91 protein-coding genes and 5 pseudogenes (1 of these 96 running past the window's edge) are annotated in these 87,664 nt (G+C 59.1%); 63 read left to right on the forward strand and 33 right to left on the reverse strand.

Annotation, left to right across the window (positions count from 1 at the left end):
- Together OCW50_RS15585 and OCW50_RS15590 are read left to right on the forward strand one after the other, a co-directional pair.
- On the forward strand, nt 1–518 hold the 3' end of the coding sequence (locus OCW50_RS15585) for an NAD(P)-binding domain-containing protein (protein WP_262267060.1). Its footprint begins 607 nt before the window's first position; only the last 518 of its 1,125 coding nucleotides appear in the window; its start codon lies off the left edge, out of view; the stop codon is at nt 516–518.
- A 102-nt stretch (nt 519–620) separates the two neighbouring features.
- Nucleotides 621–1,790, forward strand: a complete 1,170-nt coding sequence (locus OCW50_RS15590; protein WP_262298170.1) for a hypothetical protein — start codon at nt 621–623, stop codon at nt 1,788–1,790.
- A 35-nt stretch (nt 1,791–1,825) separates the two neighbouring features.
- Here OCW50_RS15590 and OCW50_RS15595 read toward each other — a convergent pair whose 3' ends face one another.
- Nucleotides 1,826–2,578 carry a hypothetical protein gene (locus OCW50_RS15595; RefSeq protein ID WP_262267062.1) on the reverse strand — a complete coding sequence of 251 codons (753 nt, stop codon included), beginning with the start codon at nt 2,576–2,578 and terminating at the stop codon, nt 1,826–1,828.
- A gap of 628 nt (nt 2,579–3,206) precedes the next feature.
- On the opposite strand from OCW50_RS15595, the gene OCW50_RS15600 reads away from it, so the two are divergent.
- Nucleotides 3,207–4,370, forward strand: coding sequence for a ribosome modulation factor (locus OCW50_RS15600; RefSeq protein ID WP_262298171.1), 1,164 nt, complete (start codon nt 3,207–3,209; stop codon nt 4,368–4,370).
- Nucleotides 4,371–4,395: 25 nt separating this feature from the next.
- Here OCW50_RS15600 and OCW50_RS15605 read toward each other — a convergent pair whose 3' ends face one another.
- The 3 genes from OCW50_RS15605 to OCW50_RS15615 are packed head-to-tail and all read right to left on the reverse strand — an operon-like array spanning nt 4,396 to nt 6,235.
- Nucleotides 4,396–4,929, reverse strand: a complete 534-nt coding sequence (locus OCW50_RS15605) for a hypothetical protein (protein WP_262298172.1) — start codon at nt 4,927–4,929, stop codon at nt 4,396–4,398.
- Between the two features lie 16 nt (nt 4,930–4,945).
- Complete coding sequence (locus OCW50_RS15610; RefSeq protein WP_262267064.1) at nt 4,946–5,821, reverse strand: MinD/ParA family ATP-binding protein; 876 nt, start codon at nt 5,819–5,821, stop codon at nt 4,946–4,948.
- 42 nt (nt 5,822–5,863) lie between these two features.
- Entirely contained in the window at nt 5,864–6,235 is a 372-nt protein-coding gene (locus tag OCW50_RS15615) for a hypothetical protein (protein ID WP_262267065.1), read from the reverse strand.
- A gap of 615 nt (nt 6,236–6,850) precedes the next feature.
- On the opposite strand from OCW50_RS15615, the gene OCW50_RS15620 reads away from it, so the two are divergent.
- Nucleotides 6,851–7,153, forward strand: a complete 303-nt coding sequence (locus OCW50_RS15620; protein WP_262267066.1) for a hypothetical protein — start codon at nt 6,851–6,853, stop codon at nt 7,151–7,153.
- A gap of 73 nt (nt 7,154–7,226) precedes the next feature.
- Here OCW50_RS15620 and OCW50_RS15625 read toward each other — a convergent pair whose 3' ends face one another.
- From OCW50_RS15625 to OCW50_RS15635, 3 genes are all read right to left on the reverse strand, one after another.
- Nucleotides 7,227–7,820, reverse strand: coding sequence for a hypothetical protein (locus OCW50_RS15625; protein ID WP_262030793.1), 594 nt, complete (start codon nt 7,818–7,820; stop codon nt 7,227–7,229).
- 516 nt (nt 7,821–8,336) lie between these two features.
- Nucleotides 8,337–11,369, reverse strand: coding sequence for a hypothetical protein (locus OCW50_RS15630; protein WP_262298173.1), 3,033 nt, complete (start codon nt 11,367–11,369; stop codon nt 8,337–8,339).
- Between the two features lie 97 nt (nt 11,370–11,466).
- Nucleotides 11,467–11,847 (reverse strand): hypothetical protein, encoded by a 381-nt coding sequence (locus OCW50_RS15635; RefSeq protein WP_262298174.1) that lies wholly within the window; start codon nt 11,845–11,847, stop codon nt 11,467–11,469.
- An 899-nt stretch (nt 11,848–12,746) separates the two neighbouring features.
- Between OCW50_RS15635 and OCW50_RS15640 the strand changes: the two genes are divergently transcribed.
- Nucleotides 12,747–12,989, forward strand: coding sequence for a hypothetical protein (locus tag OCW50_RS15640; RefSeq protein ID WP_262267069.1), 243 nt, complete (start codon nt 12,747–12,749; stop codon nt 12,987–12,989).
- 71 nt (nt 12,990–13,060) lie between these two features.
- Here OCW50_RS15640 and OCW50_RS15645 read toward each other — a convergent pair whose 3' ends face one another.
- Nucleotides 13,061–13,981 (reverse strand): hypothetical protein, encoded by a 921-nt coding sequence (locus tag OCW50_RS15645; protein ID WP_262298175.1) that lies wholly within the window; start codon nt 13,979–13,981, stop codon nt 13,061–13,063.
- A 730-nt stretch (nt 13,982–14,711) separates the two neighbouring features.
- Here OCW50_RS15645 and repC point away from each other — a divergent pair.
- The 14 genes from repC (at nt 14,712) to OCW50_RS15715 (ending at nt 29,329) form a co-directional block, all read left to right on the forward strand.
- Nucleotides 14,712–16,013 carry a plasmid replication protein RepC gene (repC, locus tag OCW50_RS15650; RefSeq protein ID WP_262298176.1) on the forward strand — a complete coding sequence of 434 codons (1,302 nt, stop codon included), beginning with the start codon at nt 14,712–14,714 and terminating at the stop codon, nt 16,011–16,013.
- Nucleotides 16,014–16,698: 685 nt separating this feature from the next.
- Entirely contained in the window at nt 16,699–17,031 is a 333-nt protein-coding gene (locus tag OCW50_RS15655) for a hypothetical protein (RefSeq protein ID WP_262267072.1), read from the forward strand.
- Between the two features lie 98 nt (nt 17,032–17,129).
- Nucleotides 17,130–17,885, forward strand: coding sequence for a tetratricopeptide repeat protein (locus tag OCW50_RS15660; RefSeq protein ID WP_262267073.1), 756 nt, complete (start codon nt 17,130–17,132; stop codon nt 17,883–17,885).
- Nucleotides 17,886–17,979: 94 nt separating this feature from the next.
- The gene (locus tag OCW50_RS15665; protein ID WP_262267074.1) at nt 17,980–19,254 is read left to right on the forward strand and encodes a DUF192 domain-containing protein; all 1,275 of its coding nucleotides are present in this window, start codon (nt 17,980–17,982) and stop codon (nt 19,252–19,254) included.
- 62 nt (nt 19,255–19,316) lie between these two features.
- The gene (locus OCW50_RS15670) at nt 19,317–21,257 is read left to right on the forward strand and encodes an AAA family ATPase (RefSeq protein ID WP_262298177.1); all 1,941 of its coding nucleotides are present in this window, start codon (nt 19,317–19,319) and stop codon (nt 21,255–21,257) included.
- Nucleotides 21,258–21,587: 330 nt separating this feature from the next.
- Nucleotides 21,588–22,610, forward strand: a complete 1,023-nt coding sequence (locus OCW50_RS15675) for a GcrA family cell cycle regulator (protein ID WP_262267076.1) — start codon at nt 21,588–21,590, stop codon at nt 22,608–22,610.
- 95 nt (nt 22,611–22,705) lie between these two features.
- The gene (gene ssb / locus OCW50_RS15680) at nt 22,706–23,125 is read left to right on the forward strand and encodes a single-stranded DNA-binding protein (protein ID WP_262298178.1); all 420 of its coding nucleotides are present in this window, start codon (nt 22,706–22,708) and stop codon (nt 23,123–23,125) included.
- A 98-nt stretch (nt 23,126–23,223) separates the two neighbouring features.
- The gene (locus OCW50_RS15685) at nt 23,224–24,543 is read left to right on the forward strand and encodes a site-specific DNA-methyltransferase (RefSeq protein ID WP_262267078.1); all 1,320 of its coding nucleotides are present in this window, start codon (nt 23,224–23,226) and stop codon (nt 24,541–24,543) included.
- A 194-nt stretch (nt 24,544–24,737) separates the two neighbouring features.
- On the forward strand, nt 24,738–25,853 hold the full coding sequence (locus OCW50_RS15690; RefSeq protein ID WP_262298179.1) for a hypothetical protein: 1,116 nt from the start codon (nt 24,738–24,740) through the stop codon (nt 25,851–25,853).
- A 90-nt stretch (nt 25,854–25,943) separates the two neighbouring features.
- Nucleotides 25,944–26,423 carry a hypothetical protein gene (locus tag OCW50_RS15695; protein WP_262267080.1) on the forward strand — a complete coding sequence of 160 codons (480 nt, stop codon included), beginning with the start codon at nt 25,944–25,946 and terminating at the stop codon, nt 26,421–26,423.
- Nucleotides 26,424–26,443: 20 nt separating this feature from the next.
- Nucleotides 26,444–26,857, forward strand: coding sequence for a hypothetical protein (locus tag OCW50_RS15700; protein WP_262267081.1), 414 nt, complete (start codon nt 26,444–26,446; stop codon nt 26,855–26,857).
- Between the two features lie 387 nt (nt 26,858–27,244).
- Nucleotides 27,245–27,625 (forward strand): hypothetical protein, encoded by a 381-nt coding sequence (locus OCW50_RS15705; RefSeq protein WP_262267082.1) that lies wholly within the window; start codon nt 27,245–27,247, stop codon nt 27,623–27,625.
- Nucleotides 27,626–28,073: 448 nt separating this feature from the next.
- The gene (locus OCW50_RS15710) at nt 28,074–28,598 is read left to right on the forward strand and encodes a hypothetical protein (RefSeq protein WP_262267083.1); all 525 of its coding nucleotides are present in this window, start codon (nt 28,074–28,076) and stop codon (nt 28,596–28,598) included.
- Between the two features lie 161 nt (nt 28,599–28,759).
- Nucleotides 28,760–29,329 (forward strand): hypothetical protein, encoded by a 570-nt coding sequence (locus tag OCW50_RS15715; protein WP_262298180.1) that lies wholly within the window; start codon nt 28,760–28,762, stop codon nt 29,327–29,329.
- 98 nt (nt 29,330–29,427) lie between these two features.
- Here OCW50_RS15715 and OCW50_RS15720 read toward each other — a convergent pair whose 3' ends face one another.
- Nucleotides 29,428–30,318, reverse strand: a complete 891-nt coding sequence (locus tag OCW50_RS15720; RefSeq protein WP_262267085.1) for a M10 family metallopeptidase C-terminal domain-containing protein — start codon at nt 30,316–30,318, stop codon at nt 29,428–29,430.
- Nucleotides 30,319–30,441: 123 nt separating this feature from the next.
- On the opposite strand from OCW50_RS15720, the gene OCW50_RS15725 reads away from it, so the two are divergent.
- The 12 genes and pseudogenes from OCW50_RS15725 (at nt 30,442) to OCW50_RS15765 (ending at nt 38,850) form a co-directional block, all read left to right on the forward strand.
- On the forward strand, nt 30,442–30,729 hold the full coding sequence (locus OCW50_RS15725; protein ID WP_262267086.1) for a hypothetical protein: 288 nt from the start codon (nt 30,442–30,444) through the stop codon (nt 30,727–30,729).
- Between the two features lie 120 nt (nt 30,730–30,849).
- Nucleotides 30,850–31,305, forward strand: a pseudogene (locus OCW50_RS33390) (site-2 protease family protein); the annotation flags it as partial.
- 16 nt (nt 31,306–31,321) lie between these two features.
- Nucleotides 31,322–31,450, forward strand: a pseudogene (locus OCW50_RS33395) (PDZ domain-containing protein); the annotation flags it as partial.
- Nucleotides 31,448–32,002 (forward strand): site-2 protease family protein, encoded by a 555-nt coding sequence (locus OCW50_RS15730; protein ID WP_373371418.1) that lies wholly within the window; start codon nt 31,448–31,450, stop codon nt 32,000–32,002. The pseudogene OCW50_RS33395 and the gene OCW50_RS15730, both read left to right, overlap by 3 nt.
- 386 nt (nt 32,003–32,388) lie before the next feature.
- Nucleotides 32,389–32,688, forward strand: a complete 300-nt coding sequence (locus OCW50_RS15735; protein ID WP_262267087.1) for a hypothetical protein — start codon at nt 32,389–32,391, stop codon at nt 32,686–32,688.
- 80 nt (nt 32,689–32,768) lie between these two features.
- On the forward strand, nt 32,769–33,566 hold the full coding sequence (locus OCW50_RS15740; protein WP_262298181.1) for an SAM-dependent DNA methyltransferase: 798 nt from the start codon (nt 32,769–32,771) through the stop codon (nt 33,564–33,566).
- A gap of 174 nt (nt 33,567–33,740) precedes the next feature.
- The gene (locus OCW50_RS15745) at nt 33,741–34,391 is read left to right on the forward strand and encodes a hypothetical protein (RefSeq protein WP_262267089.1); all 651 of its coding nucleotides are present in this window, start codon (nt 33,741–33,743) and stop codon (nt 34,389–34,391) included.
- A gap of 20 nt (nt 34,392–34,411) precedes the next feature.
- Nucleotides 34,412–34,864 (forward strand): hypothetical protein, encoded by a 453-nt coding sequence (locus tag OCW50_RS15750; protein ID WP_262267090.1) that lies wholly within the window; start codon nt 34,412–34,414, stop codon nt 34,862–34,864.
- Nucleotides 34,830–35,540 carry an XF1762 family protein gene (locus OCW50_RS33400; RefSeq protein ID WP_373371411.1) on the forward strand — a complete coding sequence of 237 codons (711 nt, stop codon included), beginning with the start codon at nt 34,830–34,832 and terminating at the stop codon, nt 35,538–35,540. Before OCW50_RS15750 ends, OCW50_RS33400 begins: the two co-directional genes overlap by 35 nt.
- A 585-nt stretch (nt 35,541–36,125) precedes the next feature.
- On the forward strand, nt 36,126–36,737 hold the full coding sequence (locus OCW50_RS15755) for a thermonuclease family protein (protein ID WP_315974433.1): 612 nt from the start codon (nt 36,126–36,128) through the stop codon (nt 36,735–36,737).
- A 136-nt stretch (nt 36,738–36,873) separates the two neighbouring features.
- Nucleotides 36,874–37,911 (forward strand): hypothetical protein, encoded by a 1,038-nt coding sequence (locus OCW50_RS15760; protein ID WP_262267092.1) that lies wholly within the window; start codon nt 36,874–36,876, stop codon nt 37,909–37,911.
- A gap of 39 nt (nt 37,912–37,950) precedes the next feature.
- Nucleotides 37,951–38,850 carry a hypothetical protein gene (locus OCW50_RS15765; protein ID WP_262267093.1) on the forward strand — a complete coding sequence of 300 codons (900 nt, stop codon included), beginning with the start codon at nt 37,951–37,953 and terminating at the stop codon, nt 38,848–38,850.
- A 341-nt stretch (nt 38,851–39,191) separates the two neighbouring features.
- Here OCW50_RS15765 and ligD (OCW50_RS15770) read toward each other — a convergent pair whose 3' ends face one another.
- The 4 genes from ligD (OCW50_RS15770) to OCW50_RS15785 form a co-directional block, all read right to left on the reverse strand.
- Nucleotides 39,192–40,190, reverse strand: coding sequence for a non-homologous end-joining DNA ligase (gene ligD / locus OCW50_RS15770; protein WP_262267094.1), 999 nt, complete (start codon nt 40,188–40,190; stop codon nt 39,192–39,194).
- 256 nt (nt 40,191–40,446) lie between these two features.
- Nucleotides 40,447–41,652 carry a trypsin-like serine peptidase gene (locus tag OCW50_RS15775; RefSeq protein ID WP_262298183.1) on the reverse strand — a complete coding sequence of 402 codons (1,206 nt, stop codon included), beginning with the start codon at nt 41,650–41,652 and terminating at the stop codon, nt 40,447–40,449.
- Between the two features lie 269 nt (nt 41,653–41,921).
- On the reverse strand, nt 41,922–42,473 hold the full coding sequence (locus tag OCW50_RS15780) for a hypothetical protein (RefSeq protein ID WP_262298184.1): 552 nt from the start codon (nt 42,471–42,473) through the stop codon (nt 41,922–41,924).
- Nucleotides 42,474–42,512: 39 nt separating this feature from the next.
- Nucleotides 42,513–43,049, reverse strand: a complete 537-nt coding sequence (locus tag OCW50_RS15785) for a hypothetical protein (RefSeq protein ID WP_262267097.1) — start codon at nt 43,047–43,049, stop codon at nt 42,513–42,515.
- Between the two features lie 95 nt (nt 43,050–43,144).
- On the opposite strand from OCW50_RS15785, the gene OCW50_RS15790 reads away from it, so the two are divergent.
- Nucleotides 43,145–43,849 carry a hypothetical protein gene (locus OCW50_RS15790; RefSeq protein ID WP_262298185.1) on the forward strand — a complete coding sequence of 235 codons (705 nt, stop codon included), beginning with the start codon at nt 43,145–43,147 and terminating at the stop codon, nt 43,847–43,849.
- 100 nt (nt 43,850–43,949) lie between these two features.
- On the opposite strand, the gene OCW50_RS15795 is transcribed toward OCW50_RS15790, so the two are convergent.
- Together OCW50_RS15795 and OCW50_RS15800 are read right to left on the reverse strand one after the other, a co-directional pair.
- The gene (locus tag OCW50_RS15795; protein WP_262267099.1) at nt 43,950–46,274 is read right to left on the reverse strand and encodes a fused MFS/spermidine synthase; all 2,325 of its coding nucleotides are present in this window, start codon (nt 46,272–46,274) and stop codon (nt 43,950–43,952) included.
- 1 nt (nt 46,275) lies between these two features.
- Nucleotides 46,276–47,082, reverse strand: coding sequence for an outer membrane protein (locus OCW50_RS15800; protein ID WP_262267100.1), 807 nt, complete (start codon nt 47,080–47,082; stop codon nt 46,276–46,278).
- A gap of 216 nt (nt 47,083–47,298) precedes the next feature.
- Between OCW50_RS15800 and OCW50_RS15805 the strand changes: the two genes are divergently transcribed.
- From OCW50_RS15805 to OCW50_RS15875, 15 genes are all read left to right on the forward strand, one after another.
- On the forward strand, nt 47,299–47,751 hold the full coding sequence (locus OCW50_RS15805) for a hypothetical protein (RefSeq protein WP_262267101.1): 453 nt from the start codon (nt 47,299–47,301) through the stop codon (nt 47,749–47,751).
- The gene (locus tag OCW50_RS15810; protein WP_262298186.1) at nt 47,748–48,026 is read left to right on the forward strand and encodes a hypothetical protein; all 279 of its coding nucleotides are present in this window, start codon (nt 47,748–47,750) and stop codon (nt 48,024–48,026) included. The genes OCW50_RS15805 and OCW50_RS15810 overlap by 4 nt, the downstream gene beginning before the upstream one ends.
- Entirely contained in the window at nt 48,023–48,328 is a 306-nt protein-coding gene (locus OCW50_RS15815) for a hypothetical protein (protein WP_262267102.1), read from the forward strand. The genes OCW50_RS15810 and OCW50_RS15815 overlap by 4 nt, the downstream gene beginning before the upstream one ends.
- Entirely contained in the window at nt 48,321–48,512 is a 192-nt protein-coding gene (locus tag OCW50_RS15820) for a hypothetical protein (RefSeq protein ID WP_262298187.1), read from the forward strand. Before OCW50_RS15815 ends, OCW50_RS15820 begins: the two co-directional genes overlap by 8 nt.
- 232 nt (nt 48,513–48,744) lie before the next feature.
- The gene (locus tag OCW50_RS15825; protein ID WP_262298188.1) at nt 48,745–48,921 is read left to right on the forward strand and encodes a hypothetical protein; all 177 of its coding nucleotides are present in this window, start codon (nt 48,745–48,747) and stop codon (nt 48,919–48,921) included.
- A 153-nt stretch (nt 48,922–49,074) separates the two neighbouring features.
- Nucleotides 49,075–49,488: a hypothetical protein gene (locus OCW50_RS15830; RefSeq protein ID WP_262267104.1), complete on the forward strand. Its 414-nt coding sequence runs from the start codon at nt 49,075–49,077 to the stop codon at nt 49,486–49,488.
- Nucleotides 49,489–49,671: 183 nt separating this feature from the next.
- On the forward strand, nt 49,672–49,989 hold the full coding sequence (locus tag OCW50_RS15835; RefSeq protein ID WP_262267105.1) for a DUF5983 family protein: 318 nt from the start codon (nt 49,672–49,674) through the stop codon (nt 49,987–49,989).
- Nucleotides 49,990–50,023: 34 nt separating this feature from the next.
- Nucleotides 50,024–50,308, forward strand: coding sequence for a hypothetical protein (locus OCW50_RS15840; protein ID WP_262267106.1), 285 nt, complete (start codon nt 50,024–50,026; stop codon nt 50,306–50,308).
- Between the two features lie 27 nt (nt 50,309–50,335).
- Nucleotides 50,336–50,977: a hypothetical protein gene (locus OCW50_RS15845; protein ID WP_262267107.1), complete on the forward strand. Its 642-nt coding sequence runs from the start codon at nt 50,336–50,338 to the stop codon at nt 50,975–50,977.
- Between the two features lie 285 nt (nt 50,978–51,262).
- A complete protein-coding gene (locus OCW50_RS15850; RefSeq protein WP_262267108.1) occupies nt 51,263–51,781 on the forward strand; it encodes a helix-turn-helix domain-containing protein in 519 nt (172 codons plus the stop codon).
- 29 nt (nt 51,782–51,810) lie between these two features.
- Entirely contained in the window at nt 51,811–52,356 is a 546-nt protein-coding gene (locus OCW50_RS15855; RefSeq protein WP_262267140.1) for a transposase, read from the forward strand.
- A complete protein-coding gene (locus OCW50_RS15860) occupies nt 52,341–53,411 on the forward strand; it encodes a hypothetical protein (RefSeq protein ID WP_262267109.1) in 1,071 nt (356 codons plus the stop codon). Before OCW50_RS15855 ends, OCW50_RS15860 begins: the two co-directional genes overlap by 16 nt.
- Before the next feature lie 35 nt (nt 53,412–53,446).
- Entirely contained in the window at nt 53,447–54,250 is an 804-nt protein-coding gene (locus OCW50_RS15865; protein WP_262298189.1) for a hypothetical protein, read from the forward strand.
- Nucleotides 54,251–54,264: 14 nt separating this feature from the next.
- On the forward strand, nt 54,265–55,083 hold the full coding sequence (locus OCW50_RS15870) for a hypothetical protein (RefSeq protein WP_262267111.1): 819 nt from the start codon (nt 54,265–54,267) through the stop codon (nt 55,081–55,083).
- Nucleotides 55,084–55,237: 154 nt separating this feature from the next.
- The gene (locus OCW50_RS15875) at nt 55,238–55,498 is read left to right on the forward strand and encodes a helix-turn-helix transcriptional regulator (protein ID WP_262267112.1); all 261 of its coding nucleotides are present in this window, start codon (nt 55,238–55,240) and stop codon (nt 55,496–55,498) included.
- A 17-nt stretch (nt 55,499–55,515) separates the two neighbouring features.
- Here the strand turns inward: OCW50_RS15875 and OCW50_RS15880 are convergent, their stop codons facing one another.
- The gene (locus OCW50_RS15880) at nt 55,516–55,947 is read right to left on the reverse strand and encodes a response regulator (RefSeq protein WP_262267113.1); all 432 of its coding nucleotides are present in this window, start codon (nt 55,945–55,947) and stop codon (nt 55,516–55,518) included.
- Between the two features lie 212 nt (nt 55,948–56,159).
- On the opposite strand from OCW50_RS15880, the gene OCW50_RS15885 reads away from it, so the two are divergent.
- On the forward strand, nt 56,160–56,651 hold the full coding sequence (locus tag OCW50_RS15885; RefSeq protein WP_262267114.1) for a hypothetical protein: 492 nt from the start codon (nt 56,160–56,162) through the stop codon (nt 56,649–56,651).
- A 310-nt stretch (nt 56,652–56,961) separates the two neighbouring features.
- On the opposite strand, the gene OCW50_RS15890 is transcribed toward OCW50_RS15885, so the two are convergent.
- Nucleotides 56,962–57,762 carry a phosphatidylinositol-specific phospholipase C/glycerophosphodiester phosphodiesterase family protein gene (locus OCW50_RS15890; protein WP_262267115.1) on the reverse strand — a complete coding sequence of 267 codons (801 nt, stop codon included), beginning with the start codon at nt 57,760–57,762 and terminating at the stop codon, nt 56,962–56,964.
- Nucleotides 57,763–58,049: 287 nt separating this feature from the next.
- Here OCW50_RS15890 and OCW50_RS15895 point away from each other — a divergent pair, with 287 nt between their 5' ends.
- The 4 genes from OCW50_RS15895 (at nt 58,050) to OCW50_RS15910 (ending at nt 59,907) form a co-directional block, all read left to right on the forward strand.
- On the forward strand, nt 58,050–58,259 hold the full coding sequence (locus OCW50_RS15895) for a cold-shock protein (protein ID WP_262267116.1): 210 nt from the start codon (nt 58,050–58,052) through the stop codon (nt 58,257–58,259).
- A 93-nt stretch (nt 58,260–58,352) separates the two neighbouring features.
- Nucleotides 58,353–58,658 carry a hypothetical protein gene (locus OCW50_RS15900; RefSeq protein ID WP_262267117.1) on the forward strand — a complete coding sequence of 102 codons (306 nt, stop codon included), beginning with the start codon at nt 58,353–58,355 and terminating at the stop codon, nt 58,656–58,658.
- Between the two features lie 105 nt (nt 58,659–58,763).
- Complete coding sequence (locus OCW50_RS15905) at nt 58,764–58,991, forward strand: hypothetical protein (protein ID WP_262298190.1); 228 nt, start codon at nt 58,764–58,766, stop codon at nt 58,989–58,991.
- 124 nt (nt 58,992–59,115) lie between these two features.
- Nucleotides 59,116–59,907 (forward strand): restriction endonuclease, encoded by a 792-nt coding sequence (locus tag OCW50_RS15910; RefSeq protein WP_262267118.1) that lies wholly within the window; start codon nt 59,116–59,118, stop codon nt 59,905–59,907.
- 13 nt (nt 59,908–59,920) lie between these two features.
- Here the strand turns inward: OCW50_RS15910 and OCW50_RS15915 are convergent, their stop codons facing one another.
- The 4 genes from OCW50_RS15915 to OCW50_RS15930 all read right to left on the reverse strand — a co-directional run bounded on the left by OCW50_RS15915 (nt 59,921) and on the right by OCW50_RS15930 (nt 62,484).
- The gene (locus tag OCW50_RS15915; protein WP_262267119.1) at nt 59,921–60,394 is read right to left on the reverse strand and encodes a sigma factor-like helix-turn-helix DNA-binding protein; all 474 of its coding nucleotides are present in this window, start codon (nt 60,392–60,394) and stop codon (nt 59,921–59,923) included.
- A gap of 708 nt (nt 60,395–61,102) precedes the next feature.
- Nucleotides 61,103–61,657 carry a hypothetical protein gene (locus OCW50_RS15920; protein WP_262267120.1) on the reverse strand — a complete coding sequence of 185 codons (555 nt, stop codon included), beginning with the start codon at nt 61,655–61,657 and terminating at the stop codon, nt 61,103–61,105.
- A gap of 297 nt (nt 61,658–61,954) precedes the next feature.
- The gene (locus OCW50_RS15925; protein ID WP_262267121.1) at nt 61,955–62,254 is read right to left on the reverse strand and encodes an integration host factor subunit alpha; all 300 of its coding nucleotides are present in this window, start codon (nt 62,252–62,254) and stop codon (nt 61,955–61,957) included.
- 44 nt (nt 62,255–62,298) lie between these two features.
- Nucleotides 62,299–62,484: a hypothetical protein gene (locus OCW50_RS15930; RefSeq protein ID WP_262267122.1), complete on the reverse strand. Its 186-nt coding sequence runs from the start codon at nt 62,482–62,484 to the stop codon at nt 62,299–62,301.
- A gap of 586 nt (nt 62,485–63,070) precedes the next feature.
- Here OCW50_RS15930 and OCW50_RS15935 point away from each other — a divergent pair.
- Entirely contained in the window at nt 63,071–63,400 is a 330-nt protein-coding gene (locus OCW50_RS15935; RefSeq protein WP_262267123.1) for a hypothetical protein, read from the forward strand.
- Nucleotides 63,401–63,414: 14 nt separating this feature from the next.
- Here the strand turns inward: OCW50_RS15935 and OCW50_RS15940 are convergent, their stop codons facing one another.
- Entirely contained in the window at nt 63,415–64,446 is a 1,032-nt protein-coding gene (locus tag OCW50_RS15940) for a GAF domain-containing protein (protein WP_262267124.1), read from the reverse strand.
- Between the two features lie 48 nt (nt 64,447–64,494).
- Here OCW50_RS15940 and OCW50_RS15945 point away from each other — a divergent pair, with 48 nt between their 5' ends.
- Nucleotides 64,495–65,937, forward strand: coding sequence for an RES family NAD+ phosphorylase (locus OCW50_RS15945; RefSeq protein ID WP_262267125.1), 1,443 nt, complete (start codon nt 64,495–64,497; stop codon nt 65,935–65,937).
- A gap of 94 nt (nt 65,938–66,031) precedes the next feature.
- On the opposite strand, the gene ligD (OCW50_RS15950) is transcribed toward OCW50_RS15945, so the two are convergent.
- Together ligD (OCW50_RS15950) and ku are read right to left on the reverse strand one after the other, a co-directional pair.
- Nucleotides 66,032–68,611 carry a DNA ligase D gene (ligD, locus tag OCW50_RS15950; protein WP_262298191.1) on the reverse strand — a complete coding sequence of 860 codons (2,580 nt, stop codon included), beginning with the start codon at nt 68,609–68,611 and terminating at the stop codon, nt 66,032–66,034.
- Between the two features lie 32 nt (nt 68,612–68,643).
- On the reverse strand, nt 68,644–69,525 hold the full coding sequence (gene ku, locus OCW50_RS15955; RefSeq protein ID WP_262267127.1) for a non-homologous end joining protein Ku: 882 nt from the start codon (nt 69,523–69,525) through the stop codon (nt 68,644–68,646).
- A 198-nt stretch (nt 69,526–69,723) separates the two neighbouring features.
- Here ku and OCW50_RS15960 point away from each other — a divergent pair, with 198 nt between their 5' ends.
- Together OCW50_RS15960 and OCW50_RS15965 are read left to right on the forward strand one after the other, a co-directional pair.
- Nucleotides 69,724–69,912: a DUF3606 domain-containing protein gene (locus OCW50_RS15960; RefSeq protein WP_262265886.1), complete on the forward strand. Its 189-nt coding sequence runs from the start codon at nt 69,724–69,726 to the stop codon at nt 69,910–69,912.
- A 22-nt stretch (nt 69,913–69,934) separates the two neighbouring features.
- Complete coding sequence (locus OCW50_RS15965; RefSeq protein WP_262267128.1) at nt 69,935–70,672, forward strand: DUF72 domain-containing protein; 738 nt, start codon at nt 69,935–69,937, stop codon at nt 70,670–70,672.
- Between the two features lie 28 nt (nt 70,673–70,700).
- On the opposite strand, the gene OCW50_RS15970 is transcribed toward OCW50_RS15965, so the two are convergent.
- Entirely contained in the window at nt 70,701–71,015 is a 315-nt protein-coding gene (locus OCW50_RS15970) for an EthD family reductase (protein WP_262267129.1), read from the reverse strand.
- Nucleotides 71,016–71,421: 406 nt separating this feature from the next.
- Here OCW50_RS15970 and OCW50_RS15975 point away from each other — a divergent pair, with 406 nt between their 5' ends.
- On the forward strand, nt 71,422–72,648 hold the full coding sequence (locus tag OCW50_RS15975) for a glycosyltransferase (protein ID WP_262267130.1): 1,227 nt from the start codon (nt 71,422–71,424) through the stop codon (nt 72,646–72,648).
- 415 nt (nt 72,649–73,063) lie between these two features.
- Here the strand turns inward: OCW50_RS15975 and OCW50_RS15980 are convergent, their stop codons facing one another.
- The 5 genes from OCW50_RS15980 to repA all read right to left on the reverse strand — a co-directional run bounded on the left by OCW50_RS15980 (nt 73,064) and on the right by repA (nt 77,946).
- Nucleotides 73,064–73,582 (reverse strand): hypothetical protein, encoded by a 519-nt coding sequence (locus OCW50_RS15980; RefSeq protein ID WP_262267131.1) that lies wholly within the window; start codon nt 73,580–73,582, stop codon nt 73,064–73,066.
- A 59-nt stretch (nt 73,583–73,641) separates the two neighbouring features.
- The gene (locus OCW50_RS15985; RefSeq protein ID WP_262267132.1) at nt 73,642–73,827 is read right to left on the reverse strand and encodes a hypothetical protein; all 186 of its coding nucleotides are present in this window, start codon (nt 73,825–73,827) and stop codon (nt 73,642–73,644) included.
- Nucleotides 73,828–73,914: 87 nt separating this feature from the next.
- Nucleotides 73,915–75,054: an RHE_PE00001 family protein gene (locus OCW50_RS15990; protein WP_262267133.1), complete on the reverse strand. Its 1,140-nt coding sequence runs from the start codon at nt 75,052–75,054 to the stop codon at nt 73,915–73,917.
- 559 nt (nt 75,055–75,613) lie between these two features.
- Complete coding sequence (gene repB / locus OCW50_RS15995; RefSeq protein ID WP_262267134.1) at nt 75,614–76,735, reverse strand: plasmid partitioning protein RepB; 1,122 nt, start codon at nt 76,733–76,735, stop codon at nt 75,614–75,616.
- Entirely contained in the window at nt 76,735–77,946 is a 1,212-nt protein-coding gene (gene repA, locus OCW50_RS16000) for a plasmid partitioning protein RepA (RefSeq protein WP_262267135.1), read from the reverse strand. The genes repB and repA overlap by 1 nt, the downstream gene beginning before the upstream one ends.
- Before the next feature lie 993 nt (nt 77,947–78,939).
- Between repA and OCW50_RS16005 the strand changes: the two genes are divergently transcribed.
- Nucleotides 78,940–79,749, forward strand: coding sequence for an aminoglycoside phosphotransferase family protein (locus tag OCW50_RS16005; protein WP_262267136.1), 810 nt, complete (start codon nt 78,940–78,942; stop codon nt 79,747–79,749).
- Between the two features lie 1,268 nt (nt 79,750–81,017).
- Here the strand turns inward: OCW50_RS16005 and OCW50_RS33405 are convergent.
- Both OCW50_RS33405 and OCW50_RS16010 read right to left on the reverse strand, forming a co-directional pair.
- A pseudogene (locus OCW50_RS33405) lies at nt 81,018–81,305 on the reverse strand (recombinase family protein); the annotation flags it as partial.
- Between the two features lie 16 nt (nt 81,306–81,321).
- Nucleotides 81,322–82,242 (reverse strand): recombinase family protein, encoded by a 921-nt coding sequence (locus OCW50_RS16010; protein WP_262267137.1) that lies wholly within the window; start codon nt 82,240–82,242, stop codon nt 81,322–81,324.
- Between the two features lie 425 nt (nt 82,243–82,667).
- Between OCW50_RS16010 and OCW50_RS16015 the strand changes: the two genes are divergently transcribed.
- Both OCW50_RS16015 and OCW50_RS16020 read left to right on the forward strand, forming a co-directional pair.
- Entirely contained in the window at nt 82,668–83,702 is a 1,035-nt protein-coding gene (locus OCW50_RS16015) for a transposase (RefSeq protein WP_210804907.1), read from the forward strand.
- A gap of 127 nt (nt 83,703–83,829) precedes the next feature.
- On the forward strand, nt 83,830–84,015 hold the full coding sequence (locus OCW50_RS16020; protein WP_247654109.1) for a hypothetical protein: 186 nt from the start codon (nt 83,830–83,832) through the stop codon (nt 84,013–84,015).
- Between the two features lie 320 nt (nt 84,016–84,335).
- Here OCW50_RS16020 and OCW50_RS16025 read toward each other — a convergent pair whose 3' ends face one another.
- Nucleotides 84,336–85,454: an IS110 family RNA-guided transposase gene (locus OCW50_RS16025; RefSeq protein ID WP_262265624.1), complete on the reverse strand. Its 1,119-nt coding sequence runs from the start codon at nt 85,452–85,454 to the stop codon at nt 84,336–84,338.
- Nucleotides 85,455–85,542: 88 nt separating this feature from the next.
- On the opposite strand from OCW50_RS16025, the pseudogene OCW50_RS16030 reads away from it, so the two are divergent.
- From OCW50_RS16030 to OCW50_RS16040, 3 genes and pseudogenes are all read left to right on the forward strand, one after another.
- Nucleotides 85,543–85,824, forward strand: a pseudogene (locus tag OCW50_RS16030) (IS66 family transposase); the annotation flags it as partial.
- Nucleotides 85,825–85,928: 104 nt separating this feature from the next.
- On the forward strand, nt 85,929–87,005 hold the full coding sequence (locus tag OCW50_RS16035; RefSeq protein ID WP_210804995.1) for a S66 family peptidase: 1,077 nt from the start codon (nt 85,929–85,931) through the stop codon (nt 87,003–87,005).
- A gap of 109 nt (nt 87,006–87,114) precedes the next feature.
- Nucleotides 87,115–87,664: pseudogene (locus tag OCW50_RS16040) on the forward strand (hypothetical protein); the annotation flags it as partial.

Genomic DNA, 87,664 nt, shown 5'->3' on the forward strand with positions numbered 1-87,664 from the left:
TGCTCGACGAAGTGTCTCGCGTCACCGCGACCACCTGGGTGACCCGGAGAGAGCCCGAATTCCGGGATGGTCCGTTCGACGAAAAGGCCGGCCGCGCTGCCGTCGCATTTGTGGAGGACCGGGTGCGCCGCGGCCTGCCACCTGCGTCCGTCGTCTCGGTGACCGGGATTCCTGTCACTCCCGCTGTAGAGGCCATGCGGGCACGCGGGGTGCTGACCCGGCGCCCCATGTTCAGCGAGATCACGGAGGACGGGGTTCGCTGGTCAGATGGGACCGCGCTCCGCGCCGACGTGATCCTCTGGTGCACCGGCTTTCGCAGTTCCCTCGATCACCTGGCGCCGCTCATGCTGCGCGAGCCTGGTGGGGGCATCGTCATGACCGGACGGCTGGCGACGCAGGTCGCGAAAGATCCGAGAGTACATCTGGTGGGGTACGGCCCCTCCGCCTCGACCATTGGGGCGAACCGGGCCGGCCGCGCCGCCGCGGACGAACTCATGGCCTTTCTCGACCTTGCGTGAGCATTGCCGGCCAAGCATCCGATCCAACCCCTCGCCGTGCATTGGCGACGAGCCTGATCTCAACTAGCGTGTTCCCTACTGCCCCAGGCCAAAGAGCGTTCCGTGAGATTATCGATCCGACTCGCATCCACCATTGCCGCCGCCTCCCTTCTTGCATCGACAGCAGGTGCCAGCGAAACTGCCATGGAGTTGGTAGAGGCGTTCCAACAGACCCTTCCTGACACACAGACATCCGCCTCTTTAACCAGTGCTGAAGTGCCCCTCATAGGCTGTCCTCAGGATGGACAGATGGGGTTGCGTGAGCCGCCTGCCCTTCCAAAAGCGGCAAGGCTCCTCATCCCCGGCGGAACGGCTCAGAAACTGGCCTATTACACAGCCAATCCATCGGGGCGTGGCGGCGTTCTCGGTCCAAGGGGATGGTCCTGCAGAGCCGTGTCAGGAAGTGACGGAGACGTTTTATATGTCACCCCTCCCGAGGCACCTGCGAACTTCGACGACCCCTGGATGGGACCGCAGATCGTCCGCCGGTTCTCGGAAGGCGGGACCTCAGGACGGTTTGCCGTCGCACGGGTCATCGCCCGGGTATTCCCGCAGGCCCGCTCATTTGCTGAAGGCGTCCGCGACGAAGGGATGGATGATGCGAACGCCTATGTCTTTGCACCCTGGCCATCGGACAAAATTCGCCACCTGGCTCAGGATGTAGTGAGCTATTCAACTCCAGCCGGACAGAACGGGCTCGGCACGGATGGCGAGGAGCCGGTCTCGCCGCTCGCCACTCAGGGTCTCGTGTTCCTCATCGGCGATCCTGCTGTCGAGCCGTCCGTCCGCCTCCTGAAGATCCGTCTTTCTGGCAATGATGCCGCGCTATACCCAGCGATTGCCGCCGAGATGCTTGCTGCATGGACACCACCGGAGACACGGGGATCCCCGGCCCCCGAGCCGACGACACCTGGATCGACAACGGCTGTGGCCCTGGTGAACGAATTCTATGGAGCACTCGAGCGCGGGGACGGTCGAGCAGCGTCGGCTCGAGTGATTGCAGAGAAACAGGCGAGTGGCCCATTCACAGCTCAAGCCCTGACAAAGTTCTACGGCACCCTCGACGAGCCACTGAAGCTGCTGTCGGCCGACGAGGCGGGTCCAATGCAGGTAAAAGTCCGGTACCGCTATCGAACTGGGCGGAAGCCGTGTAACGGCGAGGCAACGGTGAGCCTTGTCCAAACCTCCGAGGGGGTCCGGATCGAGAGGATCCGATCCGCCTCTGGGTGTTGATGCAGACTACTGCCAGTGCAGCCGAGCCGCCTGCCCTAACCCTGACAGCTATGCGGAATGAACTGGTACTCTTTGAGCGGCCCGCCGGTGAGCTCCTTCACGATTGGCGAGTCGTTCCGTAGGTCAAACACGAACATCGAGGCGTTCGAAGTCGTCACGAACGGTAGTTTGTCTGCTGGCAGGACCGCATCGTCCGGATTGGCTTCTTGAGTCTCCCGAGACCCGGTTGCCTCCGCCGGGCTTCCATCCATCCACTCGCGGGTAACTGTATAGGTCTTCCCGGCCAACTGCCCTCTGACTAGGACTTGGCCGATGACGCTCGGAGGTCCCTTTCTCAAGGCGCGGGGCCGGTCTTCGACCTTCTCATCGGCCGCATCCAGATACACGAAATGGAAGCTGTAGTTTCCGCCGGCGGCTTTTAGCTCTTCTCCCTTTTCTGGATCGCGGAAAATCACCCGATCCAAGCGGCAACGGAAACGTTCCGGCAACCGGATCTCGACCGTTGAGGTCGCATAGCAAGGAATCCCGGTCAGAATGTGCTCGGCATATTCGAAAACCCCAGGGACATAGTTTTCGATCTCCTTAGGGTAAGGCCGATCGAAGAACGCTCGGCGTGCTTCCTTGCGCTTTTCGGCTTCCAGAAAATCCAGCCTCTCCAGCTCGCAGGTCGCATCAACCCAGCCCGGCTTGTACCGGATACGCCCCTCCTGCTTCGGCGAGCCGGCCTGCCCATAAGCAGGAAGCGCTCCAAGAATGGCCGCCACCGCTATGATCAATACCCTGGCCATCCGAACTCCACCCATCGCCCCTGAGCCTGGATTTCATCACAACAGGCATTGGATTGCCTAGCGCCAACTTTCGCAGAGGCACCCTACCCTTTGCGGCCGGCGGAAGACCTCACCAGAAGAACGATGCCAACGATCGCCATCCCCAGCCCGACTCCAAACGCGAGATCCGTCTCGACCGTCCCAGTGATCGTATCAACCCGGGAACGGCGAACGCCGCTTAGAATGTGATAGCCGCCTGTCCCCAGTCCACCAACGACAGCGCCAATGAGCAGCCCAAAGACCGGGTCCGGTCCCCTATCTTGAGACGGTTTTTTACTCATAACCGATACCTGGGCGCGATACTACTTCCGATAGATACTATCTAATTCAAGTTTATCCAATCTTAATTCGGGAGCCATCAATCTTAGGTACGGCTGCGAGCGTTCTTTCGCGTGCGGAGCGGGAGACCCCTGCCGAATTTCGAGAAAACGACATGCAGGATCTTTGCCTGCACGGGGAGCAATACAAACCCCAATAACTTCATTCCTGGGCACCCGCTCTGAAATCAGATGCCCACACAGGAAATCCACATCCTAAGTCGATGTGCACATCACGAGATTTCTCAATCCCCAAAACTAGAGAGCACAACATGAACGACAAAATCCTGGCTCTTGTCTCCCAGGGCGAACAGTCTCACATCGCCGTCATTCTTGCTCAGCGCACGCTGGACAGGCTGCAGTTGGAAATGGAAGCCGCTCGCTCTGCCCTGATTGTCGCCCAGACGAACTATGATGACCTCGCAGTTTCCGTGACCGGCGAGACCAACCTTCCGCGTCCTGCATTCGATGACATGATCCAAAAGCGTGTCGGAGCGCTTATCGAACTCGGTCTCGTCGGAGGTGACATCGACCTATCGGCGGCCGCCCCTTCCGTGCAGCCCGCAGCGCCGCTCTCCGAAGCCGCTCCCGCCGCTCCGGTCTCGTCAACGCCCGCACCCAACAACCCGTATGGGGATGACGTTCCCCGCTCCCGCTCGGCCTATCAGAAGGGCTATGACGACGGGATCACCGGCCAGGTAAAGGACATCAACCTCTACAAGCGCCCCTCAGCCCAGACCGCCTACGCACAGGGTTATGATGCCGGCGCCAAGGACAAAGAGGGTGAGGCCGCCCAGGATGCAGTCGCTTCTGCTGCGCTCCCTGACGAAACGCCGGCCACTGTCGATGCCGCAGAGATTGACGTTCAGAGCGACATCGAGGCTCCCGCCGAAGGCATGACGGACCTGCAGGAGCAGGCCGTGTCCTCGCAGGACGAGGCGGTGACCGCGGCAAGCTCCGAACCGCTCGACACTGTGAACACCCAGACAACTGCCCCTGTCGCCGATGGCTCGGTCCAGGAGGGCGATGAGATGGTCACCTTCTCGCCTGACGGAATCTTTCTGACAAAGGCTCGGGATGAGGGTGCTCAGGCAGCCCTTGCCAATGAACCCAAGAGCTCTTGCCCCTATGCTCCGGGGCCGCTGCGCCAGAGCTGGGAGAATGGCTACGAAGAATCGGTAGACCAGCGGCTCCAGCAGATGAGCTCTCCCGAGGCTGACCTGAACCTAGCCCAGGATGCTTCCGTCATCGTTCTTGACACGGCATCTAGCCTCACGGCCAGCCAGTTCGCGCATTCTGACCAGCCCGATGAGAGCATTTTTGATGATGACGGTCCTTTCGGCGATCATGCCGAGATGGCCGATCAGGTGACCATCGTCAGCGCAGACAACTTGGACATCGCGCCCTTCCTGCGTCGTGGCGCGGAGGTTCACTGAGCCCCAATGCGAAGAGCCGGAGCCCCTAATGGGCCCCGGCTCCTTTTTTTAACCGCATCCAGCAAAACCACGCCTGTCGTCGGACAACCAGGCTGAAGAGGGCCCAAATCCCTCTCCTTTCGGCCTCTGCCCGATCCCGCGCCGCGATTAACCCTTTGGCGCTTGTGATCCTGCCTTTACGGGCCAGTGTGACCAGATCGGGAAGGCTGATGGACACTCCGAGAGGGTCGGAGAGCGCCGCCGGCCCAACCTCCTGTTTCGCCTGCCGGATCACCTCGATCGCCCGAAAGGCTGCGCCAAGATCAACGCCTGATCCTCCTGACGCCCGACTAGCCGTCGCCGTCAGCCTAGAGAGAAGATCGGGAAAACGCTCAACCATCAGTTCCCGATCCTCTTCCGGCAGCTCCTTGATCACAGAAACGACTTGGTCGCTTCCGCCCTCGAGAACCGCCTGCTCTAGGAGATGAAGCAGAGAGCGTTCCCGCTCCCTGCACATCTGCTCGTGACGGACCAGCGCTTCCCGATAATCCCGATCATGGCTCTCGTAGAAATCGTTCACGGGGTCCATCGGGCGATCAGCCATTCAAACTGTATTCGTCCACAGTCTTGGCGACAGCCAGATCATCGGGCACCAGCTTCGCTTCACGGAATGCGCTCACTGTCTCGGTCAGCCAGCCCGAAAAGTCCTTCTCGGCGGCCGATGCCATGAAGGAGCTAATCCCAAACTTCGTCGTATAGTCACGGAAGTCGAGCTCCTTCATCGCCTTAAGGGAAATGCAGTTGCCCTGGATCTTCTGCCACACTGAACTCTTGCAGCGCCCGAGTTTCACCACCGTCACGTTGTGGTCGGTCACGAACTTCATGAGATCGCGGTACTCAGATGTTTCTGACAGGCTATCAAACTTGCCTTCGTGCTCATTGAATACCACCACATAGCGGGCGATCGGCAGGAACTTGCGGTTCGTCTCGGCAAGGCGGATCAGGTCCGCAGCGTCTACCAAGCTCTGCGCTTGGGCTGTGACGGGGATGATCAACCAGATTGGGGGAGCCGTCTCGAACACCCGGCCGGCATCAATCTCCAGGGCCCAATTCCAGATCGACGGCAGGACGTTTGCGCCAACATCAACCAGAACATTACCCTGCTCAAGGGCCTGGCCCAGACGCTCCCAGTACTGGAGGCCCGCGGCTTCATCAGAGCGGATGGACGTCAACGAAACGCCGATGCCGAGCTCCTCGACCGTTTCTTGCCCTTCCAGGAACCGTGCAAGCTTCGACTTCGTGGCGCTGCCCTCATCTCCGGCCGTGTCTGCAGCCATCACGCGCAACGGCTGCCCGCGCCCTTGGAAGATGTACTGGATTACCTGAGAGATGAGGGTCTTACCCTGGCCGCCCGTGCGGGTGCCGACAATGAAGGAGGGTTTCTGACCGTTTGTAAAAGCAAGGGTATCCATAGCTAGCCTTTCGTGAATGTTTGATCGTCTCGGGATGGGGCGCTAGTTTTCGTCGACCCACGCCAACAGGTTCTGGAACTCGAGAGGATTCTCTGTCTGATTGTAGATCAGCACGTCGAGGAACTCGTGCGCCCTACAAACCTCTAGAAGCTCCGGTTTCGGGTCGGGGCATTCCGCAATCAGCACGGTGCCCTCGTCATAGCTTTCGTCCATATAGTGCCGAACGAAGATCCGCATTCTGCTTGGGGCGGGGGACAGAATTAGCCTTCCGCCCAGCAGCGATTCCTCCGGCACATAATCGCCGAAGAGAATGATGGTGAACCGGCCATCTACCCTCGTCTGGATTTCGACCCGATCTGTCACTCTATAGGGAGCGAACTCCCGCTTAAGCAGCGGCCCGACGGGATCAGACATCCCACCAGACTCCAGGGCCTGAGCCGTCATTGAGGACCTCCGCTTGCTTGCTGGGCCTGAGCCGGCGCCCTGATGCGTGTGCTGCCAAGACGCATCATTCTCTCGACATGAAGGCGCTGACGCAGAGCCAGGGCTGCCTCATGGGCACTCTCCCGGACATCCTTCCAAAGCCGCCGGAATCGAATATCGTCTGGCTCTACGGCATCGGAAGAGGTGACGTGGGCGAGAGCCATGAAGTCACTCGTTAAGCCACCCTCTACCGCGGCGTCGGGCAGCCCACCGAGGGCAAAGTGCTTCGGAAGCTCTGACGTCTTCTGCCGGCGCGAAAGCGGTGTCGCATAAACCCGGTGAACGTCAGGTCGCCTCAGGCATCCTGCGAACATCTCCACCAGACGGCTGCGCCTTACCTCCAACGCCTCCATCGTCTCTGGAGTCATCAACATTCGTACTCTCCAAATTCTCGAATCCTGGACAATTACGATTCGTAAAACGTCCTGCATTCTATCCCGTGATACCGCCCTTTAAAGCGGTAAAAAAGAACTGCAGCTCGCAAATTGCTAAACCATCCACTCTGGTCTAATTCATAGACAGCAACCCTATAGGAGCCATCCGATTATGCCTTGCTTCATTATCAGCGCCGACGGTGAGAAAACCGCCTTGGCCGCTGCTCCCCGAGATCTTGATGAAGCCTGCTCTGCTTTGAACTCCAGCGGCATTGAGATTGTTAGCGGCGTCGATGAGTACGAGGGCGAGCCCGCCCAGATGATCGTGGACGAAGACCACGCCCATAAGAAGCTGCCGTTGAACCCGTCGGCAATCGCCATCCGTGATGTTGCTTATGCAGCACGGGGTATCTCTTCGGGTGACCCCATCTTCGGATCGGCATTGATCCTGACGGGACCAGACCGCCTGCGCTGACCAGGAACTGCACATAAGAAAGGAGGCGCCAGATCTCTCTGGACGCCTCCTATTGCCGGGAAGAGAAGCCTTTTTAGGCGGCCATGCCTTGCTGCTGCTGCTGCGCGCGACCCCGCAAAGCCTGCATTTCAGCAAACTTCAGGCGGCTTGAGTCGATCGCATCCTGCAGAGCCGAGGACATGGCATCGCGCTGCGCGGCCTTCGAGAGAACCTTGACGTTCTCCTGCAGGACCTTGGTGTCGAAGTAGATAACGCCGCCGTCCTTTTCATGGAGAGCGTCCTTACCCGTCGTATTCGCAGTGCGATTGACCGCTGCATTCATGTTGAATGCAAGGAAGCGAACCTTGGAGGTCGGCTTCTGCCCCTCCGGAAGCTGCTGTTTGGCCGCGATCGTCTTGGCCATCTCGACCTCGCTCTTCGCGTAATGCAGCTTCAGATCGCCATCCTTGGTCACCACAGTCTGGAAACCAGCGAGGCTCTTAACACCAGGGGCACCCTTAAAGTCCCGCTGGTAGTCGAGCTTGTCACTGATCACCTTCGCAGCCGCTTTCCGGCCTTCAAGGCCTTCGGGACTACGATCGGACATCAGCGCAGCATGCGAGGTCGCACCTTCGAGGATCTCCGAGACGGTGGGCTTCTTCACTTCCGTGTTCTGGTTGTCAGCCATTGCTGGACACCTTTGGCTTTGACCGAGCATTGGGCTCGGTAGGTTGCACAGGACGCACCCAGCGGACGAACCTCCACACCAGGCGTACAAGTGCACTCGTCAATGACGAGCAAAGGAATCCTAGCATAAGTTTCATGAAGCACAATTCGGAAAACAGCATATTAATGCAGAAATGCGCTTTTTAGTGCGGCAGCACCAGCGTCCGTTGGGGATCAGCTCAGACCAGCGGCCCATTTCACCGCCGCCCGCTTAACGCGAGCCCACGTGCGATCAGCCCGCACAAGAGGCACCGCCAGGCCCTGTCGCCCGCGGCGAAGGATGCGCGCGTGGACGCGCCGGTAAGTAGAGCGAACCATTTTCCAGTGGACGCCGCAGATCCACTCGCCCCAACCTTTTTCTTCAGGGACTGTCTTGGCGACCATTCGGCCGCAGTGAGGGATGCAACAGGGAAATCGGTCGCCGAGGCTGACCGGATCCCACAGCATTGTTGCACCCCTCTTCTTAGATGACCGACGGTTACGCGGCGGGCCGTACCTGCTGCTCATCCCCTGAGACCTTCTCCAGGCCGCGATCGAGCTCACTCGGTTTCATAAGCAAGTCCGGCTGTTCAATGGCCTGCTTTGCGGAGAAGGCGATGCCCATCCCCGCCTCTACGTTCCCGTGAACCATGATGAAGCGCATCCGGACCTTCTCGGTCTGCACCTCTGCAAGACTGCCGACCTGGGTTCGGGCCTGTTTGAGCGAGATTGCCATAGAGTTCGACCTGCAGAGCAGCATCTCGGCATCCTTGATATACCAGTCGTTGCGGTTCTGTCCGTAGATGAAGCAGAATGCGTAGGTGATATCCTTGGTGCGGTAGATTGCCTGAGCCGGGCCGGTTTTCGGTCTCGTCAGGACCGTCTCGGCGTCGGTGACCATTTTGTGGTTTCCCGCATTCTTCTTCTGCGAAAACACCTCAGCCAGTAGGCTGATATGAGCCTCGATGCTGTCGCTCGTCAGGTTTGCATCTGCCTGCTTTCGCAGTTCCCGCTTCTCCACAGCATGTTCCTCACCAAGCCGGTTGAGAGCGGCCATCTGGGATTCCAAGCTCGCCAGCAGAGCACTCTTCGATTTGCCGTCGATCCGGTAGTTTTCCACCTCCTGCGCAGAACGGAGTATATTTGCGAAAACCTCAGCGGCATCCTCCCCGCCTGAAAGCAGCATGTTCTTGAGGCGCGTTTCTCCTCCTCCCGAGAGCGTGACCCGGTCCTGGAGCGACTTGGCTCTGGCCAAAGCGTCCTGCTTGAGAGCCATCACAGAGTCGTACAGGGGATGGGTCGACACATCCGTCTGCCGGCGCAGGGATTCGATCATCACCCGCTGCTCGAGCGTCTTCACCGATTTGGCGACGGCGATGAAGCCGTCGAGGAGGTCACGGTCGTTCTGATCCAAGCTCGATGCTAGGACATGCCCCATTCCCCTCTTGATCGAGCCCGGGTCGATCGCATGCACGCCAGTCAGCTCGGTCACCACCGGGGTCAAGGGTTCAGCGTAGACCCGCCCCGAAGCCTCCAGGTCCTTCCGGAATCGTTGAGCCAGTTCGTTCAGGCTTGGCACAACCTCGCCGAAAGCCTCGGTGAGGCTTTCAAGTCGGTCCCTGCAGCCAAGGAGGAAATCGTAATCATCTTTCGTGTCGATACCCGCATTAAGCTTCTCCTCGACATCCATCATGAACGTTTCCGTCTCTCCCTGGACGAGAGACGAGGTGAAGCGTACTGAACAGATGCTGCGGCGGATCCCGACCTTCTCGTATAACTCATCATCGACACGCTCTAGGACGGTCATGAAAACCCGCTGGAGACGCGGATCCCCTAAAACCTCGCTCCAACGGGCCCGCAGCAATGCCCCGACCCGGCCGCTGAGGAGGCTGAGCGATTTTGGCCGGAAGTCATAGCCAGCGATGGCCCGCAAGCCATTCTCCAAGAGGTCTTGATCCTCCAAGATGGATGACACGAGGCTCTTTTCGTCCTCAGTAAGGTCTCCATCAAGCAAGGGCGTCGGGATGCTCGGCTTCTCCGGCTCCTTCACCGCCACATCGTCCTCCTCGGTCGGGGGCACATGGGAAACGGTAACCACAGCCGCCTCCTCGGGTTGCGGCTCCTCGACCCCCGGGGCATCAATAACGATCGTTGTCCCCATTTCCCATTCCGGCGGTCCGGCGACGTTCACCACGGGCTGAGTAGAAACCGCTTCGACACTGTCTAAGACCGGCGTTGCGAACTCATCCGTCGGCTCCGCCGCTGGGCTCATGAAGTGGTCGTAGATCTCACGTTCGATATCGGCGTCTTCGTTAAATGTCGCGGAGAGGATCCACCCGTCAATCACCTCAGGATGATCGATTTCCGTCAGACAATCGCGCGAGAGCTGGGTGGTGTTCGTAATCATGTCGGCCAAGGTGCCGACCGCCTCCCGGACTGAGACCGGATCGTCGCTGATCGCCGCTTGCTCGGACAACAGGTGATAGGCATCAACCAGTTTGCGAGCATCCATGAACGCAATTCGACGGGCGTCCCCGTCCACGGTCTCTTCCGCACCGAAGTTCATTTCGCTTGAAACCTCATCCCCCAATGGACCTGCCTCAGATCCAAGTCCATTATCGCTCGCGAAAAGCGAGTCATCGAAAGCCAAATCCTCAGGCTCCCCGGAACTGTCGGCCCCTTGCCCTTGATCCTCGCCCTGACCGTGGGCCTCAACCTCCGCTTCATCGCCACCGTCCTCGTCCCAAAGACTGGCGTCAGGAGTGAGCTCGATGTGTTCCTCCACGGGAGAAGGCTGCGCAGTTGCGGCCCCAGCGACCGCCTGTGCACCTGGCGCGGGAAAGGGTGCGGCGGTCAGAGGTGCCGCCGCCGGTTCAGGGTCCTCATCGTCAAACACGAACCGCTTCGGGCGTCCGGATTGTCCGAGGGCCGGGACGTTGATCTCTCTAACCTGCGTCCCGCTTTGCCTCGTCTCCAATGCCTCAATCTTATTGTCTATCGCCGCCGCACTCTTGAGCAGTCCGCGCCTGAGAAAGTTCATAACCATGCCGATGATCCCTGCGAAAATTGTGGAGCCGATCAGAACGGCACCCGGGGTTTGCGGCGCCGCCCAGCTGAACGTGAAAACAGTGGCGGAAGCCACGAGCAGCGGGAACTCGATCAGATCCCGCTGAATATGCTTGAAGAGGGCATCCAGGCCCTTCGACCCGGGGAAACCGAGGACAAACCACGCGATTGGGGAAGCAAGGAGGGGGATTCCAACTTCCCTTAAGACAATCCCATCGGCTTTCCAGACCCCGACCAGAACCAGCCAGAACTCGCTGTGGAGCGGTAGAAAGTACGATCCGGCTTGAACCCAAAACGACCAGACGAGAAACCAGATTGTGGTCCAGGCCACAAAGTTTCTACCCAGCCAAAGACTTTGGTCGACAATCAAAGCCAGGACCAAGCCCCACAGCAGGCCCCAACCAGTTCCAAGCAACAGACAGATCGGGACCGCCCCGACTGCTGCGATCGCGATGCCGCGATACAACCGGCTCAGCCCCCCATGCCCTGGAACCCGCCGTAGAACTGTTCGCACGGCCGAGACCGCTGAAAATGGACCCGCGAAAAGCCGGCTGTCGGCAGGTTTAGCCACCGATGTCATGACCGTCCCGGACCCGAGTACGGTCACGACCGTGGGCCATGCGCGAGAACACCTCCTCCGCGCCCCGCAGCGCTTGCTTCTCGAAGTTCGGCCCCATGAGGGCATCGAGCCCCTTGGAGCCTGCCTTTGAGAGAACGCTATCAACGTCCTTGAGGCTGGCTGGTGCTGTACCGTCGGCCCCGTGGAGATGCATGCGACCGGAGAATGCGTTTAAACCCTCGGGGGTCACGAGGTTCACAGCGCCCTCGACCGCCTGCTTGCCGACGTCGGACAAAGTCCCCTTGATTGAGCTCAACAGGCCTTTTGAACCCGATGCCTGGTCGGTAGTATTAGGCCTGTTGGTGGGTATCAGATCGTTGTCCATGGAAACCTCGAAAACGTTGCGTGCGCGGGCTTCAGGGCAATCCGGCTCCCGAATTATGATTCGAGAACGGCTGTGCCGAGTTACGCGGGTAAAATAACCCCGCCTAATTCGGTTTGCTATCTTAATATGTGTGCTCCACACCCCCAGGGCCGGCCACGCGGAGGTCACAATCCCCTTCCGTCTCATCGAGCCGGACCCGCAGGTTCAACTGCGCCATATATTAAAGGAGTACGGAGTTCCCCTGTGTCGAGCGCTGCATGCTGCCGAAGCGGACCGGTGCCGACATCCCGCTGCCCTTAGTGATGTCATTGAGGTCAGGGGTCTCAACAATGTCGGATCTGCCCATTCTATTCTCGGGGCGGTCATCGATACCGACCGGCTTTCGATCAGGAACGGTCTCACCCCAGTGTCCCTGCCTGAGCCTGGGTCTCCAATTCGCGTCCAGGCGGTGCCCCAGAGCGTATGGGACGGAGATACCATTCTCGGGCGTTCCATCATCACGGTCGTTCCGGTGCCCGGATCCGGAGATCTCACAAGAGATAAGATCAGTCTCATCGAGGCGCTCGTGAGAGCGCTAGGAACAATCCCCCACGTCGTGGCTCCTCGTCCTTCGTCCCCGAACTCCAAGTCCCCACGCACTGACAACGATAAGAGAGCAGGGCAGCAGGATCTCTATTTCGGCATGCCCTGGTGAACGCTGACCCTGACCGGTTCCGGTCAGGGAGACACTTCTTGAAGCTATGGCTTTGAGGTGAACAAGGGGTTCTCTGAAACCCCAAAAAAGAACGGCGGCAAAAGCGGCCGTGCCAAGAACAATAATAAGAACCAGCACGGACTAGACGCTAGCCTAGACATCCCCGCGCTGGATCCAATAAAAAGAATAAGAAACGGATCCTGCCATGACTTTCAAGGAAGCTCTCCGGGTCGAGCTCAAGGCCCTGGCCCCCACTGTCGCCTTCATCGTGATCGCTCATGCGATGATCATGTGGGTCTATAACGAAGGCGTCTTTGGCGCCCTCGGGGTCCTGCTGGCGCTCGGCGCCGTCAAGATGGCCCTCGTCCTCGGCTGGACTGTCGTCAAGATCGGGGTGTTCCTCGCCGCTCTGGCGGCAATCGCCTACGTCTTCACAATGGTATTCTAACCGGGAGAGACGGTTTCTCGTCCCTCCCCGGCCGATACAAGAAAGCCCGCTCTTCTCCGAGCGGGCTTTTTTTATTTCCTTCGATTGTAGGGGCGTTTCGTGCGCCCGTCGTCTTTGGAAGGACTGGCCTTCTTTACGCTCTCATGCCCTCGGGATTTTAAGGCTGCCTCGCGGGTCGTCCGGCTTGCGGCTTCGGCTTTAGGCGGCCGGCCACGGCGCTTGGGAGCCTCAGGAGCGCTCCGGTCGAACAGGTCTCCGTCTGGATCCGCGGTACGCCCACTTGAGACCGTCGCGCCAGCGCTGGAACGGGCTGCAGCACCCCGTCCGCCCTTGCCTGACTTGGACGAGGTCTCCTCCGAACCCTTCCGCCCTTTGCGCGATCCCTTTGCACCGCCTCCTGAACCGGCGGCTTCACTCTTGGCCGCAGCCGCCGACGTTGCCTGACCTCTGACCGCGCTGGCCAGGTCCTGCATCTGCTCGGCCAGCTTATCGACCTTGGCGTCCGTCCGGCTCTGATCCTGTGTGAGCCGCTCCTGTACATCGATGAGGCGCTGGAAGATCCCCTCCATTCCAGGAGGCAACGCTGGCTCTTCCGGTGCTTTCGTCTCATTCTTCGCCTTGCGCGAAGGAGCCTCACGCGACGAGCGAGCCACCGGAGCCTCAATCTCGTCGCTGCTGATGTGCCAGGGCTCCTGCTGGAGCTCTTCAAGGTAGTTGCCGCCAGAAACGTGGCCCCTGACCACGATCCGAGTTCCTGTCAGGCGCTGGAAAGGAATTCCCAGACCCTCGGCAATCTTCTCGAGGACCAGAACAGTCACATTCGAGGTCATCCGAAGCAAGCTATCGAGATGCCGGTCGCTGATGCCGATCTGCTTCGACATCTCCGTGGTTCCCCACCCCATCAACTTCTTGATGGTCTGAAGGTTTGCGCTCACATTCTGAAGCGTTTTGCTTTCAGAGAAATCGTCTTCCGAAAACGACCTACGGGTCATCCGTTCCCCCAAATACCACATTCAAACCCAGAACCGTCACTGGCCGGGTTGGATTAACAAATCCCGATCCAGTACAAGTTACGGAGCGATCTAAAGTTGCGCGCTCGCTGGCAATTTCCGAAGCTCGCAAGTTTACCGCTTTCTCGTTCCCTTTGTTCCCATTTCGAAAATCCGAATTTTGATTTGAGAACGGGTTTTACGAAGCACAAGAATTCGGAAATGGCAAGCTGCCACGCTGTCAACTATCCCGAATCGCAGTCGGAATTTCAAAACAGCCTATCCGGAAAGATCGCAATTAAGAGGCGGGCTTTTTAACTCTAATTCTGGCAATCCGCGTTTTAATTCGTTTGTCCTTGACTCAACCCACCTTGCCGGTGTGAATCCACTTGGCCCATCAGATTCGGAATTTAGGCGTTGGCGCGTCTGGAGCAAGAGTCCCGGGTCGGTATTCACATCTAAAAGTCGACCCGAAATGCTTGGCGGCATTTTCTCGGATCGATCCAACACACGAGGACATGAACGGCTTGAAGAAGGCCTAAGAATCAAAAACCCCGCCGTTGGCGCGGCAGGGGTTTTGAAGAGGCCGGTATCGAAAGGACTGAACCCAACGGGACCGGACTAAGAACTAGATTGGCGTCAATGTTCTTAGACCCCCCCGACATCCCTGTCAACTGGAAACGTCGTTTCGGCGATCGGTCTCGCTTGTCCAAAAACAATCGGGGTCAAGACCATGAATCCGCAAGGATTGCGGCCGATGTCGGCTGCCCACGCCCGTGTCGAACGGGCCGTGACAGAGAAGTTCGTTAACGAAAAGCCAACGACCAAGTCGGCAGTGCTCTACGCTCTTAAAAAGGCGGCTCCGGCCCTTAAACTCCGCCCCACCACTTGGCGGCTCCTCAGCGTCCTTTGCGATCTCTCACATCCGATTGACTGGGAGGATCGCAAGATCGGCCCCGTCGTATGGCCGTCCAATGCCGCCCTGGCCGATCGCGTCGGTGTCGATGTGCGCAGCATTCAGGTTCACCTCAGACGCCTGGTCCAAATGGGCTTGATCACCCACAGCGACAGCGCCACCCGCAAACGCTTCGGTACGCGCGTCAACAATCGCATTGTTCAGGCTTGCGGCATCAATCTTACTCCCCTGATGATCCGTCGGGAGCAGTTTCTTGAGCTGGCCGAAACTCATCAGGCCGAACTCGCGGAGCGGAAGAAGCTAGCTCAACTCATTTCTGAAACCAGGATCAGAGTCATCCGCCTGATCGCCGGCGGCCAGGACAGCCAGATCGCCGGTCCCTGGGTTGAACTCGCCGCAACCTTCGCTCGTCTCGGGGAGCAGTACGGCATGACGCTGAGCCGCCCCACCCGGACCGTGAAGGCCTCGCTGGCTGACCTGCACACTCTGCTGTCGTCACTCATCACACTCGAAGTCTCGGCTCAATCGGCTTGGAACCAGCATCTCGATGCAACCGAATTGGTCGAAGATTCTTCGCCCGCAGGCGACAAAGGATTCACCCAGAATCCTAATCTGATTCATAAAAAGGATGACTCTTTGAATCAAAGGGCTGCCGAAGATGTGAATGGCATCAAGGCTGCGCCCTACGCGCCAAAGTCAGAGATCCAGCAGGAGCGTACCAAAGGCCTACCCTTGGACCTGAATCAGGTGCAGCGAGCCTGCCCCGCCCTCTCCCAGTATTATCCTGACGCCTTCTCGTCGGTTCATAAGCTGGCATCTAGCATTCACCAACTCAGAGGGCTCCTTGGGATTTCTGGAAAGCTATGGGATGAAGCCCAGCGGTCCCTCGGCCCGATTGAGGCTTCCTTGAGCCTTCTGGTCATTCTTCAGGGGCATGAAGATGGGCGGATCTCGAACCCCGGCGGTTATCTGCACAGCATCGTAAGCAAGACAGGCTCGCACCAGTCCAGCATGGGGGACGTCATCGCGAGAATGGCAGCAAGCCGGACGCACGATCCCAGGCCTTCTGTTGTGTTTCCGCTGCTCGGTAAAAAAGAGGCGGAACGACATGCCGGATAAAATCAACGGCTGTCAGTTCCGCCCAGTCAGACGGGCGTAGACCCGCTTCGACAATGTTGGCTCACCAGGAAGAGGCGACATTGCCGGGTTCCCCATGAACATGCCACCGAGATCGGGAGAGCGCAACGTCTGTCAAATCCAAGCGGAAGTCAGGACGACGGATTGAATAGGGTTCAATCGTAGCGGGTCAGCGCGAAGACTTCCGAGAGCACAAGATTGAGTTCACGGTATACTTCTTACGACGGGACAATATCTAATCCCCTGTCGGGATCAGTCTCAAAATGTTGCAGAACTGCCTTTGTGCATACTGTCTCCTAATCGAGCCGCAAGTAGACGGAAACGATACTCCACTTGCCAGCCTGCTCTGCCAAAACTCGCGCCCGAGACTTCAGATCTTCGTTGGTTCGTTGTCTGGCTCAGTCCGAAATAAAATGCGGGATATACGAAGGGGAATGGGCTAGTTTTGAATATGTATAAACAAGCTCGGAGCCTCGCCATTTATCGCTTCGGCTTGCAAGTTCATCAAGTGTCGACCCGCAAACAAAAGACTTCATCGGCGTTCAACGACAAACAACCTGACAGAAAAATATTTCTCTTAACGTGTTGAGAGCAGGTCAAGGCGACCGCCGAAACCCACGATTTACCCGTCCGACAACAAGAATCGCCACCAGGACATTCTCGAATCATGCTCACATATCTAGTCGCCGTTCAGAACGCAGCGGGTGCTGTTCCACTCTTTGCTTCTCTCGATGGAGCGGCCGCGCAACGGGCCGCCGTGGGTCTGAGCCAAGATCACCCGGAAGCGCTCATCACAACGACCCCGGTCGAGTTTTCTCAATCATGCTTAATCGGCTCATCGCTCCTGATGCTCCAGTCCCAGATCCGGCTGGATCAAGTCGATGGCTTGGTTGAACTTTTGGCCTCTGGGTCAGACCCAGATCCTGCTTCCGATGCTCGGATCGACTTCCACTTCTTGCCCGACCAGATCGCATTGCCGCCAATTGAGGCTGCGAATTAGCGTGCGGAGCGCTTTGGACCCGTTTCCCTTCGCACGTGAAAATGCGAAAAGGGGCGAAATAGAAAAACACGAATCGTAGGTTTAACCGGGACATTGTTATGAGACACAGCCTCATCCTCCGTGCTGCGCTGATTTCGGCCGCTGGGCTTTTGGCCTCCGCATGCACCACAACCACCGGGAGCCTCGGCCTTTCGGGCCAGCCTTCCCAGGGCCAGATCCGCTCTGAAGCGGAGCGTCTGGGAGAGGCTTACCGTTCCCAGCCGGACAACCCGGAGGCTGCTCTGGCCTATGCCAAGGCTCTCAACTCCCTCGATCGCAATGAGGAAGCGGCTGCCGTTCTCCAGCAGACGGCTCTCCGCTTCCCGAACGACAAGGGGGTGATCGCGGCCTACGGGAAGGCCCTGATCGCCGTTGGCAAGACCCAGCTCGCCTCGAATGTACTGGACCGAGCCCATACCCCAGATAACCCTGACTGGCGGGTTCTCTCGGCTCAAGGCGTGATCGCCGATCAGTCCGGCGACCACAATCGCGCTCGCTCCCTCTATACGGCTGCACTGAAGATCCAGCCGGAGGATCCGATGGTCCTGACCAACATGGGCCTCTCCTATGCTGTGACCGGCGACATGGCCTCTGCGGAACAGTATCTCCGCAAGGCTTCCGTTGCGCCTGGTGCTGACCAGAAGGTCCGTCAGAACCTCGCTGTCGTCCTCGTGATGACTGGCAAAGAAGCCGAGGCCCGGGACCTCCTGAAATCGGACGTCGCGGCCGCCGAGATCGACTCGCATATTGCCTATCTCAAGAGCCTTGGTTCCCCGAATGCCCGTTCTGAGGGCAAGGCTGCAAAGCGGGCATAAGATCATGAACCTGACACGCTTTTGGCCCTCTAAGTCTGGCGCCGCCTCTAAAGATGCCCACCAGCCGCAGCCGTCGAACCCAGCTGGGTCCGATATGATCGACGATTCCTTCATTCTACTCGTCGGCGGCCAACTCCAACCGACAGCCGAAGATCCAACACCTGAGCCGGATGAGGACGACACCCACGCAAACGATTTCGTGGTCCTGGCCGGAGGCTTCACTGGCACGCCATTGGGCGAGTCTGGGCAGAAGGTCGAGGCTCCTGCAGAGGGTGACAGCGCCGACGACGTGGTTGAATCGGTGGTCGACGCCGACCAGGCCGAAGGGGGCGCATCTGCCGAGGGTGCTCCCGCAGAGTCCACCGACCCGGATAACCCGGTCATCGACGTCCACGATCCTTATCTCGAAACCTTTGCTCCTCTCCCCGACCAGGTTGCTGCCGACGCCGCTCCTGCCCTTGCTTCTGTCACAGGGAATACCCTTCCTGGCCCATACCATGCACCAGAGGCTCGCAACGCGCGTCGGTGGCCGTGGAGCCGAGCCGCTGCCTCCGAGGTCAACGTCTCCTACGATCACGACTGGGGAACAGGGATCTCGGTGAACGAAGAAGAGGCGCTGCGACAGCGCCTGATGAACAAGAACCAGCCGCCGAAGAAGCGCCGTGGCTCCCTTGTTCTGATCGGAACCATGGCAACGGCCGCAGCCCTCGTTCTCGCCGCAGGAAGCCCGACAAGGTTCCTCGAGGTCGTGCCTAGCGCCAAGAAGATCGTCACGCGGGTTCAGAATGATCTGATTTCGCGGGTCTCGCTAACGTCAGATTCGCCTGCCGAGCAGACCCGCGACAGTTCGATGTGCGCGCAGCAGCCGTCTATGGATGGATGCTTCACGAACAACGTCATCCGGGCTGCCGCCTTCGTCTGTCCGACGGCCATGCATCCTGTTGCCGTAGAGTTCGCCAGCTCGCCCGTCCGGGCCGCCGTTGGACTCTCGCATCGCGCCTCTATGGCGCCGTCGACGGGGTTCGCCACGATCCTGAGCGCTGAGACGACCTTCGACTTCATGACGCGGGATCTCAACTTCGCAGTGGATCTCATCTCGTTCCGTCGAAACGGCAACATCGCAGGCATGCTCAAGAACGTTCAGCCTCGCCAGCAACTTCCGGTTCAAGTGGCGAAGGCCGACGGCATCATCGCTCTTCGCGGGAATGAAATCGAACGTCTCGCGCTTACCCCTGACTGCCGGATCGCGATCTTCGAGAATGGCATCCCCCCAGAGTATTTCGCTCAGGATGCAAAAGTGAATAACTCGCCTGTTCGCATTCCTGTGAAACCTCAGACCCAGGCTCAGGCGGATTTAGGTCGACGCTGACCTAATCCGCAGCCTACCCCTCTCAATCCCCAGAAGAAGCCCGCCACAGGCCAAGGGTCACTATGAATTTTGCTCTTTATCTTCTCGCAATGTTATCGCGTGTACTGCCGAAGCAGGTGGCAACTAAGAAGAAAGCCACCGCACTGCACCGAGAATGGTCGAGCCGAGCTTTAACCGATCACCTCTTTGTCGCCGATCTGAAAGCGATCGAGCGGCTTTCTCTTATTGTCAGCGATGGGAAGCCGTCTATTCAGTGGCCGGTCTTAACGATCCTGATGGACCGTCGCTATCCAGCATTCGCCGAGGTCCTCTCCGCCTTCACAACGGAAGACCGCAAGGTTCCGTTGTTCCGCCCTGCTTCCGCTGACGGCGCCGAGGCGCAGGGCATTCTTATCTCGGCTCTGGCCTTTCTGCAGAATTCTATCGATGCCGCCAACTGGGCGACTGATGCTAATGTTCTGGCAGGCGAGCTCGCGTCCCTGCCGTGTGCCATGCTGAAGATCCTCACGATTGAGGACGGAGCGATCAGCCTTCAGCACAACCTCCATTCTCTGTCGATCGCCCTCGAGAACGCAGCTACACCTCACACCGAGCCTGCGACGGCCACGCAAGACAAGCTGGCATCCGCTCTCCTCCGGTATTATGCCATTCGCCGCCTCGCCCCGTCGTCCATTCCTGGTTTTGTCTCGACCTACCATCCCGGCGAGGATCTCGACTATGCGGCAGCACGGATCGAGCACGTCCTGTCATCTCACGGCATGCTCCCGCTGACGATCCAGCGCCACTACCGAGAAACCCGCGACGTCATCATGGACATCGCTATTCTCGCCGCAGCCTATGCGGATCTTCCCGCTGCTATCCTCGTCCCGACCTATCCGGCGCTCTTCGAGGCCTCCCTGTCGAACGAGCCTATGATCAGCCCCGATGATCCCGAAGTCGTCAAGGGATACGACATAGGGCCGAACCTCACACACCTGATGCTTGGATCGATCATCACTCACGGCAAGACCCCAATCATTGGTCCAGCCCGCTCTCAGATCCCGCTGATTGCGACAATCGCAAATCGGCTGACCCTCGCCTATCAGCCGCCCCAGCCCTCCTACGAGGAGCGCATCGCCGAGATCAAAGCCGTTGCCCAAACCCTTCCGGGGCAGGACATGCCGCAGACCGATATTGCGGCCATCGCACGGCTCGACCTGACTCCAGCCCAGCGGCGCCAGGCGGTCTACTCGACTGTGATGACCGGCTCGGCCCAGTCCGCCCTAGAGGTCATCGCCAGATCCTCGGCCTCCGTCACGCCCGCGATCGCAATCGCCGACCTCGATATGTCTTTGTACGTCTGCAAGCAGGACTTACCGGATCTGATCGAGAAAATGACCACAGCGCCCCGCGGGCGCATGCCGGTCCTGATCGACGGGGTGGCCGGTACGGGCAAGAGCGCCTTCGGCCGCTATGTCGCCCACCAGATGGGCTACCAGTCCAAGGTCTATCGCTATTCGGATCTGACAAGCCGCTGGCTCTCTGAATCCGAGAAAGCCGTCGACAAGATGTTTGCCGATGCCCGAAAGCACAACTTCGCCATTATCATGGACGAAGTTGAAACGATGTTCTCTGACCGGGAAACGGCGACCCAGGATTACCAGAAAACGCTCACCAATGCTTTCCTGACCCACCTCGACAGCCATGATCTTCCGGTCTTCTGCTCGACCAACCACAAGCGGGACATCGACCCTGCCATCCTGCGCCGCTTCGTGTTCAAGCTCGAATTCGAGGCCCTTACCCCGGAACTTGCGGCGAAGGCCTTCAACCGCTTCTTCAACATGCCAGCCCCGGCCGACATCCTACAACTCACCAACCTTACCCCTGGTGACTTCGACGTGGTTCTGCAGAAGGCTTCGGTTCTCCGAATTAAGGATGACCCGAGCTGGTTTGTCGCAGCTTTGCAGGAGGAGCTTTCCCACAAGAAAGCGAAAAGCCTCAGGATGGGCTTCATACATCATTGAAGTTGAACATATTTTCTTGCTAGACGGGTGTGTCCTCTAGGCGACGCACCCGTTCGGATCGGCTCGAATCATGTGGTTCAGGGGTGCTTTATAATTCGGGCGACCTCTTACTAATTCGTTTCTGCCTTGACGGTTCGAGGCCCGGACGGCATAATTCGGCCACATTGGAGCTACGGCAAGCCGCTAGATGATCCGGCGGTTTTGGCAAGCTTACCATTCTATGACGGAATGGGAGTCAAAGGCTGAGCTTCTCCTGTGAGACTAACAAATAACAAGCTCACAGGCTTCACCAGGATCAGGCCTCGCCCCGCGCGCAGTTCATGATCATCGATGCACGACACAGACGCCCGTCCTAAGCGATGGAATGCGAAAGCGGACGTTTGCGTAACCAAGGTCGATATGATGAAAACGTTGCAACCAACGGCTCTTCACAAAACCAGCGGCTTCTCCGCGGTCATCGCCTCTCAATCATCGGGCGCTCCAGCCAACCAGATCAAAGTTAATGGTATCTGGAACGACGAAACCGTCGAAAAGATAAAGCAGCTCGTCGGCCGCAAGCTCACAGCCGAAGCTATCGCGGCCGAGATCTCCACGCCCGAAGTTCCGGTTACCCGCTCCCAGATCCTCGGCATTTGCTGGCGCCGTGGTTGGCAGGTGGGCCAGAAGCGTCCGTCACGCAACCACATTCCCAAGCAACGCACGATTGGGAAGCGCATCCTGAAACGCGGCCAATCTGACGTACAAGTCATCCTGGCCCTGCCGGATACACGTGAGCCCCGCTCCGTTGAAGAAACGCGGATCGTCCGGAAGGCAAGCACCCGGAAGCCGTCGGGCAAAGCTCTCCTCACGCTGCCACTGTTTGAGGCCGCTGCAACTGCCGATACTAAGCTGAATACGTCAGGCGCGGACTTTATCCGGCACTACAAAAAACGTGCTGAGAAGGCCAAGGCGCCTGCCAAAGTGGCAGAAGCGATCCAGACTGTTGTTGCTGAGACTGCGCCAGCCCCAGCACCCGTCGCCGAGGTTGTCAGCATCCCAGCCGTTGTGAACGCCGCGCCCGTACCAGCCTGCGTGCTGGAGAAGGCTGCTCCCGTCGCTGAGGCCAAGCCGGAACGTGACCTCTCGAAGTGCCTGACGATCTTTGATCTTCGGGACCGCCATTGCCGCTACCCGGTCAGCGGCACCGGCGTCTCCATGCTCTACTGCAGCGAGCCTGCGATCAGCGGCAAGCCGTACTGCGAGCATTGCGCCTCCATCGCATATGAAAAGCCCGAGAAAGTTACCGCTTCGAATAAGCCTCCCAAGCGCAAGGTGTCCGCTTTCTCGATGCGAAACGGGATCATTTTTCGCTGAAACCTCAAAGCCAACAGAAGTTGGTCAACGCCTAAAGCAATCCCCAAAAGTCTCTCAATCCGACCCTAAAGTCGAAACCTAGGAAAGACCCTCCGATGAAGTCCATCAATGAAGCCCAGCTCCTCGGCAATGTTGGCCGAGATCCAGAGATCCGCACGCTGGGCAACGGCGAAAAGGTAGCCAACCTGCGTGTTGCCACGAACGAGACCTGGACGCAGAACGGCGAGAAGAAGTCCAAGACCGAGTGGCACAACGTCGTCATTTACAATCCGAACCTCATCGAAACCGTCGAGAAGTATGTCAAGAAGGGCGCTCCGATCCTTCTGAAGGGACTGAAGATCCAGTATCGCACCTTCACCGACAAGGACCAGGTGGAGCGGCAGGTCACCGACCTCGTCCTCCAGCGTTTCGGAGGCGACCTCATCCTGATCCCAGCCGGCAACGGCAACGGCTCCGACAACGGCGGCAGCACCGATGGCTTCGGTGGGAACGAGGACGATCCCTGGAAGGACTAGAATTTCATTCTCCCTGAAGCGAGGAGCCAACTTAGCCGGACGACACCCGTCCGGCTTTTTTCATGTCGGGATCTGGTTGAGCAAACTGAGTACCTGACATGAAATCTTCCGAAGCCACTGCGGCGCGAGCCCGCGCCCGACGCGTCGAAAAGGGCATCCAAACCGAGGAGTGTGCCCGCGCCTTCACCGCGCGACCCTCGCTTCAGGGGCTATTACAACTTCCCTTGCTCGAAGAGCTGGAATCCCGTGGCGGACGGGCCAAGCCGAGCGATCTCTATGAGAGACTTGCTGATCGGCTTGATGTTCCTGACGATTTACGCTCCCAAAAGCGCACCTGCGGGGATGGACAGACCTATTCCGTCTTTCCGCAGGCGGTGCGATGGGCTCGCCAGAACGCCGTGATGGCTGGCCTGATTCACAAAGGCAATCGTGGCATCTGGGAACTTGCCGATCCCGGATATGCCAAATTGAAGAAGGTTCGCCGCGGCGTTGCCGTCCTGATCTACTCACTCGATGACGGGGTGGCACTTTGGGCCCATGCCGAGGATGCAGCGAGAGCGATAGAGCCCGGCTCTCTAGCCCTCGTGTTTACGTCCCCGCCATATCCGACCGTTTCTCGCGAATATGGGAGTTTCTCCGTTCCCGATTGGCTCTCCTGGATGCGGTCGCTCCTCGCAGTGTGGAAGAGCCTCCTAGCCACTGACGGGACAATCTGCCTGAACCTTATGGATACGTTCGTCAGCGGGACGCCCAATCTCTCGCCATACGTCGAGCGGCTTACCCTCAGCTGCGTCGACGAACTCGGGCTCCATCTTTCGGGCCGAAGTGTTTGGCACAGCCCAACGAAGATGGGGAACATCCAGTGGGCCTCGAAGACGCGCCTCCGTCCACGCAACACCCTCGAGCACCTCCTGTTCTTCAGCAAGAGCCCTAACCCCAACTGGGACACCCGCCGACTGCCGGTCGAGCCCTATGCCGCCTCGACCGTCGCAGCTTGGGATCGGGCGCAGAAGCGGCCGTCGAGCAAGCGGCCCTGCGGCTACAACATCAATGAACGGGCCTTTGCGCCAACCGGTGACGGCCCACTGCCGGGCAACCTGATCGTCGCCGCGGGAGCGCCAGGTAACGATCAATTCAGCCGTCGGTGCAGAGAGGCCGGACTCCCTCCGCACCCGGCGCGGTTCCCCGAGGCAATTCCAAAGCGGGTGATCCTGCTTACAACCGAACCAGGTCAGATTGTCTACGACCCCATGGCCGGATCGAACACGACCGGAAAGGTCGCCCTCGATCTCGGCCGGCGTTTCATCGCTTCCGAGCCATCCCTGACCTATCTCGGCGCCTCCGCCCTCCGGTTCGATCAGCGGCCAGATTTCCGTCGCCACCCTCTCCCTGAGGGGCTTGCAGTCCCGACCGCCTGACGCACCCCCTTTATCGCTTGTCTTCAGAAAGGCAGCCCATGTTTCCCAAGTTCCCGCTAAACGGCGAGTTCGACCTGAACGACGTCGCCACGATCCTCGAGGCCCTTGAGCGATATGCCAAGAGCCCCGAGGCCAAGGCTCATGCCTTCCGCCGCGACATCTTCCCGGCGGATTACGGCGGGGCTGGCGCAGCGGTGACGCCGCTTCGCATTCCCCAGATCATGGAGATGGTTCGGATCGCCGCTGAATCCGCCACCAGAGTGGATCGCGAAATCGCTGTCCATCACTTCTCGGACGCGATCGAGAAAACGGTTCAGCGCCAGCCAGAACCGATGAAGGCTCTGGCCGAACAATCGCAGCTGGATGTCGACCATACTGGGGGCGGATGCCTTGCCTATGCCCGTCACTATGAGGACGGATGGTATTTCTGGCTCACTGCCGAAGATGGGGCGTCCCTCCCCGACAACCCAGATGATCCGACCTGTCTGATCGGCGCATATCATCCCACTGACGAATGGTGGCTGAATTCGACCGCTACGCCGCGTCAGGCCTTGACCGTCATCGGGACCTTTGTGGCATTCGCTAAGACGCGCTACGCCGCCGGCCAGGACGCTACAATCGCGACCTTGCGCGATATCCTGACCACCGCCCGGTCCTCGGGCTACTTCGTTCCCGAAGAGGCCGAGGCCATCGCGGCAATCCTTGCCGAACCGGAAGTGTCCCAGGCGGCCGAACTGCCCCAGTGGAAGCGGGAGTTCCCCGGATTTCAGGCAGCCTGGATTCCCGAGCTTCCACCGTCATTCGAGGATTACTCCTGGCACAACGATGCCTGCCCGAGGTTCCACGACATTATGCGGGATCTCGTCTTGTGGGTGGATCATCCCAACCCCCAGGATCGTGAACTTCCAGAGAACCTTCGTTTTGGTGTCTGCCGTGAGCTCGACGACGGAACCATGGAAGACCTCTACGCGGCTGACGAGTGGATCTTGGTGAGGGAATTCCTGGACGGCTATTCCCCGCCTGCAGGGACGGCGCCGAACTACAATACGCTCCTGATGCTGGCAGAGGCCGCGAAGTGCAAGACCGACGACGATTGGGGGTCCGAGCGGCAGATCGACGCCGAAAACCGCTTCTTCAAGGCAGCCCTGCAGCGCTTCCCCGATCACTTCGCCGACACCAATGACGACTGGCAGGAGGCGATCCACAAGGCAACCTCCGATGAGATCATCGAGGAAGCGATGAGCCGGATCGTGAAAGAGGTTGTCCGCCAAAACCCGAAGCTAGCCTCCCTGCTCGACAAGAAGGACTAACCACACTCAATCAGCAGCAGCATGGAGCGCCGTACGAAAGAGGCTTCCGCTCCGGCGGCACAGCCTGCCAACACGGAGGACAGGACAAGGATGGTTCCACAAATCGACTTAGCCGACCTAATCGCTAAGACCGGGGGTTACGGGCTGCGAGGTGATCAGTACGACACAGCTACAGTCGCCCTTGCCACCTGGCACCAGGTCGAAACCAACCGCGCCGGCGTGATCGTCGACCATGAAGAGATCCTCATGGCCGAAGTCGGTCAGTCTCAGGCGAAGGTCAAAGTAGCCCAGACCGGCCGCGGCCATTGGCTCACCGGCTATGACTTTCGCAACAACATCGGCGGTGCTGGCTGCGCCCCCGGAGTCTGGGATCGCATAGCCTTCAACGAGAAGGATGACGCCATCAGGTTTTACGCCAACAGCGCCAGGACCTGGTTTCAGAGGCAAATTGAATCTGGGAACAGTTGCCTCTCAGAGCGGGCCCGCGACGAGGCGGCCAAGATGATCGACCTCCTGATGCGCGTGATCAATCCGCCGCCGCCTGCCCCGATGCAATTGAGCCTGTTCTAGGACAAAGCAGGATACTGCCGATGACATCACCAATTCCTCGCTCTAGCCGGATTGAGGTACGCAACCCGATCCTGGCGCTTCCTGCCTTTAAGGCAGTCTACAGCCTCCCCGACGATACAAAACTCGTCCTGGCGAGCCTCCTGGATAACCTCTCAAAGGACGCGGAAGCCAAAGCCCAGACCTCTTGGCTCAAAAAGAAAGGGCCTATGGCGGCATATTGGAAAGCCTGTGCCGTCTACGCCAAACATATCGCACGGGCCATCAGGAAGTCCTGCCGCGCCGGCGACGTCCACAGTTCGCCAAATAGTGAGAAACTGACCCCAGAAAATGAGAAACTTCTCAAAGATAATAAGAAGTCTGGGGCATCGATCAGCAAAAAACACTCCTTTGAGGCTCACAATGAAAACCAAGTCGATCCCGCCCGTGCAGCTTAATTTCCGCGATGAGGCCTACGGATTACTCTGGCGCCCGTCGCGTTTCGCTTCGGCTACATGGGTGAGTTTTCTGAAACCCGTCGCAATAAGATTCAAGCGAAGGTCCGCAAGCACGGGTTCTCGTATAATCACCACCGGGAGGCGTGGGTGAAAGAGGATGTCGCGGACCCTGCTGCAGAAGCCCAGAGACTTGTCACGGCTCTCGCAAGTGCCGGATTCGTTGTAGAAACAAACCAGTTTTTTGCTGGATTGACCACAATAAGGCAGCCTCCCGCTCAGGATCTGGCAATCCCGGCCTAAAAGCTCAAACGAGCCGCGGCGCAGGCTGATTCATTGCATTTTAATTCGGTTTGCGTTATTCATAACTCGCCAATAGGAGCGCAGATTATGGATTTAGCTATGGTCACCAAACCGAAGCATCTGGAAGCCGCCCAGATCGCGTTGCTTCAGCAAAATCAGCAGACGCTCCAGGCCGCCCAGTTCGCCCACCGGTCCGCCCTTAATGCCGTCGCCGCCCGGACGCCCTTCGGACGCGACATGCTCCGGCATCTGGCAGCCGGAAAAACGATCGAGCAGGCTTTTGGGCTGGCGGCTACCCACTATGCCAAGCTTCATGCCCGTGAAGGCCTTGGCCGGGTGTGCAACTCGATCTCGCAATTTGCCAAGGATCTCGGCCTCTCCTTTCCGAGGAACAAGATGGAGAACCTTGCCCGTAACGTGAAGACGGTCGTCGAACGGGAGCGGGAGGCTGGACGCCAGCTGAACTAAGGCCTTCCGCCCTTTTCTTAGTCCAGATCACCCTTGTACTTTCCAGATATCCCGGTCGCAGACAGAGAATGTCCAAACTGCTCCCACTCCTCGTCGCCCTCACGATGGCAGCAGGATCTGGATATCTGGTGTTCTTCCGTTCATAGGCGGAGATCTCAAATGCTCCTTGAATCTTGCCTCTTAGGCCTTTCCGTCGGTTTCGCTCTTTGGGTCACACACAGGGCTGTCCGGCCACCGCGCCAATTGCAGCCGGTGCGGATCACCCGACACCAATAACCCAAGAGATCCGATAACGCTGGCGACATTTCATAGCCCCCAACCAATGTCCCGCGTAGGAAAGGCCGCTCCTCACTGAGCGGCCTTTCTTTTTGATGTCTTGGCCTCGCTACTACCCAGCGGGCGAAATCCGAATTAAAAGTGGTGACAACGACAGAGCTTTTGCGAATCCATGAAACATCTCCTGCTGCTTATCTACGCGGCCCCTCTCGTCATCGTCTGGCTTTGCCTTCGCATCATGGGCATCGGCTCGATACGGTTTCTCAAAATTCGCCTTCGCCCCAAGGCTCCGGGGGTAAAAGCAAGCGCCCCGAAGCCAAGCGGCCGCCGTCGAGCACGATCATCATCGTCCGGCGGTGGAGGTGGAGCCATTTCCGGAAAGGGTGTAGCAGGTCTCAATGGCTTGTCCGGCTCCTCGAAGCAAAGATCCGCCTTTGCTTCTACCGCCCCAGCTGTTCAGGACCGATCCGCTGATATCATCCGAAAAGGGCTGAACACCCAGATTGCTTCGGAACGCACTCAAGCCGAGAGGCTTCGTGGAGAGCAGCGTCGGCTCCAGGAAGAGAACCTCCGCACCCAGGAAAACACCCGTCTCCAGGAGGAGGCGCGCCTCCGCGAAGAATTGGAGCGCGCCCAGGAGGAACGGCGCCGGGAAGAGGAGCGCGTGGAAGAAGAGAGAGGACGGGCGTACTCCTAAACACAACAAGGCTTCGGGTGCGCACAACCTAGCGAGGCAGAAATAAGGGAGGCTTAAGAGCTGGAGCTTAAGTCTCTGTATTTAGATCAATCGAAGGCTTGGGGTATCAAATGCCGAGAATACTTGAGAAAAAGTCTATCACCCTTCATTGGGGAGGCTCGTTGGGCAATTCAACGTCCCGCGGGACGGCGAGCTTCGGCACGATCACTCCTGATTACGACGTTCTTCCTGCTCAAGTGGAGAGCGCAATCGAGGAGCTCAACGACGATGACTGGGACATCAAGTCCATCACGCCTCTCACGGAAACGGCCTACTCTTCCACGATCCTTCAAAACAACGCTGACCCGCTCGGGATGGGTATGCTCAAAGCCAATGCTGGCTCCGAGACGATCACTGGCACCTACACAGCGGGGGTGATCATCGTAGCCCAACGGTGGCGGGAAATCACGGAGGCCGAGGCAGCCGAACGACAGCGCGAGAAGGCCGCACGACGTTCGGCCGAAGATGCGATCCTTGCTGCCGAAGCCGAGGAAGCCCGGCGGAACGCAGGCCCAATTGCATATGATCGCATCATGAGCCTGCCGATCGAGCGCAGAGGTGGCATCATGTCGAATACTTGGCTGTTCAACGGCCAAGAGTACCATACAAAAGGAATGGCCGAGGACGCCCGTCGGAACATGGCCCACAGCGCTAAAATTCAAGCAGAGCGCGACAGAGACGGAGTTGCCTAAGCGCCTGCAACTTAGATCTCACTCTCTAAAACGCGAAACACCCGCCGACGGCGGGTGTTTCGTTACTTGTAGCTTGCCAGAAGTCTCGCAGACGAGACTCAGAGGATGAAGTACGACTTCGCTAAGCTGATCGCGTCATCAAGGTGGATCGAAAAATCCGCCTGGCCGTCGCCATCCACGTCTCCGTAGATGTAGGTATCTGAAGCGGCTCTATCGAACCGCAGTTCTCCGGCCTTGTTGCTGAAGGCATTACTGCCAATAAAGCTGAAGGCTTGGTTTCCTTCGCTGGTGAGGTCGGCGTCGATGGCTCTCAGATCGATACGGTCCTTCTGAGACTTGGAAAAGTCAAAGATTGTGTCCCGGCCGCCGCTGTCGACGGTCGAGTCCGTGATAGACTTGAACACGAACGCGTCCTTCCCGGCTCCGCCATACAGCCGGTCGCTCCCTCCGGAACCCGTAATTATGTCATTCCCTGCGCCGCCATTGATCTTGTCGCGGCCGTTCCCACCGGACAGACGATTGGCGGCAGACGTTCCGGTGATAGCGAACCCGAGCTCAATCGCGATTGTGTCTCCGTCGTCAAAGGCCAGACCGTCAGCGTTCACATAGAGCGCATTCTTCGTGAAGCTGACGTTCTTTCTGGTAATCTCCAGCGAGGTATCCGCCGCGACAATGTCGACTGCATAGAGCGACTTGCTCTTACCGTTGCCAAGCGCATCGAACTTCAGGCCGTATCCGTTGAACCCGCCCCTATCAGGCACGTCTGTAAAGGTACCAGAATAGCCGCTGATGACCTTGTAGCTGAAGCGACTTCCAGAAATATCGAATTGGGCTGGGACGACATTATATATGCTCCCATTCAATTCGTAGAACTTCGAATTGTTGAATTCGATCTTCCCGGCAGAGATCTTGGTAGTCGCCGGCTTGGTGATCGGGTTGTCGCGCTCCGGCGAGTAAACGGTCAGCTGTACTTTTGTTCCATTAAGCATCTTCAGCCCCTAGGCACGCTTGTGATTAGCCCCCCTGCCCAGATAGCTGAAATCCAGTCTGTTCTCAATGAGATTTGGCTGATGCAGCAGGCCACACAATCAAACCCCAAAAGGTAAATCGTCATGCGCAGCGGTCTCACTCGTGTCGAACACCAGCCCATCCCTGACGCCGATGCCGTCACTGCACTCGCACGCATTCTCACCGCGATGAATGGCCCTTCCCCATCAACGTGCGACACTACAGATGCACCCGAAGGAGAGGACGAGGAGGATCTCGGATACCAAATCGCAGCGAACGCCATTCTTGACCAGCTCGCAGCGAAAGGATTTGTGATTTCACGGTCCGTTAAGGACACGACCCTCGGCCCAAAAGTTCGTGATACGGCAGTAGCGCGGTTCAGCCTTTTGTAACCGTCCGATCCCAATCACGACTTTTCTTTCGGCATTCAGCAAGACCCGATCCGTTTTTAGCTGCCATTCCGGCGCGAGCCGCATTAAAAAGCGGAAGCGCGAAATAGGAATTCTCGAATCATGGCTGCCTTTTTCGATTCAATATACTCACTGGTGCTCGCCCTTCCGTTGACCCTTGCCGCCTTCATCTTCGTGCTTGGCGTCGTGATTGCCGTCCACGAAGCAGGGCATCTATTCACGGGCCGGGCATTTGGCATCAAGGCCGAGGTCTTCTCGCTCGGGTTCGGCAAGTGCCTATGGGCAAGAACTGACCGGAAAGGGACGGAGTGGCGGATCTGCCTGGTACCCCTCGGCGGCTACGTCAAGTTCGCAGGCGACAAGAACGCCGCCAGCCAGGTGTCTCACGAGGCAGTGGCCACTATGACCGAGTCCGAGAAACGGGCTACTTTCTTTCACGCCTCTCTTCGTGCCCGTGCCTGCACCATTGCGGCCGGTCCACTCACAAACATTGCTCTCGCGATCCTCGCCTTCGGGGCGATCGCATACATCCAAGGAGCGCCTACGCTGAAGGGGCAAGTCGGCAGCCAATCCAGGAACCCCTGCAGAGAGATCCGGTATCAAGCCGGGAGACATCGTAACAGCCGTCAACGGGGCGCCTACGCCGGCCGCAGAGGACATCATCGCTGCCGTCCAACAGAACCGCGATACTCCAATGGTGATGACGATCCGGCGCGGGTCGGAAACCCTGGATGTCGCTGTTACGGCCGTTCTCAAGACCAAGCGAAACGCCGATGGATCGGAAACCGAAACCTATCCCGTCGTAGGGTTCAGCTTTGCTACAAGCCCGGACAATGTATTCCATGTCCCGATGAGCATTGGCGATGCCGTCCTCCATGGCTTCACCATGACCTATCGGGTAGCCGAAGTTACAGCCGTGTCTCTGAAGCGGATGGTTACCGGCGAGGACGGGATCGAGAACCTTTCTGGCCCGGTCAGGCTGGCGGCGGTCTCAGGCACCTATGCTGAGGATCACGGAATCGAGGGGCTCGTTCTGCTCATTGGCTTCGTGTCCGTATCAATTGGCTTCATGAATCTTCTGCCGATTCCGGTCCTGGACGGTGGGCATCTTGCCATGTTTGGGTACGAAGCAATCGCGAGGAAGCGGCCAAACAAGAAGGTCGAACAGTTCAGTTATGGCGTCGGGTTGGCCTTCGTCTTGTCACTGATGATCTTTGCGACCTTGAACGATGTCGCTCACCTGTTCTTCAGGTAGGAGTCCTCCGATGGATCCTAACGCAACATTCGTCGCGGCCTGTCGATCAGGCGACGCTGCCCTAAGCGAGATCGATCGCTGGGTCGAACGATGGCATACCGGCTCAAATGATCATGAGCTCCATGAGTTCCTTGGACTGTCCATCGAAGAGTACATTCGGTGGGTGAAAGAGCCGGACTCGATCGATGCTATCATCTGGCCTAAGCACGGATAACTGAATTAGACGGAGTGAGGGCTTGAGAGGTTGTGGTCTCGCCCTCCTCGGCTCTTCAGGCACTCGCGCAACGCCGGCGTCGTCTAGTGCCATCAGGCAGGTCGCCTGCCACCTCATGACACCACCTCCGAGAAGCTGCTCGCCATGATCCCATGACAAGGGAGGACCACCCATGCCTGACAACAAGGCTCTACTCGAAGCCATTGATGTCCTGAAAGACGCTGCATCGGGTTATGCTAACGCCACAAAGGTCGAAAAGGCCTCAGATGGCCTCCTTGACATTCTTCTGACCGACCGAGCACTCCCGGCAAAAGTTCGCCTGTACCTGGAGATCCAGGAGATACGCAGAGGCTTCCACGATCAAGCCCGTATCCGTGGGCTGTTGGCCCTATTCGGCCGGCTCAACGATCCGATCCCGCGACGACGCCGATTGCGATCGCGCAGCCGCAAGAGGCCAGATCCCAGACGATAAAACTCAAATCAAAATCGCTCTGGTAAAAGCTGTTCGGGCTTGTCAGCCCGGCCCATTTCGAACGGGGATATGCATCGAGAATGAGTAAGAGCCCTCGTGGTGGTACTGCGGTGATGGCCCACCGCCTCGGCCAAGACGCCGACCACGCCCTACCCGACGCGGAACAATGGAGGAAGCTCGACCTCTTCCCGACGCCGCCGTGGGGAACAAGAGCCCTTTTCAAATACGTGATGCCCGCGCTTCAGCTCCCGCCGCGCATAAGAACCGTATGGGAGCCGGCCGCGGGATTTGGCCATATGAGTACCCCGCTTGCCGAATTCTCGCAGATGACGCTGGCCACGGACATTTTCCCCTATGGTCCGCACCTCGACGCCCAGATCGATTTCACAAAGGCTGATCCGAACACAGCACTGGTCGATTGGGTGATTACCAATCCGCCCTTCGATCACGCCTACGAATTCCTTGAGCAGGCGCTGCGGACCGCCCGAAAGGGAGTAGCCTTCCTCGTCCGCCTCGCATGGCTGGAAAGTCAGGGGCGATATAACAGCCTGTGGACGCAGACCCCTCCTTCTGTTGTCGCAGTTTTCACCGAGCGGCTTCCAATGTGCCTTGGAGGCTGGGATCCAAAACTCTCTACTGCGACAGCCTACGCCTGGTACGTTTGGACGCGAGATGACCAGGGCCAATGGCCGCGCGTGCAGACTCAGCCATTCTTCATCACGACGTTCCTCATCCCGCCGGGTTGCAAGGAAAGCCTGACGTTGCCGACAGACGTTGTGCTTGCCGAACGGTTTGTGCCCGGATGGATCTCCCCTTCAGAACGCAAACGGCAAGAAAAGCTCCAGAAGCAAGCAATACGGTTAATTGCTGCGGAGTGATCTCGTTAACCAAACAATGAATCCAGCAATAGAAGGCAGTTGATAGTCTGCCGCGGCGATAGATTGCGCGGAGTAAACGGGGGATAATGTGCCTTAGAAACTGTAGTCAACGTGTGAACAACTTTCGATCTGGACCGGTGATCTGAAACAGGGACTAATCCCCAGGAGCATCACATGATCGGACGTCTCGCGAGCCGCCGTATGTCACTTGAAGCGACCCTCTCCGTGATCGGGACTGCCGGTCGCAAAGATGATGCCGCCCGCATGTCCGGGTATCTCTACGAGCTCATGATGCGGGAAACATTTCGGGCCATAAACGACTTCGACATCCGGCATGGAATTTCCGGTGGCGCAGCCTGGGCCGATCACTGCGCGGTCACTTCGTTTCTGCAGGGCGCGCTCGAAAGCCTTACGCTCTATATCCCGGCCGAGTTCGACGGTCGCCGCTTCATCCCGGATGCCAGCATCCAGTTCAATCCGGGAAAGACGTCGAACTACTATCATGAGATCTTTTCCCGCACGTTGAACCGCGACACGCTTCGGGACTTGGCGGTGGCGCAGGAGCGGGGCGCCCGCTTCATCGTGAACCCCGGCTTTAAGAATCGGAACAGCGACGTCGCGAGATCCACCGCGATGCTCTGCTTCACCTTTGGCACATCGGCAGCCGCTGCCGTCGATTTCCGCCCCGGCGATGCTGGGTTCAGCGATAGCCGCGCTGGCGGCGTGAAGGACGGCGGTTCCGCCGATACCTGGACGAAGGCCACGTCGCAGTCCGTGAAACGCCACGTCAACCTGTTCAGGTTGGCGCAGGCCCTTGTTGCGTAAATATGAGTGAGAATTTCGCTATGACACAATCAGCCGATTGGACCATCTTCCGACGCCCGATGTGGGAAAACGAGACCATGCATGTCTTGTGGTACCGGGGCGAATCCCGCATCGCGATCTCAGAAGAGGAGAAAGCGCCGGGGAACAGTCTGTTGGCCAATGTGATCGTCGACCGACTCAACTCAGGAGCTGAGATCGACGAGTATCATGAGAGCGGAGACTGGATCATTGACCGCCCGGTGGGCACAGATCCTGACGACAACGGTGTCCTGATCCTGGACATCGACGGCGATGTCCGGATCGAAATTCTCGACTCAGAAGACGGAGAAGACAACGTGCGGCTCGCCATGCAAGTCGCGATGATTCTGAATACAACCGACTTCTCCAACCTGGCCTCTATCCCTCTCGTCCGCATCCCACCAACAGTACCCTCTCCCTTTGGCGAAACGCTTCCAATTCGAAATCACGGATAAGGCTACGGCGAATGCCGTGGTTAGGCAGCTACACCGGCATTCGTCCGAGATTGGCGTGTCGGTGCGGCAGGTCCTTATCCGGGACAGAAATTCCCAAGAGATTCTCGGCGTGGGCATCTTAGGCCGCCCTGTCTCCCAAATCCTCGACGATGGTCTGACCCTCGAAGTCAGTCGGACAGCGACGGACGGTACGCCGCACGCCTGCTCGGCGATCCTCGGGGCTCTGGCTCGTGAAGCGCAATCGATCAGGATTCGAGGTCATGCGGTTTACCGCCTAACGACCTATACCCGCATATCCGAGACGGGAGCCTCACTTCGGGCAGCTGGCTGGCGACTGGACATTCAGCACCACTCGCGGTTCGTTCGCCACGGGCTTGGGGTCAAACGGACGATCGTCCCCATCGAGCCTAAATCTTGGGCGCACAAGTCACGTTCCCGTCCCGCGCGACCTCTCGGTGAGCCCCGCCTACGATGGATCAAGCTTCTCCCGACGGCTCACAATGACAACGCCGCTTTCGAAATGGGACGTGCGGCGGCTTCTGCCCGAGCAAAGATCTCAGCCAATCCGTTCTCGTTCCCGGTTCTGCGAAACGACGGCGTATCCCAAGTTGACTTCATCGGCGCCGATCTTTGGGAAATCTGGCGGGAAGGCTACCGGATGATTGCGTCGCCTTAAGATTCTGGCTTCGCCTTGGGCGAACGAGCGCAACACTCACCAGCGCGGGCTGTAATCTCCCCAAAGCGCCACCAAGTGCGGCCAAGCAAATTGAGCAAGCGATCACTGCCGACGAGGCCCGCCATTCAAACCAAGCAACCCCATAAAGGAGGATCGCGAACCATGACGCAGTCCAGCCGGTTCACCGCCGATGATGCCAGCCATAGTCCCCTCTCCTGCCCTGGATGCAAGAACAGTGGTCGGATCGATATCGCCGCTTTAGTCTGGGTCCGGCAAACGCCGGACGGGACTGATCCCGATGCTTCTGAAGATCAGAGCCATGACTGGGACGATGGCAGCCAGTGCGTCTGCCGATGCTGCGGCCACACTGGAACCGTAGAGCAGTTCAGGATATCGACATAGCTTCTGATTTGGCCCGTGGATGAGGCTCCGCCAAATGGTGATCCTCATCTGCGATCACGCTATTGATCCCTCCTCGTACGATAAACCCGCAAATCAAAAATGCTCAGAACCTCATTTGCTCTTACGGCACTCGTTCTATCCGTCAGCCCGCTTATGGCTCAGTCCGTTACTGGCCGAGCCAGCGTGATCGACGGCGACACAATCGAAATTCGGGGTGCCCGGATCAGATTCCACGGTGCCGACGCCCCGGAAAGTGCCCAGACATGCCAGGGAGCAGACGGGAGAGCCTATCGATGCGGTCAACAGGCCGCGCTGGCTTTGTCTGACAAGATCGGGTCCTCGAATGTGACTTGTCGGCAAAAGGATATCGACCGGTATCAACGCATTGTGGCTCAATGCGCGGTTAATGGTACCGACCTCAACGGGTGGCTGGTCGAACAGGGCTATGCTCTTGCCTATCGCCAATACGGAACGGACTACGTTCCTCAGGAAGAAGCCGCCCGGAAGGCGAAGCGCGGTCTCTGGGCTGGATCCTTTACCCCGCCATGGGATTGGCGCCGCGGAGAGCGGGAAACCTCAACCCCTGTGCCGGCTCGTCCGACAACCTCTAGCCCAGGTTCAGTTGCCGGCGGCTGCAAGATCAAAGGAAACATCAGCGCAAAGGGCGAGAAGATTTATCATCTGCCAGGAAGCGGCAGCTATGAGCGAACCGCAATCAATGAGGGGGCAGGCGAGCGCTGGTTCTGCTCAGAAGATGAAGCAGTCGCAGCCGGCTGGCGGGCCCCCCGAGGATAACTATCCTTTCTCGTCCGCAAATCAGCAAAGGAAGCGGGCAAAGACTGCGGTCTAACTCGGGTATAAAACGTGTTATGATGCCTCAAAGGGCGACCGCACCTAAAAATGCGGAAAAATTGTAGTTGGGGCATTAACCGTGTTGAATTTCAGAAACTCCGGGAAGGTGGCCGTAGCCGCCTTTATTCTCTCGTCCATTTCAACAGCCGCGCTGGCGGTGGAGATCCGTGAGCCCAGCCCGAGCCATGTCTGGGAAGCCGCCGAGGACCAAATGTCTGCCGCGCTCGGAACCCCGGACACCGATGACATCGTCTTGACCCTAGCCTGCAACCAAAAAGGCTCCATTGACGTCATATTCGCCAATTACGCGCCCATGCCAGAAGGCAAGCAGGGCGATGGCGGTCCCGCAGGAATCACGCTCCGACGCGGCGGCAAGGAAGTGAGCCTCAAAGGATCGCTTGTTGAGAACGTTAGTACCGGCGAATGGGACCTCTCGGTTCAGCAACCCGTAAGGCATGCCCTCTTCGACCTACTCAAAGGTGACCTCATTGCTGAGATCGAAAAGGATGCTCAGTATCAGAAGCCTGGAGGGCAACGAGACTGGATCACGCTTAAAGGCGCTAAGGCAGTCATCGAGAAGGTCCAGGCTCGCTGCTCCGGTGCAACGCCACCGAGTGGCTCAACCATGTCCTTGAGTGCCGCCCCCAAAGAGCAGGTTGCGCCCAGCCAGAGTTCGGCAGCCAAAGCTCCTGGCAATGCGGAATTCGGCCGCTATGCCCTCGCGGACTCCTACCGCGGACCGGTCAAATTCCCCGACTTCAAGGGCCGGGACCGCGACGCCAACAGCTACAGAACCAGGATCCGGGAAGGCATGAAGGATGGCGCGAACTTCGCCGGGCGCCTCGCGATGATCGAGATCGGATGCGGCGCCGGCTGCCGCTTCGCGTACGTGGCTGATGTCGCTACGGGCCAAGTCTACAACTTCCCACTCGGCGGAGAGGACAACATGTACCTCGACCTGCATTATCGCCTGAACAGCCGCCTGGTAGTTGCTTTTTGGCAAACCGGCGGCCGCTGCATGAGGGAAGACCTGGAATGGGCCGGACAAACCTTCAAGCGCCACGGTGAACGGGACATCGGGCCCGAGGACGTCTGCTTTCAAATGCAGCAGCAATAAGCATCCCTCCCAGCCGCCACTCCAAACGAGCCTTTCGCCATGAAGCTTCTTTTCAAATCGGCAACCGCCGTTCTTCTCCTCGCCTCTACCTCTGCCCTGGCACTCTCCGATGCAGATCGGGAAGCCGCCATCAAGGCTGCAAAAGCTGGGTCGGTCGGTCGCTACATCGAATGCGGTATCGAGATGGGAAGCCCGGTCGAGCTCGACGTCACGCCGATGGATCTGAACGCCGACGGGGTGGAGGAGGTCATGATTACGGCCAGCCACGAAAATGGCGGCGCGGCATGCTTCAGCCATCTTGGAAGGAACAAGACCCTGATGATCAGGAACCGTAAAGGCGAATGGATCGCCAATCTCGGCTTCGATGCAGAAGACATCAAACCTCTGCCTGACCGGTCCAATGGATACCAGGATCTCGAGGTGGCCCGTGCGGGCGATTGTCGGCCTGTCTGGCGGCACAATGCCACTGAGTACCACATCTATAAGCAGTGCCAGAATGGCAAGCTCGTCATAGCCTCATCATGGAAGGCCGGAGGGTCACAGCCCAAGCGCCTTGAAGATACACTTGGCTGGGATAACGACGAGTTTTATCTGCACAATGGCTCGGGGATGTACGTCAGTATGGGAACCGGGATAATCCGGTACTCTACCCCGAAAGCCTCGATTGCCGGCACCGTTCAGGAAGGCACCGTTCTGTTTCGTGGCGAGTTCAAGAACGCGCCGGGCCTTGAGGCCCGGGGAACCGTCAGCGGCACTGCCTACGTGTTCAAGAAGGGGTGCGAACCGGCTCCATATCCCGTTTCCGGAACGTACGATGCATGGTCAGTGACCATGAGGGGGGCCGCGCCACGCCGCGCCAAAGATTCCTGCGCAATTTTGGAAGCGACAAAGAACAGCCCCCATTCGGTCCTTAGGTTTGAGGCACCCTCGGACTACTGAGGGACCCTCATGAAATCGACCTATCTTCCCCCAGCAGCATACTTGGCCTTTGCCGTCTATGTTTGGATTGATTTCACACACACGGCTCCGGATGGGTTAGGCAATCTCGGTCTGCTGCTGGCGACCTTTCCCGGAGCTGTGATGGGGGTAGCCCTCACATGGGCTCTGGGCCAGACCGGCTTTGTGCTTATTCCAAGTGGATTGGGCTACTACACCGCACACGCAGTTTACTTCTGTCCGGCGGCTCTGGTTACAGCCTATTTGGTCTACGTTGTCTGCTCCGCGCCAGGGTGGGTTTGGCGACGGGTAGTGCGCGCACGCCGAACACGGACTTAAACCGGCTACGAACTCGGGCTTTCCGTAGCGATCACCACTTCTCGCGGATCCTTATCCTCTCTCAACCCCAGAAACGCCGGATGACGCAGGATCCGATCCCGGGTCCATTCGGTGAACTCGACTTGCGCAAGAAACTTAGGTTTTACCCAGTGCACCTTTGCACGCATGTAGGTGCCCTTTGGCAATGTCGCCGTAGGTTTGGCCTGTTCTATCTTCCCTAGGCGCTTTTGGAAATCGATTAGGAATTCCCGGGAATACCCGGTGCCAACCTTCCCGGCATACCGGATCTCACCATCGGGAGTATAGTAACCGACGAGCAGCGCTCCGAAGCCGACACGGGACCGCTGCGGCTCAGTGTACCCGATGATGATGAACTCCTCGGTGTTGAGGCACTTTACCTTCAGCCAATCATCGCTCCGCGTCCCGGTATAGACCGACTCCCGCCGTTTGGAGATGATCCCTTCCAGGCGCAGCTGGCACGCCTGCTTGTATAGCGCCTTCCCTCCCCCGACCCGATGCTCGCTGACCCGGATTGTTCCGGGCGCCTTGGCTAAGAGCTTTGACAGTCTGCGCTTACGCTCCTCCAGCGGAAGGCCTCTCAGATCCTCGCCGTCAAGGAACAGCAGGTCAAACGCCACATAGACCAGATCCGCAGTCTGCTCCTTGGACAAGGCATCCTGCAGGGCCGCAAAGGAGCTGATCCCGTTATCGGCCAGTTTCACGATTTCGCCGTCAAGGACAGTACCTGACCGGCCAAATCGGGTGAATTCCTCAGCGAGTTCTGGGAACTTTACCGTCCAGTCCTGATCATTCCGGGTAATCAGACGGGCCCTTCCGTCATCCAGCCGGGCCAGCATCCGGTACCCGTCAAACTTCACTTCGTGAAGCCAATCGTCCGTATCCGGTGCCTCTTTTTCAAGGACGGCCAATTCTACTAGGATACGGCTCGGCAACGATGCAGCTGCCCGCCTTGATGTCTGTAATGAGGAGCGCGACTTGACCATTTGGTGAATCCAACAGTCGCCGCGGTCAGAGGTTCCGCGGTAACAATCCTGAAAGCCGCAGAGCATTACTGCCTGCGGCTTTTTCTATGCCTGCGTCATCAAACCCGCCTAACTGGAGGGCGGCAGCCCCTCTGAGACTCCGCCTATCCGAATCCTTTAGTGGATTTTGCCCTGGCGACCCCCGTTACGGGTCGGGAAGACATCGTGTTGAGATAGGTTGTTCTTGAGCGACTGGATACTGAAACCCATTCGAAGGTCAACGGCACACGACCAATTCCCCAAAAACGTATCCCAATTTTTGCGCTCGACCTTCGTGCTGCCCCTGGACAAGATGCCACGGACGTCCCTTCGCATCGTTTGCAGTGGAAGTTATCGCCACAGCCCTACCGTTCTTAAGTCGGGTTGCGATCTTGCCATTCGGAGAGTTTCGAACACTCACACCCGTATCTTCGGCATCGTGAACGACGCAGCTTTTTTGCTTCAGATCCGACGTCCTAGCGCCGGATGTTACCGTCTCGGAAGCCGATGCTTCTTCTGGCTGATCTTTATCTCCCTTGAAGCGCACACGACGCGGTCGTGCCGGATCCATTTCCGCAAGCTTCTCGTCAATCCAATCAGCATGACCGGCGATGTCTACAAAGGTCGTAGCACGCGCACATTTAGGAATTTCGCTTGGGCTGCCCCAATGGGCGATGGCGGCTTGCAGGTCGTTCGGCATCCATCCAGACAGAGCGCCGGTAACCTGGATTCCAACAAGGTAATGATTATTCTTCCCCTCCACTTTTTCGTCCGCGGCGGAGATTGTGATCGGAGAACCCGAGTCTCCCTCACAAATCAGAACCCCTTTTGGGAGGGAGACTCTATACCAGTGTGGCGCGTTCTGATGGCGAATAACGAGATCCAATGTGGCGAATTGGTAACCAGGTTGCTGGACATAGAGGCTGTCACGGATATGCCCAAAGTTGTAAAAGGTAGGCGCGTTTTTGGCAAAACTATCCGGCACGAAGTCTCTTGGAGCGGCAGTGACAGGAACGGCGTACTTCGAGCGTGAGGCCAGCAATATGACCGCGATATCGTGGTAGCGGTCTGTCTCCACCCTAGCGACATCCCCAAGAACGGCATTCATCAGTGGATGAACCCTCCACGACTTGGCAGCGATGACCTCGCCCGCGAGCGGAGAAAGGCTGGTTATGAACTCGACTTCCACCCCCTTCACGTCCCTAAGACAGTGTCCCGCAGTGATGATGACATCCTTTGCGATCGCGGCCCCCAGGCATAGTTTATGGGTGGTGGTGTGGTTGTTTACGTACCCTCTGACGGTAACGAGGAACCTTTGGGCAGAGCCAAGAGGGTCCTTACTCAAGTCGGTACCGTTCACGATAGCGAACGCTGGATTGCCGATCACGAGGAAGCACACCATAAGGCAGAGCATCCTCGCGCGGGACGCAGTCAACTTGAACATGACACTCCTAAGACCAAAACGCGAGGCCGATAAACTTTTGCGACCATAATGACCGGTCGAAGTGATTGAAAGCATCTCGTGAAGCCGATCAATGGCTATTCAGTAGTGTCGATGAAGATCTGCATCCCATTCGTAGCGCGTGGCCGCCAGGTACGGGTCGATGCTTAGGGGCACGTCCGTCTCGTGCGGCGCCTCCAAGGATTCGTATCCGACTCTACCCCCGAATCTCGAAACCCGCCGTTTTGTCTCAGGAGGTCTGTCGTTCAACACTAACGGGCAGACTTCGGCAGAAACTGGAGAATCCCCTCGGGCCGGTCGATCGTTGGCTGCTCAACCCGATCCTGAACCTTATAGCCCAACGTCCGCGCAAACTCGGCGGCCCCTGTCATCATGGAATCGAAGATGCGGCCGTGACACACGGCAAAGTATTGAGCCATCGAGATCTCGTTGGCGTGACCGTAGCGGCCTTCATCATCCAGGGTCAGGAAGTCGACGAGATACTTGCCCTCAAAGGGTGTAATGACGGCCGGCACCTGCTTTGAGCAGAACACGAAGGTCCTGCTCGTCCCTGGCGCCCGGGTCTTCTTCTTCGGATTCTGCATTGAGTGGGACCAGGTTTCACCCTCGATACGGAAAAGCACCCCAGCCGAGTGGAACAAGATCGGTTCGGAATACTCAATCGTCGGGGTCATGCACTCGCCGTGCTGGCACCAGTCCGGCAATGGTTTTGCGATGGGCTTGCCAGGGAGACGAGTAGGCGATTGCGCGCCAGCCCCAAGGGACATCCCGACAAGGATCATGATGGTCAGAAGCAGTCTCATTTCAGTATTGAACCCCTGCGATGAATTTATACATGCCTCTTAGGCAATCCCGAGTTCCTTAAGTGCATCGGCAAGTTCCGGATGCATCTCAAAGCGCATGTGCCCCGTCTCCAGCTCTTTATCGCCAAGCTCTTTCACTAAGGCGCTCATATAAAACTCGCGGCCGTCCTTGTATCGGTCGAACTCCAATCCGATCGCTCTCCCGACCCGGGCGCCCAATTTGCCGTACAGACTATTCGTTGTTCTGAAGACGTCATAGCCCGCTGCCGCGGCAATCTGCGTAGCCGTTAGCGGCTCAGCGGCGTTCGCTTTAAGCATACTGACCTCGTACGGCCGGAGCGGATTGGATTTGAAGTAGCGGAGGTACTGCTCTGTCGTACCGACCCATGGCATTCTCCGCTTCTGGGCCTCGCCGCTCTGCCTGGCATCAACAAACGCCTGAGCGAACCCGAACGCCTCATCCAGCGTCTCACCATCCACAATACCGAGGCGGTCCTTGCCCTGCAGGATCGCCACTTCCGGCTTCCCACGGATTGTCGTCCCCTTCAGGACGCATCCTTTGTATTTCTTTTCCATGCCTATCCCACCTGCTTGTTCAAAACACTTACCAAATCCCCAGCGTCTCAACCGCTCCCAAGAAGCAGGTGATCGACGCCAGAAGGACAAGCGCCATGCCCCTCATCTCTTGCACCCTGACAGGCGTCGATCAACAGACAGATCTCTCACAGGTCGCCAGTCTTTCGGCTAGTTTCCCAAGAGCAGAATTCGCGATCCTCTTTTCCCCCGAACGTTCAGGACTCCAGAACAGGTTCCCAAGGCTGCCGTCCATTCTGAACATGCTCGACGCCGGTCCAATACGATGGGCCATTCACCTCTGCGGAAGGGCAGTGCCAGAATTCATCGAAGCGGCAATTTCCGGGAAGGCTAAGGGATTGAACCAGGATGCTTTTCGCCTTGCCGTTCATCCCAATGTTTCCAGGATCCAACTGAATTTCGCATTTCGGAGATCGAAATTTGCGCTCACGGACCTGGATTCAGCTATCCATTCCATTTCCATTCCGGTGATCACCCAGGAGCATCGGGCCAACGCAGGGGTTTCGCTCTCAATCAAAGCACCGAACCACCAGGTTCTCTTTGACGCCTCAGGCGGACGAGGGATCGAGACGTCACAATGGTCACCGCCCGTCGATGGGAAAGTGTGCGGTTTCGCTGGCGGCCTGGGCCCCGAGTCCCTCTCCCGTGCTCTCCCAGCCATCAAACAGGTTTGTAATGGCCAAGTCTTCTGGATCGATATGGAATCGCGCATCCGGGACGAAAACGACTGGTTCGACTTGGATGCATGCGGGCGGGTTCTGGAGATTGCCCAAACCGCATAGTGCAGCGGGTCCAATGTCGGACGCCTGACCAAGAACGTGAAAAGGCGGCGGTCGCTATGACCGCCGCCCATTTTTATAAGGGGCTTGGCAATCCCGGGCGTCAGTTAGATGCTTCGACGGTTTGCCCAGATTGGATCAAGACATCATCCATCCCTGGCCCGAACCACTTGTCTTTGATCCCTTCAAGAATGTTCGAGTAATCGTCTGTCCAGGGTGCCCGGGACAAGTCCGGCTGAATCAGTTTCCACGTCTGGGCGATGGCTCCCAAATCCTCGCCCCTATGGCCGATCGCGAGCGTAATACTCGCTCCAGTCGCCTCCCCACTGGCCTTCGTCGCACCGGCATAGGTAACCAGGCCCGCCTCGGCCGCAGCTCGTGCAACGATTGCTCGCAGGTCCAGGTGCCGGTTGGAAATGTGCATCACGACCACGCCATTCGGGCTCATCCGATCCAGATAGGAGCGGATTGCCTCGACAGTGATCAGATGAGCCGGGATCGAGTCCGACGAGAAGGCGTCCAAAAAGACGAGGTCAAAACGATTGGTCTCTTTTTGCAGCGTAAGCCTTGCATCGCCATGGACGATCCTCGAATTGGGCGCACATTTCGCCATGAACGCGAATTGGGACGGATCGGTCGCAATCTCCGTCACCACTGGGTCGATCTCGAAGAAGGTCCAATCCTCTCCCGCCTTGATCGAACAGGCAATGCTGCCGCTTCCCAGCCCGACCGCTGCGACGCGATTTAGCTGTCCCCCCTGGGCACGTCGAACCGCCTCGATTCCAAGGACGTTCGATCCAGCCGAAGCGTAATAGGTCAGGGGCTGGGGCCGGCCGGCTACTGGCTTGCCGTCCGAAGTCCGAAGCCTCATCGCCCCATGGATCGTGCTGCCGTGGCGAATGTACCGGAACTGCCCGTCCGGAGACTCATAGACCTTATTGACGCCAAAGAACGACCGGTATGAGGTTGTCCCAACCACCAGATCCGACAGAACCGTCACGGTAAGAGCGCAGGCAGTTCCAACAAGGACCGCACCGACGGCTTTTCGCCAGGTGAGGATCAGGAGGATGATCAGCAACACCCCTGTGATGAACAGGATTGTTTCGCTCAGCCGATCGACCAAAAGGAGCAAAACGCCACATCCCACCAGCAGGATAGCTGCAGCGATACCCGGATAAGCCTCCTTAAAGGTGAGCTCCCTCCAAGCAACCTTCCGCCCGACGAAGAGAGCGGCCACCAGGAGGATTGGGTACTCAAGAACCCCGGAGAACAGGAATGGCGCCAGCAGGCCGCTGAATACGCCACCCAGCACCCCACCGGCGGACATCCAGACATAAAACGAGGTCAGGTTCCGGGCCGTGGGGCGACGCTCGTAGAGAGCTCGATGAGCGATAAAAGCGCTGATGAAGAAAACCCCTAGGTGGAGCCCCGCCAGGGCCAGTGTCTCCGCACCTTTCAGCAGCATCAAGAAAACGAAGGCGATCCCCCAGACCTGAACTGCCTTCAACTTTCCCGACGAGGCGAACGACCTCTCGCGGAAGGTCATGATGAAAGTCAGCAGGAACAGGGCCAAGGGCAGGACCCAAAGGAAGGGGGCAGAAGCCACATCGGTCGCAATATGGGCCGTGACGGCGACCAGCAGACCGGACGGCACCAGGGCAATGGCCATCCATGCCAGACGGTCCGACCATCCCACTGTGGCTCCCTCAATGTCATCCGTGGCGACAATCCCGCTAATCACTCGTCCCCGGCGGATCAGGTAAAAGCCACAAAGGGTGACGCCCGCTGCCAGCAGGCCATAGAGCGATGCCCAGAGAAGGCTTTGCTCGCCCAGCCGCAGCCACGGCTCGATCAGGAGGGGATAAGACAGAAGGGCGAGGAAAGACCCTGCGTTCGAGGCGGCATAAAGGAAGTACGGATCCGCAGATTGCTTGTCCCCGACCTGGCCAAACCACGCCTGGAGCAACGGGCCATTTGCCGACAAGGCGAAGAACGGCAGCCCGACCGACGCAGCGAACACGCCCAGTAGCCAGAACGCAGTCGCGCCTGACGGCTCCGGGTTTCCGAATGCGATGACCGTAATCGGAAGCCCTGCCATAGCCAGGGCCAGCAATTTCACATGGACCGCGACAGCAACGCCCCGGCGCATCCGCGTCACCAGCAGGTTTGCATAGGCATAGCCTGCCAGCAGCAGAGCCTGGAAAAAAACCATAGCGACGGACCAGACCGACGGAGAGCCCCCCAAGATCGGGAGCACCATCTTGGTGAACATCGGCTGCACACCGAAGAGCAGGAAGGAAGACAAGAAAATGGTGGTGGCAAAAAGGGGAAGCATCGTCGAGGCGCCCGCGTGGCTGGAATTGCGTTTATCAAGAAAAAGGCCGAGCGTAATGCCCGGCCTCCTTTCACCATCATGAAGTGACGGCAACTCACCATTTGAAGTTCACGCCGGCACGAACGACGTTGCCGGTGTTGTCGCTGCGAACATGGTAATCAGCGACCTCGCCCGCGGCTCCGACATCATACTTCGACGTGCCGAGATTGTAGTAGAGATACTCGAACTTGCCCGTCAGATTGTTCGTAATGGCATATTCAGTGCCTGCGCCAACCGTCCAGCCAGTGCGGGTCTCATCACCATTGCCGCTAATGGGCTCGAGAGGAGTCACCACGCGGCCAGTCGTCACCGTACCCTCAACGAGAGCGCTGTTCTTCACGTCGCCGAAGGCCAAGCCACCAGTTCCGTAAACGAAGAACCGATCCGCCGCCACGCCAAGGCGGCCGCGCACGGTGCCTAACCACTCAAGGCTGTTCTGGACCGTCACCGTTCCGTTGACAGTATACCCCGTGCCCTCAACCGTCCGCGGCATGGACAAGGCCTTCACGTCATCGAGGTAGCTGATGTCGCCTTCGATGCCGAACACGAGCAGACCCGTCTGCCAGTTGTAGCCAGCCTGGGCGCCGCCGATAAAGGTCTGGAAATCGTCCTTGGGACGAACCCAGCCGCCGAGCTCCGACACCGCGGTGTCGCTGCCGAATTGGCCCTGACTCTCGCCATACGCCAGGCCCGCATTGCCGCCGACATAGACACCGGTCCACACGAAACCCGGCTTCAGACTCTGAACAGCGGACGGCAGAATGGACGAGAACGACGGGGCAGAAAGATCAGCGGCCATCGAGGAAGTGCTGGCAAGAGCAAGCGCGATTGCAGCGGCGAAACCCTTCAGATGATTGTTCATGATTTGCGAAACTCCTGGTGTTCGATAGGCCGCTGTTATCCGATCGCCCCGCCCCTGTCTGCAATAAAACGGGCGAAGCCGAATTAAAAAAGGGGAAAGCCGATCGGTTTGGTAAAAGGCCTCACACCTTCCCTGAAGAGCCATCCAAATCTGGATCAATCCTCCTCAAAACCCCTGAAATTCCAGGGAATTCCTCTCGCGCCAGGAGGCGCTCCTATGGAGACATTTACGGTCACCGTCGCCTTCTATGATGCCTGGAGGGTCCAGACACTCGTGACGAAGGCAGAAACTCCCCTGAAGGCGGGGGAGAGCGCTATCCGTCTAGCCGACGGCCGACGGGTTGAACGCTACAAACTCGAATCGTGGGATCCCAGTGCCAGCTTCGTTGCCGGTATCCGTCCTGGCGGCAAACTGTCGGACAACAAGTTTGAATTGGATCCGGTACTCCAGGGCCCCATTCCGTTCCGCCTATCTGAGGAGTTTGCCACCGGGAGCCCGTGCTCGCGTGAGACGGCGCAGGGTTTGGTCGAGACACTGGCGATGCTGCGACTTTGGGCTGCCGACCAGCTCGGCGGCGCTGCGAGATGTACCCGCCTGCCTGATGACCATCCAATCAAACGAGCTTCGAGAGCACTCCAGGCCGCCAAGCGAGAAGGGCTGACCCTGTGAGCACGACTGCAACGCCGCCTTTTGGCGCTCCGGCCCCGGGCTCTGGTCGCAGGATGCTTGGGTTTCAACTCGCTGATCCGTCCGGGCACAACATCCAAGGCGACGACGAGGACCCTCTCAACCTCACGTCGTTTCAGATCATGACCCCCGCCTATGCGGTCGCCGCTATAGCAAAGCTTGGAGGCGATTCCCGGTATCTCCTGATGCCCATCTTTGAGGGAGACATCGAAGAACCCAGCCTCATCGGCCCTAGTGACACGGAGATCAGCGAATGACCAAACTCTTGAACCTCGACGAAATGCTCGACTGCGCCAAGGAAATCGGCCTTCCGCAAGCTGACATCTGGGCGGGTGAACTCGAAACCATCGGTTCGACTATGGCCGCTGCCATCGCGGATAAGCTCGGGGTGATTGCCGGTGATGCCTCCGCCGAGGGTGTAGCCTTTGCTGGCACCTGCGCACCATTCAATCCGGCCTTTGAGGGGCAGCCATGCCCCGACGCTCTGGACCAATTTGATCCGGATGGTGACTGGAGTACCGGGGGCGCGACGGACGAGGGAGACGGCGAGAATGCTTGAAGACCATCTCAATAATGCCCGTGCCGTTCTGAAGGCCGCTGGCTTCTCGAACTATCACAACTATCGGCCCTATGAGGATTTCGACCGCTGGCTCAACAATGACCAAGCCGTTGTGATCACGCTCAACCGGGACGATGGGACATTCTACGCCCTGTACCGGGCTGCCACAGTTCCAGGGGGGTGAGCTTGAGACGTCTCCGAACCCGGTCCAGAGCGGCGACCTCCAGTCACTGACTGCCGAGACGATCACTGAGATCGTCCGAGGTTTCGACACGACATTCGTCTCTCCGCCCAAGCCCGCGCCCGCTCCGCCGAAGCCACAAAGGCTCGACCTTAAGAAGGGAGCCCGGTACCGGGTTTCCAAAGAAGGGTCCCATTTGGGACGCTGGGAACCGCATCCAAGCGGAGGCATGATAATGAAACAGGTCGAGCTGCCCGTTGGCGCGGAAATCACCTTCCTTGGGCAAAACCAAGGTCCTGGGTCCGACCCAGGATATGTGCAGACCTTCTCCCATGGCGAGGAAATCGGAGACTTTTGGCCAACAACGGTCATGGGCCTCGGCATTGAGGCGGAGTGGCTTGAGGCGATTTGACGAGATTTCGGTAGGTAGATCTACCTTTCGCCCGCAACAGTAATCCCTTGTCCACCGATTGCTGCTCGCCATCCCTCGACAATTCACATGAGGTCTTCAATAAGCTCGCTGCAGTCGGTTTAATTCGCTGCACGACGATCAAAGGTGTAAATCATGAAGTTGAAGTTTGGCCTCGCTTTGGCCGCTCTTACCATCGCGACCTCCCCTGCTATGGCAAGAGATCCGTTCGCAGGCGGGTATGGAGGCAATGACGATGTCTGCGCAAAGAATGTATCGTGCAGCTTGGAAATCGATCCAGTCGCCGGCGGGAAGTCGTACACTGTTGTCTTCGAGGCGGAACAGCAGGGTCGCAGCCCAGACGGTCTCATTACCCGCAAGACCCTCTGCAAAGTCACCGCGCAGCTGGCGCGGGACGGTAAGCGGCTCAAAGGCGCATTCCCGGATGGCAAGCCGATCGAGATCGCCCTGGCAGGGCCTGCCACTGTAGCGGTCAGCAAAACCTCAACCCGTCCTTGCGGCGTGCCGTTTCCGATTAGCGGCAAGTACGAAAACTTCGTGGATTACTGAGCTTCGGGTCGGTCACCTGATCGGGTGGCGCTTCCATGTAGCCAACGTGACTATCAGGCGAGGGAGTGGAAAACACCCCTCGCCTTTTCATTTCCGCTGAGTTGAACGTTCCTCAGCGAAGGTCTGCATCTCCCAAAACCCTGATTGGCTGAGAGCGACAATTCAAAACCCCAGGAAATCTCCATGACCTACCCTGTGTTCAAACCAGCGGTGGAATACCCGCTGCGCGCCTTTTTGGACCTGTCCACCGCGCACCTTCGGCCAGAAACGGTTGCACATCTGAATACGCTTGAGAACGACGAGTTGCCGTTCTCGGGCGGGGTCACCCAGCACGGCTGGCTGGTCTATGCCCCACACGAGGCGGACCTAAAGGCCTATCCCAAGTGCCCGCCAGAGATCGTCGACGCCATGAAGAAGGCCCGTGAGCTCGGCGCCGATTACGTTCTCTACGACAACGAGGCTGATCCGGATCCGAACGTTCTTCCGGTTTTCGAGCACTGAACCGTCCTACTCCTCTTTCGAACGAGGTGCTTTCATGACGCCCCGACATGTTCAATCCGCCGCCGACGCACTGGCGCAGCGCGGAGCCATTATTGCCCATCACGACGAAATCGCCGCATCGCTCACCGTTGGTTCCAGAGTTCAGATCTTCACGCCTGATGCGACCAATCAGACGTGTGAGCTTGTGATCGAGACCAGCGATGATCTCCAAGCCGTTTTCACTGCCCTGCGCGGGAGATTCCAGACCCGGCTTCAATCCCTGGATGCGCGCCTCCATGACCTTGGCGTCGACACCTCGCAACTCTCCTCCATCGACTGAGCTACGTGCCGCCAGGAGTTATAGACCATGTTCCAAGAACAGATCGCCAGTCGATCCGACAACCCCTTCCTGATGCTGCGGGCAAAGCTGCATGACCGTCTCGGTCCCCAGGGCCGCGAGACAGTTCGGGCAAAAGCCACTCAGGCCGTGTTCGATGCTGAGCTCCGAACCGAAGTCGATCCTTGGGTTGAGTTCGCACATGAAGGTTACAAATTCCGCGTCCGGAATGCTGGCGACGATCTCGAAGTCGAGTTGATTGGTGAGCCGACCCTGAATGAGGCCCTCGCTGCCCGCGGGCTGTCTCATAAGCGGGATGCTCTAACCGGCGCCGACGGGCGGCACACGATCAAGGACGCCTCAGGCACTGTCGTCGGCCGCTACACGGCAACAGAGGCCTGGGCCGAGGTAATCAACGACACCAAGCGTCCTCTGCCCGATTTCGATCCTTCCAAGGTAAGGATCGAGCGCCACCGGATGAGCGTCACGCAAGGCGAGGCCTCGGTGTTCTATGATGAGCGGCTCCTCAATCGCTACGGCGACCAGATCAAACTTCTTGAAAAGGAAGCCACCGCGCCGGCTGGGGCCCAAGTGATTGGCGGTTACCACGGGTACGGCGATCAAGAGTGGATCGATGCGGCTCGCCGCGTGATCACGCGCGGCTCCTGGTAGGGGCCTGCCCCATCCCTCATTCACACTAGGCTATCGATGCCCCGGATTTCTGCTACCGTCCTTCAGACAACCTTCGACTTCGATCTCTTCATCGCAGATCCTGTTGTCGTAACGCCTGCGGTTCAGTCTCCGATCTTCGGGGTTGATGCAGCACCGCTTATTCCTCCCGTCAATGACAATCAGGTTGCTCTCACGACCGAAGCCCTGTTGGAGGTTTTGAAGCAGAAGCTAAGTAGGTCGCCATAAGACTTGCAACGCGAGAGCCTCGGGTGTTTGCTGGGGAGCATGCAACACCATGATCACTCTCCCGAGACGTGGCTCGATGAGGCGGATCGCACGCGGCTGGCTGCCGCGCTGGCTGGCGCCCGCGAGGCTCGTGTGTATCGCCGCCTCGAGGCGCTGCTGCTGGTGGCCGAGGGGCATCCCGTGGCCGAGGCAGCCCGCCGCTGCCGGGTCAACCGCTCCAGTGTGCATCGCTGGCTCGTCCAGTACCGGGCCGAACATGAGACCACGGCCCTGATCGACCGGCCGCGCAGCGGACGTCCCCGCCGTCAGCCGAGGCTCACGCCGCAGCGCCTGGCCGCCGCCCTGGCGCGCGATCCGCGCCGCTGCGGCTATCAGGCCACGAGCTGGACGGTGCCGCTGCTGGCCCACGACCTGGCCGCCAAGGGCCTCGCGGTCAGCCCGCGCACGCTGCGGCGCCGCCTGCACGAGGCCGGCTATCGCTGGAAGCGGCCGCGCTATGTCTATGTCGCGCGCGCGGCGCATCTGGCGCAGAAAAAGGGGGGATCACCCGACGTCTGAAAGCCGGCCGGCACGGGGGAGATCGGCTGCTGTGCCTCGACTGGTCCCTGCTGCGGCTGTTTCCGCCGCTGCGCGCCACCTGGGCGCTCAAGGGCACCCAGGCTCTCGTGCCGATCACCGGGCGCAATGCCAAGCGGGTGCTGTTCGGGGCGATTGATCTACGGACCGCTCGCCGGGTGGTGCTGATCCGCACCCGCGCCGGTCAGGCCGATGCCCAGGCGTTCCTGCGCGCGTTGCGGCGCCGCTACCGGGGCGCCGGCTGGCTCTGGCTGCTGACGGATCGGGCCAGCGCCCACACCGCCCCGCAGACCCAAGCCCTGGCCGCCCGGCTGCGCATCCGGTTCGTGTGGTTGCCCCGGCAGGCGCCCGAACTGAGCCCGATGGATCAGCTCTGGCGCGAGCTCAAGCGACTGGTAGCGGCCAACCGGCAGGCCGCGTCCATCGATGCTCTGGCCGCCGAGGCCGCTGAGTGGGTTCTGAGGCTGACGCCGCAGCAGGCGCGCCGCAAGGCCGGCATGCTGTCCAAACGCTTCTGGCTCAGAACGCTGTTGCAGGACTTTTGGCGACCTACTTAGTCATTTTCGCATCTGGGATGAGCCGCATCGGCGATCTGGAAGCGGGAGCGTTCGTCTGGAAGAATCTGAAGAGCCGCGGGATCGGCGTTGAAGCAGGAGAACTGTCGAGCACTGCCATCGAGGCAATCGCCGAAGCGGTCATTCTGCACAAAACCCAGATCTTCGTGGACTCTGGTGCTTTCAGTGAGTTCAAACGCTCCCTCAAAGGTGCTTCGCGGCCTCAACCCATAATCTGCGACCTCTTTTCAGATGAGACCGAAAGACTCCTCGCCGGATGCCCGACAGTGGACTTCACCCGAGTTTGGCAGCGATATGAGTGCATTAAGGCGACAATCGCCTACTTCCTCAATGGTGACAGCGGCATCGACGGGTCGGCCACACCCGACGAGCCTGACTACCCTCGTCCTCTATTCGTAATGCCGGATGTAGTAGGAAATCAGAGCGTCAGCATCGCTCTGGTGGAGCGGTACCGGTCCTGGATTCTGGAAGAGATCAACCAGGATCAGTCTATCCCGATTATCCCGATCCAGGTCGGCGACCTGACACTCGCTCAGGCATACGCCAGAATTGTTGAGATTCTGGACAGCGACAGATGGGTGGTCGGAATTCCATCGAATGAGAAGGCGGTTACACCCGACGAACTCCGGGACTTCATTCGGCAATCAAGGCCCAGCCGCGTCCATTTCCTTGGCGCAGCATCATCGAAGACCCTTGAGCCGAAGCTGCGGATCCTAGCGGATGTCGGCCATGATCCCTCTCACTTGACCGCGGACGCCAATATTTGCCGGTCCTCTGTTTACGGGAAAGACATCGACAAGAGCCGATTCCGTGCCATCGTCGAAACGCTCTACAGGCGCTCCGCTGAAGCTCAATCGATTGCCGGCGAGCATCCCACCTGGAGGAAGACTAAGCCAGGCGACCGCCTTCCGGATGGAACGTGCCTAGTCCTGAAAGGCCTGAGGTGTAGCCTTCAGGCCAAGCAGATCGCCACTCAGCACAAGGGCGGCAGAGTCATTCCCGACGGCCCGCTCCGGTTTGCCGTCACGGCCGCGTAGCCCCTTTTAGCACCCTCGTCGACACGGATCATCTCATGTCCCGAAACTCTCCCGGCGCCAGCCAGATGGCGTTCGACTTCGATGCCTTGTTCTCCCCGCAGCCAACGATGCCCGAGGCTGTGAAAGAAGCAGTTAAGGACGCAGTATTTGCCTACAGGAATCCGATCGAGCCTCCTTCCGGAGACGCTCAATCCAAACCGTGGGCTGACCGCTTAGAAGGTGTCGAGGACAAGACCCCTCGGATTCTCGAAATCGACGGCATCCGTGCCATCTGCACTCCCGACCGATGGATGTGCTTCTACGCCATCGACCCGGGCAAGCCGTTCATCAGCGAAACCGGCTTCATGTCCGGCTGCAGCAGCCGCAAAGGATCCTCAGAAGAAACCTTCCTGGCCCTGCTCACCGAGCGACGCAAACAGCACAAGGGCAAGCTGCCGATCCCGGCGACGACCTATAGATTGCCCGAACCAGGGGAAGATGGCCCGCAGCCCGCAACCGGTGCACTCCTCGCGCTGAAGAAGCTCAAGACCGACCCATACAATGCCGCCTTGATTATCGAAGGGAACGGTCAATGGGGCGATGGCAAGTGTTCCGAGCACGGAAAGCCCGACCTTCTGAAAGAAGGTACCCTAGGCCTTCTGCCTGACGGCTTTGATGTCGAGGTCGATGCCAAAGGGCACGGGTTCGCCCTCGTCGCTCCGAACGGTCGCCGGTGGCCAGATGCAGGATCCTACTTCCCAGCTCTGCATAACATCCGGTGCGCCGTCACACGCCAAGCCCGCGACGATGCGGAAACCGGAGCCCCCTTCTTCTACGAAACCCTTCCGCAAGCAGCTTGAACGACAGGTCCTCGATGCAGACTGATATCACGCTCAACACACAAGCCAATCTGCTGAAGACCGGCGATCAAGTCACGGTCCAAGCCGAAGGGCTGACCCTTCTCATCAGACGTCAGGATGAGGGTATTAGCGTTTATACCTATGGCTCCGGCGCCGAGGCCCTCAAAGAAGATTGGACCCTGTTCACGGAAGCCGAACCAGCCGACAGTGCATACGAGGCAGCCGCCCGGGCTGCGGGATGGTCGCAGGTTTCAGCCCAGGACGAACACGACGAGGCCTTCGTCCTGCAGGTCGAGGGTCAGGATGACCGCATCGAATACTACGGCGACTGGGAAGAACTCTGCGTTGCCGAAGGGATCGAGGTGAAGCCCGCTGCATTGCCGTCGGATTCAGCCGCGCCAGCACCCGCCCGTGCCTCGAGTTGGGCCAGCCGGCCGGATCTGGCACAGGCCGAAAGCGAGGGCTGGTGGATTGCGGAATGCAGCGGCCTCGAAACTGAAACCGCCCGCCTGGAGCGCATCGATGACGCCGGGATTTTCACGGGCGATGCTGCGGCGTGGGTTCATGTCTGGGGCCAGGCCCAGAGCGGTAGCGCCTATCATCAGAGCGTCCTGAATTGGCTCAAGGAGAATGCTCCGGTCGAGTTCAAGCGGATCAGCGACCACCAGGAGGCCCTTGCCGACAAAACCACCTGGGCGATCGTCAACGATGCTGGCGATTTCTGGTCCAACGACGATGGCTGGGTCGACCAAGAATCCAAGACCCTCTTTTACGCCCACGAGAAGGTCACGATGAACCTGCCGATCGGCGGCAAGTGGGCCCTGATCGGCTAGAACAACCTTCCTTTGTTATTCGCCTGCTAAAGAATACCCCTTATGGGACTGGCCCATGAGCCAAAGTGCAAAGTCTGTGAGCTACTCAGCCAAGTCTGTTCCTTTATAATCCTGTAAAAGGCTGGGAGCATATTCCGCGGCTCAGGGGGAGAACATGGGGGCAAAGAGAACGCAGAACCTGGTTGAGCCAGAGGCCCATCCCGCCGCCAACGAGAATAGAAGAGGGTCAAAGCCTGCGCTGTCAATGCAGGAAGCTCTTGTTCTCCGGCTTATAGCCGGCGGGGTCCCAACAAGTGACATCGTAGCCCAGCTCGCTGTCAATGAACCAGAGGTCAAACAGCACATCAAAGCTTTGCTTCTCAAGGCCAGAGCTAAGACCAAGCGTCGGCTGGTTACTGCGCCGACAAACGTCTGATCAGCCCCGCTCCCGGCTCACTGAGGAGGATCGCGCTTCACCACGCGCTCGATCAACCCGATCATTTCCGGCAGCCGATAAGGCTTTGGAAGAAACGGGACACCCGCAGATGCACACATCCCGTGACAGGCGCGGGGGCGACCGGACGTAAAGACAATCGACAGAAGCGGTTGGAGCGTCAAAGCTGATGCCGCCAGATCAAATCCATCTCGGCCTCCGAGATTGATGTCGGTAAAGAGGACGTCCACGGAAACGTCGGCCAAGATCACCTCGGCTTCTTCGGCGCTCGCTGCGGTAAACACCTCGAAGCCGGCCTCGGTCAGGGCTTCAGCCGCAATCTCGCCGATGATCAACTCATCTTCGACCACGAGAACGCGCTGGCGCAGATTCTTCGGACGGTGAGCTTTAGCCGGGGCTGGGCGGCTCCAAGGGGACAGGATCGGTGTCATGTACGCAACCTCACTGAGCTAGTCCTCGTGGTTAACGACGCGCCTGCCCAGCGGTTCGGCTCCCGGACCGACGAGTGGCCGGTATGGTAAGCAAAGGGTTATCGAGCCAACTCGAGCCGACTAAGAGGGCTGTCATCGAAAGATGACGGCCCTTTTGCTTGGCGCACTGCCAATCCGGAAAACCCCAGAAACAGCAATCGAGGACGCCTTAAATGACCCAGGAACTACCCGAAGCCTTCGGGTTCAAGAAAGACGACGTGGTTCAGATGCTGGTCGAAACCAGCGGCTTGGACCCCGATGACAACGAGCTCACGTTCCCGATCGGCGCCGTAGCGATCATTGATCGCATTGAGCGCCTCGAGGGATCTCAGGGGATCGCATTCACCGTCGCCATCGAGGGCAAGATCGTCAATGTGTTCGACGAGGGCGATGGGCTCCCGGCCAGGAAGTGCTTCGAGCCGGTGCTCACGGAACGAGACGACTCCAAGCGCCCATTCACGCTCGCCGACGTGAAGGATGCCGACACCTTCACACATGCTGCCTTCGTGCATGGTGAGGATTCTGAAGGTGACCATGAGGTTGGCGACCTTCAGGACCTGTTCCGCGCCGCATGGGGACTCATGACGGAGGAGCAGAAGGTCGACTTCCTTTTCACGGACCAAGCGAAAGCCGTCCTGTGGGCCGCTGGTATCCTCGCCGACTAATCCATCCTCAACCGCTTAGAAGAGGGAAAACATGAAACGCGCTCGTCCCACTCGTGCTCAGATGAAGGCGATCCACCAACTGTTCCAACGCTCAGCCGACGGAAGCCCAACTTATCGAGAATTTCGGAAGCGGTTCCGGCACATTTCGTTCGACAACATTTTCGGCGGCACCTGGCACGGGATGTTCATCGGCGTCGAAACCGATGGATACCGACATTCTTGAAGCCATATCCAGCCCACTGCTTAACCCACGGGCCTGGAACAACTGAGATGCACGTTCACCACGCGCGCATCTCGGTCGCTTATCGGGTTACTTGCTCAGGAAAGTCTGCAGGCCTGCAAGATCGTCGGTGTTGATCTTGTCGACGTCGGCCGCCTTCAGCTCTTTCCAGATTGCGTCACGTTGCGGACCCGGCTGGTCGGGTGTCGACCAGAACCGAATGGTCCAGCCCTTGCCATGGGCCGTCTTCACAATGTCCTGCAATTTGGCCTTCTCGGCCGAGGGCATCTCTCCGTCGCCCTTCCAGGTGAACACCTTGGTCCAGTTGTCGCTCAGAAGCGGCATGAAGGACGCGGGCATGTCGGAGGTCAGATCAGGCATGCGGCCATCGTACCCGGCATAGCGAACCTTCTCTGAGAGCATGGAGTCTTTCGGGCGGTTGCCGGACACGACCGCAGTAACGGCTCCAGCCTGAACCTTGCCGTCCCGAACGACCGTCAGAATGTCCGCATATTTGGCAAGCACCTCGGCCAAAGCTTTGTAGGTCGGCTCGCCTTCGGTCTTGATATCGATCAGGAGCGTGAATCCCTCGCTCCCCGGATAGACCCTGCCACCATTCTCGGTGATGCGCTTCTTCAGGGGGGCCAGATATAGCGCCTCCAGGGTCCTCTCCGGCTTGATATGCGCCTCTTCGTGCGCCACCAACAGCTTGCCGTCCACAAGCCAAATGTCAGCCTCGACGCCGGTAAAGCCATGGTCGAGGGCATCGAGCAGCGGCCGCTGATGCTCGTAGTCGTTGTGAGCATGGGCTTGAGCAAGAGGCTTCACGTCGGCTGCAGAGACCATCGCCGGCATAGAGGCGAGGATAGCTGCCAGGAACAGGGTCTTCATGTTTCCTCCAGTAGTTTTGTCTGCTTGTCTGGGATACTGGTCTTCCAAGGATCGGTGACATACTGATGACGGCACAGTCCTTAGCCGGCTCACACCCAGATCTCGGAGATAGGTCCAGACCGCCTGGAGGCAACTCTAATGGCCCGTTCCTGCCATTAACTACCCTTCCGCCACTTTGTTGCCACGGTTGCCCTGCCCAACTAGCCTCCTTCGCGTGACGGATCGGTCACCGGAGGGTGGAGCAAGGCGCTCTGCCGGAGGGGAATTACAAGGGACTAGAGACGAGAATGGCGACTGGGACGGTTAAGTGGTTTAACGAAACCAAGGGTTACGGCTTCATTCAGCCGGACAATGGCGGCAAGGACGTGTTCGTTCATATTTCCGCAGTGGAGCGCGCAGGCCTCCGCGGTCTTAAGGACGGCCAGAAGATCTCCTACGAGATCGAGCAGGACCGTCGGACTGGCAAAGAGTCTGCGGCCAACCTGCAGGAGGTCTGAGACCTCTCACAATTGCGGATTGCTCCGCCTCAACCACAAGCCGCTCCATTTCGGGGCGGCTTTTTTGTTGTGCCTGCCAAACTGGAGAACCCCATGACAGAGACATCGCCCCCTGACTTCCTCAGCGACGAGCGCTTCATCAACGCGCACCGGAAGGTCTTTGTGATGTTCATGGGGCGTGATGGCTACTCGCAGGAAATGTCCACTGAGGAGTTTCCGCGACTGCGTGAGACCGTCAAACTCGATGCTTGTCCCAAGGCCTATTTACGCCTGCAGCGGACCGGATCCCGCTTTGCTCTCGACCGGCGCAAGAAAATGGACATTGTAGAGATCTACCATAAGGCAGGGGAGCATGCTTACTACGGCTATTGCGTTGCCCTTGGTATCAAGCCGGAGTGATACCGCGTTCCTGAATCTGCCCGTCACCTCCCCTATTATAAATTGGCAGATGTGAACTATCTCAGGTGATTAGACCCTGAGGACTTGCCTCGGAGAAAAAACGCAGTGACCACACGCCTTATGGAGATCCTCGAACGCGACGCTGCCATCATGAGAGCCAAGATGGCTGAGGTCATGCCGGCCGCAGATGGCGAAGCGCAGCAAGCTCGGGAGTTGATGATCCTGCTTCATACAGGGCTCTTTGTCATCCAGCGAGATGAAGGCAGCACTGCCGAAGAGTTGCGGGAGTTCGCGGGTCAAATCCTCGACCGGACGCGGATCACCAGGCAGTAGCAGCCGAAATAATCCTGTGAGTTTCAGCGGGCCTGAATCTTTGCGAAGCTGCTAGTAACCCCAGTCGGCTATCCAAAACCCTCGCAGTCACACTGAAAGCCGCCGCCGACTGCCGGATAAGGGAATGTTTCGCTACCTCTGGAGACATAAGGCGTTCAGCGCCGTACTGCTCTTCCTCTTCGGCATCGGCTTGTATCTCCAGCCGATCGCCGCCTGGATCGGGCTCGCGCTGCTGCTATTCCTGCGCCTCACCAAGGTTCATTCGTTTCTGCTCATCTATGACCTAACAGACCGGGCGGCCCTGACACATGTCAGGACGTTAGCGACCAAACGCGCCCATATGCTTTCACCGGATGAATATGGGAACGTCTCTGAGGAGACCTGGGACAGGCACCTCAACACCTTCATCAAGAAGACGCTCGTGCCAGAGTTCCAGCGCAGGAGGGTCGAGCATCTCCTAGCCAAGGATTCGAAGCGGTACGCGGCCCGCTTGAGGACCCGGATCAACCGGATCATCGATCGGCAGCAGCCGGCCGAGCCAACAGTTGAATTTGACGACGCGATGACCGGCAGAGAGTTTGAGCTCTACTGCCGCGATATCCTCCAGGAGGCCGGATGGCGTGCTTCACTTACGCCGGGATCAGGTGACCAAGGAGCCGACATCATTGCGGAGAAGGAGGATCGGCGGGTTGTGATCCAGTGCAAGTTCTACAACGGCACTGTCGGCAACAAGGCGGTTCAAGAGGCTTATGCCGCCGCCGCCTTTCAGGATGCCCCTTATGCGGTCGTAGTCACCAATTCGGTCTTCACTAAGTCCGCCCGCCAGCTCGCGCACAAGAATGGTGTGCTGCTGATGCACCATAGCGATCTGCCCCGTCTTGAGTTGATCGTAACCAGCGGGGATGGGTCCCGTTGATACAAGATTCCATTTAGTCGTCGGAGACTTTGAGAAAGTCGTCGATCGACAACTGTGCGGGGCTAGAGGGCTTCGCTCTCGGCTTTTTCGGCGCTTCCTCGACACCTGCGGCCACCGGCTGCTTGCGCGGGATCGGTGTATCCTCCGACTGCATGCGCTTCATTCGAGCTTTCGCCTTATCTCGCGCCTGAGCCTCCTCGGACTGCGGATCCTCAGTCAGCCATTTCCCTCGGCGAATTACTTCGTTCACGCGCCCCTGATTGACCCCAAGCTGGAAGGCAATCTCCTGCTGGGTCATGTCAGTGGTGTTATGAAGTTCGAGGACTTTGCGGGCGAGCTCCGGCGTCATCTTGCGCCCTGAGACCCGACGGGCCGGAGTGATCGATCGTGTCTTCTTCTCCTCCTTGCGCATCTTCTCCAAGATGGCCAGGGCCATATTCATGCCTTGGGCGCGCAGGGCTTCTTCGAATTGCTTCAGCGTAGCCAAAAGAGGGACTCCTGAACTCCTGCCCCGATGGACTCACACCGGGTCAGACTGACTTTTGAACGACGAAGAGGTGATGACAGGTTCCGCCAGCCCCGCACGGCCATTGGGATAGGCCAGCCGAATTAAGCTGGCCCGAACCAGAATAGAGTCCCTGATTCGCGTTTTTCAAGCTCAGCTATGCCAATTGGTTGTTGATTCGTTCTTGTTCCGCTTTGCCGCCTCGTGTCCGAGGCTGATTGTTCAACCTAGAGGTGGTGTCGATCCGGCAATTTTTGATACCCGCCGCCACTCCTGCAACCGCTGATTAACCATGGCCAGTACCGGCTTAGAGGGCGCGAAATCGGCGACATACGGGTCTTGGACCGCAATGCGACACTGCCGAGACTGCAGGAGTTCGTCCACTATAGCCGCCCGTTCTGGGACAGCCATCCGAAGGCATGGACTTGGCTAAAGCGTCTCGTGTCAAATGATGACGTGCGCGACGCTTACACTCGATTCCACCATGCTTTAGCTGAAATCTATGGCAGAGGCTTTAAGAATGGCGATTGTCGCTGGATTCGACATCGAAGCCGACAATGCAAAAGCCGCTCTGAAACAGGCACTAGCAACCAGTTCAGAGATGCTGCCGGCTTAAGGCGGCGGATTGTTTCTTCAAGCTCTGGCCGCTGCTTGCAGCGGCCTCTTCTTTACACGCCAACCTATCTGCCGCTAAGGCCAGTGCTGAATGATCTCCGGCAGCAAATGCCTAAACAAACTGTCTGGTCCATGACCGATAATGTGACGGTTCGGCAGCGCAGTTTCGTAAAACGACACACCCACGAGACGCCGTTCCACGACCTCGTACTCCCCATCCTGTTTCTCTCGAACGAAGATCCGCCACATGCCTCCACCACTCATGCCGCCATAGGTCGAGGGGAGCGTGAAATCTTTACTAGGACGCGGATCAAGCCTGATCAGGTCGAAGTCAGCTGTCCCATGGCTTGTCGCCACGAACTTGCCAACGTTAATCAATCCCTCCGCAGCTAGAACAATCCTGTTCTCCCGCTGCGCAGCGGGTGGGGTCATCTCTCCAACAACTCCTGCCGCAGCATCAATCACTTTGCCGTCCGGATCGGGTTGAGCAGCCCGGCTCGCTTGTAGATCGAGGTCAACTATCGTTCCCTTGGCGCCGAGGCTTGACATGTGACTGTCGGCGACTGGGAGGAAAGCCAGATCTCTCCCAAGGTCATCTTGCTGATCATACCAAATGATCGCCTTCTTCATGAGGTCCGGGACGGGAAGGCGAATTTGCTGCAAGTCTCCTTTTCGGATTGGAAATAGGACAACGCCTATTTCGGTCTGACGGGCAATCGGCATCGCTACGTGCCCACAGGTCAGTATCCCCTGGACCGTCCTGGTTTTAACCAGTGTTCCAGAGCCCAGCGGGATCGGAGTGCCCGAGCTTAAATCCACAAAGCCTACTGTCGAGAGCCCGATTTGTGTGTCCAGTATCGGACCTACATCGATATGACCTGACGACACGATGAATCCTTTTGCTCTAATCGTACCGGGGAGCGGCTTTTAGGCCCTCGAGCTATTTACATGATCCTTCAGTTTATGGGATGGCGTGAAGGTCACGACCCGGCGAGGCTCGATCGGCACCTCGACCCCGGTTTTTGGGTTCCGCCCCACTCGCTCGGCTTTCTCTCGAACCACGAAATTCCCGAACCCAGAGAGTTTCACATTCTCCCCTCGCTCCAGCGTATCGCAGATCTCGGCTAGGACCTGCTCGGAAAGGGCTACGGCTTCATGACGGGGCAGGCCAACAGCCTCGACGACGGCCTGAGCCAGATCCGCTCGAGTTACATTCCTGCTAGTCATCAGATCATTCCACCGTCCAAGGGATGCCCTCACCAGGGCATGCCCTACGGGGGATATTTCTCCTCCAGCTTGAGCACAAGAGCTTTCAGATGCCCCGGCATGTCGGCGGCGATGACATCGTCGTACAGGCTCCTCAAGGAGTGCCCGATGAAATAGACCACCTGCTCCTTGGAGAAGTTCAAGCTACTGGGGAGGTCACGCGACCAATCCCGAGTGTTATTCTGCTGCATGGCATCGTTCTCATGGCTATGCCCTGCATTGCCCCTGATTAACCTATGTGAAAGGGGCAACTCACGCCTGCGCGGACAGTTTCAGCGTGGCCGTATGCGGTGGATCAAGCCAACGAAGGCGCAGATGGAGGTCTCTGGGCCTTACCTCAGAAGCGGGGCTAGAGCGAAGCTGACACTCGCCATACTTGCCAGAAACCACGGCCACCAAGCTGGCAAAGGCCTGTCACTACGTCCCGTCATGGCTGCCCCTGTCTTCTCATTGGGCCCAATGTGCCCGGCGGCCCACTGGCTTGCTTTGATCCACCGCGACAAGACCGATTGGCTCGGCCGATGGCAATAACCCTTTCGTCGCGGGTCCGACCTCAGACCCGTATGGGCCCGGTGAAACCATCCGCCAGGTTCGCCGTTACTCGGGCGAGGATCACAACCTCCTCACTTCAAGGAAGCCTCCTCACCTCCACGGCAACGGCGGGTGGGGAGGCTTTTCTGTTTATTCCGGCTGATTAGGGGCCTTTGGCCGCAACCCCCTCAAGCTATGGGCATGCCATAAAGTCCTATCTTGGCATGAAAGTCGGTTACATCCCTGATGAGCAGCCTGTATCACTACCCCACCCTGTCGGCCCTCAATGAGGAGACAGAGCCGGACCGCGTCTCCCGGCTCCACGAGGCCTTCGGGGTGATGTGCGCCATCGCCCGAATGATCTGGCGCGAGGAAACGGGCTATGACGCCAGTTCAGCCGGTTCAGCCACGGTTCGCTGGGACGGCTCGGTCATCGCGTTGCGTGACATTAGAGGCCACCTCGAGGTGATCTGGGCTTCTGCCGCCCATCAGGAACGCTACGGAGTGCTGGCCGAACTCGCCTGGGAGGCCATGTCGGAACCACGGGCCCACGTATCCCATCACCTCCCCAGTTGACCGGCAGTCGTTTCTTAGAACGGGTAGTCCGTTTCTTCAGGGATGCGGACGTCCCCTAGCTGCGACCTCCGGGCCACTCCAACGGTCCCATCAGGCTCACGGGTAAACTGAACGCCGTGCTGCTCAAAGGCTCGCACAACAGCATCCACGCTGGTCCGCCGGACTGACAGCTCTCCGGAAATCTCCATCCGCTTCACTGATGCCGGCGAGATGTTGGCCGCCTCTGCGAGTTCTCGGATTGACCAGTTCAGCAGCCCACGGGCTGCCCGGATCTGAGCGCTTGTTGGCAGAATCCATGTCTCGAAGTCGAGAGATTGGTCCATGGCCCCCGACGCATGGAACTGGGTCTCAACGTGACCCGACACGTCCAGATGATGCAACCAGATCTCGTCGACCACCAACCGGCCGAGACCACGTAGCAGCGATGTTTGATGGGGGCTGAACTCGCGAGGCCTCACGTCGGAAATGCAAAATGCGCCCAGCCGGATCCCCGGCCGGATCGTCAGTGGAACGCCAGCGTAGAATCTGAGGAACGGATGGCCCATCACATGGGGGTTTTTGCTGAATGTTGGGTCCGTCAATGCATCCGGAACCACGAAGACCTCATCGTGCAAGATCGTGTAGTTGCAGAACGCATAGTCTCGGGGAATTTCAGTTGCCTCACTTCCACCGAACCGTGCCTTGAAGAAGTACCGATGAGTGTCGGCTAGCGTCACATGAACCATGGGGACGTCGAACAACCGCTGTGCAATTCGACAGATTCGGTCGATAGCCGGTGACGAAGGCGTATCAAGGATCTCGAGCTTATGAAGAGCGGCGAGGCGCTCGGATTCGTTGGGCGACAGCGGAAAGTGCATTCGTCCTCGGTGTCCCTCGCTTGGTAGGAGAAAGGAGACCATCAGGTCCGGAACATCGTCGCCTGCCATACGGAGTGCCGTTTTGGAACCCTCGATAACGATGATGTGACCGAACAATCCTGCGGCAACTCGTCCGATGGGCGGCTCTGTCACAATTCGGCTGGACAAGAGCACGCGGCCAAACCACATGGAGCGGGCCAGATCTTCCCTCCTGAAGTCCCAGCCCGAGAAATACCTATGTCCGACATCGGCCAGTTGAAGACAAAGCGAATTTGCTTTGATTGTGTCGGCGAAACTTATCTAGAGGACCTGATCGCCAATCAGGGCACCCATGGTCAATGCGATTATTGTGGCCAGCCTGGGCAAACTTTTACCATCGCCGAGATGGCCGATCGGATCGAGACGGCTTTCGAGCAGCACTTCGAGCGGACATCAGAGCACCCCTCGGACCTCGAGTGGATGATGCAGAAGGACAAGGAGCTAAACTACGAGTGGGAGCGGGAAGGCTTCCCCACTGTCTCTGCGATCTGCGGTGCGGCGCTCATCGGTGAGCAGCCGGCTCGAGACATCCAAGCGGTACTTGCCGACCGCTATGCTGACTGGGAAAGCATGAAAATCGGTGATGAAACCGAATTCGACGCCGGCGCCTGCTACGCCGAGAAAGGTCCTAATCCGAGGGAATGGCAGGCACAATGGTTCCTATTCGAGGAGAAGCTGAAAACAGAGACCCGGTTCTTCAGCCGGGATGCCGCGGCGACCCTGGAGGTGATCTTCAAGGACATCTCGCATCTGCAAACCCGAGACGGTCGCCATGTCGTTGTCGACGCCGGCCCTGGAACTCAGCACTCCGCATTCTATCGGGCGCGCTCCTTTGAAGCTGACAGCGATCTTCGGGATGCCCTCGTTTATCCAGAACAGCGGCTTGGGACGCCGCCCTCGCAAAGGGCGAGAGACGGCCGAATGAACGCACGCGGTATCGCGGTCTTTTATGGTGCGAGCGACCCCGCAGCAGCCATCGCCGAGGTGCGCCCGCCAGTCGGGAGCAAGGTTCTTGTAGGGCGGTTTGAGGTGATTGCTCCTCTTCGGCTTTTGGATCTCAGGGCTTTGGACCGCATCACACTGTCGGGGAGCATTTTCGATCCAGACTACGTTCGACAGTTGGAGCGCGTCGCATTCCTCGCGATCCTCGGGAAGCGGATCACGGTGCCGGTCATGCCGAGTGACGAGCCGTTTGAATACCTGGCGACCCAGGCTGTCGCGGACTTCCTTGCCACGGAAGCGGACCCGCCCCTGGACGGCATCATCTACCCGTCTGTCCAGGCGGGAGAGGATCAGTACAACGTCGTGCTGTTTCACAAGGCTGCCCGTGTGCAGCCGGCTGATACCAGTACGAGCGCAAAGATCAGTGCGCAGCTCTATACAACCACTGAAGATGGCGTTGAACCCGACTACACCATCATCGAAGAGCTTCCCGAGCCATTCCAGGCCAGTGACAGCGCCAAGCATCAGGAAGGCTCAAGCACTCCTGCCGCCGACGACACGGATCTGCGCAACTCAACCCTCAGACTTCAATCTGCCTCGCTCACCGTTCATCACGTGAAACGGGTGTCCATCGACACTGATCCATATGAAGTTTCCCACCATCAGTGGGAGCCTTGGAAAAAGGGGTTGGATTTTTAGTGGGGTCTCAAATTACCGCACTTGGCAGCCACTAGCATATCGGTGGTGACCTATAGGGTATCGCCACACCTGTGCTGATCAGACCCCGTACCGCCTAAGAACGTCTCCGAGATTTCGGGATCACTTGGTCGATACTTCCAAACTCAGCCCAAGGATCATTCTGAAGATGAGGCAAGCGCGCGGCCAGATTGCCAATCCGATATTGATTGCCGCTGCGGATCGTCGACAGTTCCTCCCACGTCAGGGGCGTTGAAACAGGAGCTCCGGCCCGGGCTCGCGTGGAATAAGCCGCCACGGCCGTCGCCCCCCGCCCGTTGCGCAGGTAGTCGATGAAGATCCGGCCTGTTCTGGCTCGCTTCGCCATCGTGTCCGTGTACAGGAGGGGGCTCGCCTTCGTCATCGCTGCTGCGACACCGGCCGCAAATGCTTTGGCCTCGTCCCAGGATGCCTTCGGACGGAGCGGCACGACCACATGCAGCCCTTTGCCGCCGGATGTTTTGACGAAGCTCACAAGATCGAGGTCCTGGAGGTAATCACGCACGTCGATCGCACCCTGAACGACCGCGTCCCAGCTGACGCCCTCGCCCGGATCCAGGTCGAAGACAAGCCGATCAGGCTTCTCCGGGTTCTTCAGCGTTGAACCCCACGGGTGGATCTCAAGAACACCGGCTTGCACCAAGGCGAGAAGCCCGGACAGGTCCTGGATCGCAACAGCCTCATCCTCTCCGACGCGAATCCGCCGGATCAGTTCCTCATCAAGGCCGGCCCAGGCGTGCTTCTGGAAAAAGCACTCCTTCTGCGATCCGCCTGGGCAGCGCAGAAGCGACAGTGGCCGGTTTACGATGTGAGGCAGGATCCAATCGGCGATCTCCGTATAGAACTCAGCGAGCCCGAGCTTGGTGATCCCCGCGTCCTCCCACAGAATGCGGTCCGGATGGGAAAGATGGACTTTCTCAAGGATCGTAGGACCAGGGCGTGTGTCGCGAGAGCCTTGCGCAATTGTCTCCCGCACGACGTCCCGCGGATCCTTATCCTCACGCAGCCCTTGGAAAGAGCCCTGCCGGACCATGCCGTCATGGGTCCACCCGCGGAACTCAACTTCGGCGACGAGTTCTGGCCTGACCCACTTTACACCACGGCTGGCAGCGGAAGGGATCTTGCCGGCAAAGGGCGTCGCCTTGATCTCGATCGACGTGAGGGTCTTGTAGAGCGCGCCCGCGACCTCCGATGTGAAGCCGGTCCCGACGCGACCGACAGGGATGAGCTTGCCGGCGTCATAGACACCCATGACCAGTGAGCCCACAGCCTTCTTGCTCGCGGTCGAGGGCAAGTAGCCTGCGATCACAAGCTCCTGGCGCTGCGTGCACTTCGATTTGACCCAGTCATCGCCGCGCCCTGACCTGTAGGGCTGATCGGCGCGCTTGGAGATGATCCCCTCCAAGCCCATCCGGCACGCGTGCCGCACGAGCATTGCCCCATCCTCCTCAAGATGGTCGCTGAAGCGGATAGCGCCACCCTGAGGCAGGTCATCGAACAGGAGGCGTAACGCTGCCTTGCGGTCTGCCAGTGTCGCCGTCCTCAGGTCCTCGCCGTCGAGATAAAGCAGATCGAAGACACAGTAGACGAAGCGCTCGCCCTTCCCGCCCTTAAGCTCCTGCTGGAGTGCCGAGAAACTTGAGACCCCTGCCTCATCTTCCACGACGATTTCGCCGTCGAGCAAGGCCGATGGGATCTTCAGTTCTTTGAGGGCATTTGCGATTGGCTTGAACTTCGCAGTCCAATCGAGCCCCTTTCGTGTCAGGAGCTTGACCTCACTGCCATCGATGCGAGCCTGCATGCGATAGCCATCGAGCTTGATCTCGTGAAGCCAGTTGCCACCCCTTGGGGCACTCTCAACCAGTTGTGCCAACGCGGGTTCGACAAAGGCTGGCAGAATGCCCTTCTTTGCACCTTTGACCTTCGAGGGGCGCCGCGATTTCTGAGGCTTGGATCTGGCCACCGTTTCGCGTGCCGCATGGTCGATCCGTATATCGCCTTGGGCGGCCAGTTCCTCAATGGTCTGGCCTGATTTGAGCGAGGTCGTCTCCTCCTCGAGGATGTCCGGATCCTCGGAGGTGCGGGCGGCTTCATCATCGGACTTGAGCAACAGCCACTGCTCATTCCGCTCGCCGGGTTTGCCGCGGGTCCGCACGAGGTGCCACTTGCCCCTGAGGCGCTCGCCCTCAAGGGTGAAGGTCAAACGGCCACGGGCATAATCGGCATGCGGGTCGCCTTCCGGAAACCAGCGTCCCCGATCCCAGACGATCATGGTCCCGCCGCCATACTGGCCGGCCGGAATGACGCCCTCGAAATCGATGTACTTCAGGGGATGGTCTTCAGTATGCACCGACAGGCGCTTCTCACCCGGGACCAAGCTCGGGCCTCTGGTCACTGCCCAACTTTTGAGAACCCCGTCGAGCTCCAGCCGAAGGTCGTAGTGCAGGCGGCGCGCATCATGTTTCTGCACCACGAAGCGATTCCCCTGAGACTTGGCTCTCGTCGCCTTGGGTTCGCTCGTGACAGAGAAGTCGCGTTTCGCCCGGTAGGTGGCGAGCGAACCAGTTGCCGTTTTCGTAACGGTCCGGCCGCGCGACGGCGCTTTCCTGGATTTCAGACGGGCTGAGGCCGCGACCATGAAACTCTCCTACGCAACACGAAACGTCATAGTCACCCGGCTTTACGCGCCTTCGCCTTCGGTGCGGGCTTCTTCGCCGATTTGGATTTCGCAGCAGTCTTCTTCACTGGAGCAACCTTCTTGGCCGCAGACCCTTCCTTCTCGGCTGAGACACTGCGCTTGAGCGCGTCCATCAGATTGACGACGTTCGAGGGTTTCTCGGACGGCTCCTCTTTCAGCGGCTTGCCGGCCTGTTTCGACTTCAGAAGCTCGGCGACGGCTTCCTCGTACCGATCATCAAATTGCTTTGGATCGAAGTGGGCTGCCTTGCTGTCGATGATGTGCGCGGCGAGATCTTTCATCTCCTTGGGATACTTCACCTCACTGATCTCGTCGAAGACCTTGTCCTCGTCGCGTACCTCGTCGGCCGCGTGCAGGGTGGTTCCGACAAGCCCTTCGTCGAGGGGCTCAAGCAGGATCATGCGTTCACGGCGTGCCAGCACGATGCGGGCAATGCCGGCCATGCCTTTGTCGCGGATGGCATCGCGAATGACGCAAAAGGCTTCGTTGGACACCTTATCGGTCGGGGCGATGTAGTAGGCGGTGTCAAGAAAGCGCTCATCGACCTCCTCGCGCGGCACAAAGCTCTCGATGTCGATGGTGTGGGTGCTTTCCAGCTTCAGGGCGTCGAGTTCTTCGTCCTCGACCTGGATGTAGCTCCCCTTGCCAACGGCGAAGCCCTTGACCTGGTCTTCACTCTCCACGACCTCCTCCGTCTCGCTGTCGACGAACTGGCGCTTCACGCGGTTGCCGGTTTTGCGGTTGAGGGTGTTGAACCGGATCTTCCCACCCGACGAGGTGGAGGGGTATAGGCCGACCGCGCAGGACACGAGAGAGAGCTTGATATGACCTTTCCAAACTGTCCGTTCAGCCATGGGTGGAACTCCCAGCGATACGCTACTGTGTGACGGCCCTAACAACCTTGACCGGCAGCCTCACGAGTCAGCAACGTCGCCCCGAAATGACTCGTTCCGAGTTCTCCACAGGAGTCTCGGGGTTGGTTAACGCACCAGGAAACCACTCCCCATCGTGACGCATTTTTGAAGTGTCGTAGTTGTGTATGGAGTAACGGAATGTCTGATGACAAAGCCAATCGCGGTGGTGCGGACCGCGGCCGGGTCGCCGGCGGAGAAGAGTACGAGGTCGGCTACTTTGCCCGGAAGCACGGCATCAGTGTTGCGCAGGCTGAGGAGCTGATCAAGGAGCACGGGAACAGCCGCGAGAAGCTCGATGCAGCGGCTGGGAAGCTCAAGCGAGGCTAACCCCTGGCAGCCCGGTGCCCTGATGTTGGGTAGGAGTGAGCACCGCATCTTCGTTGGGACCGCCGCCTGGGCGATCCCAAAGCAGTACGATGACGCCTTCTCGAGCGAGGGCAGCCATCTGGTACGCTATGCGAGCCGGTTTGACGGCGTCGAGATCAACTCCTCGTTCTATCGCCCGCATCGCCTGTCGACCTATCAGCGCTGGGCCGGTGATGTCCCGGAGCATTTCCGCTTTGCCATGAAGATGCCGAAGACGATCACCCACGAAGGCCGCCTCCGCGAGATCGACGAGCCGTTGCAGCGCTTTCTGGGAGAAATTGCCGGACTCGGGCCCAAGCTCGGACCAGTTCTCATTCAGCTTCCTCCAAGCCTGAAGTTCGACCCTGTCGACGTGCGATCATTCGTTGAGAGGCTTCGAGAGGCCTTTGATGGAGATCTCGTCTGTGAACCGCGGCACGCCTCATGGTTCACCGCCGATGTTGACGCCTTCCTCCTGGAGCACCGGATCTCCCGGGTGGCGGCCGACCCCAAGCCTCATCCGAGTGCCGGTACTCCGGGCGGCTGGACTGGTCTGGTCTACTACCGCCTGCATGGGTCGCCCAAGATGTACTACTCGGCGTACTCGCAAGAGGTCATCGCGGAAGCCGCCGCGACCCTTGGAGACCATGCGAAGGCCGGCCGAGCAGTCTGGTGCATCTTCGACAATACGGCTGCTTTCGCAGCGACTGGCGATGCGCTAAGCGCATTGAAGCTTCTTTAGTCTCAGCCGCCTGACGCGCCGACGCCCCCTACCCTCCAATGACTTCGCTGATCTGCACGATGGGCACGATGTCCGTATAGTTGGCGACGTCCGCGCGGATCTCCGGGGAGTGGGGAAAGAACGCCTCCTGGAATGTCTCCAGGGTCGGCGAGTAGATGTGGCACGCCGCAACGAACTCCGGCGCGCTGCCCGGTTCGCGACCCGCAAGGCCCTTATCGATCTCGTAGCGCAGGCAGGCATCGCCGAGCCGTTCCTGGATCAGTGGCATGTGGCGGGTGCGGTAGTAGTCGTGATCGAACTTCGAGCCGCCATTGGCCGGATAGTAGACGCTGAACTTGATCATGGTCAGGCTCCTGTCTGAACGTCTCTCCGAGCGTCCGAGCGGCCCTTATAGGTCATCGGCTCGTAAAGCGCATCCAGATTTAGCTAAAGCGGGTTTGACGGAAGCAAGCCCGCGCGACTTGCTCGGTAGCAGCGGCTTGATCACCGTCTATTCGAATTTCCGTCAACTCGTAGCGACGCTGGCGCCATCAGCAGCTTCCCTCAAGAAGCTTGGATCAGAACCTTGCAGCTCCCGCCATTAGTTTATGAGTGCGTGACCTAGTGAGCGGATGTTGATAGCTCGAGGGAAAATGGAAGAGCCATCACATCCTTCCACTATTGATTTGTAGCGGACCCCCGGCTTGCGGCAAGCCCCCGGTCATGGCCCATAAACGCTGCCCTCGATCAACCTTGAGGGAGCTTTGAAGATGCGTGTGCTGTTATCGACTTATGGGTCGCGTGGGGATGTCCAGCCGCTGGTGGCCCTTGGCTTGGCCTTACAATCGAGGGGTGTCGAGCCGCTGGTATCCGCCCCGGCCGATGCCGAGTTCGTCGGGGTGCTGGAGCGAGAGGGCCTGCCGATGGCACCAGCCTTCATGCCAGTGCGCCAGTGGATCGCGCAGGCGAAACAATCAGGCCTAAAGCTGCCCGAACTGGCGACCAAGATGGTCCCGGCCCAATATGAGGCGATCGCGGCGGCGGCCGAGGGCTGTGATGCAATCGTCGCAACTGGCCTGTTCCCGTCCGTGGCGGCGGCTCAGTCCGTGGCCGAGAAGCTGGGCATCCATTTCAGCTGGGCGGCCTTTTGCCCGCTCATGGTGCCCTCACCGCACCACCCGCCCATGGAATACCCGGGCTGGCCCCACCCACCAGGACTGACCGACAATCTGGCTCTGTGGGCGTTCAACGCCCAGGCGAAGAACGCGCTCTTCGGTCAAGCGGTCAACACTCACCGCGCCGCAATCGACCTGCCGCCCCTCGACAATGTCCGCGACCATGTCTTCACACATCGGCCATGGCTGGCATCGGACCCGGTGCTCAGCCCATGGCGTCCGACTGACCTGACCGACGCGGTCCAGACCGGAGCATGGATCCTGTCCGACAGCCGTCCGCTCCCAGCCGAGTTGGAGGCATTTCTCGCCTCTGGAGAGCCTCCGGTTTATGTGGGCTTCGGCAGCATGGCCATGCACGCGGCAGAGGACCCAGCTCGCGTTGCCATCGAGGCGGTTCGCGCGCAAGGCCGGCGCGTGATCCTTGGTCGCGGCTGGGCCAATCTCGCGTTGATCGACGATCAGGAAGACTGCTTCGTTGTCGGTGAGGTCAACCAGCAGGCGCTCTTCGCCAGGGTCGCGGCCGTCGTGCACCATGGCGGCGCCGGAACGACCACAGCGGCGGCGCGCGCTGGCGCGCCGCAGGTGGTGGTGCCCCAGGTCGCCGACCAGCCGTATTGGGCCCGCCGTGTCACCGAACTCGGCATTGGTGCTGCGCACGAGGGATCAAATCCAAGAACTGGGTCGCTCCTGGCCCCGCTCAAGACAGCACTCGCCCCGGAAACCAGCGAGCGAGCGGCTGCGATCGCCGGGACGGTCCGCCACGATCGGGCGATGGTCGCGGCGGAATTGCTGATTGCTGCAATCCGAGGGAAACGTCGTTAAGTCGTGCGGCTCTCATCGGGGCCTGACAGAAAATGGAAAAGCCCAGGCTCCGGGGCGTACGGACCGGGTGCCTTCGCACCTCGGCCTCGCGCACTACGGGCCTGGGCTGATAAGGTACCAGACGGGCGCTCGCATCGTCAGGCAAGCGCAGGAACAGCTCGTGCCGGAGTACATCCGTCCGGCACGGTCTCATCGGAGCACGCGGTGACGCCCGTCGCTCACGAAGTCCACATACGATGTCCGCTGGGGTAAGCCTGATATAAGGATTGATATACAATTCACAAGCAGGTCAGAGTGAACATTATGTCGCAGGCTGGCCAGACTTTTGGGACTGGAGGTCATCACATCGAACCGCCGATGGCTCTCGGCCGAGCACCGAGATCCGACTGAGCCCTGCTCACCGCGATCGTAACTCCTAGCGTCCTCCCGGCTCCTGAAGCGAGACGCCCGCCGGGACCTTCAGCTCGCCATCGTCCTGGTCCAGATCGATGAAGCGACCGTTCTTCGGGATTACAAAACCCTCCCCGATCTTCGGCAGCTTGGACAGGGAGGTGCAGGTAATGGCCGAGCGCTCTCCCGACGAGGTCTCGGTGCCAGTAAGCGGCGCATTTGCCTGCCCCGGACCTGGAAGGCTTCCCTCAATCCGGATGCTCTGATCCGGGAACGCCCAGGTGAAACGCTGGCCCGTCTGGTCCCACTTGCCCGGCCATTCGCCCGGCTTCGTCTTGGACGCATCGAAGATGTAGGGGGTCACCTCACCGTTCTCGAATTCCCCTCCCCCAACGCCACCACCCGGATAGAAGGTAATCACGAACTGAGATCGGTCGGAAGCGCGGGTGCATTGCCATAGGGAGCCTGCAAGGCTCAGGCCATCGGCGATCGCTGCTGGGGACGCCAGGACAATCCCGATCGTGGCGAGCAGAAAGCTTCTCATGGGCTGTCTCCGATCAAGGACGGAGCAGCACCCTAGGCGGAGTTCCTTACCGAAACTTGTCAGGCCGTTGGATTGGAGCGGTCCGTGTTGCCGCCGCTGCTTTCAAGAAAGCACACCAGAGCGAAGAGGCTGATCACCGCCGCCAGTTCCGCACCGGACAGAAGCCAGGAGGGAGCACTCGCCCGCAGCGGCCCGACAGCCACCAGCGAGAGGAGGAAGGTAACAACTGTGCTCCACATCAACATAGGAAACCGCCCTTGAGAACGGGATCAAGCACTAACCCATTGAATATGAACAGCCAATGACAGCCTCATGGCATAACTAAGGAAAGCTTAGACGATGCCCCAAGCCCGATAACGGGTTCGGCCGGTCAGTTCCCGCGGGAGGGCCCCGCCCAACTGCTGCAGCATCAGATCCACCGCCTTCGGCGTGACCTTCAGCAGTTTGGCGCCGAGCGGCACCGTCACCAAAGGGCGGGACAGGAACAGGTCGACCAGTTCCGGTAGCTTGGAGTTAGATCGGGTCTTGGCTGTGACCCGCGCCATCAGCTCACGTGCCAGGATCAGCCTCTCCAGATCCTTGTTCGCGATCTCCAGGGCCTCCTCGACGACACTGCAAAAGCCATCGAGTTTCTCCTTTGCCCCTTCCCTGCCCTGCGGTCGGAACTTCGACTGCTTGAAGCCGGCCGCCAGCGGGAGAAGGTGGTTCGTCAGCCCTCTCGCTCGCAGGATAGAAGCGGCCATCGTTAGCCCCAACCAGGGCAAGCGGGTATAGAGGTTTAGATCCAGCCAGACGTTCCAGGCCACGGCCGCAGCAGCGACGGCCGGCCAATGAGAAGTCCGTTTGACAAGATCGAGCCACAGGTCCTCGGCCTCTGCTTCATCCTGATCTGGGTCATAAACCAGGTGCGACCGGCTCTTGGGCAGCGGAGTTTCACCCGCCAGGACCCTTGTGGTGCGATCCAAGACGGCGTCAATTTCGGCAAAATGCGCCTTCCAAGGGTCCGCGTCATTGGCAAAGGCCGGATAAGCCTCGTCATCATCGGGATCAGGCCGCTTACGTTTCGATGCTGTCGCTTCGGCGCCGATCCCGCCAACACCTCTCAGGGCCGCAAGGCCGTCGAAAGATACTGGCCAAGGGGCTTTTCTTGCCATGGCAGTCCGGCGAGCTTTGAGAGCGGCAGCCGCCCGGGTAAGTTCGTGCGTCGGGCTGCGGACGTCCATTCCGGCGTCATGCAGCACCAGATCGCCGACGTCGACTAGATGGCCGTCGAGCATGAGGGCTCGGACGGCTTCAGTCATGTCGCAACGGGACTGCCAGCCAGCGGCCAGACACGACGCCTCCAACCGGGCATCGAAACGAAGAATGTCGATCGTGAGCTGCTCCAAACGACCAGCAATTGTCTCCCACGGTAATTCGGGAACAGCGATCGCCGATCGCTCTGATCTTTCATCGGTCAAACTCAGGCGCACCAGCAGCCCCCTAACTGATTCCTCGTACTCTAAGCTCTTGTATAAGAAGGGTTAAGCATCGACAACGGTAGCGTTTCTGGGCGTCGCTACGATCTGCCATGAGCGCGAAGCGCGGGCAGGAAATGAACATCCTAGGCTGTTTTGGCCCTAAACCGGCCGATCTGGGCCAATCTTGGCCGATTCTGGCTGCCCCAGGGAGCACATTTCCCCCAATTGGCTAAGAAAGTACGACTGCAGCAGCCCTCAAAAACCGGTTTGGCGGCGACATCAACCGATCAGTTGAACGCAACTTCCGACTTTGTACAGAGTCCAGATTGAGGACAGCAAGCCCGCACTTTTGTCCCCTCCCCTCGCTACGTTTGCTGGCTTTTGCCTGTACCCTCGGCTCGTATCGATTAGGAACGCCTGTGATCGTGGCGCAGCGTTCAGCAATGTTCCCTGGCGACCAATCAAGTCCTTGGCTGATAAGATCGCTACAGTCGAACTTCGATTGAATGATTACAGAAAAATTTAGCTAGGTAGATCAGAGGGCAGGAGGGAACCTCCTGCCCTGAGCAGATTACGTCGACGGATTAGCTTCCTCAAACTCCCGGAAAAGCTGCTCAATCTTCGAGACAAGAAATGCGCCGAACTTGCTGTTTACGGTTTTGTCGATTTGAATGGCAACACGATCGTCAGAATCTGTTATGCGAGCGACACGTCGGCCGTGGGCGTCCTTCAGGAAGATCTGCGGTTGCGACTGAGAGGGTTCTACACGCTCCTTCTTGGACAGCTTGGCAACCAACGCCGTGAAGCGGTCATCGGAGCTTAGGTCCTGGAAGTCGGGCTTGGTGACGATTTCCGTGGCGCGATCCAGGCACTTGTTTTCCTTGAACAACTCAAGCAGATCGTTCCAACGTGTCCGTCCGATGCCGGGAGCGGCACCGACAGCCATTATGATGCTGCGCGGAATTTTCGTGCCGACCGCAATAAGGCGTGAGAGTTCACTCTTAGAAGCGGCAAGTGCGGCACCAATCACGTTGCGGTTGAAGCCAGATTCCTCAAGCTTCACAGCGAACATGGCTTTTTCGATGTAACTCAGATCGAGGCGGGCATTGTTTTCTTGCCCCTGTGCAATCACAAGCTCTTCATCGGTCAAATTACGAACGATGGCCCGAACGGTAATTCCGAGCTTCTTGGCCGCGGCAAGACGCCGGTGACCGAATGCGACTTGGTAGCGCCCCGAGACCGTTGGGTTTGGCCGGACTAGGATCGGAACGAGTTGTCCGCGGTTCCTGATCTGCTCGACGAGCGTGTCGGTGGCTTCGTCAGAACGCTCCATACGATCAGATACGAATGATCCATCGATCTTATCAGTCTCTAGCTCCACGATGGTGTCGCCGGACTCAAGCTGGCTCTTCAGAGCTGCAATCTCAGCGTTCGTTTGTCCCCGCAGATTCCCAAGTGCCGAGCCGACGGCACCAACAGCGTTTGCAGTCTTGGCTTGGGAGACGTTCCAGCCCATTCCCGTACGTGTCTGCGGCGCAACAGGGGTAGGCGCCGGTTCAGTTGCGGATGTCGTAACGGGTTCGGGCTGCTCCAGTGCGGCCTTCAGCTCGTTTTGGACGAGCGCGAGAGACGGCTCTGCCGGTACGGGAGTGTTGTTCTCGATGCCGAGAAACGCGGATCTATTGCGTCCCATTACTTTCTCCCCCAAGCCTGCTTGATCAAATCTTCGATTTCAGAGTTTACGCTGTTCAACGATTCCATAGCCCTATCGTAGGTAGACTTCGAAAACTGTTCTTTTGGGACCTCATAAAGGGTCTGCTTCGTAATCCCAGCATCGGCAATGGCTGTGCTCTTTAGCATCGGATTGTTGAACACAAACTCCGGGAACTGCTGGCGCATGAATTTGACCATGTCGGACTGGGGCCCGTCGCCAGGTTCGAAGCGAGTAACAAGATACCTGACCCAGTCGAACCGGATTTGGCCTCCAGCATCTTTCACGTGCTCGAGCAGGTCTGACGCCATGGTCAGGAACTGGCACATTGACATCACATCCAGCATCTGAGGATGCACTGTGATGACCATAGAGGTCGACGCGCTTAGAGCCGAGAGGGTAAGAAAGCCGAGCTGAGGCGGGCAATCAATGATGACAACATCATAATTGTCCTTGACCTCAGAGAGAGCCAAACTGATCCGCTCGAAGAACATCGGTTCGTTTGGACCCCGGGACACCAGTGCCTTTGGCGTATCGTACTCAAAATCCTGTAGCTCTAGATTGCCTGGAAGCAAATCGAGGCCAGGGATATAGGTCTTGCGAATGATCTCGCTTGGGTGGCGGGCCTGATCATCATACCGGATGCTACCATAAATGGTTTCATTTCGATTGACATCCATCTCTGGCTGGAGCCCGTGCAAAGCTGTAAGGCTGGCTTGAGGGTCGAGGTCGACAGCGAGGACCCGATACCCGTTCATGGCAAGGTACTGAGCAAGGTGGGCAGCAGTTGTTGTTTTGGCGCTGCCCCCTTTAAAGTTTACACAGCTGATAACCTGCAGGTGCTCATGTTCAGCGCGGTGCTTTACGTACAGTCTCCCAGCCTTGCCTGTTTCATCCAGATAGGCGCGCAACGCATGAACATCCTCAAGGCTATATTGCCGACGGCCGTTCGGAAGAACTTCAGGCTGAGGCCCCTTCCCCTCCAATGAGAGTTGCCGGAGATAGCCATCTTTGACGCCAATCAGTTTAGCGGCTTCGACGGACGTAAACTTGCGCAGAGTCTTGCGCGCGATCGGGGGATGGAGGGCGAGGCGTTGCGAATGGAGCTTCTCAGAAAGTCCTTTCGCATGCGCCCGGAAGATCTGCTCATCAACCCATTGAGGTTCATCGGATTTCAGCTGTGCAAGGGCCATGTGATCCCTCCTAGATACGGAAGTGTCGCCGCAAAAGCGGCCGCTTGCGTAACTAGAAGCTCGAAATCCTTTACAATTGGTAAAAATTGCCCTTTAGAGCGGCAAAAACTAGGGATGTTCGCAACGTTTTGTCAGGGAGCGGGATCTCCCGGCGCCCCTGCCCTGCGCGTGGAGTTGACAGGTGGCAACGGTTGATCGAAGCCGAGTTTATTGGATTTACATCTAGCGACGGACCCGCAGTTGACAGATGTCAACTCGTAAAGCGATCTCTCCATGCTTGGGGCTGCCCAAGTGAACGGCTTAGTCGCGCAAAGGTTATCCGACTCCCTGCCCCATTGGCGGGGAGTTGACAGGTGTCAACTAGCGCGGAGGACCGTGGTACCTTCCATAGGATTTCGCAGATCGATACGCCGGTACTCTCGGGCTGCGGGATCTTCAGTTGACAGGTGTCAACGACCCATAGAGGCCGCTTTGGTTAGAAAATCCTCGTATCGACCTAAAGCTCATTGAGCATCCTGCCCGGTGAGTACAACGATCGCCCAGCGTCGGTAAAAAAGTATACTCATGGAGCACTGTTGGGTCCAGTTGACACCTGTCAACTGTCACAGTCTTCGAATTGAAAGCCTGGCGCCAATACTCGCTAGGTCGGGGACTGTCCACTGGAGTTGATAGAAGTCCACTCTCACTGAAGCGCCGCTAGCCTAACGGGGCCGATCCAATTTTCAGAAAGTGCGGCGTGCCGATCTGCCTCCCCTGCCCTTTCGTTGGGAAGGTGCCGAATTCAGATCCCGGCATGCCTCGCACCAACGGGTGGGAGTTTCAGACGGATAGCAGAGTTGACAACTGTCAACTAGCATGGGGCCAAAGCGCCCTTTTGGGTGTTCAATTCTTGGTCGGCCGCCATGCCCTAAGGGATAAAGCCCGTCGTGAGCATCCATCGGTCATCGCGGCTCACGTCTCCTAAGCGGCCATACACCGTGATATGTCTGACCGATGTTTGAGGCCTACCTGACACTTTGGAATCTGGTTCCCGACGGCGAGCCTATCACTACCCCAGCCGCTCGGTTGTTGCCGGTGACACAGGATGGCGAGCCCATACTCAAGATATCCCATAACGAGGACGAGCGCTTTGGCGACGTGCTGATGGAATGGTGGGACGGCGAAGGCGCAGCGCGGGTTCTGGCTCGGGATTATGAAGCCCTATTGTTGGAGCGTGCTACCGGCTCGGACTCGCTCGCTGGAATGGCCCGGTCCGGCCGCGATGACGAAGCCTGCCGCATTCTGTGTGCTACTGCTGCCCGCCTTCACGCCCCCAGACCAAAGCCGCATCCTGACCTGATCCCACTGATGGGTTGGCTTCGCGGCCTGGAGCCGGCAGCCGCCACGCATGGGGGCATTCTGGTCCACTGCGCTGAGGCGGCCCGTACGCTGCTGGCCGAGCCCTGCGAAGTCGGGGTCCTGCACGGTGGCTTGCACCACGATAACGTGCTCGACTTCGGAGCATGCGGCTGGCTCGCCATTGATCCAAAGCGCTTGGTCGGAGAGCGCGGCTTCGACTTCGCCAACATCTTTACAAACCCCGATTTGGCGAATCCTACACACCCGGTTGCAACTATGCCCGGCCGCTTCGCGCGTCCTCTGGAACTCGTCACCTCTGCCGCAGGGCTGGAGCGACAACGTCTATTACGCTGGGTCTTGGCCTGGACGGCGCTATCGGCTGCTTGGTTTATGAGCGCGGACGACCAACTGGCAACCATTGATCTGCAGGTTACGGCGCTAGCAGTAGCGGAACTGAATCGATGATCTGCGCGGTCCATCTTGGCCGAATGTCCGCTTAGCCCCTCAGCCGATCTGTGCACGCGCACCGAGCGTCAGGTTTGTACCACCAGGAACTGAGCTCTCTGCGGTTGACAGATGTCAATAATGGGTTGCCAGTCGAGGGGGTGGGGCGGTCCCGGCAGGTAATATGCCTCATCGGTTAGGTCGATTCTGCCGGATGTCTTCCTCAAGATAAGTCGGCCTCACTGGCCAACCTAGCCATCGAATAACTGCAGCAGACGCAATTCTTAAAAAACGCAACGGGCTATTGGCCGCTGCGTGCTTAAGCTCCGGCGAGCATCGGTATAAAACTTCGCAGCCGGCACGGGTTGACAGCTGTCAACTGCCTCAGTCGCAGTGCTGCTGCAATTCCGCGATCTGCTCCGTGGCGTGACTGCATCGGCGAGGTGGGTGGGTTGGATCGTGGATCCAGAGACGGGTTGTCTACCTTACCATCCAGCAGGGCAGGGGAGGCAAACTTTTGGGACGGGGCCCGACGAGGCGGCGACAATCTTGGGACGAGAGGCAGGGGGACCTATTCGGAGCCTCCCCACCCAAGCCTGCTGCCGCCAGGCGTGCATCGCCTACCATCCCGACGAAAACTCCCGAGGAGCAGCCTTTAGAGGCCGTGTCGCTTACGTCTTTGGCAAAGCGGGCAAGCCGCCACGAGATCGAAGATATGGTTAACGAGCTGGGCGACGATGAGCTTGCCCACCTGATCGTGAGAGGGGTTAGGACCGTCAGGCGGCGATTGACACACGGAGGGCAGGGGGCTGGGCGCTCCACTAGAACCGGCGGACGGCGAAGCCCATTGGATCGGGCGCTGCAGGAGATCGCGGCCGAATTGTCAGGTTTTGACGATTCAGAAGCAGATTGGTGAGGATTTGAATATAAGCCTAGCTCAAGACCTCGCTATTGGCGGTTCGCCCGAGTTTGTTGGTCCGATCGATAAGCGATTTCACAGATGAAGCAGACCATCTGACGCCTCCTCAAGGAGCCCGCTCCCGCATCCTTTTCAAACGGGCTGCGATGTGACGCAGGGTGAGCTCAGGCGCGGCTACGGCGATGTCAGTGACGAGTGTCAGAAGGCGTTCGCTCGGGAACCGGGGAGGGGCCTTCGATAAGAGCGCCTTTTCGGCCAAGCCCTCATTCATTAGACGTCTGGTGGTCCGACGTAGTCGCTCCGCTGTCCATAATTGGTCTGAGGCATTGAGGATAAGTGCTACGTCATCCCAGGTGCGTTGAGGGCGCAATTAATGGACAATGGGCAGCCAAGTCTTGAGCGTTTCCAGGACCTCTTCGAGATGAGCGTGAGACCAGCCGGCCGCTGCGTTGCGAACTGCAATCGGATCGCGGGCTCTTAAGCTTGGGTTGACCGGCCACTCGCCGCGCCGGGCCGCAGCCGTGATACCTGCCTTGGTGCGCTCAGTGATATAGGACCGCCCCAATTGGGCGACAGCCCCAGAACTTGTAGAGAGAATATGCTCTGAGGCGTGGGGGCCATCAGAGTCGCGCAGGGACCAGAAATGACTTCTGCGCCCTCCGAGCGTTTCGGATCTAGATCACAGCCCCCAGCGATGTCGGCAGCGCCAGCCCTGCCTTCCGTGCTCGATCCAACTGCTTCTTCACTGAGGAGGCTGACCATATGAGCCCGCCGCGTGGGGTCCGCTCCCGCATGCGCTCCAGTTGCGCTCCGATATCCCGCAGCGAGAGGCTCGGGTCGGTCATGGCGATGCCGGCGATCAGCGTCATGAGCCGGTCCTCTAGGTTCTTGCGTGGGGCAGGGCGGAGGAGGGCAGGGTCCGCCATGTGCTGCGACACGAGCTTGCCGACGGCGCGCCGGAGCCGGGCCACCGTCCACCGTTGGCCGTTGTTACCGAGGACGCGAACAACGTCTTCCCAGGGGTGCTGCGGGCGCATGCGGCGCACCGTCGGCATCCATTGGTCCGCGCCGGCGATCAGATCATCCACATAGACCTTCTCCCGGGCCAGAGCGATCTTGCGGATGGCCTCCGGCCTCCGCTCCCGCATCCCTGGATTTCCCGGCTTCTTCCCTCGTGCCTTGGCGGCCTTGATGCCCGCTCGCGTGCGCTCTGAGATCAGAGAGCGTTCGAGCTGGGCGACTGCACCGAGCACCTGCAAGGAAAATATGCCTTGAGGTGTCGAGGTGTCGATCGGATCGCGCAGGGAGCGGAAATGTGCTTTCTTTGCCTCCAGCGTCTCTATCACCTCAAGCAGGTGGCTGACTGAACGAGCCAAACGATCCAAGCGCACCACGACCAGAACCTCACTTGGCTTGATCTCACGGATTAGTCGCGCCAGCACCGGCCGAGCTCGGCTTGCGCCGGACCCATGCTCCTGGTGGATCTCGGCACAGCCAGCCGCGCGCAGTTCGTCGAGCTGAGCATCGTGCGCTTGGTCCTCTGTGGAGACCCGAGCGTAGCCGATTAGCCGAGCTTTCGAGAGGGGAGGGGCCATCAATGGTTTTCCGAAGCCATTTTCAAGCCCTTTGTACACTTTCGCTTGTCGTGAGCAACTGATCGTTTGAGGGCGTCTTTCACGCGGACGCGTTAACCAGAAGAGCAGCGAGAGCTTTCACGGCGCCTCCTGAAATGGCTTAGAATAAGCGCTCCCGAGCCCGTCCGCGCCCTCGCGGGTCAAAAAGGGCGCGTCGGGTCGCCCTGGCGAGGCCGACGGCGCTGAACCGCGACCGGAGTCTCAAAGGGAGACCTGAATGATCTCGCCTCTCAACGTAGCGAAGGCTTGCTTCACTTCGCCTTGCTAAGCTAAGGTCCAGTTTATCAAGAGCTTAGTCTGAGGACGCAGTGATGCTTTTCGGGTAAGTGGGGCATTTTGGGGGGCGAGGGATTCCTCCGACTGGACATTCATGATTCAATCCCGGCATGACCTCACCGCCGGGTGGTTCCAACAAACCGCTGTCTCAGAAGGTCCTGCGCGAGCTGGTCTCGGATCTGGCTGGCAAGATTGCTCGACTGGAGCAAGAGATCGAGCAACTGCGCCTCGACAACAGCAACCTGCGCCGCGACAATCAAGCCCTGAAGGATGAGATCGCCCGGCTCAAGCACCTGCCGCCGCGCCCACCCTTCAAACCCTCCGGCATGGAGAAAGCCACCCAGCCAAAGCCTCCCGGTCCAGGCCGGCGTCCAGGTCGTGGCGCCAAACGGGATCGGGTCACCCGCGAGGTGACGCTGCAGGTCGAGGTGCCACCCGGCTCGCGCTTCAAGGGGTACAAGACGGTGGTGCATCGGGATCTGATGCTGGCCGCCGAGGTGGTGCGCTACAAGCGGGAACGCTGGGTGACCTCCGAGGGCCAAACCATCATCGCGCCGCTGCCGCCCGGCATCACCGGCGGGTTCGGGCCCAATGTGAAGCGGATCTGCCTGGCTCTGCACACGCAAGGCCAGGTGACCACCGAGCGCCTGACCGATCTGCTGAACGGCATCGGCCTGTCGATCTCGAAGCGCGAGGTGGTGCGTCTGCTCACCGCCGATCTGGAGGCGTTTGAGCAGGAGGACCGCGCGATTCTACAGGCGGGCCTGACCTCCTCACCCTACCTCACCGTCGACGACACTGGGGCGCGCCATGCCCGCCGTCCTGCGGTGACCACCCAGATCGGCGGCGAGCGCTTTTGCGTCTTTCGCACCAGCCGGTCGAAGTCGCGCCTGAACTTCCTGACGCTGCTGCGGGCCGGCTGCGAGGACTACGTCGTCAACGAAGCCACACTGGACTATTTGCGGGCGCAATCTGTCGATGCGACTGTGATCGCTCGGCTGGCCACGCATCCGGACCAGGTGTTCGGTTCGCAAATGGAGTGGTGGCAGCATCTGTTGCGGTGCTCGATCAACATCTTCGACCGGCCTCTGCTGCAGGCACTGGACGAAGCCGCCACCTGGGGGCGCTCCGGCATCACGGGCTGATGGACAACACCGTCGTGGTCTCCGACGATGCCGGTCAGTTCCGGGTGACCACGCACGCCCTGTGCTGGATCCATGCGGAGCGCCACCTGCAGAAGCTGATGCCGGCCTCCCCAAGCAGGCCCAGGCGGTGGAGTTGGTCCGCGAGGCGATTTGGTGCTTTTACCGCAGCCTGAAGCTGTGGAAGCAGAGCCCCTCGCCAGGTGGGGAGCGGGCCTTCCGGTGGCAGTTTGACCGGATCTTTGGCCTGCGCACGGGCTACAAGGAGCTCGACGACTTGCTGGCCCGCCTGGCGCGGAGGAAGACCGAACTCTGATGTTCGTTGTCAATGAGCCTTGACGTGGGTATGCAATCCCGATGCAGGAACAGGGCCAGGCCGGATAAAGCGATTGCGCAGGGCCGGAGACAGAGCCGTCAAGACGACGGTTGAGCAGACTCTGATGCGCGGGTTGGTCACCGCATTTCCGTGTGTTCGTCCGGGGCTGCCTCGATCTGCTGGCGGGCGTCAATGACACATCATCGGCCACACAATTCGGACGAGGGTTCCCCACCGAGGCCCTGCCTCCGGTGCTGCGCAATCACAGATGTCAGTCGAGCGTGATCTGGTTCGTTCTGAGGTCTTGTCTTTGTTCGCCCTCAGGCGGCGGAGCGTGGCTCAACCTCATGGCCAATCGCCCAGAGGAAGGCTGTCATCTCCCGCGCGATTGCAGTTGCCACCACGGTCTGGCGCTTACCGGCCGCCATCAGCCGCCGATAGCGCGCGCACAGCCGCACCTGCGCCTTCCAGGCAATCATCCGCACGATCTGCGGCAAGCCCTCCTGGCGTTCCTGCAGCACGCGGCTCATCCGGGCCGGAAAGCGATAGGTCCAGGCGCCCTCGATCAGAACCCGGCGAACGCGGGTGTTGCCAGCCTTTGTGATGCTGCCCCGCCGGACCCGCTCGCCTGTGGAGCTTTCGCACGGCACCAGACCGAGATAGGCCATCAGCTGGCGCGGGCTCTCGAAGCGGCGCACATCGCCGATCTCGGCCACAAAGGTCACCGCCGTCAGGAGCGCCACGCCGCGCAGGGCCTGATACGCCTCCACCACCGGCGCCATCGACCAGGTTGCGACCACCTCGGCGACCTGCTGGGTCAACCGCGCGAGGCGGGTCTCGGCCTCCTCAATCGCCTTCCGGTATTCCTGCAGGACCAGATACTGGGCCGGATGCTCAAAGATGAGTTCGGCCAGCCATCGTGCGTGCGCCCGGGTCCAAGGCTGACGGCCAGGGAAGATCCGCCCATGACGCAGCAGGAAGGATTGCAGGTGCTGGCGCTTCTCACGCAGATCTGCCATCGCGGCCTCCCGCGCTCGCACCAGTTCGCGCACGGCTTCATGGCCCGGATCCGGAACCCAGATGACGGTCAGCTCGCCGGCCCGGTGCAGCCGGGCCAGGGTCAGGGCATCGCGGCGATTGGTCTTGACGCGCTCGCCCGGGCGCTTGGGGATGAGCGAGGGCGCGATGACCGCACACTCATGGCCGAGCGCGGAGATCTGGCGCTGCAGGCCATAGCCGGTCGGCCCCGCCTCGTAGCAGAACAGCAGCTCGCCGTGCCGGCTGGCCAGCTTGTTCACCAGGCGCCGCACGGCCTCCGGGGTGTTGTCGATGTCGCCGAGAAAGCGGATCTCACCCTGGCGACCGTCCTCGGCCACGGCGACGGAGGTCTTCAGTTTGGAGGTATCTAGACCGACAAACACTTTGCTATTCTGCTGCATGGCTCGTCCCCTGTGCGGGAGGCTCGGCGCCGGCCCATCCAGCGCAACCCTCGCTCATCGCATAGTGTGGACGAGCCACCTTCGCCGGCAACGAACATACGGTCTGCTGCGGGTGCTCGAGCGGCCCGAGATCCCGCTGCACACCAATGCCTCCGAGAACGACCTGCGCGCCTGGGTGACCAAGCGCAAGATCTCCGGCGGCACCATGAGTGCGGATGGCCGCATGGCGCGCGACGTGATGCTGGGGCTGTCGAAGACCTGCCGCAAGCTCGGGCTGGCGTTCTTCACCTATCTCGGGGACAGACTGGGACTGAATGGGGAACGGCCAAGGATCCCGCCGCTGGCCGAGCTCGTCATCTGGGCAACCTAAGCACCGGCTTCATCAACATCTTTGGGCCGCGCTGTGAAAGCGGCGCCGTTCTCATTATTCGGTCCATATGCGACAAGAGGTAAGGACCGTTGCGAGGATGCAATATGGCGGATCGTTGGTGGAAAAGACCCCTGGTCAAGCCACAGGCCCTACAGGCTGGCGATCGCGTCGCTATCGTTTCGACGAGCTGGGGCGGACCCGCGATCTTCCCGCATCGCTATGAGGCAGGCAAAAAGGTTCTTTCCGAGGTCTTTGGACTCAGGCCTGTCGAAATGCCCCATACCCTTCGCGATGCCGCATGGCTCGACCGGTACCCTCAGGCTCGCGCCGAGGACATTCATGCGGCCTTCGCAGACTCCTCGATCAAGGGCGTCATTGCCAGCATTGGCGGTGACGATGCGATCCGCCTGATCCCGCATATCGACCTGAATGTGATCGCGGATAATCCCAAGGTCTTTCTCGGCTACTCCGATCCAACCATCCTGCACTTCGGTTGTCTCAAGGCGGGTCTTAGCTCGTTCTATGGTCCGACCATTATGGCGGGCTTTGCCGAGAACGGGGGCATGCATGCCTACGCCGAGAACGCCCTGCGCAAGGCCATCTTTCAAACAGATCCCATCGGAGCGATCGAACCAAACCCGGAAGGGTGGACCGTCGAACATCTGCCCTGGAAAGATCCCGAGAACCAGAGCCGCCGCAGAAGGATGACACCCTCGACCGGCCCGCGAACCTTACAGGGGACAGGGATTGCACAGGGACATCTCATCGGTGGCTGCGCCGAGGTCCTGGAGATGCTGAAAGGCTCGGATTGGTGGCCGCCGCTGGATTACTGGAACAGGGCGATCCTCTTCTACGAGACCTCCGAGGAAGCCCCGCCGGCAACCCTTGTCCTGCGCTGGCTCCGCAATTTAGTGGCTCAGGGCATCTTGCCCCGTCTCTCAGGCATCGTTCTCGGACGCCCGGGCGGGCAGACGAACGAAGTCTATAGGAGGGAGCAGGAGGAGGCGGTCCTGCGCGCTCTCGCCGAGGCGGGCATGCAGCACCTGCCAGTGCTGGCAGAATGCGATTTCGGACACACGGATCCGATGGCCACATTACCCTATGGCGCGACAGCTGAAATTGATTGCCGCAGGGCCCAGCTCACGATTCCGGAGCCTGGTGTCACCGCTACAGCCCGCTGACGCAGCGTGCCGATCCGAAGCGTCGCTTTGACAGTCCGCATAACTCCGCCAGTGAAAAGTGGGTCCGCCTTCTGCATAGAACGATGGCTCCAGAGCATCGCCCCCCAAATTGCCCCGGTTACTTTTCGGGGGCAGGGTAGGGGGGATCGAGGAGGAACAACCGTTCCCCTGCGCCTATTCCCTGCCGGAACTGCCGTGGGAGACCGTCGCCGGCCGGCTCGAGCTGATCACGATCAGCACCCTGCGCTTCGACGCCCGGCTCGAGACCTCCGGCCTCGCGGTCGGGTGGCAGTCCCGCTGCGATATGACCGAGGCCGTGCGGGCGCTGCTCCTCGACGGACACCTTGTCGATGTCGGGGACCTGGTTCTGCATGATGCCGGCATGGATGTGCGCCATCCCACGCACGAGCTTGTCCGCGCCGCGGCCGCCCTGCGGGCCCGGCGCACCGCTCTGGCCAGCAGGGCACCCTGGCCGCTATCGATCGACGGACTGGCCGCCCTGCGTGGCATCCGAGGCGTGGCGGAGCAGGCACCCATCAGGGCCGGAAGCAAGAAGACCGATCCCGGCGGTGAGGAGGCCTACCTGCCCTATGCCAACGATGCCGATCCGTGGAAGGCGCACTTCGCGGAGACCGACGCGCTGCTCGCACGCACCAGCC

It is taken from the genome of Microvirga sesbaniae (genome assembly GCF_025460805.1).
GTDB classification, from domain to species: Bacteria; Pseudomonadota; Alphaproteobacteria; order Rhizobiales; family Beijerinckiaceae; genus Microvirga; species Microvirga sesbaniae.

What these genes read in the sequence shown, in the direction of transcription:
- OCW50_RS15960 (WP_262265886.1), top strand. Translation starts at nt 69,724, where the DNA reads ATGTCTGATGACAAAGCCAATCGCGGTGGTGCGGACCGCGGCCGGGTC.
- OCW50_RS15750 (WP_262267090.1), top strand. Translation starts at nt 34,412, where the DNA reads ATGACACAATCAGCCGATTGGACCATCTTCCGACGCCCGATGTGGGAA.
- OCW50_RS15975 (WP_262267130.1), top strand. Translation starts at nt 71,422, where the DNA reads ATGCGTGTGCTGTTATCGACTTATGGGTCGCGTGGGGATGTCCAGCCG.
- OCW50_RS15865 (WP_262298189.1), top strand. Translation starts at nt 53,447, where the DNA reads ATGTCCCGAAACTCTCCCGGCGCCAGCCAGATGGCGTTCGACTTCGAT.
- OCW50_RS16005 (WP_262267136.1), top strand. Translation starts at nt 78,940, where the DNA reads ATGTTTGAGGCCTACCTGACACTTTGGAATCTGGTTCCCGACGGCGAG.
- OCW50_RS15600 (WP_262298171.1), top strand. Translation starts at nt 3,207, where the DNA reads ATGAACGACAAAATCCTGGCTCTTGTCTCCCAGGGCGAACAGTCTCAC.
- OCW50_RS15840 (WP_262267106.1), top strand. Translation starts at nt 50,024, where the DNA reads ATGACGCCCCGACATGTTCAATCCGCCGCCGACGCACTGGCGCAGCGC.
- OCW50_RS15830 (WP_262267104.1), top strand. Translation starts at nt 49,075, where the DNA reads ATGAAGTTGAAGTTTGGCCTCGCTTTGGCCGCTCTTACCATCGCGACC.
- OCW50_RS15790 (WP_262298185.1), top strand. Translation starts at nt 43,145, where the DNA reads ATGCCCCTCATCTCTTGCACCCTGACAGGCGTCGATCAACAGACAGAT.
- OCW50_RS16015 (WP_210804907.1), top strand. Translation starts at nt 82,668, where the DNA reads ATGACCTCACCGCCGGGTGGTTCCAACAAACCGCTGTCTCAGAAGGTC.
- repB (WP_262267134.1), bottom strand. Translation starts at nt 76,735, where the DNA reads ATGGGACGCAATAGATCCGCGTTTCTCGGCATCGAGAACAACACTCCC.
- OCW50_RS15660 (WP_262267073.1), top strand. Translation starts at nt 17,130, where the DNA reads ATGAGACACAGCCTCATCCTCCGTGCTGCGCTGATTTCGGCCGCTGGG.
- OCW50_RS15850 (WP_262267108.1), top strand. Translation starts at nt 51,263, where the DNA reads ATGCAACACCATGATCACTCTCCCGAGACGTGGCTCGATGAGGCGGAT.
- OCW50_RS15965 (WP_262267128.1), top strand. Translation starts at nt 69,935, where the DNA reads ATGTTGGGTAGGAGTGAGCACCGCATCTTCGTTGGGACCGCCGCCTGG.
- OCW50_RS15700 (WP_262267081.1), top strand. Translation starts at nt 26,444, where the DNA reads ATGACATCACCAATTCCTCGCTCTAGCCGGATTGAGGTACGCAACCCG.
- OCW50_RS15945 (WP_262267125.1), top strand. Translation starts at nt 64,495, where the DNA reads ATGTCCGACATCGGCCAGTTGAAGACAAAGCGAATTTGCTTTGATTGT.
- OCW50_RS15835 (WP_262267105.1), top strand. Translation starts at nt 49,672, where the DNA reads ATGACCTACCCTGTGTTCAAACCAGCGGTGGAATACCCGCTGCGCGCC.
- OCW50_RS15710 (WP_262267083.1), top strand. Translation starts at nt 28,074, where the DNA reads ATGAAACATCTCCTGCTGCTTATCTACGCGGCCCCTCTCGTCATCGTC.
- OCW50_RS15730 (WP_373371418.1), top strand. Translation starts at nt 31,448, where the DNA reads ATGACGATCCGGCGCGGGTCGGAAACCCTGGATGTCGCTGTTACGGCC.
- OCW50_RS15890 (WP_262267115.1), bottom strand. Translation starts at nt 57,762, where the DNA reads ATGAAGACCCTGTTCCTGGCAGCTATCCTCGCCTCTATGCCGGCGATG.
- OCW50_RS16035 (WP_210804995.1), top strand. Translation starts at nt 85,929, where the DNA reads ATGGCGGATCGTTGGTGGAAAAGACCCCTGGTCAAGCCACAGGCCCTA.
- OCW50_RS15815 (WP_262267102.1), top strand. Translation starts at nt 48,023, where the DNA reads ATGACCAAACTCTTGAACCTCGACGAAATGCTCGACTGCGCCAAGGAA.
- OCW50_RS15735 (WP_262267087.1), top strand. Translation starts at nt 32,389, where the DNA reads ATGCCTGACAACAAGGCTCTACTCGAAGCCATTGATGTCCTGAAAGAC.
- OCW50_RS15845 (WP_262267107.1), top strand. Translation starts at nt 50,336, where the DNA reads ATGTTCCAAGAACAGATCGCCAGTCGATCCGACAACCCCTTCCTGATG.
- OCW50_RS15595 (WP_262267062.1), bottom strand. Translation starts at nt 2,578, where the DNA reads ATGGCCAGGGTATTGATCATAGCGGTGGCGGCCATTCTTGGAGCGCTT.
- OCW50_RS15610 (WP_262267064.1), bottom strand. Translation starts at nt 5,821, where the DNA reads ATGGATACCCTTGCTTTTACAAACGGTCAGAAACCCTCCTTCATTGTC.
- OCW50_RS15665 (WP_262267074.1), top strand. Translation starts at nt 17,980, where the DNA reads ATGATCGACGATTCCTTCATTCTACTCGTCGGCGGCCAACTCCAACCG.
- OCW50_RS15895 (WP_262267116.1), top strand. Translation starts at nt 58,050, where the DNA reads ATGGCGACTGGGACGGTTAAGTGGTTTAACGAAACCAAGGGTTACGGC.
- repA (WP_262267135.1), bottom strand. Translation starts at nt 77,946, where the DNA reads ATGGCCCTTGCACAGCTGAAATCCGATGAACCTCAATGGGTTGATGAG.
- OCW50_RS15820 (WP_262298187.1), top strand. Translation starts at nt 48,321, where the DNA reads ATGCTTGAAGACCATCTCAATAATGCCCGTGCCGTTCTGAAGGCCGCT.
- OCW50_RS15805 (WP_262267101.1), top strand. Translation starts at nt 47,299, where the DNA reads ATGGAGACATTTACGGTCACCGTCGCCTTCTATGATGCCTGGAGGGTC.
- OCW50_RS15940 (WP_262267124.1), bottom strand. Translation starts at nt 64,446, where the DNA reads ATGTGGTTTGGCCGCGTGCTCTTGTCCAGCCGAATTGTGACAGAGCCG.
- OCW50_RS15725 (WP_262267086.1), top strand. Translation starts at nt 30,442, where the DNA reads ATGCGCAGCGGTCTCACTCGTGTCGAACACCAGCCCATCCCTGACGCC.
- OCW50_RS15985 (WP_262267132.1), bottom strand. Translation starts at nt 73,827, where the DNA reads ATGTTGATGTGGAGCACAGTTGTTACCTTCCTCCTCTCGCTGGTGGCT.
- OCW50_RS15910 (WP_262267118.1), top strand. Translation starts at nt 59,116, where the DNA reads ATGTTTCGCTACCTCTGGAGACATAAGGCGTTCAGCGCCGTACTGCTC.
- ssb (WP_262298178.1), top strand. Translation starts at nt 22,706, where the DNA reads ATGAAGTCCATCAATGAAGCCCAGCTCCTCGGCAATGTTGGCCGAGAT.
- OCW50_RS15875 (WP_262267112.1), top strand. Translation starts at nt 55,238, where the DNA reads ATGGGGGCAAAGAGAACGCAGAACCTGGTTGAGCCAGAGGCCCATCCC.
- OCW50_RS15705 (WP_262267082.1), top strand. Translation starts at nt 27,245, where the DNA reads ATGGATTTAGCTATGGTCACCAAACCGAAGCATCTGGAAGCCGCCCAG.
- OCW50_RS15825 (WP_262298188.1), top strand. Translation starts at nt 48,745, where the DNA reads ATGAAACAGGTCGAGCTGCCCGTTGGCGCGGAAATCACCTTCCTTGGG.
- OCW50_RS15740 (WP_262298181.1), top strand. Translation starts at nt 32,769, where the DNA reads ATGAGTAAGAGCCCTCGTGGTGGTACTGCGGTGATGGCCCACCGCCTC.
- OCW50_RS15670 (WP_262298177.1), top strand. Translation starts at nt 19,317, where the DNA reads ATGAATTTTGCTCTTTATCTTCTCGCAATGTTATCGCGTGTACTGCCG.
- OCW50_RS15620 (WP_262267066.1), top strand. Translation starts at nt 6,851, where the DNA reads ATGCCTTGCTTCATTATCAGCGCCGACGGTGAGAAAACCGCCTTGGCC.
- OCW50_RS15970 (WP_262267129.1), bottom strand. Translation starts at nt 71,015, where the DNA reads ATGATCAAGTTCAGCGTCTACTATCCGGCCAATGGCGGCTCGAAGTTC.
- OCW50_RS15930 (WP_262267122.1), bottom strand. Translation starts at nt 62,484, where the DNA reads ATGCAGCAGAATAACACTCGGGATTGGTCGCGTGACCTCCCCAGTAGC.
- OCW50_RS15935 (WP_262267123.1), top strand. Translation starts at nt 63,071, where the DNA reads ATGAGCAGCCTGTATCACTACCCCACCCTGTCGGCCCTCAATGAGGAG.
- OCW50_RS15925 (WP_262267121.1), bottom strand. Translation starts at nt 62,254, where the DNA reads ATGACTAGCAGGAATGTAACTCGAGCGGATCTGGCTCAGGCCGTCGTC.
- OCW50_RS16025 (WP_262265624.1), bottom strand. Translation starts at nt 85,454, where the DNA reads ATGCAGCAGAATAGCAAAGTGTTTGTCGGTCTAGATACCTCCAAACTG.
- ligD (WP_262267094.1), bottom strand. Translation starts at nt 40,190, where the DNA reads ATGGTCAAGTCGCGCTCCTCATTACAGACATCAAGGCGGGCAGCTGCA.
- OCW50_RS15920 (WP_262267120.1), bottom strand. Translation starts at nt 61,657, where the DNA reads ATGAAGAAGGCGATCATTTGGTATGATCAGCAAGATGACCTTGGGAGA.
- ku (WP_262267127.1), bottom strand. Translation starts at nt 69,525, where the DNA reads ATGGCTGAACGGACAGTTTGGAAAGGTCATATCAAGCTCTCTCTCGTG.
- OCW50_RS15615 (WP_262267065.1), bottom strand. Translation starts at nt 6,235, where the DNA reads ATGTCTGATCCCGTCGGGCCGCTGCTTAAGCGGGAGTTCGCTCCCTAT.
- OCW50_RS15645 (WP_262298175.1), bottom strand. Translation starts at nt 13,981, where the DNA reads ATGACCCGTAGGTCGTTTTCGGAAGACGATTTCTCTGAAAGCAAAACG.
- OCW50_RS15800 (WP_262267100.1), bottom strand. Translation starts at nt 47,082, where the DNA reads ATGAACAATCATCTGAAGGGTTTCGCCGCTGCAATCGCGCTTGCTCTT.
- ligD (WP_262298191.1), bottom strand. Translation starts at nt 68,611, where the DNA reads ATGGTCGCGGCCTCAGCCCGTCTGAAATCCAGGAAAGCGCCGTCGCGC.
- OCW50_RS15785 (WP_262267097.1), bottom strand. Translation starts at nt 43,049, where the DNA reads ATGGAAAAGAAATACAAAGGATGCGTCCTGAAGGGGACGACAATCCGT.
- OCW50_RS15765 (WP_262267093.1), top strand. Translation starts at nt 37,951, where the DNA reads ATGAAGCTTCTTTTCAAATCGGCAACCGCCGTTCTTCTCCTCGCCTCT.
- OCW50_RS15635 (WP_262298174.1), bottom strand. Translation starts at nt 11,847, where the DNA reads ATGGACAACGATCTGATACCCACCAACAGGCCTAATACTACCGACCAG.
- OCW50_RS15655 (WP_262267072.1), top strand. Translation starts at nt 16,699, where the DNA reads ATGCTCACATATCTAGTCGCCGTTCAGAACGCAGCGGGTGCTGTTCCA.
- OCW50_RS15980 (WP_262267131.1), bottom strand. Translation starts at nt 73,582, where the DNA reads ATGAGAAGCTTTCTGCTCGCCACGATCGGGATTGTCCTGGCGTCCCCA.
- OCW50_RS15720 (WP_262267085.1), bottom strand. Translation starts at nt 30,318, where the DNA reads ATGCTTAATGGAACAAAAGTACAGCTGACCGTTTACTCGCCGGAGCGC.
- OCW50_RS15625 (WP_262030793.1), bottom strand. Translation starts at nt 7,820, where the DNA reads ATGGCTGACAACCAGAACACGGAAGTGAAGAAGCCCACCGTCTCGGAG.
- OCW50_RS16010 (WP_262267137.1), bottom strand. Translation starts at nt 82,242, where the DNA reads ATGGCCCCTCCCCTCTCGAAAGCTCGGCTAATCGGCTACGCTCGGGTC.
- OCW50_RS15885 (WP_262267114.1), top strand. Translation starts at nt 56,160, where the DNA reads ATGACCCAGGAACTACCCGAAGCCTTCGGGTTCAAGAAAGACGACGTG.
- OCW50_RS15775 (WP_262298183.1), bottom strand. Translation starts at nt 41,652, where the DNA reads ATGTTCAAGTTGACTGCGTCCCGCGCGAGGATGCTCTGCCTTATGGTG.
- OCW50_RS15675 (WP_262267076.1), top strand. Translation starts at nt 21,588, where the DNA reads ATGCACGACACAGACGCCCGTCCTAAGCGATGGAATGCGAAAGCGGAC.
- OCW50_RS15780 (WP_262298184.1), bottom strand. Translation starts at nt 42,473, where the DNA reads ATGAGACTGCTTCTGACCATCATGATCCTTGTCGGGATGTCCCTTGGG.
- OCW50_RS15695 (WP_262267080.1), top strand. Translation starts at nt 25,944, where the DNA reads ATGGTTCCACAAATCGACTTAGCCGACCTAATCGCTAAGACCGGGGGT.
- OCW50_RS15870 (WP_262267111.1), top strand. Translation starts at nt 54,265, where the DNA reads ATGCAGACTGATATCACGCTCAACACACAAGCCAATCTGCTGAAGACC.
- OCW50_RS15640 (WP_262267069.1), top strand. Translation starts at nt 12,747, where the DNA reads ATGACTTTCAAGGAAGCTCTCCGGGTCGAGCTCAAGGCCCTGGCCCCC.
- OCW50_RS15745 (WP_262267089.1), top strand. Translation starts at nt 33,741, where the DNA reads ATGATCGGACGTCTCGCGAGCCGCCGTATGTCACTTGAAGCGACCCTC.
- OCW50_RS15685 (WP_262267078.1), top strand. Translation starts at nt 23,224, where the DNA reads ATGAAATCTTCCGAAGCCACTGCGGCGCGAGCCCGCGCCCGACGCGTC.
- repC (WP_262298176.1), top strand. Translation starts at nt 14,712, where the DNA reads ATGAATCCGCAAGGATTGCGGCCGATGTCGGCTGCCCACGCCCGTGTC.
- OCW50_RS15900 (WP_262267117.1), top strand. Translation starts at nt 58,353, where the DNA reads ATGACAGAGACATCGCCCCCTGACTTCCTCAGCGACGAGCGCTTCATC.
- OCW50_RS15880 (WP_262267113.1), bottom strand. Translation starts at nt 55,947, where the DNA reads ATGACACCGATCCTGTCCCCTTGGAGCCGCCCAGCCCCGGCTAAAGCT.